115 protein-coding genes and 1 pseudogene (2 of these 116 cut by a window edge) are annotated in these 113175 nt (G+C 69.0%); 75 read left to right on the forward strand and 41 right to left on the reverse strand.

All coding sequences use genetic code 11. The annotated features are described in order from the left end of the window. Window positions 1-15 carry the 5' end (the start) of a hypothetical protein gene (locus tag CKW28_RS04735; protein WP_003925885.1) on the reverse strand. It extends 351 nt beyond the left edge of the window, so the window shows 15 of its 366 coding nt (coding positions 1-15); it begins with the start codon at window positions 13-15; its stop codon lies off the left edge, out of view. Window positions 16-114: 99 nt separating this feature from the next. On the opposite strand from CKW28_RS04735, the gene CKW28_RS04740 reads away from it, so the two are divergent. Continuing rightward, window positions 115-1353 (forward strand): NADH:flavin oxidoreductase, encoded by a 1239-nt coding sequence (locus tag CKW28_RS04740; RefSeq protein ID WP_003925886.1) that lies wholly within the window; start codon window positions 115-117, stop codon window positions 1351-1353. Here CKW28_RS04740 and lipP1 read toward each other — a convergent pair. The 5 genes from lipP1 to CKW28_RS04765 form a co-directional block, all read right to left on the reverse strand. Then, complete coding sequence (lipP1, locus tag CKW28_RS04745) at window positions 1296-2291, reverse strand: LipP1 family hormone-sensitive lipase (protein ID WP_050811975.1); 996 nt, start codon at window positions 2289-2291, stop codon at window positions 1296-1298. The two genes, CKW28_RS04740 and lipP1, sit on opposite strands and share 58 nt — an antisense overlap. Next, window positions 2288-3232: an IclR family transcriptional regulator gene (locus tag CKW28_RS04750; RefSeq protein ID WP_003925888.1), complete on the reverse strand. Its 945-nt coding sequence runs from the start codon at window positions 3230-3232 to the stop codon at window positions 2288-2290. The genes lipP1 and CKW28_RS04750 overlap by 4 nt, the downstream gene beginning before the upstream one ends. A 157-nt stretch (window positions 3233-3389) precedes the next feature. Then, the gene (gene bphC / locus CKW28_RS04755) at window positions 3390-4298 is read right to left on the reverse strand and encodes a biphenyl-2,3-diol 1,2-dioxygenase (protein WP_003925889.1); all 909 of its coding nucleotides are present in this window, start codon (window positions 4296-4298) and stop codon (window positions 3390-3392) included. A 20-nt stretch (window positions 4299-4318) separates the two neighbouring features. Continuing rightward, window positions 4319-5500, reverse strand: coding sequence for an acyl-CoA dehydrogenase family protein (locus CKW28_RS04760; RefSeq protein ID WP_003925890.1), 1182 nt, complete (start codon window positions 5498-5500; stop codon window positions 4319-4321). Between the two features lie 58 nt (window positions 5501-5558). Beyond that, the gene (locus CKW28_RS04765; protein ID WP_003925891.1) at window positions 5559-6620 is read right to left on the reverse strand and encodes a ferredoxin--NADP reductase; all 1062 of its coding nucleotides are present in this window, start codon (window positions 6618-6620) and stop codon (window positions 5559-5561) included. Window positions 6621-6739: 119 nt separating this feature from the next. Here CKW28_RS04765 and CKW28_RS04770 point away from each other — a divergent pair, with 119 nt between their 5' ends. After that, entirely contained in the window at window positions 6740-8365 is a 1626-nt protein-coding gene (locus tag CKW28_RS04770; RefSeq protein ID WP_050811976.1) for a flavin-containing monooxygenase, read from the forward strand. A 15-nt stretch (window positions 8366-8380) separates the two neighbouring features. On the opposite strand, the gene CKW28_RS04775 is transcribed toward CKW28_RS04770, so the two are convergent. Then, window positions 8381-9247 (reverse strand): alpha/beta fold hydrolase, encoded by an 867-nt coding sequence (locus CKW28_RS04775; RefSeq protein ID WP_003925893.1) that lies wholly within the window; start codon window positions 9245-9247, stop codon window positions 8381-8383. 181 nt (window positions 9248-9428) lie between these two features. Between CKW28_RS04775 and CKW28_RS04780 the strand changes: the two genes are divergently transcribed. The 13 genes from CKW28_RS04780 (at window position 9429) to rplO (ending at window position 18847) form a co-directional block, all read left to right on the forward strand. After that, window positions 9429-11777 (forward strand): arylsulfatase, encoded by a 2349-nt coding sequence (locus CKW28_RS04780; RefSeq protein ID WP_003925894.1) that lies wholly within the window; start codon window positions 9429-9431, stop codon window positions 11775-11777. Between the two features lie 42 nt (window positions 11778-11819). Then, window positions 11820-12722, forward strand: coding sequence for a formylglycine-generating enzyme family protein (locus CKW28_RS04785; RefSeq protein ID WP_003925895.1), 903 nt, complete (start codon window positions 11820-11822; stop codon window positions 12720-12722). A gap of 153 nt (window positions 12723-12875) precedes the next feature. Next, the gene (locus CKW28_RS04790) at window positions 12876-14126 is read left to right on the forward strand and encodes a KasA/KasB family beta-ketoacyl-ACP synthase (RefSeq protein WP_003925896.1); all 1251 of its coding nucleotides are present in this window, start codon (window positions 12876-12878) and stop codon (window positions 14124-14126) included. Between the two features lie 205 nt (window positions 14127-14331). Further along, on the forward strand, window positions 14332-14700 hold the full coding sequence (gene rplN, locus CKW28_RS04795) for a 50S ribosomal protein L14 (RefSeq protein WP_003925897.1): 369 nt from the start codon (window positions 14332-14334) through the stop codon (window positions 14698-14700). Beyond that, window positions 14701-15018, forward strand: a complete 318-nt coding sequence (gene rplX / locus CKW28_RS04800; protein WP_003925898.1) for a 50S ribosomal protein L24 — start codon at window positions 14701-14703, stop codon at window positions 15016-15018. A gap of 1 nt (window position 15019) precedes the next feature. After that, a complete protein-coding gene (rplE, locus tag CKW28_RS04805) occupies window positions 15020-15583 on the forward strand; it encodes a 50S ribosomal protein L5 (RefSeq protein WP_003925899.1) in 564 nt (187 codons plus the stop codon). A 4-nt stretch (window positions 15584-15587) separates the two neighbouring features. Next, window positions 15588-15773, forward strand: a complete 186-nt coding sequence (locus tag CKW28_RS04810; protein ID WP_003925900.1) for a type Z 30S ribosomal protein S14 — start codon at window positions 15588-15590, stop codon at window positions 15771-15773. 388 nt (window positions 15774-16161) lie between these two features. After that, window positions 16162-16560: a 30S ribosomal protein S8 gene (gene rpsH / locus CKW28_RS04815; protein ID WP_003925901.1), complete on the forward strand. Its 399-nt coding sequence runs from the start codon at window positions 16162-16164 to the stop codon at window positions 16558-16560. A gap of 15 nt (window positions 16561-16575) precedes the next feature. Further along, the gene (gene rplF, locus CKW28_RS04820; RefSeq protein WP_003925902.1) at window positions 16576-17118 is read left to right on the forward strand and encodes a 50S ribosomal protein L6; all 543 of its coding nucleotides are present in this window, start codon (window positions 16576-16578) and stop codon (window positions 17116-17118) included. Between the two features lie 3 nt (window positions 17119-17121). After that, window positions 17122-17526 carry a 50S ribosomal protein L18 gene (gene rplR / locus CKW28_RS04825; RefSeq protein WP_040547053.1) on the forward strand — a complete coding sequence of 135 codons (405 nt, stop codon included), beginning with the start codon at window positions 17122-17124 and terminating at the stop codon, window positions 17524-17526. Between the two features lie 43 nt (window positions 17527-17569). After that, window positions 17570-18214 carry a 30S ribosomal protein S5 gene (gene rpsE / locus CKW28_RS04830; protein WP_003925904.1) on the forward strand — a complete coding sequence of 215 codons (645 nt, stop codon included), beginning with the start codon at window positions 17570-17572 and terminating at the stop codon, window positions 18212-18214. 3 nt (window positions 18215-18217) lie between these two features. Beyond that, complete coding sequence (gene rpmD, locus CKW28_RS04835; protein WP_003925905.1) at window positions 18218-18397, forward strand: 50S ribosomal protein L30; 180 nt, start codon at window positions 18218-18220, stop codon at window positions 18395-18397. 3 nt (window positions 18398-18400) lie between these two features. Then, window positions 18401-18847 carry a 50S ribosomal protein L15 gene (gene rplO, locus CKW28_RS04840; protein WP_003925906.1) on the forward strand — a complete coding sequence of 149 codons (447 nt, stop codon included), beginning with the start codon at window positions 18401-18403 and terminating at the stop codon, window positions 18845-18847. Window positions 18848-19309: 462 nt separating this feature from the next. On the opposite strand, the gene CKW28_RS04845 is transcribed toward rplO, so the two are convergent. From CKW28_RS04845 to CKW28_RS04855, 3 genes are all read right to left on the reverse strand, one after another. Continuing rightward, entirely contained in the window at window positions 19310-19570 is a 261-nt protein-coding gene (locus CKW28_RS04845) for a hypothetical protein (RefSeq protein ID WP_003925907.1), read from the reverse strand. A 130-nt stretch (window positions 19571-19700) separates the two neighbouring features. Continuing rightward, entirely contained in the window at window positions 19701-20120 is a 420-nt protein-coding gene (locus tag CKW28_RS04850) for a hypothetical protein (RefSeq protein ID WP_003925908.1), read from the reverse strand. Window positions 20121-20129: 9 nt separating this feature from the next. Beyond that, entirely contained in the window at window positions 20130-20783 is a 654-nt protein-coding gene (locus CKW28_RS04855) for a DUF2231 domain-containing protein (RefSeq protein WP_003925909.1), read from the reverse strand. On the opposite strand from CKW28_RS04855, the gene sppA reads away from it, so the two are divergent. Beyond that, the gene (gene sppA, locus CKW28_RS04860) at window positions 20782-22599 is read left to right on the forward strand and encodes a signal peptide peptidase SppA (protein ID WP_003925910.1); all 1818 of its coding nucleotides are present in this window, start codon (window positions 20782-20784) and stop codon (window positions 22597-22599) included. The genes CKW28_RS04855 and sppA overlap by 2 nt on opposite strands. Before the next feature lie 45 nt (window positions 22600-22644). Here the strand turns inward: sppA and CKW28_RS04865 are convergent, their stop codons facing one another. From CKW28_RS04865 to CKW28_RS04875, 3 genes are read right to left on the reverse strand one after another with little or no spacing between them, the layout of a single operon-like run. Beyond that, window positions 22645-23556, reverse strand: coding sequence for a class I SAM-dependent methyltransferase (locus tag CKW28_RS04865; protein ID WP_003925911.1), 912 nt, complete (start codon window positions 23554-23556; stop codon window positions 22645-22647). Next, window positions 23553-24485, reverse strand: a complete 933-nt coding sequence (locus CKW28_RS04870) for an SAM-dependent methyltransferase (protein ID WP_003925912.1) — start codon at window positions 24483-24485, stop codon at window positions 23553-23555. Before CKW28_RS04870 ends, CKW28_RS04865 begins: the two co-directional genes overlap by 4 nt. Window positions 24486-24489: 4 nt before the next feature. Beyond that, on the reverse strand, window positions 24490-25428 hold the full coding sequence (locus CKW28_RS04875) for a class I SAM-dependent methyltransferase (protein ID WP_003925913.1): 939 nt from the start codon (window positions 25426-25428) through the stop codon (window positions 24490-24492). 262 nt (window positions 25429-25690) lie between these two features. On the opposite strand from CKW28_RS04875, the gene secY reads away from it, so the two are divergent. The 4 genes from secY to CKW28_RS04895 are packed head-to-tail and all read left to right on the forward strand — an operon-like array spanning window position 25691 to window position 28874. Then, window positions 25691-27022, forward strand: a complete 1332-nt coding sequence (gene secY / locus CKW28_RS04880) for a preprotein translocase subunit SecY (protein ID WP_003925914.1) — start codon at window positions 25691-25693, stop codon at window positions 27020-27022. Continuing rightward, entirely contained in the window at window positions 27019-27564 is a 546-nt protein-coding gene (locus CKW28_RS04885; protein ID WP_003925915.1) for an adenylate kinase, read from the forward strand. Before secY ends, CKW28_RS04885 begins: the two co-directional genes overlap by 4 nt. A gap of 3 nt (window positions 27565-27567) precedes the next feature. Beyond that, entirely contained in the window at window positions 27568-28362 is a 795-nt protein-coding gene (map, locus tag CKW28_RS04890; protein ID WP_003925916.1) for a type I methionyl aminopeptidase, read from the forward strand. A 5-nt stretch (window positions 28363-28367) separates the two neighbouring features. Continuing rightward, window positions 28368-28874, forward strand: coding sequence for a MarR family winged helix-turn-helix transcriptional regulator (locus CKW28_RS04895; RefSeq protein WP_003925917.1), 507 nt, complete (start codon window positions 28368-28370; stop codon window positions 28872-28874). 4 nt (window positions 28875-28878) lie between these two features. Here CKW28_RS04895 and CKW28_RS04900 read toward each other — a convergent pair whose 3' ends face one another. Together CKW28_RS04900 and CKW28_RS04905 are read right to left on the reverse strand one after the other, a co-directional pair. Further along, window positions 28879-30129, reverse strand: coding sequence for a GAF domain-containing sensor histidine kinase (locus CKW28_RS04900; protein WP_003925918.1), 1251 nt, complete (start codon window positions 30127-30129; stop codon window positions 28879-28881). After that, window positions 30126-30797 carry a response regulator gene (locus CKW28_RS04905; protein ID WP_003925919.1) on the reverse strand — a complete coding sequence of 224 codons (672 nt, stop codon included), beginning with the start codon at window positions 30795-30797 and terminating at the stop codon, window positions 30126-30128. Before CKW28_RS04905 ends, CKW28_RS04900 begins: the two co-directional genes overlap by 4 nt. Before the next feature lie 175 nt (window positions 30798-30972). On the opposite strand from CKW28_RS04905, the gene CKW28_RS04910 reads away from it, so the two are divergent. Continuing rightward, entirely contained in the window at window positions 30973-31758 is a 786-nt protein-coding gene (locus CKW28_RS04910; protein WP_040547056.1) for an HAD-IA family hydrolase, read from the forward strand. On the opposite strand, the gene mmsB is transcribed toward CKW28_RS04910, so the two are convergent. The 6 genes from mmsB to CKW28_RS04940 form a co-directional block, all read right to left on the reverse strand. After that, entirely contained in the window at window positions 31759-32658 is a 900-nt protein-coding gene (gene mmsB, locus CKW28_RS04915; protein WP_003925921.1) for a 3-hydroxyisobutyrate dehydrogenase, read from the reverse strand. A 15-nt stretch (window positions 32659-32673) separates the two neighbouring features. After that, a complete protein-coding gene (locus CKW28_RS04920; protein WP_003925922.1) occupies window positions 32674-33867 on the reverse strand; it encodes an acyl-CoA dehydrogenase family protein in 1194 nt (397 codons plus the stop codon). 16 nt (window positions 33868-33883) lie between these two features. Continuing rightward, a complete protein-coding gene (locus tag CKW28_RS04925; protein WP_003925923.1) occupies window positions 33884-35404 on the reverse strand; it encodes a CoA-acylating methylmalonate-semialdehyde dehydrogenase in 1521 nt (506 codons plus the stop codon). A 195-nt stretch (window positions 35405-35599) separates the two neighbouring features. Then, a complete protein-coding gene (gene rfbC, locus CKW28_RS04930) occupies window positions 35600-36250 on the reverse strand; it encodes a dTDP-4-dehydrorhamnose 3,5-epimerase (RefSeq protein ID WP_003925924.1) in 651 nt (216 codons plus the stop codon). Next, the gene (gene rfbB / locus CKW28_RS04935; RefSeq protein WP_003925925.1) at window positions 36247-37242 is read right to left on the reverse strand and encodes a dTDP-glucose 4,6-dehydratase; all 996 of its coding nucleotides are present in this window, start codon (window positions 37240-37242) and stop codon (window positions 36247-36249) included. The genes rfbC and rfbB overlap by 4 nt, the downstream gene beginning before the upstream one ends. Before the next feature lie 56 nt (window positions 37243-37298). Beyond that, window positions 37299-38156 (reverse strand): LLM class F420-dependent oxidoreductase, encoded by an 858-nt coding sequence (locus CKW28_RS04940; protein ID WP_003925926.1) that lies wholly within the window; start codon window positions 38154-38156, stop codon window positions 37299-37301. Window positions 38157-38620: 464 nt separating this feature from the next. On the opposite strand from CKW28_RS04940, the gene infA reads away from it, so the two are divergent. From infA to truA, 8 genes are all read left to right on the forward strand, one after another. Continuing rightward, window positions 38621-38842 (forward strand): translation initiation factor IF-1, encoded by a 222-nt coding sequence (gene infA / locus CKW28_RS04945; protein WP_003886926.1) that lies wholly within the window; start codon window positions 38621-38623, stop codon window positions 38840-38842. A gap of 23 nt (window positions 38843-38865) precedes the next feature. Further along, window positions 38866-38979 carry a 50S ribosomal protein L36 gene (gene rpmJ, locus CKW28_RS04950; protein WP_003879483.1) on the forward strand — a complete coding sequence of 38 codons (114 nt, stop codon included), beginning with the start codon at window positions 38866-38868 and terminating at the stop codon, window positions 38977-38979. A 279-nt stretch (window positions 38980-39258) separates the two neighbouring features. Further along, entirely contained in the window at window positions 39259-39633 is a 375-nt protein-coding gene (rpsM, locus tag CKW28_RS04955; protein WP_003925927.1) for a 30S ribosomal protein S13, read from the forward strand. 4 nt (window positions 39634-39637) lie between these two features. Beyond that, on the forward strand, window positions 39638-40045 hold the full coding sequence (rpsK, locus tag CKW28_RS04960; RefSeq protein WP_003925928.1) for a 30S ribosomal protein S11: 408 nt from the start codon (window positions 39638-39640) through the stop codon (window positions 40043-40045). A 21-nt stretch (window positions 40046-40066) separates the two neighbouring features. After that, on the forward strand, window positions 40067-40672 hold the full coding sequence (gene rpsD, locus CKW28_RS04965; RefSeq protein WP_003925929.1) for a 30S ribosomal protein S4: 606 nt from the start codon (window positions 40067-40069) through the stop codon (window positions 40670-40672). Window positions 40673-40771: 99 nt separating this feature from the next. Continuing rightward, complete coding sequence (locus tag CKW28_RS04970; RefSeq protein ID WP_003925930.1) at window positions 40772-41827, forward strand: DNA-directed RNA polymerase subunit alpha; 1056 nt, start codon at window positions 40772-40774, stop codon at window positions 41825-41827. A 40-nt stretch (window positions 41828-41867) separates the two neighbouring features. After that, window positions 41868-42416, forward strand: coding sequence for a 50S ribosomal protein L17 (gene rplQ / locus CKW28_RS04975; protein ID WP_040547061.1), 549 nt, complete (start codon window positions 41868-41870; stop codon window positions 42414-42416). Then, complete coding sequence (gene truA, locus CKW28_RS04980) at window positions 42400-43290, forward strand: tRNA pseudouridine(38-40) synthase TruA (protein ID WP_081475509.1); 891 nt, start codon at window positions 42400-42402, stop codon at window positions 43288-43290. The genes rplQ and truA overlap by 17 nt, the downstream gene beginning before the upstream one ends. Window positions 43291-43512: 222 nt before the next feature. Here the strand turns inward: truA and CKW28_RS04985 are convergent, their stop codons facing one another. The 3 genes from CKW28_RS04985 to CKW28_RS04995 all read right to left on the reverse strand — a co-directional run bounded on the left by CKW28_RS04985 (window position 43513) and on the right by CKW28_RS04995 (window position 46036). Next, a complete protein-coding gene (locus tag CKW28_RS04985; RefSeq protein WP_197700615.1) occupies window positions 43513-44223 on the reverse strand; it encodes a cutinase family protein in 711 nt (236 codons plus the stop codon). A gap of 101 nt (window positions 44224-44324) precedes the next feature. Further along, window positions 44325-44978 (reverse strand): cutinase family protein, encoded by a 654-nt coding sequence (locus CKW28_RS04990; protein WP_003925934.1) that lies wholly within the window; start codon window positions 44976-44978, stop codon window positions 44325-44327. A 23-nt stretch (window positions 44979-45001) separates the two neighbouring features. After that, window positions 45002-46036: an EamA family transporter gene (locus CKW28_RS04995; RefSeq protein ID WP_003925935.1), complete on the reverse strand. Its 1035-nt coding sequence runs from the start codon at window positions 46034-46036 to the stop codon at window positions 45002-45004. A gap of 44 nt (window positions 46037-46080) precedes the next feature. On the opposite strand from CKW28_RS04995, the gene CKW28_RS05000 reads away from it, so the two are divergent. Continuing rightward, complete coding sequence (locus CKW28_RS05000; protein ID WP_003925936.1) at window positions 46081-46689, forward strand: CGNR zinc finger domain-containing protein; 609 nt, start codon at window positions 46081-46083, stop codon at window positions 46687-46689. Between the two features lie 30 nt (window positions 46690-46719). On the opposite strand, the gene CKW28_RS05005 is transcribed toward CKW28_RS05000, so the two are convergent. Next, entirely contained in the window at window positions 46720-48021 is a 1302-nt protein-coding gene (locus CKW28_RS05005; protein WP_061252237.1) for a DEAD/DEAH box helicase, read from the reverse strand. A 372-nt stretch (window positions 48022-48393) separates the two neighbouring features. Between CKW28_RS05005 and eccB the strand changes: the two genes are divergently transcribed. Continuing rightward, the gene (eccB, locus tag CKW28_RS05010) at window positions 48394-49809 is read left to right on the forward strand and encodes a type VII secretion protein EccB (RefSeq protein WP_003928025.1); all 1416 of its coding nucleotides are present in this window, start codon (window positions 48394-48396) and stop codon (window positions 49807-49809) included. Here eccB and mycP read toward each other — a convergent pair. Both mycP and eccD read right to left on the reverse strand, forming a co-directional pair. Continuing rightward, window positions 49777-51129, reverse strand: coding sequence for a type VII secretion-associated serine protease mycosin (mycP, locus tag CKW28_RS05015; RefSeq protein ID WP_003928026.1), 1353 nt, complete (start codon window positions 51127-51129; stop codon window positions 49777-49779). The two genes, eccB and mycP, sit on opposite strands and share 33 nt — an antisense overlap. Next, window positions 51123-52523 carry a type VII secretion integral membrane protein EccD gene (gene eccD, locus CKW28_RS05020; RefSeq protein WP_003928027.1) on the reverse strand — a complete coding sequence of 467 codons (1401 nt, stop codon included), beginning with the start codon at window positions 52521-52523 and terminating at the stop codon, window positions 51123-51125. The genes mycP and eccD overlap by 7 nt, the downstream gene beginning before the upstream one ends. Before the next feature lie 136 nt (window positions 52524-52659). Here eccD and CKW28_RS05025 point away from each other — a divergent pair, with 136 nt between their 5' ends. The 10 genes from CKW28_RS05025 (at window position 52660) to CKW28_RS05070 (ending at window position 63676) form a co-directional block, all read left to right on the forward strand. Then, a complete protein-coding gene (locus CKW28_RS05025; RefSeq protein WP_040548740.1) occupies window positions 52660-56373 on the forward strand; it encodes a type VII secretion protein EccC in 3714 nt (1237 codons plus the stop codon). Beyond that, window positions 56370-57593 (forward strand): type VII secretion-associated protein, encoded by a 1224-nt coding sequence (locus tag CKW28_RS05030; protein ID WP_050812127.1) that lies wholly within the window; start codon window positions 56370-56372, stop codon window positions 57591-57593. The genes CKW28_RS05025 and CKW28_RS05030 overlap by 4 nt, the downstream gene beginning before the upstream one ends. A 119-nt stretch (window positions 57594-57712) precedes the next feature. Then, complete coding sequence (locus tag CKW28_RS05035; RefSeq protein ID WP_003928030.1) at window positions 57713-58036, forward strand: WXG100 family type VII secretion target; 324 nt, start codon at window positions 57713-57715, stop codon at window positions 58034-58036. A 31-nt stretch (window positions 58037-58067) separates the two neighbouring features. Continuing rightward, window positions 58068-58364, forward strand: a complete 297-nt coding sequence (locus tag CKW28_RS05040; RefSeq protein ID WP_040548741.1) for a WXG100 family type VII secretion target — start codon at window positions 58068-58070, stop codon at window positions 58362-58364. A gap of 370 nt (window positions 58365-58734) precedes the next feature. Then, a complete protein-coding gene (gene rplM / locus CKW28_RS05045; RefSeq protein WP_003928032.1) occupies window positions 58735-59178 on the forward strand; it encodes a 50S ribosomal protein L13 in 444 nt (147 codons plus the stop codon). 29 nt (window positions 59179-59207) lie between these two features. After that, entirely contained in the window at window positions 59208-59633 is a 426-nt protein-coding gene (gene rpsI / locus CKW28_RS05050) for a 30S ribosomal protein S9 (RefSeq protein WP_085975202.1), read from the forward strand. Between the two features lie 316 nt (window positions 59634-59949). Beyond that, the gene (locus tag CKW28_RS05055; protein ID WP_131588083.1) at window positions 59950-60390 is read left to right on the forward strand and encodes a hypothetical protein; all 441 of its coding nucleotides are present in this window, start codon (window positions 59950-59952) and stop codon (window positions 60388-60390) included. A 196-nt stretch (window positions 60391-60586) separates the two neighbouring features. Then, window positions 60587-61930, forward strand: coding sequence for a phosphoglucosamine mutase (glmM, locus tag CKW28_RS05060; protein WP_003928035.1), 1344 nt, complete (start codon window positions 60587-60589; stop codon window positions 61928-61930). Window positions 61931-61967: 37 nt separating this feature from the next. Then, window positions 61968-62279, forward strand: a complete 312-nt coding sequence (locus CKW28_RS05065) for a DUF7162 family protein (protein WP_003928036.1) — start codon at window positions 61968-61970, stop codon at window positions 62277-62279. Beyond that, on the forward strand, window positions 62276-63676 hold the full coding sequence (locus CKW28_RS05070; protein WP_003928037.1) for a hypothetical protein: 1401 nt from the start codon (window positions 62276-62278) through the stop codon (window positions 63674-63676). Before CKW28_RS05065 ends, CKW28_RS05070 begins: the two co-directional genes overlap by 4 nt. A 33-nt stretch (window positions 63677-63709) precedes the next feature. Here CKW28_RS05070 and CKW28_RS05075 read toward each other — a convergent pair whose 3' ends face one another. The 3 genes from CKW28_RS05075 to CKW28_RS05085 are packed head-to-tail and all read right to left on the reverse strand — an operon-like array spanning window position 63710 to window position 67089. Next, complete coding sequence (locus CKW28_RS05075; protein ID WP_003928038.1) at window positions 63710-64750, reverse strand: LLM class F420-dependent oxidoreductase; 1041 nt, start codon at window positions 64748-64750, stop codon at window positions 63710-63712. Window positions 64751-64792: 42 nt separating this feature from the next. After that, complete coding sequence (locus CKW28_RS05080; RefSeq protein WP_050812129.1) at window positions 64793-66241, reverse strand: carotenoid oxygenase family protein; 1449 nt, start codon at window positions 66239-66241, stop codon at window positions 64793-64795. Window positions 66242-66243: 2 nt separating this feature from the next. After that, window positions 66244-67089 carry a dienelactone hydrolase family protein gene (locus CKW28_RS05085; protein ID WP_003928040.1) on the reverse strand — a complete coding sequence of 282 codons (846 nt, stop codon included), beginning with the start codon at window positions 67087-67089 and terminating at the stop codon, window positions 66244-66246. 106 nt (window positions 67090-67195) lie between these two features. Here CKW28_RS05085 and glmS point away from each other — a divergent pair, with 106 nt between their 5' ends. Continuing rightward, a complete protein-coding gene (glmS, locus tag CKW28_RS05090) occupies window positions 67196-69064 on the forward strand; it encodes a glutamine--fructose-6-phosphate transaminase (isomerizing) (protein WP_003928041.1) in 1869 nt (622 codons plus the stop codon). Continuing rightward, window positions 69061-70002 carry an alpha/beta fold hydrolase gene (locus CKW28_RS05095; protein ID WP_003928042.1) on the forward strand — a complete coding sequence of 314 codons (942 nt, stop codon included), beginning with the start codon at window positions 69061-69063 and terminating at the stop codon, window positions 70000-70002. The genes glmS and CKW28_RS05095 overlap by 4 nt, the downstream gene beginning before the upstream one ends. A gap of 22 nt (window positions 70003-70024) precedes the next feature. Here CKW28_RS05095 and thpD read toward each other — a convergent pair whose 3' ends face one another. The 4 genes from thpD to ectA are packed head-to-tail and all read right to left on the reverse strand — an operon-like array spanning window position 70025 to window position 73252. Beyond that, the gene (thpD, locus tag CKW28_RS05100; protein ID WP_003928043.1) at window positions 70025-70921 is read right to left on the reverse strand and encodes an ectoine hydroxylase; all 897 of its coding nucleotides are present in this window, start codon (window positions 70919-70921) and stop codon (window positions 70025-70027) included. 23 nt (window positions 70922-70944) lie between these two features. After that, entirely contained in the window at window positions 70945-71340 is a 396-nt protein-coding gene (locus CKW28_RS05105) for an ectoine synthase (RefSeq protein WP_003928044.1), read from the reverse strand. Between the two features lie 34 nt (window positions 71341-71374). After that, window positions 71375-72655, reverse strand: coding sequence for a diaminobutyrate--2-oxoglutarate transaminase (gene ectB / locus CKW28_RS05110; RefSeq protein WP_003928045.1), 1281 nt, complete (start codon window positions 72653-72655; stop codon window positions 71375-71377). A gap of 21 nt (window positions 72656-72676) precedes the next feature. Next, window positions 72677-73252: a diaminobutyrate acetyltransferase gene (gene ectA, locus CKW28_RS05115; protein ID WP_081475624.1), complete on the reverse strand. Its 576-nt coding sequence runs from the start codon at window positions 73250-73252 to the stop codon at window positions 72677-72679. Window positions 73253-73804: 552 nt separating this feature from the next. Between ectA and CKW28_RS05120 the strand changes: the two genes are divergently transcribed. The 10 genes from CKW28_RS05120 to groL all read left to right on the forward strand — a co-directional run bounded on the left by CKW28_RS05120 (window position 73805) and on the right by groL (window position 83964). Next, window positions 73805-75226, forward strand: coding sequence for an NAD(P)H-hydrate dehydratase (locus CKW28_RS05120; protein WP_003928047.1), 1422 nt, complete (start codon window positions 73805-73807; stop codon window positions 75224-75226). A gap of 13 nt (window positions 75227-75239) precedes the next feature. Beyond that, window positions 75240-76631 (forward strand): glutamate decarboxylase, encoded by a 1392-nt coding sequence (gene gad / locus CKW28_RS05125; protein WP_040548743.1) that lies wholly within the window; start codon window positions 75240-75242, stop codon window positions 76629-76631. Between the two features lie 89 nt (window positions 76632-76720). Further along, window positions 76721-77941 (forward strand): alanine racemase, encoded by a 1221-nt coding sequence (alr, locus tag CKW28_RS05130; RefSeq protein WP_003928049.1) that lies wholly within the window; start codon window positions 76721-76723, stop codon window positions 77939-77941. A gap of 164 nt (window positions 77942-78105) precedes the next feature. Then, entirely contained in the window at window positions 78106-79161 is a 1056-nt protein-coding gene (locus CKW28_RS05135) for an alpha/beta fold hydrolase (RefSeq protein ID WP_050812137.1), read from the forward strand. Further along, window positions 79154-79633 carry a tRNA (adenosine(37)-N6)-threonylcarbamoyltransferase complex ATPase subunit type 1 TsaE gene (gene tsaE / locus CKW28_RS05140; protein ID WP_003928051.1) on the forward strand — a complete coding sequence of 160 codons (480 nt, stop codon included), beginning with the start codon at window positions 79154-79156 and terminating at the stop codon, window positions 79631-79633. The genes CKW28_RS05135 and tsaE overlap by 8 nt, the downstream gene beginning before the upstream one ends. Continuing rightward, window positions 79630-80268 carry a tRNA (adenosine(37)-N6)-threonylcarbamoyltransferase complex dimerization subunit type 1 TsaB gene (tsaB, locus tag CKW28_RS05145; protein WP_003928052.1) on the forward strand — a complete coding sequence of 213 codons (639 nt, stop codon included), beginning with the start codon at window positions 79630-79632 and terminating at the stop codon, window positions 80266-80268. Before tsaE ends, tsaB begins: the two co-directional genes overlap by 4 nt. Further along, window positions 80265-80759, forward strand: a complete 495-nt coding sequence (gene rimI / locus CKW28_RS05150) for a ribosomal protein S18-alanine N-acetyltransferase (protein ID WP_003928053.1) — start codon at window positions 80265-80267, stop codon at window positions 80757-80759. Before tsaB ends, rimI begins: the two co-directional genes overlap by 4 nt. Further along, window positions 80756-81778 (forward strand): tRNA (adenosine(37)-N6)-threonylcarbamoyltransferase complex transferase subunit TsaD, encoded by a 1023-nt coding sequence (tsaD, locus tag CKW28_RS05155; RefSeq protein WP_003928054.1) that lies wholly within the window; start codon window positions 80756-80758, stop codon window positions 81776-81778. Before rimI ends, tsaD begins: the two co-directional genes overlap by 4 nt. A gap of 184 nt (window positions 81779-81962) precedes the next feature. Beyond that, the gene (gene groES / locus CKW28_RS05160; RefSeq protein WP_003928055.1) at window positions 81963-82265 is read left to right on the forward strand and encodes a co-chaperone GroES; all 303 of its coding nucleotides are present in this window, start codon (window positions 81963-81965) and stop codon (window positions 82263-82265) included. 85 nt (window positions 82266-82350) lie between these two features. Continuing rightward, window positions 82351-83964, forward strand: coding sequence for a chaperonin GroEL (gene groL / locus CKW28_RS05165; protein ID WP_003928056.1), 1614 nt, complete (start codon window positions 82351-82353; stop codon window positions 83962-83964). Between the two features lie 103 nt (window positions 83965-84067). On the opposite strand, the gene CKW28_RS05170 is transcribed toward groL, so the two are convergent. Beyond that, window positions 84068-85114, reverse strand: coding sequence for an NAD(P)-dependent alcohol dehydrogenase (locus tag CKW28_RS05170; RefSeq protein ID WP_040548746.1), 1047 nt, complete (start codon window positions 85112-85114; stop codon window positions 84068-84070). A gap of 318 nt (window positions 85115-85432) precedes the next feature. Between CKW28_RS05170 and CKW28_RS05175 the strand changes: the two genes are divergently transcribed. Further along, window positions 85433-86488 (forward strand): 3-deoxy-7-phosphoheptulonate synthase, encoded by a 1056-nt coding sequence (locus tag CKW28_RS05175; RefSeq protein ID WP_003928058.1) that lies wholly within the window; start codon window positions 85433-85435, stop codon window positions 86486-86488. A gap of 62 nt (window positions 86489-86550) precedes the next feature. Here the strand turns inward: CKW28_RS05175 and CKW28_RS05180 are convergent, their stop codons facing one another. Beyond that, a complete protein-coding gene (locus tag CKW28_RS05180) occupies window positions 86551-87327 on the reverse strand; it encodes a DeoR/GlpR family DNA-binding transcription regulator (protein WP_003928059.1) in 777 nt (258 codons plus the stop codon). Between the two features lie 169 nt (window positions 87328-87496). On the opposite strand from CKW28_RS05180, the pseudogene tal reads away from it, so the two are divergent. The 4 genes and pseudogenes from tal (at window position 87497) to fgd (ending at window position 92317) form a co-directional block, all read left to right on the forward strand. After that, a pseudogene (tal, locus tag CKW28_RS05185) lies at window positions 87497-88611 on the forward strand (transaldolase). 24 nt (window positions 88612-88635) lie between these two features. Further along, a complete protein-coding gene (gene gnd, locus CKW28_RS05190; RefSeq protein ID WP_003928062.1) occupies window positions 88636-89655 on the forward strand; it encodes a phosphogluconate dehydrogenase (NAD(+)-dependent, decarboxylating) in 1020 nt (339 codons plus the stop codon). A 26-nt stretch (window positions 89656-89681) separates the two neighbouring features. After that, window positions 89682-91286, forward strand: coding sequence for a glucose-6-phosphate isomerase (gene pgi / locus CKW28_RS05195; RefSeq protein WP_003928063.1), 1605 nt, complete (start codon window positions 89682-89684; stop codon window positions 91284-91286). Further along, window positions 91283-92317, forward strand: coding sequence for a glucose-6-phosphate dehydrogenase (coenzyme-F420) (gene fgd, locus CKW28_RS05200; RefSeq protein WP_040548748.1), 1035 nt, complete (start codon window positions 91283-91285; stop codon window positions 92315-92317). The genes pgi and fgd overlap by 4 nt, the downstream gene beginning before the upstream one ends. A 14-nt stretch (window positions 92318-92331) precedes the next feature. Here fgd and CKW28_RS05205 read toward each other — a convergent pair whose 3' ends face one another. Continuing rightward, window positions 92332-92625 (reverse strand): WhiB family transcriptional regulator, encoded by a 294-nt coding sequence (locus CKW28_RS05205; protein WP_003928065.1) that lies wholly within the window; start codon window positions 92623-92625, stop codon window positions 92332-92334. A 452-nt stretch (window positions 92626-93077) separates the two neighbouring features. Here CKW28_RS05205 and CKW28_RS05210 point away from each other — a divergent pair, with 452 nt between their 5' ends. Genes CKW28_RS05210 through CKW28_RS05220 form a run of 3 tightly spaced genes read left to right on the forward strand, consistent with a single transcriptional unit; the run spans window position 93078 to window position 95799 of the window. Next, complete coding sequence (locus CKW28_RS05210; protein WP_003928066.1) at window positions 93078-93923, forward strand: hypothetical protein; 846 nt, start codon at window positions 93078-93080, stop codon at window positions 93921-93923. A gap of 54 nt (window positions 93924-93977) precedes the next feature. Beyond that, complete coding sequence (locus CKW28_RS05215) at window positions 93978-94556, forward strand: sigma-70 family RNA polymerase sigma factor (RefSeq protein ID WP_003928067.1); 579 nt, start codon at window positions 93978-93980, stop codon at window positions 94554-94556. Beyond that, window positions 94549-95799 carry an anti-sigma-D factor RsdA gene (locus tag CKW28_RS05220; RefSeq protein ID WP_003928068.1) on the forward strand — a complete coding sequence of 417 codons (1251 nt, stop codon included), beginning with the start codon at window positions 94549-94551 and terminating at the stop codon, window positions 95797-95799. Before CKW28_RS05215 ends, CKW28_RS05220 begins: the two co-directional genes overlap by 8 nt. A 152-nt stretch (window positions 95800-95951) precedes the next feature. Here the strand turns inward: CKW28_RS05220 and CKW28_RS05225 are convergent, their stop codons facing one another. After that, window positions 95952-96350: a DUF5319 domain-containing protein gene (locus CKW28_RS05225; RefSeq protein ID WP_040548791.1), complete on the reverse strand. Its 399-nt coding sequence runs from the start codon at window positions 96348-96350 to the stop codon at window positions 95952-95954. 118 nt (window positions 96351-96468) lie between these two features. Here CKW28_RS05225 and guaB point away from each other — a divergent pair, with 118 nt between their 5' ends. The 11 genes from guaB to CKW28_RS05280 all read left to right on the forward strand — a co-directional run bounded on the left by guaB (window position 96469) and on the right by CKW28_RS05280 (window position 107884). After that, complete coding sequence (gene guaB, locus CKW28_RS05230; protein ID WP_003928070.1) at window positions 96469-98010, forward strand: IMP dehydrogenase; 1542 nt, start codon at window positions 96469-96471, stop codon at window positions 98008-98010. A gap of 106 nt (window positions 98011-98116) precedes the next feature. Beyond that, window positions 98117-99247, forward strand: coding sequence for a GuaB3 family IMP dehydrogenase-related protein (locus CKW28_RS05235; RefSeq protein ID WP_197700629.1), 1131 nt, complete (start codon window positions 98117-98119; stop codon window positions 99245-99247). Window positions 99248-99327: 80 nt separating this feature from the next. After that, complete coding sequence (locus CKW28_RS05240) at window positions 99328-101064, forward strand: FAD-dependent oxidoreductase (RefSeq protein WP_003928072.1); 1737 nt, start codon at window positions 99328-99330, stop codon at window positions 101062-101064. A gap of 142 nt (window positions 101065-101206) precedes the next feature. Next, on the forward strand, window positions 101207-101524 hold the full coding sequence (locus tag CKW28_RS05245; RefSeq protein ID WP_328588397.1) for an STAS domain-containing protein: 318 nt from the start codon (window positions 101207-101209) through the stop codon (window positions 101522-101524). Between the two features lie 136 nt (window positions 101525-101660). Then, window positions 101661-102287, forward strand: coding sequence for an Rv1363c family protein (locus tag CKW28_RS05250; protein WP_003928074.1), 627 nt, complete (start codon window positions 101661-101663; stop codon window positions 102285-102287). Continuing rightward, window positions 102284-102847, forward strand: a complete 564-nt coding sequence (locus CKW28_RS05255) for an Rv1363c family protein (protein ID WP_003928075.1) — start codon at window positions 102284-102286, stop codon at window positions 102845-102847. Before CKW28_RS05250 ends, CKW28_RS05255 begins: the two co-directional genes overlap by 4 nt. Further along, window positions 102847-103203, forward strand: a complete 357-nt coding sequence (locus tag CKW28_RS05260; RefSeq protein ID WP_003928076.1) for a DUF732 domain-containing protein — start codon at window positions 102847-102849, stop codon at window positions 103201-103203. Before CKW28_RS05255 ends, CKW28_RS05260 begins: the two co-directional genes overlap by 1 nt. A 28-nt stretch (window positions 103204-103231) precedes the next feature. After that, window positions 103232-103768, forward strand: a complete 537-nt coding sequence (locus CKW28_RS05265; RefSeq protein ID WP_003928077.1) for a CAP domain-containing protein — start codon at window positions 103232-103234, stop codon at window positions 103766-103768. A 9-nt stretch (window positions 103769-103777) separates the two neighbouring features. After that, a complete protein-coding gene (gene guaA, locus CKW28_RS05270; protein WP_003928078.1) occupies window positions 103778-105361 on the forward strand; it encodes a glutamine-hydrolyzing GMP synthase in 1584 nt (527 codons plus the stop codon). 212 nt (window positions 105362-105573) lie between these two features. Beyond that, the gene (imuA', locus tag CKW28_RS05275) at window positions 105574-106281 is read left to right on the forward strand and encodes a DnaE2-dependent mutagenesis accessory factor ImuA' (RefSeq protein ID WP_040548751.1); all 708 of its coding nucleotides are present in this window, start codon (window positions 105574-105576) and stop codon (window positions 106279-106281) included. A 28-nt stretch (window positions 106282-106309) separates the two neighbouring features. Beyond that, the gene (locus tag CKW28_RS05280; RefSeq protein ID WP_197700630.1) at window positions 106310-107884 is read left to right on the forward strand and encodes a DNA polymerase Y family protein; all 1575 of its coding nucleotides are present in this window, start codon (window positions 106310-106312) and stop codon (window positions 107882-107884) included. 4 nt (window positions 107885-107888) lie between these two features. On the opposite strand, the gene CKW28_RS05285 is transcribed toward CKW28_RS05280, so the two are convergent. The 3 genes from CKW28_RS05285 to CKW28_RS05295 form a co-directional block, all read right to left on the reverse strand. Next, window positions 107889-109052, reverse strand: a complete 1164-nt coding sequence (locus CKW28_RS05285) for an acyl-CoA dehydrogenase family protein (protein ID WP_040548753.1) — start codon at window positions 109050-109052, stop codon at window positions 107889-107891. Between the two features lie 61 nt (window positions 109053-109113). Further along, the gene (locus CKW28_RS05290; protein ID WP_081475625.1) at window positions 109114-109818 is read right to left on the reverse strand and encodes a 3,4-dihydroxy-2-butanone-4-phosphate synthase; all 705 of its coding nucleotides are present in this window, start codon (window positions 109816-109818) and stop codon (window positions 109114-109116) included. 205 nt (window positions 109819-110023) lie between these two features. Further along, the gene (locus tag CKW28_RS05295) at window positions 110024-111307 is read right to left on the reverse strand and encodes a PucR family transcriptional regulator (RefSeq protein ID WP_040548755.1); all 1284 of its coding nucleotides are present in this window, start codon (window positions 111305-111307) and stop codon (window positions 110024-110026) included. A gap of 231 nt (window positions 111308-111538) precedes the next feature. Here CKW28_RS05295 and CKW28_RS05300 point away from each other — a divergent pair, with 231 nt between their 5' ends. The 3 genes in view from CKW28_RS05300 to CKW28_RS05310 are tightly spaced (at most 30 nt apart) and all read left to right on the forward strand, a layout consistent with a single transcriptional unit that may run on beyond the window. Next, entirely contained in the window at window positions 111539-112114 is a 576-nt protein-coding gene (locus tag CKW28_RS05300; protein WP_040548756.1) for a VOC family protein, read from the forward strand. A gap of 30 nt (window positions 112115-112144) precedes the next feature. After that, on the forward strand, window positions 112145-113023 hold the full coding sequence (locus tag CKW28_RS05305; protein ID WP_003928085.1) for a fumarylacetoacetate hydrolase family protein: 879 nt from the start codon (window positions 112145-112147) through the stop codon (window positions 113021-113023). After that, on the forward strand, window positions 113016-113175 hold the start of the coding sequence (locus CKW28_RS05310; protein WP_003928086.1) for an FAD-dependent oxidoreductase. Its footprint extends 1607 nt past the window's final position; only the first 160 of its 1767 coding nucleotides appear in the window; it begins with the start codon at window positions 113016-113018; its stop codon lies off the right edge, out of view. The genes CKW28_RS05305 and CKW28_RS05310 overlap by 8 nt, the downstream gene beginning before the upstream one ends.

Raw genomic sequence — 113175 nt, forward strand, 5'->3', positions numbered from 1 at the left:
TTCGGCGTCGGTCATACGCCGAGACTAGGGGCGCCCGGTACCGGGTTCGGCGCGCTCTCCCGGCCACCGGGAGGCGGCGACGGCGGTGCCGCGGTGTCGTGAAACGGTGCGAGGGTGACCCACACCAGCCTCGATCCGTTCGCGCCGGCCCAACTCGGTCCAGTCCGCCTGCGTAACAGGGTGATCAAGGCGGCCACCTCGGAAGGCCGTTCACCGGACGGTCTGGTGACCGACGACCTCGTCGAGTTTCACCGCCGTTTCGCCCGCGGCGGTGTCGCAATGACCACCGTCGCCTACTGTTGTGTGTCCCCGGAGGCGGCCAGCGCCCCGGGCCAGATCGTCATGGCAGACCGGGCACTGCCCGGCCTGCGCCGGCTCACCGACGCGGTGCATGAGGCGGGTGCGGCGGTCTCGGCGCAGTTGGGCCATGCCGGTGTGGTGGCGCCGAAGAAGCTCACCGGCGTGACGGCCGTGGCGCCGAGCCGGTTCATCAATCCGACCTCGCTGGCGTACTGCCGGGAGATCACCCGGGACGAGATCGAGGCCGTCATCGATCAGTTCGGCGAAGCCGCCCGGATTGCGGCCGAGGCCGGGTTCGATGCGGTCGAACTGCACTTCGGCCATCTGTACCTGCCGAGTTCGTTTCTCAGCCCGCTGATCAACCGGCGCACCGACGAATACGGAGGTGACATCGACAACCGGTCGAGGTTCGTGCGCCGGATCGCCCGGCGGGTGCGCGAGGTGGTGGGCGACCGGATCGCCGTCATCGCGAAGCTGAACATGGACGACGGGCTGCCCGGCGGCATCTGGATCGACGAGGCCCTGCGGACCGCCCAACTGCTGGACGCCGACGCGACCCTGGACGCTCTCGAATTGACCCAGGGGTCGTCGGTGTTCAAGCCCATGTACCTGTTCCGCGGTGACGTCCCGGTGCGGGAGTTCGCCGAGGTGATGCCGGCGATGATGCGTCCCGGGGTGCGGCTGATGGGCAAGCGGTTCATGGGCAGTTACCCGTATGAGGATCTGTACATGTTGCCGGCCGCCCGGCAGTTCGTGCCGGTGATGCGGCACACCAAGCTGATCCTGCTGGGAGGCATCACCAACCGAGACCATCTCGAAACCGGACTGCGGGAGGGTTTCGACTTCCTGGCGATGGGCCGCGCGTTGTTGCGCGAACCCGACCTCGTCAACAAGATGATCGCCGACGGGAGCGTCCGGAGCCGGTGCAACCACAACAACAAGTGCATGGTGACGGTGTTCGGCCGCACGCACTGCGTGCTCGACCCGGATCAGCGTTACGGGGCGGCGACCCCGATGCGCCCCACCAGATCTGCCACGTCGGCGCAGACCTGAGACCGCGCCCGGTCGCAGATGTCCAGCGCGGGCATCGTCATGAATCCGTGGATGCCGCCGTCGAAGACCCGCACCACGGTCGACACCCCGGCCTGCTGTAACGCCGCGCCGTAGGCCAGGCCCTCGTCCCGGAGCGGATCGTGGCCGGCGACGGCCATGATCGCGGGTGGCAGTCCGTTCAGCTCTGCCCGCAGCGGACATGCGTAGGGGTGGTCGCGGTCAGCGGGATCGGGCACGTACTGATCCCAGTACCACCGCAACGCGGGTCGGGGGTTGTAGTAGCCCGTGCCGAACCGCCGGTAGGACTCGGTATCGAAATCGGCGGCGATCACCGGGTAGAGCAACAGCTGGCCGGCCAGCCGCGGGCCGCTGCGATCCCGGGCCATCAGGGCGGTCACCGCGGCGAGATTCCCCCCGGCGCTGTCGCCGCCGACCAGAATCGCGTCGGCCCGGCCGCCGAGCTCCGCCACGTGCTCGGCAGCCCAGCAGGTGGCGGCGTGGACATCCTCCGCCGCCGCCGGCCAGCGGCCCTCATCGGGGGCCCGGCGGTAGTGCACGGACACCACCACCGCGGGGATGCGGTCGGCCAGGTCGCGGCAGAGTTCATCGTGGCTGTCCAGATCGCAGAACACCCATCCGCCACCGTGCGCGTACACCAGGGTCGGCATCGGTTTGTTCTGGCGGAGGGGGCCGTCCTGGTGGCGGGGATGATAGATCCGCACCGGCACCGGGCCGTCCGGTCCGGTCACGGTGGTATCGGTGATCGAGGCGACCGGGCGGGGCCGGCTCGCGGGGCGGAACCGGGACCGGATGGCCGCGCGGGCCTCTGCCCCGGTCATGGTGTGTACCGGCGGGAAGCCGGAGTCCAACTGCGGTAGCAGCGTGGCGATCTGTGGGTCGAGGCCGCCCTGCGGGGCAGGGCCGACGTGGTCGGTCATGCGAACCGCCGCGTGTCGGCGCGATGTGACCGGGCGGGATGTGACTGGGCCGGATGGGACAGGGCCGAATGGGACAGGGACTGCGCCGTCGGGCCGGGGCGGAGCGGACGCACCTGTTGCAGTGTCGGCACCACCCGTTGCCGGGCGCCCTCCATCGCCCGCCAGATGCCCAGCGCGGCCATCCGGACCGGTGCGACGAGTCGGTGGTCGAAGGCCATCTGATTCATCGGACCGCACACCGAGATCGCCGCGACGGCCTCACCGGGATCCCCGATCGGTGCGGCGACACAACCGATTCCGGGAAGGGATTCCTCGCGGTCGAACGCGACGCCGTGTGCGCGGACCTTCGCCAATTCGGCGCGCAGCCGGGCCGGATCCGAGATCGAGTACTTCGTGTTCCGTGGCAGCGGCCCGGTACCGGACAGCACACCGTCGTCCTCGGCGTAGGCCAGGATGGCCTTGCCCACCGCCGCGCAGTTCGCCGGGCGGCGGCCACCGACGCGGGTCGGGATGGCCGCGGCCAGGCGACTGCCCACCTTCTCCAGATAGACCACATCGGAGCCGTCGAGCACGGCCAGGTGCACCACCAGCCCGGTGGCTGCATGCAGTTCGTGCAGTCGGGGGATCGCCGCCCGGTGCAGCCGATCCTGATGGACCGCGAGCGAGCCCAACTCGACCAGCCGCATGCCGAGCTCGTAATCGCGCCCGTCGCGGCGGAGCCATCGCAGTTGCACCAGCCGCTCGAGCATGCGGTGCGCCGATGACCGGGGCAGGCCGGTGCGGCGCACGACCTGCGCCAGGGTGAGCCGGCCGGGACCGTCGAACGCGTCGAGAACCAGTGAGATGCGATCCAGCACCGCACTCGGTGTCTCGCCGGTGCGCTCGGTCCCGGTTCGCTTGACGGTGGTGTTCGGCGTGGGCTGATCGAGGGTTGCGGTCATGAATGCCTCCGAGAGCGCCGGATGTTTCCATCCGGAATATGACTATTAGTCATATACCTATCACAAATATGTGCCGGTGGCCACACACCGCACAGGGTTGTCACACCGGCCACACCCGTCGCACATGGCGGCCGCCGTATCCAGGCGTCGCGTCAGGTCACGGACGCATCGCGGCCGGGAGATCGCCGACCCACTGATGACCCCAGTAACTGTCCGCGGTGATCTCCTCGGCGGTGTAATAGGTCTCGTCGACCCGCATTCCGGCGGTGCCGAACTCGATGTCCCAGTCGCCGGGGGCCCGGACGTAGAACGACACCATCTTGTCGTTGGTGTGCCGGCCCAGCGTCGACGACAGTTGGTACCCGTCGCGGTTGACCCGGTCCAGGGCCTGGCCGACCGCGTCGAGGGTGTCCACCTCCACCATGAGATGGATCAGACCCGGGTCGCGCAACGTCGACGCCGGGCAGAGTGCCAGACTGTGGTGGCGTTCGTTGATGCCGAGAAACCGCACCCGCACCGGGCCGAACTCCTCCGGCGCCGGCACCCGGAAGGCTCCGCGCGATCTGAAACCCAGTACCTCGGTGTAGAACTCGAAGAGCCCGTCCACGTCGACCGTCGGCAGCACCACATGCCCCAGACCCTGATCGCCGGTGACGAACCTCGCCCCGAACGGGGTCACCACCGGGCTGTGGTCGAGAACCGGGCCGTGAAACACCTCCAAGGCCGTTCCGGCGGGATCGGCGAAGGCCACGACCTCCTCGACTCTGCGGGCGTCGGCCTCGGCGGTGGAGAGTTGCCTGTGGGGCACCCCGGCGGCCGCCAGGGCGCGTTTGACGTCCTCCAACGCCGCATGGTCACGAACTTCCCAGCCGATGGTGACGATCCGGTCGACCTCGCCCGGTTCGACGGTGATCCGTGCGGTGCGTTCGTCCATCCGCAGGTAGAGCGCCTCCGGGTTCGGTCCGGTGCCCTCGGCGAAACCGAGTACCTCGTAGGCGAAGTGGCGCCATCGGTCCATATCGGTGGCCTGGACGATCACATAACCCAGGCTCTTGATGAAACCCATCGTGTCCCTCTCGTGCCGCATCAGATCATCGCCCGCAGCGGACCCTGCGGTTCGACACCCAACGAACTCAGCGCCGAGGCGTGGTAGACGGTTCCGGGGGAGTGGATGGCGTGTGCCTGCGCCACGTGCACGTCACGCCAGAACCGTTGCAGCGGTTGGTCCATCCGGGCAGCGTTTCCGCCGCAGCGCGCGAAGATCTCGTCCACGGCCGACACCGCCCGCCAGACCGCGCGGACCTGGGTGCGGCGACCGGCAGCGCGATCCTCGAAGCTGACCTCCGCTCCGGAGGCGACGATGTCGTAGATGCGGTCGGCGTTGGCCAGCAGCTCCTGGCGGGCGGCGTTGATGTCGGCGGCCGCTTCGCCGATCGCATACATCACGTAGGGGTCGTCCTTGACCGCGACGCCGCTGGAGTTGACCCGCCGCCGCTGGTAATCGAGCGCCGCCGCCAACGCACCCTCGGCGATCCCGATCGTCGCCGAGCTGATGCCCAACGGGAACATCGTCGACCACGGCATGAGGTAGAGCGGCTCGGTCATCCCGGCCTCGCGTTGAGCGGTGCCGTCCATGACCTTCATCCCGTCCATGGTGCGGTAGGCCGGGACGAACGCGTCCTTGACGATGACGTCCTTGGACCCGGTGCCGCGCAGACCCACCACATCCCAGGAGTCCTCGACGATCTCGTAGTCCTTGCGCGGCAGGATCATGTGCAGCATCCGGGGCGGGGTCACCGGGGTGCCGTCGGCGTCGCCGACCATCGCGCCGAGGATGATCCAGTCGCAGTGATCGGTGCCGGAGCTGAACTGCCAGCGGCCGTTGAAGAGGTATCCGCCGTCGACCGGCCGGGCGACGCCCTGCGGCGCGTACGGCGAGGCGATCCAGGTGTCGACGTCCTCCGCCCAGATCTCCTCGGCGACCCGGGGGTCGGCGTAGGCCAGTTGGTAGGGATGCACACCCACCACGCCGTTGATCCAGCCAGCCGACGGATCCAGCGCGGCCGTCGCCATCACGGTCTCGGCGAACTCACGCGGATGCACCTCCAGCCCACCGTGTTTCTTCGGTTGGAGCAGACGGATGCTGCCGAGCTTCTTCATGATCTTGACCGTCTGGTCGGTCAGCTTGCCGATCCGCTCGGCCTCGATACTCTGTTCGCGGAGCTGGTCGGCGAGTTCTGCGATGCCGTCGATCACCCGTTTGGTCATGGTCCGATGGTGGACCGGGCGGATCTGCAGCGGTGCCGGCCATCCCGGTGAGCGGAAGTCAGAACTCGATTCTGACGGAGTCCGAGTTCGGTCGGGTCTGGCACGCCAGGATCAGGCCGTCGGCGACGTCCTGCGGGTCGAGGATGTCCGAGTGGCCCCGGTCCACCTCGCCCTCCAGCACGGTGGCCGCGCACGATCCGCAGTTCCCTTCCCGACAGGAGTACGGCGCGTCCAGACCGCGGGCCAGCATGGTGTCGAGCAGCGTCGCCGTCCGTGGCCACTCGCACACATGGGTTTCGCCGTCGAGGACGACGACGGCCTCGGCGGGTGGACGCTCGTCGGCAATGGTCCCATCGGGTTCACCGACGGGTTCGTCGGTGAACGGGTCGCCGGTGAGCGACCGGAAGACCTCGGTGTGGATTTGGTTGCGCGGAACTCCCGCTTCGGTCAGCGCCGCGGTGACCACCGCCATGAACGGTTCGGGACCGCAGACGAACGACTCGTGGTCGGTGAACAGCCTCGCGAACCGGTACATCTGCGCGGTGGTGGGAAGCCCCTGAACCGACTCCAGCCAGTGCAGCACCGTGAATCGGCCGGCATGACGCGCCGCCAGCTCGCGGAGTTCGCCGGCGAAGATCACCGAACGTTCATCCCGGTTGGCGTAACACAGGATCACCCGGCCGGTCCCGGCCTCCAGGACCGACTTGAGGATCGACATCACCGGGGTGATGCCGCTGCCGGCCGCCCACAGCAGGAAGGCGCCGTCCAGCGAGGCCGGCGTGAACGTGCCCGCCGGCGGCAGCGCCTCGATCGTGGTCCCGGGCTCGGCGTTGTCGCACAACCAGTTGGAGCCGTAGCCACCGTCGGTGCGTTTGACGGTGACCTTCATCGCGTCGTCGGTGTGCGGCGAACTGGCCAGCGAATAGCAGCGAGCCACCGAACCGGTCCGGTCACCGGGGATGCGCAGGGTCAAGAACTGGCCTGGGCGGTATACGAAGCGGGTGCGGTGTTCCTCGGGAACCTCGAACACCAGCGACCGGGCGTCGGGGCTCTCGTCGATGACCGCGGCCACCGTGAGGCGCACGGCGCGCGGGCCGCGGCTGATTTCGGCGTCGACCATGACGCGGGATTGTCGTTCCGGTGATCGTGGCGCCGGGGGGATCAGCCCGATGGCCGGGAGAAAACGGCGGGATGCCCGCTGACCGGGAAACGACGGCGCCGGGGACCCGCCGGATCAATATGTTGCCCGGTGTGACTAGCGCGGCTGCAAGTGATGTCGATGTCGTCGTGGTGGGTGCCGGTTTCGGCGGCCTGTACGCGCTGCACAGATTCCGCAGCGACGGACTGTCGGTACGGGTGTTCGAAGCCGCACCCGAGGTCGGCGGAACCTGGTACTTCAACAGGTATCCGGGAGCCCGCTGCGATGTCGAGAGCCTGGACTACTGCTACTCGTTCTCCGACGAGCTGCAGCAGGAGTGGACCTGGACCGAGAAGTACGCCACCCAGGGCGAGATCCTGCGGTACATCAACTGGGTCGCGGACAAGCTCGACCTGCGCCGGGACATCACGTTCAACACCCGGGTGGTCGCCACGGTGCTCGACGAGGACACCCTGCGCTGGACGGTCGAAACCGACACCGGGGAATCGGTGACCGCACGGTTCGTCGTGCTGGCCACCGGGCCGTTGTCGTCGCCGATCACACCGGACATCCCGGGTCTGGACACCTTCGCCGGCGGCGTCTACCACACCGCGAACTGGCCGCACGAGGACGTCGACTTCACCGGGAAACGGGTGGCGGTGATCGGCACCGGGTCGTCCGGTATCCAGTCGATCCCGATCATCGCCGAGCAGGCCGAGCACCTCTACGTCTTCCAACGCACCCCGAATTACAGCGTGCCGTCGGGGAATCGGCCGTTGAGCGCCGAGGAGATCGCCGAGGCCAAGGCGAACTACGCCGAGCGCCGCCGGATGTCGTGGCGCAGCGGCGGCGGGTCACCGCATGTGCCGCACCCCAAGCTGACCATGGAGGTGAGCCCCGAGGAGCGGCGCGAGGCGTTCGAGAAGCGCTGGCAACTCGGCGGCGTGTTGTTCTCCAAGACGTTCAGCGACCAGATGATCGATCCGGTGGCCAATGAGGAGGCCCGCAAGTTCTACGAGGAGAAGGTGCGGGCGGTCATCGACGATCCGGAGATCGCCGATCTGCTGATACCCGACGACCATCCGATCGGCACCAAGCGAATCTGCACCGACACGAACTACTTTCAGACATTCAACCGTCCCGACGTCACCCTGGTCAGTGTGCGCCGGACGCCGATCCAGAGCATCGATGCCGAGGGCGTCGTCACCTCGGAGCGGCACTACCGGCTGGACGCGATCGTGTTCGCGACCGGCTTCGACGCCATGACCGGGACCGTGGCCAAGATCGACATCGTCGGACGGGGCGGCCGGCGGCTGGTCGAGGACTGGGCGCACGGCCCGCGGACCTACCTGGGGCTCGGCGTGGACGGATTCCCCAACCTGTTTCTCATCTCCGGTCCGGGTGCCCCGGCGGTCCTGGCGAACATGGTGTTGCACGCCGAGGCCAACGTGAACTGGATCGCCGACGCGATCGGCCATCTCGACGAGCACGGGTACAGCGCCATCGAGGCGACGCCGGACGCCGTGGACAACTGGGTCGCCGAATGCAACAAGCGTGCCGAGGCCACCCTGTTCCCGAAGGCCAACTCCTGGTACATGGGTGCCAACGTGCCCGGTAAACCCAGGGTGTTCATGTTGTTCATCGGTGGTTTCGCCACCTATCTCGACATCTGCGCCGAGGTGGCGGACGCGGGATACAAGGGATTCCGCCTGCTCAAGGCCGGTTGAGCAGGCGGGCCCTGGTCACCCGCGGGCCGGATCGGTGAGGAAGGCCAGCACGGTCCGTTCGAACGCGGACTTCGCCTCGATCATCACCCAGTGCCCACAGTTGGGGAACACGTGCAGTTCGGCGCCGGGGATGGTGCGCATCGGGAGCAGCGCCATGTCCAGCGGGCTCACCCGGTCATCGCGGCCCCAGGTCAGCAAGGTCGGCGCCTGCACCTTGTGCATGGTCGCCCACGGCGGCGGCGTGTCGGAATCCCGCATCATCGCCATCATCGCCGCGAACGCGGCCTTGCTGTACATCCGCCGGGCGGCCGCCAATGTCGCCGGATCGGTGGCGGCGGCCCAGCGCTCCTCGATGAGCTCCTCGGTGATCAGCGTCGGGTCGTACACCATCGAGTTGAGCCAGGCGATCAGCCGGTCCCGGGTGGGATCGTCGGTGAACTCCTGGAGCAGGCGGATCCCCTCACTGGGGCCGGGGCTGAAGATGTTGGTGCCGATCCCGCCGATCGTCACCAACCGGTTCACCCGGTCGGGATGGCGCACCGCCAGGCTGACACCGACACCGCCGCCCATCGAGTTGCCGATGATGTCGACCCGGTCCAGCCCCAACGCATCGGCGAAGGCCAGGGCCGCGCCCTGGGCGTCGATCATGGGGTGACCGCCGAAGTCGTCGCTGACCCCGAACCCCGGGAACTCCAGGACGAGGCAACGGAAATGCTCGGCGAACACCCCGAGATTGCCGCGGAAATTGCGCCATCCGGTGACACCCGGCCCGGAGCCGTGCAACAACAACAGCGGTGGCCCGTCACCGGCCTCGTGGTAGCGCAGCACCCCGGCCGGGGTGCGTACCTCGCGCAGCGTCTCCTGGTAATCGAACGTTCGCATCCTGACAAGCCCTTTCTGTGCCGATCCGATTACACCCGGTGAGCCCGGCCGACGGGGCCGCGCCGTCGGCTCAATGGGACAACCGGGCCGCCCGCCGGCCGGCGCGTAAATTTCGCGGCACGGGGCGGTCCGCCGGTGTAATCTCCGGGCGATCGGCACACTCTCCGACTGAGGCGGGATCATGGCGGATTTCGGCGGCAAGATCGAGTTGGACATCCGTGACTCGGAGCCCGACTGGGGACCGTTCGCCGCGCCCACCGCCCCCGAAGGGGCGCCCAACATCCTCTACGTGGTGTGGGATGACGTCGGCATCGGCACCTGGGACTGTTTCGGCGGGCTGGTCGAGATGCCCACCATGAGCCGCATCGCCGAACAGGGCGTGCGGCTGAGCCAGTTCCACACCACCGCGCTGTGCTCACCGACCCGGGCGGCGCTGCTGACCGGCCGCAACCCCACCACGGTGGGGATGGCCACCATCGAGGAGTTCACCGACGGCTTCCCGAACTGCAGCGGCCGCATCCCGGTCGACACCGGGCTGATCTCCGAGGTGCTCGCCGAGCACGGCTGGAACACCTACTGCGTCGGCAAATGGCATCTGACCCCGCTCGAGGAGTCGAACATGGCGGCCACCAAGCGGCATTGGCCGGTGAGCCGTGGATTCGAACGGTTCTACGGATTCCTGGGCGGCGAGACCGATCAGTGGTATCCGGACCTCGTCCACGACAACCATCCGGTGGCTCCGCCGGCCACCCCGGAAGACGGCTACCATCTGTCGAAAGACCTCGCGGACAAGACGATCGAGTTCATCCGCGACGCCAAGGTGATCGCGCCCGACAAGCCGTGGTTCACCTATCTGTGCCCGGGCGCCGGGCACGCCCCGCACCACGCCCCCAGGGACTGGGCGGACCGCTACGCCGGCCGGTTCGACATGGGCTACGAACGCTACCGCGAGGTGGTGCTGGAGAACCAGAAGAAGCTCGGCATCGTGCCGCCCGACACCGAACTCCCGCCGATCAACCCCTACCAGGATGTGAAGGGTCCCCACGGCGAACCCTGGCCGCTGCAGGACACCGTGCGACCCTGGGACAGCCTGTCCGACGCCGAGAAGCGGCTGTTCTGCCGGATGGCCGAGGTGTTCGCGGGCTTTCTGAGCTACACCGATCACCAGATCGGCCGGGTGCTCGACTACCTCGAGGAATCCGATCAGCTCGACAACACCCTGATCGTGGTGCTCTCCGACAACGGGGCCAGCGGCGAGGGCGGCCCCGACGGATCGGTCAACGAGGTCAAGTTCTTCAACGGTTACGTCGACACCGTCGAGGAGAGCATGCGGTTCTACGACCAGCTGGGTGGGCCGCAGACCTACAACCACTATCCGACCGGCTGGGCGATGGCGTTCAACACGCCGTACAAGTTGTTCAAACGCTACGCCTCGCACGAGGGCGGGATCGCCGACCCGGCGATCATCTCCTGGCCCAACGGGATCACCGCGCGGGATGCGGTGTGCGACCGCTACATCAACGTCGTGGACGTCACCCCCACGGTGTACGAGCTGATCGGCCTGACACCACCGGACACCGTGCGCGGCGTCCGACAGCGTCCGTTGGAGGGCGTGAGTTTCCGGGCCGCCCTGGCCGATCCGGACGCCGACACCGGCAAGCGCACCCAGTTCTACAGCATGCTCGGTACCCGCGGGATCTGGAGTGACGGTTGGTTCGCCAACACCGTCCACGCCGCCAGCCCGGCCGGCTGGTCGAACTTCGACGCCGACCGCTGGGAGCTCTACCACCTCGAATCCGACCGCAGCCAGTCCCGTGACCTGGCCGCCGAGCATCCGGAGAAACTCGAAGAGCTCAAACAACTCTGGTTCGACGAGGCGGCGAAGTACAACGGCCTGCCGCTCGGCGATCTCAACCTGTTCGAGACCCTGGGCCGGTGGCGGCCGCACCTGTCGAGGGGACGCACCAGCTACACCTACTACCCGGGCACCGCCGAGGTCGGCCTCGGCGCGGCCGTCGACATCCGCGGGCAGTCGTTCACCGTCCTGGCCGACGTGACCGTCGACGCGGCCGGTGCGCAGGGCGTCATCGTCAAACACGGCGCCGGGCACGGCGGCTATGTGCTGTTCCTGCAGGACGGCCGGCTGCACTTCGTCTACAACTTCATGGGGGAGGAGGAGCAGCGGGTGTCCTCCGCCGATCCGATTCCGGCGGGCCGGCACATCCTCGGCGTCAGCTACCACCGCACCGGCACCGTCGACGGCAGCCACACCCCGCTCGGCGAGGTGGCCCTCTACGTCGACGGCACCGTCGTGGCGACCCGTCCCGACGTGCGGGCCCACCCGGCCAACTTCGGTCTGGCCGGCGGCGGAATCGCGGTGGGCCGCAACACCGGCCAACCGGTCTCCAGCGCCTACCGGGCGCCGTTCGCGTTCACCGGCGGCAGCATCGCCAAGGTCATCGTCGACATCTCCGGGACGCCGTACCGCGACGTCGAGAGGGAAGCCGCGATGGCCTTCGCCAGGGACTGAACCTTCCCGGCCCCGGCGCCTCAGAGAGGACGACTCGAAGACATGAGCGCGCTCACCGACCTCGTCGAGATCCCGGGCGGAACCTTCCGGATGGGCTCGATCCGGTTCTATCCGGAGGAGGCGCCGGTGCACACCGTCACCGTCGCCGATTTCGCGATCGAACGACATCCCGTGACCAACGCACAGTTCGCCGAGTTCGTCGCCGCCACCGGGTACCGCACGGTGGCCGAACAGCCGCTCGATCCGCGGCTGTACCCCGGCGTGGCTGCGGCCGACCTACAGCCCGGCGCACTGGTGTTCACCCCCACCCGCGGCCCGGTCGACCTGCGGGACTGGCGGCAGTGGTGGACCTGGACGCCCGGGGCGTGCTGGCGTCACCCGTTCGGGCCGGAGGGGCCGTCCTGGCAGGACCGTCCGGACCACCCGGTCGTGCAGATCGCCTATCCCGATGCGCAGGCCTACGCCCGGTGGGCCGGACGCCGGCTGCCCACCGAACGGGAATGGGAGTACGCGGCCCGCGCCGGCGCCGACACCGTCTACCCGTGGGGTGACGAGGCCCGCCCCGGCGGCCGGTTGATGGCCAACACCTGGCAGGGCCGGTTCCCGTACCGCAACGACGGCGCCGCGGGCTGGATCGGCACCTCCCCGGTCGGCGCCTTCCCGCCCAACGACTTCGGGTTGTTCGACATGATCGGCAACGTCTGGGAGTGGACCACCACCCGCTTCTCCGGCCACCACCGCCCAGCCGAGGCCGACGAGCCGGTGCGGTCCTGCTGCACGCCGTCCGCACCGGTCGAGCGCCCCGACCCGGCGGTCAGCCAGACCCTCAAAGGTGGGTCCCACCTGTGCGCGCCGGAGTACTGCCACCGCTATCGGGCGTCGGCCCGCTCACCGCAGTCCCAGGACAGCGCCGCCACCCACATCGGTTTCCGCTGTGCCGCGTGAGGCCGCCGAACCCTTTCGGGGAGCGTTACCGGCTCGTAGAATTCCGGGGGACTCGGCTCCGGGGAACCCCGCCGGAGGGGAAACCCAGCCTGTGGGCACTCGGGGCCCGGGGGAGTGTTGAGCGCGAACAGGTCGGGGGGATGTGGGGCGCGAATGGTGTCGATGCGTACTGGTGACGGTTTTCGCAACGTCGTGGTGACCGCGGTGGCGGCGACGACGCCGCTGGCCGCCGATGCCGAGGGGACCTGGGCCGGGCTGCTGGCCGGTGACAGCGGCATCCGCCCGCTGGACCGGCCGTTCGTCACCGATTTCGACTCACCGGTCCGGATCGGCGGCCGCCTGGTGGAGAACTTCGCCGATCAGCTCAGCCGGGTGGAACTGCGCCGGCTCGGCTTCATGCAGCAGATGTCGACGCTGCTGAGCCGGCGGTTGTGGGAGACGGCCGGCAACCCCGACGTCGACACCAAACGGCTGCTGGTCTCCATCGGTCTGGCGCTGGGGTCGACCGAGGAGATCCCGATCCAGCACAACGCCTGGAAGGAACGCGGGATGCGGGCGATCTCGCCGCTGACCGTGCAGATGCACATGCCGAACTCGGCGGCGGCGGCCGTCGGGCTGGACCGGCAGGCCAAGGCGGGTGTCATCTCCCCGGTGATGTCGGACGCCTCCGGTGCGGCCGCCATCACCGAGGCGTGGCGTCACATCGTGCTCGGCGAGGCCGACGTCGCGATCTGCGGCGGGGTCGAAACGGTCGTCGAGGCGGTGCCGGTCGCCTGTTTCACCCAGCTCGGCATGCTCTCCACCCACAACGACGACCCGGCCGCGGCCTGCCGCCCGTTCGATCAGGAGCGCGACGGGATGGTGTTCGGCGAAGGCGGCGCGCTGCTGCTGATCGAGGCCGAGGAACACGCGAAGGCGCGCGGCGCCACCATCCTGGCCCGGGTGATGGGCGGCGCGATCACTTCCGACGCCTATGACCCCATCGACCTCGAGCCCGGCGGTGAGTGCGCCGCCGAGGCGATCGGCCGCGCCATCTACCTGGCCGGGCTGGAGCCGACCGACATCGACCACGTCAACGCGCACGCCGCCGGCACCCGCACCGGTGATCTGGCCGAGGCGCACGCGTTGCAGCGGGTCTTCGGCGCGCACCGGCCCGCGGTGTATGCGCCGAAAGCGGCGCTGGGCAACGCGCTGGGCGCCGCCGGCGCGATCGAGGCGGTGCTGACCGTGCAGGCGCTGCGCGACGGGGTCGTCCCGCCGACACTGAACCTGAAGAACCTCGACCCCGAGATCGACCTGGACGTGGTGGCCGGCGAGTCCCGCCGCGGCGACTACCGGTACGCGCTGACCACCTCGATGGGTATCGGCGGCCACAATGTCGCGGTGGTCTTCGGGGCTTACTGATTCCCCTTGATTCCCCGCGAGCCGACTCCCCGCTCGCCGACCAGCGCCGATTTGGTTCCGCCGCGGCCGCTCACCTAGAATCAGGCGGTTGCCTTGGGCAGACCTCGGCCTGACACGTGCAGGTCCTGCGTGCCCACCGGTGACACAGACCGCGCACGTCCAGGTCGGAATCTGGCGTGCATACATAACCAGGTCAGGAGATCTAGTGATTCAACAGGAATCGCGGGTGAAGGTCGCCGACAACACGGGCGCCAGGGAGATCCTGTGCATCCGGGTGCTCGGCGGGTCCGGGCGGCGCTACGCCGGCATCGGCGACGTCATCGTCGGGACGGTCAAGGAGGCCATGCCCGGCGGCAACGTCAAGCGCGGTGAGATCGTGCGCGCCGTGATCGTGCGCACCGCCAAGGAGCGGCGCCGCCCCGACGGCAGCTACATCAAGTTCGACGAGAACGCCGCGGTGCTCATCAAGAATGACAACGACCCGCGCGGCACCCGCATCTTCGGGCCGGTCGGCCGCGAGCTGCGGGAGAAGCGCTTCATGAAGATCGTCTCGCTGGCACCGGAGGTGTTGTAGATGAAGGTCCGTAAGGGCGACACCGTGCTGGTCATCTCCGGCAAGGACAAGGGCGCCAAGGGCAAGGTGCTGCAGGCCTACCCCGATCGGCAGAAGGTGCTGGTCGAGGGCGTCAACCGGATCAAGAAGCACACCGCGGTGTCGCGCAACGAGCGTGGCGCGCAGTCGGGCGGCATCGTCACCCAGGAGGCGCCGATTCACGTGTCCAACGTGATGGTGGTCGATTCCGACGGCAAGCCGACCCGCATCGGATACCGCTTTGACGAGGAGACCGGCAAGAAGGTCCGAATCGCCAAGACCAACGGCAAGGACATCTGACATGACTACTGCTGAAAAGACCCTGCCGCGCCTCAAGCAGCGCTACCGCGAGGAGATTCGCGAAGCCCTGCAGAAGGAGTTCGGCTACACCAACGTCATGCAGATCCCGACCGTGGTCAAGGTCGTGGTGAACATGGGTGTCGGTGACGCCGCCCGGGACGCCAAGCTGATCAACGGCGCCGTCAACGACCTGGCGTTGATCACCGGGCAGAAGCCGGAGATCCGTCGCGCCCGCAAGTCGATCGCCCAGTTCAAGCTCCGCGAGGGCATGCCGATCGGGGCCCGGGCCACACTGCGCGGCGACCGGATGTGGGAGTTCCTGGACCGGTTGATCTCCATCGCGCTGCCGCGTATCCGCGACTTCCGCGGGCTGAGCCCCAAGCAGTTCGACGGCACCGGTAACTACACCTTCGGGCTGACCGAGCAGTCGGTGTTCCACGAGATCGACGTGGACTCCATCGACCGGCCCCGGGGTATGGACATCACCGTCGTCACCTCGGCGACGACCGACGACGAAGGACGAGCGCTCCTGCGGGCGCTGGGCTTCCCGTTCAAGGAGAACTGAGCAGATGGCAAAGAAGGCACTGATCCACAAGGCCCAGCGCAAGCCGAAGTTCAAGGTGCGCGCCTACACGCGCTGCAACAAGTGCGGCCGTCCCCGGTCGGTGTACCGCAAGTTCGGGCTGTGCCGCATCTGCCTGCGCGAGATGGCGCACGCCGGCGAACTGCCCGGTGTGCAGAAGGCCAGCTGGTAACAGCAACCGGACGTCGCCACCAGGCGTCCACCAGACGTCCATCAGACACTGACGCGCACCCCGCGGGGCATGATCCTCTGCCCGGCGGGGTGTTCGTCGTCGGCGGCCGGATCGGCCGACCGTCACCGATTTGGTCGGTGAGCACGCGTTTCCTATACTGGGTCGGTTGTCTGGGGTGCTTCGTGCCCGCAGTCAGCGACCGGTCCGCAGTGCTGGCCCATTGGGTACGGAATTGCGGATGAGCAAGGCCCCTGACCGGTAACTGCCGGTCAGGACGAACTTCGTAGTAGGCCCACGACACGACATGCCCGGCCATCGGAGCTCTCCGATGGGACAGGCACGCGTGTGTTGCATGGGAACCGCCGCGGGAGAGGTTGACCAAGCTGTCATGACCATGACGGACCCGATCGCAGACTTCTTGACTCGTCTGCGCAACGCCAACTCGGCGTACCACGACGAAGTGGTGCTGCCGCATTCCAAGCTGAAGGCCAACATCGCCGAGATCCTCAAGAAAGAGGGTTACATCGCCGACTACCGCACCGAGGACGCTCGGGTGGGCAAGTCGCTGATCATCGAGCTGAAGTACGGCCCGAACCGGGAGCGCAGTATCGCCGGCCTGCGCCGGGTGTCCAAGCCCGGGCTGCGGGTGTACGCGAAGTCCACCAACCTGCCCCGGGTGCTGGGCGGCCTGGGCGTGGCGATCATCTCCACGTCGAAGGGTCTGCGCACCGACCGGCAGGCGGCACGAGAAGGCGTGGGCGGGGAAGTCCTCGCCTACGTGTGGTGAGGGGTAACTGAAGACATGTCACGCATTGGTAAGCAGCCGATCCCGGTCCCCGCGGGTGTCGACGTGACCATTGACGGTCAGCGCGTGTCGGTGAAGGGCCCCAAGGGCACCCTGTCGCTGGACGTGGTGGAGCCGATCAAGGTGTCCCGCAACGACGACGGCGCGATCGTGGTCACCCGTCCGGACGATGAACGTCGCAACCGGTCACTGCACGGTCTGTCGCGGAGCCTGGTGGCCAACCTGATCACCGGCGTCACCGAGGGGTACACCACCCGGATGGAGATCCACGGCGTCGGCTACCGGGTGCAGGCCAAGGGCAGCGACACCCTGGAGTTCTCGCTGGGCTTCAGCCATCCGGTGGTGGTGAAGGCTCCCGAGGGGGTGACCTTCAACGTGGAATCGCCCACCAAGTTCTCCATCTCCGGTATCGACAAGCAGAAGGTCGGCCAGATCTCGGCGAACATCCGTCGCCTGCGCCGCCCCGACCCGTACAAGGGCAAGGGTGTGCGGTACGAGGGTGAGCAGATCCGCCGCAAGGTCGGAAAGACAGGGAAGTAAGACATGACGTCCACCGAAACTCCCCGGAAGCACAAGCCGATCGGTATGAGCGTCTCGGCCGCCCGGCGTCGGGACCGGCTGCGTCGGCATGCCCGGTTGCGCAAGAAGATCTTCGGCACCCCGGAACGGCCCCGGCTGGTCGTGCACCGGTCGTCTCGGCACATCCACGTCCAGCTGGTCAACGACCTGACCGGCACCACGCTGGCGGCCGCCTCCTCGATCGAGCCGGATGTGCGCGCGATCGAGGGCGACAAGAAGGCCCGCAGCGTGCGGGTCGGCCAGTTGATCGCCGAGCGCGCCAAGGCGGCCGGGATCGAGAACGTGGTGTTCGACCGCGGTGGCTACACCTACGGCGGACGCATCGCGGCGTTGGCCGATGCGGCGCGGGAGAACGGGCTGAACTTCTGATGACGAAAGACTTGTGCATGTACACCGATGGAAGGATGCAACGATGAGCCAGCCTGGTGCCGGGGGTCCGGCCACCTCGGAGGGCCGGCGTGAGCGCGAAGGTCGGCGTCGCGACGATCGCCGGGGCCGCGATGGCGGTGACAAGAGCAACTACCTCGAGCGCGTCGTATCGATCAACCGCGTCTCCAAGGTCGTCAAGGGTGGTCGCCGGTTCAGCTTCACCGCGCTGGTGATCGTCGGTGACGGCAACGGCATGGTCGGTGTCGGCTACGGCAAGGCCAAGGAGGTCCCGGCCGCGATCGCCAAGGGGGTGGAGGAAGCCCGCAAGAACTTCTTCCGGGTCCCGCTGATCGGCGGCACCATCACCCATCCGGTGCAGGGCGAGAAGGCCGCCGGTGTGGTCATGTTGCGTCCGGCCAGCGCCGGTACCGGTGTGATCGCCGGCGGAGCGGTGCGTGCCGTGCTGGAGTGCGCCGGCGTGCGCGACATCCTGGCCAAGTCGCTGGGCAGCGACAACGCGATCAACGTGGTGCACGCCACCGTTGCCGCGCTGAAGATGCTGCAGCGGCCCGAGGAAGTGGCGGCCCGCCGCGGCCTGCCCATCGAGGACGTCGCGCCGGCCCGCATGCTGCAGGCCCGGCGTGAGAGCGAGGCGCTGGCGGCATCCGCGGCGCGTGAGGGGTCGTAAACCATGGCGCAACTGAAGATCACCCAGGTGCGCAGCACCATCGGCGCGCGCTGGAAGCAGCGGGAGTCGCTGCGCACGCTCGGCTTGCGGAAGATCCGTCAGTCGGTCGTGCGGGAGGACACCCCGCAGACCCGTGGACTGATCAAGGCCGTGCACCATCTCGTCACGGTTGAAGAGGTTTAGGCGATGACCATCAAACTGCATGACCTGCGCCCCGCGGCCGGGTCGAAGACCAGCAAGACCCGGGTGGGTCGCGGTGACGGTTCGGGCCGCGGCAAGACCGCGGGTCGCGGCACCAAGGGCACCAAGGCCCGCAAGAACGTCCCGGTGACGTTCGAGGGCGGCCAGATGCCGATCCACATGCGGCTGCCCAAGCTGCGTGGTTTCCGCAACCGGTTCCGCACCGAGTACGCGGTCGTCAACGTCGGGGACATCAACCGGCTGTTCCCCGAGGGCGGTCAGGTCGGCATCGACGAACTGGTGGCCAAGGGTGCGGTGCGCAAGAACACCTTGGTGAAGGTGCTCGGTGACGGGAAGCTGACCGTCAAGGTCGACGTCACCGCGCACAAGTTCAGCGGTAGTGCCCGCGAGAAGATCACCGCCGCCGGCGGTTCGGCGACCGAACTCTCCTGAGGCCGACGACAGAACTGATACGAGGGCCCCGATACGCAACAGCGTGTCGGGGCCTTCGTCGTCTGTAGGCGTCGTCGTGATCACCGGCGCTCAGATAGCGCTGCGGGTGGTGGGAGTCATTGACCAGGCCCGGTGTCCAACGCCGGTGGAGGCGCGCTCCTGCAATAACCGGTTCGGTCAGTACTCTTTTCGTTCGGGATGGTCTGGACCGCGTAGCGGTGGTGGGGGGCTGGCTGGCCGCATGTCGGATGTCCAACTTGGATTGATGAGGGGATCGGCACGGCCGTCGCGAATGCGTGTGAAATACCACCTGGAACCGATGATGAACAGGGACATGAGTGCTACACAAGCGATGGCAGCCAGTATCTCGATCATGACATCCCAGGGCTTGCGGTCAGGAGTTCGTCGACGGTACGACTGTGTGAGTCATGGTATTCGCGGTACGCCTGCATGAACTTTCGTTCACTCGCTAACGTCTGACTCTCCTCCGCTCCAGGCGCCGGGGGGACCGGCGACGGTGTTGCTCCACAGCTCAACGATCGTCGCATCGAGGTCGGCCAACGCAACGGCTTTGGCACGGAGGTCCGCGTCTCCGATGTCGTTGGCATGATCATGCATCATTTGCACGTAGTCCCCGTACGCGGCGTCCTCATACGCGGCGGTTGCTCTGTTGACTGTCAGTGAGTCGTTGCCCGAACGGGTTAGGTAAAAGGTGGCGCCCATGGGTATTCAGCATTCTCTCGCACAATGTGGCCCACGGACACCGGTGGCCACTCGTTAGCTTGGCTCATTACTGGGAACTGCAGCGCCGGAATCTGACCAGTCCAAGGCGGATCAGCAGCGCCGCCAAACTCTAGACCTCGAGGATGGCCAGCAGCGCCAGCACGATGGTCACCACGGCCAGCACTCCGTGCCCGATCACCACCGGGAACGGGAACGACCGCTCCGGCGCGTCCTGCACCGCAGACGGCTGCCCGCCGGCCGCATCGCCGCGGTAGACCGACAGCCAGCGCCGCACCATGGCGAAACCGAGCACGACCACCGGAATCAACAGCGCCAGCGCGATCCAGCCGATCGGGTGGTTGTCGGTGACGAGGTAGACGATCCACAACACCAGCCCCAGCCCGGCCAGCCCGAAGTGACCGAAGACCGCGGCCGGGGCCAGGGCGCTGCGGGTCGAATCCCGGTGCCCGCCGCCGCCGACCCACTTGGCGAGCATGAACGCACCCCCGCCGGCGGTGAGCACCCACGCGATGAGCGAGGCGATTCCCATGATCCTCCTTCAATCCGTTGTTGTTGACTGCCCGAATCCATCTGCCTGAACGTGCTCGACGGCGACCCGTACCCCGTAGCGGTAGGCGAGCATGCCGCCCAGATATCCCGACGCTGCCAGCGCGACGAGGCTCACCACCGACAACGCCAACGGACCGAACGACACGGCCGTCTCCTGCGGGTAGCCGCTGTGCCGCCAGGCGAAGTTGGCGATGTAGGCGACGGTCACCACCAGGTTCAGCGCCATGTGCACCATCGCGACGCGAAACGCCCGGGTGCTGCGGGGAATCACGATCAGGTCCAGGAAGCCGATCATCGCGGCCGCGACGGCGCCGACCAGCCCGATGGCAATGAGCCATTCGGAGCCCTGCGCGAGAAATCCGGGCCGATCAACGCGGTGGGAGGCGATGTCGAAGACCAGACTGCACACCCAGGCGCCGATGGGGACGGTCACCAGGATCGGGTGGAACGGATGCCCATAGGGTCCGGCCAGCAGCGGGCTCACCGGCTGTTTGGCCTGCTCGAGGTTCTTCCGCGTGGGGTCCACCGTCACCTCCTCGCCCGGCGGATCCGTGTACTCACCGTGGACCCCGGACGCCGGCCAGTCAAGGGTGCCACCGTCAGGGGGCAGCGGACCCGGCCACCGTCGGTAGCCTTGATCCATGCTTGCCTTCCTGCCCGGCGTCCCAGGCGCCGACGACCTGCGCGCGTTGGCCCGGAAGGTGGACACCGCCCGGCACCGCGGTGTGCCCGACGGCTGCGTGCTGGAGCTGGACCTCACGTCCATCCCGCCCGAATCCGGCGGATTCGACCCGCTGACGGTCCTCACCGGACGGGGCCGGCCGATGCTGCTGCGCGACGCGGTCGCCGCGATCCACCGCGCCGCCGAGGATGACCGGGTCGCGGGTCTCATCGCCCGCGTGCAGTTCCCCGCCGCATCACCCGGGCCGGTACAGGAGTTGCGCGCGGCCCTCGACGCGTTCGGCGCGGCCAAACCCTCGCTGGCCTGGGCCGAAACGTATCCCGGCACGCTGTCCTACTACCTGGCCTCGGTGTTCCGTGAGGTCTGGATGCAGCCGTCGGGCACCGTCGGGCTGGTCGGCTTCGCCACCAGGGCGCTGTTCCTGCGGGATGCGCTGACCAAGGCGGGCATCGAGGCGCAGTTCATCGCCCGTGGCGAATACAAGTCCGCGGCAAACCTTTTCACCGAGGACAGCTACACCGAGCCGCATCGGGAGGCCGACAGCCGACTCATCGAGAGCCTGCACGAACAGGTGATCGCGGCGGTGGCCGAAGCCCGTCACCTGGAACCGGATGCGGTCAACGCGCTGGCCGACAAGGCTCCGCTGTTGCGGGACGAGGCGGTGACCGGCGGGCTGATCGACCGGATCGGCTTCCGCGACGAGGCCTACGCCCGGATCGCCGAACTCACCGGCGCACCCGGGATCTCTCCGGAAACCGGGGATGCCGACACCGACCCCGACGCCCCTCCCCGGTTATATCTGTCGCGGTATGCCAAGGCGACGGCGCCGCGGTCCGGACCGTCGATCCCGTCGGTGCCGGCGCTGCCGGCGCTGCCGGGGCGCAGACCCAGACCCACCGTCGCCGTGGTCAACGTGCACGGACCGATCGTCAGCGGCCGCGGCGGCCCGCAGGTGCTGCCGTTCGGGACGTCCAGCGCCGGTGGGGACACCGTCGCGGCGGGCCTGCGGGAGGCGGCCGCCGACGACGACGTGTCGGCGATCGTGCTTCGGGTGGACAGCCCGGGCGGATCGGTCACCGGCTCGGAGACCATCTGGCGGGAGGTCGACCGGATCCGGCGCACCGGCAAGCCGATCGTGGCCTCGATGGGCGCGGTGGCCGCGTCCGGCGGCTACTACGTGTCGATGGCCGCCAACGAGATCGTCGCCAACCCCGGCACCTTCACCGGATCGATCGGTGTGGTGACCGGCAAGCTGGTGGCCCGCGAACTGACGAACCGCCTCGGCGTCGGCACCGACAGCGTCCGCACCAACCCCAACGCCGACGCGTGGTCGATCAACGAACCGTTCACCCCCGAGCAGCGTGCCCGGGTGGAGGCCGAGGCCGACCTGTTCTACACCGATTTCGTCGAGCGGGTCGCCGAAGGCCGCAGGATGACGGTGGCAGCGGTCGAGGAGGTCGCCCGCGGGAGGGTGTGGACCGGGGCCGACGCCGAACGGCGCGGCCTGGTCGACGTGCTGGGTGGATTGCGTACCGCGATCATCCGGGCCCAGGTGCTTGCCGGATTCGACGAGGACGACGAGGCCCGGCTGGTCGGCTATCCGGGTTCGTCGCTGAGGGAGATGCTGCGCCCGAAACCGTCGTCCCAGCCGGCCGCGGCGAGTCTGCCGGACGCCCTGGCGGTGCTGTTGGCTCGCACCGTGTCCGGGGCGGTCGATCAGGCCGAACGGTCGCTGACCGGGGTGGCCGCGTTGTGGCCGGGTGGCATCCGGTTCTAGGCCGGTCGCTCCGGGCCGGTCGCTCCAGGTCGGTCACGCCCGAGGTCAGGGCTTGTCGCCGCTGACGTAGATGATCTCGCCGAGCGGATCATCCGGGTCGGGATCCGGCGCCGGCAGCCCGTAGCGCACGAACAGATCCGAGCGTGACACCTCGGCCATCTGCCAGCCCTCGGCGGTCAGGTACTGCGCCGGATGGTGACGTTCACCGTGGTAGATCAGCGACGGCATGTCCAGGTCCAGGCCGTGGCGGCGGAACTCCGCGGTCGCCGCGCGGGCCTTGTCCGGGTCGAAATCGCGCAGCGCCGGAACATATTCGGTAGCGACGGCGCTGCCGGGCGCCGACAGGGCGTCGATGTCGTCGAACAACCGGTCCTGCGCGTCCGGCGGCAGGTAGATCAACAACCCCTCGGCGATCCACGCGGTCGGTGCGGCGGGGTCGAATCCGGCGGCGGTGAGCGCGGCCGGCCAGTCGTGGCGCAGGTCGGCCGCCACCGTGCGGCGTTCGGCGGTGGGTTCGGCGCCGAGGCGGGCCAGCGTGCGGGTCTTGAACTCGATCACCCGGGGTTGGTCGATCTCGTAGACGACGGTGCCGTCCGGCCACCGCAGCCGGTAGGCGCGGGCGTCCAGACCCGCGGCGAGGATCACCGCCTGCCGGATGCCCCGGGCGGTGGCCGCTGCGAAATGGTCGTCGAAGAATCTGGTGCGGACCGCGACCTCGTCGATGTTGGCCTGCACCCGCGGCGCGGACTGCGGGTCGAGGTCGGCGACGGTCAGCTCACCGTCGGCGATCCTGGTGAAGAAGTCGATCCCGACCGCGCGGACCAGGGGAGCGGCGAACGGATCGTTGATCAACTCTTTCGGATCGCGGCTGGCCACCGCACGTCCGGCGGCGACCATCGTCGCGGTCGCGCCGACGCTGGAGGCCAGATCCCAGCTGTCGTCGTCTGCCCGTGTCATCGCATCCCAGCCCTCACGACCGGGCGGACCGCGGTGACCGCCGACGAATCCCGCATCGCGGCCAGCGCCGCGGAGTCCGGGAATTCGCGGCCGTAGCCGGCGAAGACCTCGGCACGGGGGCGGGCCCGCGCATCCCAGCCGCGGCCGCGCAGGTAGTCCACCACCGGCGTGCGCTCGCCCGGATGGAACAGCTCGGACAACTGGACCTCGAATCCGTGTTCCCGCCACCGGCGACCCAGTTCGTCGGCCTTCTCGCCGAGTCCCGCGCCCGGGCCGGGATGGTCCTCGGTGGCCAGCCGACTGCCCGGGGCGCTGAGGTCGGTGATGTGGTCGAAGAGCCGGTCCTGGGCGTCCGGCGGCAGATACCGCAGCAACCCCTCGGCGCTCCACGCCGTCGCCACCGTGGGGTCGAATCCGGCGGCGGTCAGCGCGGCCGGCCAGTCGTCACGCAGATCCACCGCGACCGGGCGGTGCGGTGCGGTCGGCGGGGCCCCCAGCTCCGCCAGGGTGCGGGTCTTGAACGCGATCACCTCGGGCTGGTCGATCTCGTAGACCACGGTGCCGTCCGGCCAGGTCAGCCGGTACGCCCGGGCGTCCAGACCCGAGGCCAGGATCACCGCCTGCCGGGCGCCCACCCGCGTCGCGTCGGTGAAGAAGTCGTCGAAGAACCGGGTGCGCACCGCCATCACCTCGGTGAGCACCTGCGCGGCGGCCCGTTCCTCGGCGGTGTCGGCCGGCAACTCCAGGTCGCCGTCGACCAACCGGGTGAAGAACTCCACCCCGACCGCGCGCACCAGGGGCGCGGCGAACGGGTCGTCGATCAGCGGTTCGGGTTCGCGCGACGCCAGCGCGCGGGCGGCCGCGACCATCGTCGCGGTGACGCCGACGCCGGAGGTCAGATCCCAGGTGTCGGATTCGGAACGCGCCATCGGCTCAACCCGCCCGCTTCCCGGGGCTCTTCTCGGAGCTGAGGTAGACCACCTCGGTGACCCGACCGTCGTTCTCGGCCGGCGGCAGCCCGGTGCGCACCAGCAGCTCGTTCGCGGTCAGGGCGGTGCAGCGCCAGCCGCGGTCGGCCAGATACCCGGCCACGTCGGCCCGGTCGCCCAGATAGATCAACTCGCTGAAATCCAGGTCCAGACCGTGGGCGCGCCACCGCTCGGCCAGGATCCGCATGCGTTGCCGCACCTCGTCCTCGTCGGCGTCGGCATGGGCGGGCACCCCTTCCACCCCCAGCCGGCTGCCCACCGCGCTGAGGTCGGTGATCTGGTCGAGCAACCGGTCCTGGGCGTCGGGCGGCAGATACCCGAACAGACCCTCGGCGATCCACACGGTCGGTGCGGCGGGGTCGAATCCGGCGGCGGTGAGCGCGGCCGGCCAGTCGTGGCGCAGGTCGGCCGCCACCGTGCGGCGTTCGGCGGTGGGTTCGGCGCCGAGGCGGGCCAGCGTGCGGGTCTTGAACTCGATCACCCGCGGTTGGTCGATCTCGTAGACGACGGTGCCGTCCGGCCACCGCAGCCGGTAGGCGCGGGCGTCCAGACCCGCGGCGAGGATCACCGCCTGGCGGATTCCGGCCTGGCCCGCCGCGAGGAAGAAATCGTCGAAGAACCGGGTGCGGGCGGCCATCGCGTCGGTGAACCGGGTCAGCGCGGTGCCGCTGCCGTCCACGCCGAGCACCTCGGACGGGATCTCCCGGTCGATCATCCTGCGGAAGAACTCCACGCCGACCGCGCGCACCAGGGGAGCGGCGAACGGATCGTCGATCACGGCATCCTCGGCGCTGCTCGCCAGCGCGCGGGCGGCCGCCACCATGGTCGCGGTGGCGCCGACGCTGGAGGCCAGGTCCCAGGTGTCGTCGTCGGTACGCGGCATCGGCGCCCCCTCACGGACCAGTGCACAAACCCGGAATTGGTTAGCTGTCATAACAGCTCCTCCCGACTGTACGCCCGCTTCCGGGGACCCGTTCGAGCGATGCGGGCATCCGGGATGACTACTGTTACTCTCATAGACTGTTTGACGCGTGACTCCGCAGGCTGTGCGTCTGTGCGGGCGCCGTACCTGACTTACCGAAACGCTGGAACTGACCAGCCCGTTTGGCACGCCGCGCTATGAGGTCGGCTGCGCAGGAGGAAGAGTGCTCTCGGCTTTCATCTCGTCGCTGCGAACCGCCGATCTGAGACGAAAGATCCTGTTCACGCTGGGCATCGTCCTGCTGTACCGGGTCGGTGCGTCGATACCCTCACCGGGCGTCAACTACCCGAACGTGCAGCGCTGTATCGAACAGGTCAGCGGTGGCGACTCCGGTCAGATCTATTCGCTGATCAACCTGTTCTCCGGCGGCGCCCTGCTGCAGTTGGCGGTGTTCGCGGTCGGCGTGATGCCCTACATCACCGCGAGCATCATCGTGCAGCTGCTGACCGTGGTGATCCCGCGGTTCGAACAGCTGCGCAAGGAAGGCCAGGCCGGCCAGGCCAAGATGACGCAGTACACGCGGTATCTGGCGGTCGCGCTGGCGCTGCTGCAGGCCACCTCGATCGTGGCGCTGGCCGCCAACGGCGGCCTGCTGCAGGGCTGCACCCTCGACATCATCGACAACTCGTCGATCTTCTCGCTGTTCGTCATCGTCATCGTGATGACCGCCGGCGGCGCCCTGGTGATGTGGATGGGCGAGCTGGTGACCGAGCGGGGCATCGGCAACGGCATGTCGCTGCTGATCTTCGCCGGCATCGCGGCGCAGATCCCGGCCGAGGGCAACATGATCCTGGAGAGCCGCGGCGGGCTGGTGTTCACCGCGGTCTGCGCGGCCGCACTGGTGATCCTCATCGGCGTGGTGTTCGTCGAGCAGGGGCAGCGCCGCATCCCGGTGCAGTACGCCAAGCGGATGGTCGGCCGCCGGATGTACGGCGGCACCTCGACCTACCTGCCGCTGAAGGTCAACCAGGCCGGCGTGATCCCGGTGATCTTCGCGTCGTCGTTGATCTACATCCCGCAGCTGATCACCCAGCTGATCCAGAGCGGGCGGTCGGATCCGACCCAGACCGGCTGGTGGGACCGGTTCGTCGCCGAATACCTCACCGACCCGTCCAGCCCGGTCTACATCGGCATCTACTTCGGGTTGATCATCTTCTTCACCTACTTCTACGTCTCGATCACGTTCAACCCCGATGAGCGGGCGGACGAGATGAAGAAGTTCGGTGGGTTCATCCCCGGTATCCGGCCGGGCCGTCCGACCGCGGACTATCTGCGGTACGTGCTGAGCCGGATCACCCTGCCGGGCTCGATCTACCTCGGTGTGATCGCCGTGATGCCGAATGTGTTCCTGCAGATGGGCAGCGGCGGGCAGACTCTGCAGAACCTGCCGTTCGGTGGCGTCGCGGTGCTGATCATGATCGGCGTCGGCCTCGACACCGTGAAACAGATTGAGAGCCAGCTCATGCAACGCAACTACGAAGGGTTCCTGAAGTGAGAATCGTGCTGCTCGGAGCACCCGGTGCGGGTAAGGGCACCCAGGCGCAGAAGCTCTCCGAGAAACTCGGCATCCCCCAGATCTCCACCGGGGACCTGTTCCGGCAGAACATCTCCGAGGGCACCGAGCTGGGACTGGAGGCCAAGCGTTATCTGGACGCCGGCGACCTGGTGCCCGCCAGTCTGACCAACGCGCTGGTGGAGGACCGGATCAACCAGCCCGACGCGGCCAACGGGTTCATCCTCGACGGGTTCCCGCGGTCGGTCGAGCAGGCCGAGGCGCTCGACGAGATGCTCAAGAAGCTCAACGTCAGACTCGACGCGGTGCTGGAGTTCCAGGTGTCCGAAGAGGAGCTGCTCGCCCGCCTCAAGGCCCGCGGCCGCGCCGACGACACCGAGGACGTCATCCGCAACCGGATGGCGGTCTACCGCAGCGAGACCGAGCCGCTGCTGGACTACTACCGCGACCAGCTGAAGACCGTGGACGCCGTCGGCACCCTCGACGAGGTGTTCGAGCGGGCTCTGACCGCGCTTGGTCGGTGAACCTTGGTCGGCCTGAGACTGCGTAACCGGAAAGTCGTCGCCCAACGCAGCGCCGGTGAACTCGACGCGATGGCGGCGGCCGGGGCGCTGGTCGCCGAGGCCCTCCGCGCCGTGCAGGCGGCCGCCGCGCCGGGGGTGTCGACCAAACACCTCGACGAGATCGCCGAGTCGGTGATCCGCGACGGCGGCGGTATCCCGTCGTTCCTGGGCTATCACGGCTTCCCGGCCAGCATCTGCGCGTCGGTGAACGAGCGGGTGGTGCACGGCATCCCCGCCGACGACGAGATCCTCGCCGCGGGCGACCTGGTGTCGATCGACTGCGGTGCGATCCTCGACGGCTGGCACGGGGATTCGGCCATCACGTTCGGGGTCGGCGACCTGATCCCGGCCGACGAGGCGTTGTCGCAGGCCACCAAGGCCGCACTGGACGCCGGGATCGACGCGATGCGGCCCGGCAACCGGTTGACCGATGTGTCCCACGCGATCGAGACCGCGACCCGCGCCGCCGAACGCCGCGACAACCGGCGCTACGGCATCGTGGCCAACTACGGCGGCCACGGCATCGGCCGGCAGATGCACATGGACCCGTTCCTGCCCAACGAGGGCGCCCCGGGCCGCGGCCCGCACCTCGCCGTCGGGTCGGTGCTGGCCATCGAACCGATGCTGACCCTGGGCACCACCGAGACCGTGGTGCTCGCCGACGAGTGGACCGTCGTCACCGCCGACGGATCCCGGGCCGCACACTGGGAACACACCGTGGCGGTCACCGAAGACGGGCCCCGCATCCTCACGCTCTAGCCACCGTGACTCCCTCGACGCCGGAGAAACCGGATCCGATCGCACAGGCCAGGGCCAACTGGGAACGCGCCGGTTGGGGTGATGTGGCCGACGGCATGGTTGCCGTCACCTCGGTGATGCGGGCGCATCAGATCCTTCTGGCCCGGGTGGAGAACGCCCTGCGGCCCTACGACCTGAGCTTCTCCCGGTTCGAGCTGTTGCGGCTACTGGCGTTCACCCGCACCGGGGAGCTGCCGATCACCAAGGCCTCGGACCGGCTGCAGGTCCACGTCACCAGCGTCACCCACGCCATCCGCCGGCTGGAGGCGGCCGGGCTGGTGGAACGGATCCCGCACCCCACCGACGGGCGCACCACCCTGGTGCGGATCACCGAGCTGGGCAGGTCGACCGTCGAGGACGCCACCGTGACGTTGAACAACGAGGTGTTCGCCGACATCGGCATGTCCGACGCCGAGTCCAAGGCGCTGTCCTCGGCCATCGAGACGCTACGCCGCAACGCCGGCGACTTCTGACCGGTCAGCGGGTGGCCGGCGGCAGCGGGATGGTGGCGATGACCGCGGTGCCCGCCCCGGGCCGGGACCGGATGTTGAGCCGCCCGCCGACGATCTCGGCGCGCTCGGCCATCGACAACAACCCGTAGCCGCTCATGTCGTCGCCGCCGAGGGGGTGTTCGAAGGTGTCGAAACCGACTCCGTCGTCGACGATCTCCAGCCGGGCCACCTCGCCGTGTTCGCCGCGGTCCACCGCATAGGTGAGCCGGGCGGTGCGGGCGCGGGCGTGTTTGACGACGTTCTGCAGGCACTCCTGGGCGATGCGGTACAGCGCCAGCTCGATGTGGTCGGGCAGCCGGGTCTCGGCCAGGTCCACCTCGATGTCGACCCCGATGTCGAGTTGGCCGACGGACTGCGCCAGGCTGGCCAGCCCGCCGGACAGCCCCAGATCGTCCAGCACCGGCGGCCGCAGCCCGCTGATCGCGGCGCGGGTCTCCTCGAGGGTCAGATCGGCCAGCTCGCGGGCCTTGCTCAGCTGTTCGGTGACGGTCGCCGGATCGTCGACGGCGCGGATCGCCGCATCCAGCCGGTAGGACAGGGTGACCAGCCGTTGGGAGATGCCGTCGTGAATGTCGGCGGCCAGCCGGCGCCGCTCCAGCTCCTGGGCCTCGATGACCTGTTCGACGAAGATCTCGTGGGCCCGTTCCCGCGCCACCAACTGCCGGTGCAGCCGGGCCTGATGCAACCCGCCGGCGATCAACCGGCCGATCACCAGCAGCAGGTCGACGTCGCGTCTGGTGAACTCACGGCGTTCCACGGTGTGCACGTTCAGCACCCCGACCAGCCCGCCCGGATCGGTCTCCATCGGCACCGACACCATCGAGGTGAAATCGCGGCCCCGCAACGACTGGAACGGCAGATACCGCGGATCGGCCTCCTTGTTCTCGGTGATCACCACCGGTTCGCGGTGGCTGGCCACCCAGCCGGAGATGCCCTGCCCGAGGGGCAGCCGGATCTTGCCCACCTCCTTGTCGAACGGCGGGGTCGCGCCGGCCAGCGTCAGCGACCGCTCGGTGTCGTCGAGGACGTGCACGAAGCAGACGTCGCTGGCGGTGGCGGCGGTGATCATCCGCGCGGCCGCCGCGGCCAGCGGTTCCACCCCCGGACCGCGGGAGGCGGCCTGGATCAGCTCCCGCAGCAGCACCAACTCCCGGTCGGCGGTGAGCAGCTGTTCGCTCAGATCCCGGACCGGGTCGGGGTGCGGGCCGGACGTCACTGGTAGATGCCTTCCCGCAGCGCGGTGGCCACCGCGGCGGCGCGGTCACTGACCCCGAGCTTGCGGTAGATCGAGCGCAGATGGCTCTTCACGGTTTCGTCGCCGATCACCAGCTTGGCGGCGATACCGCGGTTGGACAGCCCGTTGACGACGTACGACAGGATCTCGCTCTCCCGCTGGGTGAGCCCGTGCCGGGCGCCGGGCCAGAACTCGTCGCGCTGCAACCGGGCCGCGGTGTCGACCGCCCGGGCTGCCATGCCCGGGTCGAGCGCGGTCTGGCCGCGGTGCACCATCTCGAGTTGGCGGACCAACTCGTCGCTGCTGATGCTCTTGAGCAGATAGCCCGACGCCCCGACCCGCAACGCCTGGTAGAGGTACTGCTCGTCGTCGTAGACCGACAGCATCACCACCTTGCGGTGCGGGGCCTGTTCGCGCAGGGTCAGGCACAGATCCAGCCCGCTTGTGTTCTGCATCCGCACATCGCACAGCACGATGTCGGGGTCGAGTTCGGCGACCACCTCGACGGCGCGTTCCGCACCGACGGCGTGACCGACCACGCACACCCGGTCCTCGAAGGCGGCCAGCATCGCCTTGAGCCCTTCGATCACCATTTCGTGGTCGTCCACCAGCACGATGCGTACCGGCGATGGAGCGGCAACCGGTTCCATGGCAACACTGTAAGACCCGGGTCGGCCGGAACACCCGGCGATGCGGACCCGAGTTCGATCATGCCCCCGCCGCCGCCGGCGGGATCGCCCGCCTGCGCGTCCCTCCCGAAGTTGACACACGATCTCCCCCATCCGGGGGAGTCGCGACGGGGCGGTGGTGCGGCACTGTGGAGCCGTGCCGAGGACACGGGAACGGACCGCACGAACGTTCTGGTGGGAGCACGGCAGGCCCGCCGGTGCCGCTGAGGAACCGCTGCGCGCGGTGCTGTTCAACCTCGACGGCGCCGTCGCCGATCTGCACCGCGACGGCCACCGGGCGGCGTTCAACGCCGCGTTCGCGGCGCACGGGCTACCGGTGCGCTGGGATGTCGAACAGTACCGGCACGCGCTGCGCATCAGGGACGACCGGCGCCGCATCGCCGCCGCGTTGCGCCGGCGCGGCTACGGCCGGGACAGCGCGGCCCTGGCCGCCGAGGTACTGCGCACCAAGGACGCACTGTTCGAACGCTGCGTGCTCGACGGTGACGTGTCGCCACGGCCCGGGCTGATCGACCTGGTGACCAGCCTGTTCGTGGCCGGTATCGACGTCGCGGTGGTGAGCACCGGGGCCCGGTCGTGGGTGGAGCCGTTGGTCCGCCAGCTGATCGGCGACGGGCTCGCCGCCACCGTGGTCAGCCGCGACGATCTCACCGTCGTCGGCCCGGATCCCGACGTCTACGGCCATGCCCTGTGGGAGCTCGGACTGCCCCCGGAACACGCGCTGGCCGTGGAGAGTTCGGCCGCCGGCCTGAGCGCGGCGACCGCCGCGAAGCTCACCACACTGGTGGTCACCACGCCGTACACGGCGGGACAGGACTTCACCGGCGCGGCAGCGGTGCGGCACCGCTACGACGAGCCGCAACCGCTGCGCGCCTCCGGTTGTGTGGCCCTGCACCGCCGGTGGCTGGTCGCCAACGGCTGATCAGCTGTTGCGCAGCAGCTCGATGACCGCGCTGAAATCCTTGTCGGCGTTGCCGTCGGCGGCGCGGATGAACTCGGCGTAGATCTCGGCGGCGTGGCTGCCCAACGGCGCCGACGCCCCGCTGGACTTCACCGCGTCCATCGCCAGGCCGAGATCCTTGTTCATCAGGGCGGTGGCGAACCCCGGCTTGAAATCGTTGTTGGCCGGGGAGGTGGGGACCGGACCGGGAACCGGGCAGTTGGTGTGCACCGCCCAGCAGTTACCGGTGGCGCCGGTGATCACGTCGAACAGCGACTGCGCCGACAGGCCCAGCTTCTCGGCCAGCACGAACGCCTCGCCGATCGCGATCTGCTGCACCGCCAGCACCATGTTGTTGCACAGCTTGGCGGCTTGACCGGTGCCCGAGGCGCCGCAGTGGATGATCTTGCCGGCCATCGGTTCCAGCACCGGCCGCGCCCGTTCGACAGCCTCGGCGTCACCGCCGACCATGAACGCCAGCGTGCCGGCGACCGCACCCTTGACCCCGCCCGACACCGGGGCATCCACCTGGGCGAACCCACGGCCGGTTGCCTGTGCGTGCACCGTGCGGGCGTCGTCGACGGAGATCGTGGAGGTGTCGATGAACAGCGCACCACTGGTGGCGGCCGGCAGCACCTCCGCGTAACACTGCTTGACGATGTCGCCGTTGGGCAGGGAGGTGATCACGACCTCCGCCCCGGCCACCGCCTCGGCGCCGCTGTCGAAGGTCTGCACCCCCTTGTCCGCGGCGGCGGCCCTCGACTCGGCCACCGGGTCGAACCCGCGGACGGTGTGCCCGGCGGCCACCAGGTTGGCGGCCATCGGCCCGCCCATGTGGCCAAGACCCAGAAACGCCACTGTGTATTTCAGGTCGGCGCTCATCAGATCGCGGCTCCTTCATGCCGAGGCGCGGGCCCGGCCGGACTCCGCCGCACCGCGGGCCCGCCCCGCGACGGCCCGGCCGATGACCACACGCATGATTTCGTTGGTTCCCTCGAGGATTCGGTGCACCCGCAGATCGCGGACGATCTTCTCCAGGCCGTACTCGTTGAGGTAGCCGTAGCCGCCGTGCAGCTGCAGCGCCTTGTCGGCCACCTCATAGCAGGCCTCGGTGACGTGCAGTTTGGCCATCGCGCACAGCTCCACCTTGTCGGGGTGGTTCTCATCGAGCGCGGTGGCGGCCCGCCACAGCATCAGCCGCGACGTCTGCAGAGCGGTGGCCATGTCGGCCAGGGTGAACCGGATGGTCGGCTCGTCGATCAGCGACCCGCCGAACGCCTGCCGGTCGGCGACATAGCTCGCGGCCTTCTCGTAGGCGGTCTGCGCGCCGCCGAGCGAACAGGCGGCGATGTTGAGCCGGCCGCCGTTGAGGCCGTTCATCGCGATGCTGAACCCCTTGCCCTCACCCTCGGGGCCGCCGAGCATGTTCTCGGCCGGCACCCGCGCGCCCTCGAGGATGACCTGGGCGGTGGGTTGGGCGTTCCACCCCATCTTCTGTTCGTCGGCGCCGAAGCTCAGCCCGGGCGTGCCCTTCTCCACGATGAAGGTGGAGATGCCCTTCGGGCCGTCCTCACCGGTGCGGGCCATCACGACGTACACATCGGATGCGCCCGCGCCGGAGATGAACTGCTTGACCCCGTCCAGCACGAAGTGGTCGCCGTCGCGCACCGCCCTGGTGCGCAGCGCGGCCGCGTCGGATCCGGCCCCGGGTTCGGTCAGGCAGTAGCTGGCGATGGCGTCCATCGAGGCCAGCCGCGGCACCCAGGTCTTGCGCTGCTCGTCGGTGCCGTAGGTGTCGACCATCCACGCGCACATGTTGTGGATGGACAGGAACGCCGCAGTGGTCGGATCCGCGGCGGACAGGTGCTCGAAGATGCGTACCGCGTCCAACCGGCGCAAACCGCTGCCGCCCACCTCCTCGGAGCAGTAGATCGCCGCCATGCCCAACTCGGCGGCCTCCCGCAACGCGTCGGTGGGGAAGTGCTTGGTGGCATCCCACTCCAACGCGTACGGGGCGAGCCGTTTCTCGGCGAACGCGGCCGCCGTCTCGGCGATCACCCGTTCGTCGTCATCCAGACCGAGATAGTCCATCGTGATTACTGCAGCCCTACTTCATGGTCGGGATGGAGAACTCCGCCCCATCCTTGATCCCGGACGGCCACCGCTGGGTGACGGTCTTGGTCTTGGTGTAGAACAAGATCGAGTGCGGGCCGTGCTGGTTGAGGTCGCCGAAGCCGGAGCGCTTCCAGCCGCCGAAGGTGTGGTACGCCACCGGGACCGGGATCGGCACGTTGACGCCGACCATCCCGCACTGCACGCGGGACACGAAGTCGCGCGCGGTGTCGCCGTCCCGGGTGAAGATCGCCACGCCGTTGCCGTATTCGTGTTCGGACGGCAGCGCCAGCGCCTCCTCGTAGTTCTTGGCGCGCACCATGCACAGCACCGGGCCGAAGATCTCGTCGCGGTAGATCGACATGTCGGTGGTGACCCGGTCGAACAGGGTCGGCCCGATGAAGTAGCCGCCCTCGAGGCTGTCGTCGCCGAACTGCAGATCGTCGCTGCCCCGTTCGCGCCCGTCGACCAGCAGCTCGGCGCCGGCCTCCACCCCCTGGCCGATGTAGTCGCGCACCCGCTGCAGGGCCGCCTCGGTGACCAGCGGGCCGTAGTCGGCCTTCGGGTCCAGGCTGTGGCCGACGCGGAGGTTGGCGACCCGCTCGATGAGCCGGGCCCGCAGGCGATCGGCGATCTCGTCGCCGACCGGCACCGCGACGCTGATCGCCATGCAGCGTTCACCGGCGCTGCCGTAGCCGGCGCCGATCAGCGCGTCGACGGCCTGATCCAGGTCGGCGTCGGGCATCACGATCATGTGGTTCTTGGCGCCGCCGAAGCACTGCGCACGCTTGCCGTGGGCGGTGGCACCGGCATAGATGTACTGCGCGATGTCGGAGCTGCCGACGAAGCCGACGGCCTGGATGGTCGGGTGCTCCAGGATGGCGTCGACGGCCTCCTTGTCCCCGTGCACCACCTGGAACAGCCCGGACGGCAGACCGGCCTGCAGGAACAGTTCGGCCAGCCGCACCGGCACCGACGGGTCCCGTTCGGACGGCTTGAGGATGAACGCGTTGCCGCATGCGAGCGCCGGTCCGGCCTTCCACAGCGGGATCATCGCCGGGAAGTTGAACGGGGTGATGCCGGCGACCACACCGAGCGGCTGGCGCATCGAGTAGACGTCGATGCCCGGGCCGGCGCCCTCGGTGTACTCACCCTTCTGCAGGTGCGGGATGCCGATCGAGAACTCGATGACCTCGATCCCGCGCTGGATGTCGCCCTTGGCGTCGGCCAGGGTCTTGCCGTGCTCGAGGGACAGGAGTTCGGCGAGTTCATCGACGTTCTGGTTGACCAGGTCGATGAACTTCATCAGCACCCGGGCGCGGCGCTGCGGGTTCCAGGCGGCCCACTCCTTCTGCGCCTCGGCGGCGCCGGCGACGGCGGCGTCGATGTCGGCCGCGGTGCCCATGACGACCTTGGCCTGCACCTTGCCGGTGCTCGGGTTCATGACGTCGGCGGTGCGGGTGGACTGTCCGGCCGTGTGCTGACCGTTGATGAAATGGTGGATCTGTCTCGTCATTTCCGTGCCCCTAGATTGCCCTGAACAGCGCCTGAGTTCGGTAGCACCCAAGTTCCCCTGACCGGCGAGGTGGTGTGATCCCTGAGTGACGCCGAGCGGCTCGTTACACTGATTACTAGGACATCCTAGTAACCCGGCTGTCGGCGGCGCAAGGGAGGTCGGCGGACTTTTTCGCCCGGGTGGCGGGCCGGATGTTCAGCCGTGCCGGCGCAGGCTCGCCACGAACGCCCGGGTCTCCTCCCAGGACGGCAGCAGTCCGGCGGCCTCGGCCTCGACGAGGGTGGGGGCGGCGGCGTCCCGCTCGGACAGCACCCGGCCCGCCGGAGCGTCGAGCGTGGGCCACTCGATGCCGATCGCCGGGTCGAGCGCCGCCACGGTGTGCTCGCGGTCCGGGGTGTACGGCGCCGAGCACAGATACATCACCGTCGACGTGTCCTCCAGCGCAAGGAATCCGTGCGCCAGCCCCTCGGAGATGTAGACCGACTTGCGGTTGGCGCCGTCGAGCAGCACCGCATCCCACTGCCCGAAGGTGGGCGAACCGACCCGGATGTCGACCACCACATCGAACACCGCGCCGGTCACGCAGGTGACGTACTTGGCCTGGCTGGGCGGCACCTCGGCGAAGTGCAAACCCCGCAGCACCCCCTTCGCCGACACCGAGCAGTTGGCCTGGCGCAGATCGAACCGGTGGCCGGCGAACGCGCTGAACTGCGCATCGGTGAACCACTCGAAGAACACGCCCCGGGCGTCCTCGTGCAGGCGCGGGGTGATCTCCCAGGCGCCGGGCACCCGCAACGCCCTGACGTTCTCCGGGACGTTCTGTGGGACGTTCTCTGGGACGGTCACTGGCCGCGTTCCGCGTAGGCGTCCTCGGTGGCGTCCTTCAGCGGCCGCCACCAGTCCTCGTTGTCCCGGTACCACTGGATGGTGTCGCGCAACCCGGCCTCGAAGTCGGTGTGCCGCGGTGTCCACCCCAACTCGTCGATCAGCGCCGACGGGTCGATCGCGTAGCGCAGATCGTGTCCGGCCCGGTCGGTGACGTGGTCGAAATCATCCGGGTCGCGGTCCATCAGCTTCAGGATGGTGCGCAGCACGGTGCGGTTGTCCCGCTCACCGTCGGCGCCGATCAGATAGGTGCGGCCGATCTGGCCGGCGGTGAGGATCCGCCACACCGCGTCGTTGTGGTCCTCGACGTGGATCCAGTCCCGCACATTGGCGCCGGTGCCGTAGAGCTTGGGCCGCCGCCCGGTCAGCACATTGGTGATCTGCCGGGGGATGAACTTCTCCACATGCTGATACGGCCCGTAGTTGTTGGAGCAGTTCGAGATCGTGGCGGCCACCCCGTAGGACCGCACCCAGGCGCGCACCAGCATGTCGGCCGCGGCCTTGGTCGACGAGTACGGGCTCGACGGGTTGTACGGGGTGGATTCGGTGAACCGGCGCGGATCGTGCAACGGCAGATCGCCGTACACCTCGTCGGTGGAGATGTGGTGCAGCCGCACCCGGTGCCGGCGCACCGCCTCCAGCACGGTGAAGGTGCCCACGACGTTGGTGCGCAGGAACGGTTCCGGCTCGGCCAGCGCGTTGTCCACATGGGACTCGGCGGCGAAGTGCACCACGGCATCGGACTCGGCGACCAGTTTGTCCACCAGGTCGGAGTCGGTCACATCGCCCTCGACCACCCGGATCCGGTCCGCCACCGGGGCCAGCGACTCCCTGCTGCCGGCGTAGGTGAACGCGTCGAGCACGGTCACCGCGGTGTCCGGGCGGTCCCGGACGGTGGCATGCACGAAGTTGGCGCCGATGAAGCCCGCGCCGCCGGTGATCAGCAACCGCATGTCCGGAACCTTAGTGCCCCACCCGCCCGGAAGCCGGTCTCGACCCGGCCGGACGTTCAGCCGCCGGACCCCAGCCCCAGCGGGCCGGCCAACTCGGCCAGGGTGGGCAGCAGCCGCTCCCGGCCGCCCAGCACCTGGATCGCCACGTGGTCCGCGCCCCGGTCGAGGTGCTCGCGCAGCGCATCGGCGACCTGCTCGGCGGTGCCGTGGGCGACCATGGCATCGATGAGCTCGTCGCTGCCCGGTTCGGCGATGTCGTCGTCGGTGAACCCGAGTTGCTTCCAGTTGTTGACGTAGTTGCGCAGCCGCAGATAGAAGCCGATTGTCTGGCGGCCGATCTCGCGGGCCGCGGCCGCATCGGTGTCGAGCACCACCTTGTGCTCGGGGGCCAGGAACACCGACGGGCCGATCCGGTTGCGGGCCTGCCCGGTGTGCTGCGGGGTGGTCAGGTAGGGATGGGCGCCGGCGCTGCGCTGGGCGGCCAGCTGCAACATCCGCGGTCCGAGGGCGGCGAGCACGCGGCGGCTGGTCGGCACCGTCGCCTCATCGAGCACGTCGAGATAGGTCACCATCGCCTCGTACGGTTTGGCGTACTCCTCGGTGGCCTCCGGGTGGCCGACGCCCAGGCCGAGCACGAACCGGCCCGGATAGGCCTTCTCGATGCGGTGAAAGGACTGGGCGACGGTGCGGGCCGGCGCCGTCCAGATGTTGACGATGCCGGTGGCGACCTGCAACGTCTCGGTGGCCTCCAGGATCGGTTCGACGAAGTCGAGCTCGGCGGCCGGGGAACCGCCGACCCACAGCGCCCGGTAGCCGAGCTTCTCGATCTCCGCGGCCAGCTCGCGCGGTATCGGCCCGCCGGTCCACACGCCGAAGCGGCCGAGGTCGGGCTTGAGCGAAACTGCGTCGGTCATGAACGTCCCATTCTGTCGGTCCCGTCTGTCGTCCCCGTCTCGTCGAGGGGCTGTGTGCCGAGGTGGCTGCGAGGAGCCCTGCGCGGAGGGACCCTGCGAGATCAGCTATACCCAGCCGCTCCGACGTTCGGCATGCGCGGCTATAGCTTGTCAGGTTCAGCGGCGAGGTGACCAGACACCGAGTCGCGGGTGTCGTGTCCCGCAGACACCGGCGGCCCTTCCGGGTGGTGGCCGATGGCGCCCTTGCGGGTGGTGGCCGATGGCGCCGATTTTGGGGGTGGCCGTCAACCGGGTAATATCGACCAACGGTGCGGCACCCGCGCCGACTCCTACGTGCTCTGTCCTGGAATTTCTCACTTCCGGCTTGCGTTTTGTAGTCGGAGCGAAAGTTGCGCCGGATTTTTGTCGTCGCCTGCGGCGGCAAGGCGCCGAGAGATAGAGGATACGGAGGATCTCCGCACAGTATGGCCAAGAAAGACGGTGCCATCGAGGTAGAGGGCCGGGTGATCGAACCCCTGCCCAATGCGATGTTTCGCATTGAGCTGGAGAACGGCCACAAGGTGCTCGCGCACATCAGTGGCAAGATGCGGCAACACTACATCCGCATCCTGCCCGAGGACCGCGTCGTGGTGGAGTTGTCTCCCTACGACCTGTCCCGCGGCCGCATTGTTTACCGATACAAGTAATACGTGAGAAGGATCGAACTGCCGTGAAGGTGAACCCGAGCGTCAAGCCCATTTGCGACAAGTGCAGGGTCATCCGCAGGCATGGGCGGGTCATGGTGATCTGCTCCGATCCTCGTCACAAGCAGCGGCAGGGCTAGGACCCCGGGCCCTCGGCACAGGGCTCGGCCCCGGAGTTCGTCCGACCACACAGCTGGTCGGATCACAACTGAATGCAGCACAACTGAATGTGAGCATCCCAGTGCCTATGGGTGGCGTGCTGTCGCGGCAGACGCGCCGGTGAGCCGCCCATGTACGTCCGGTACGGAGGCCGGACCCCGTGCGTGACGACAGTTTTGGCTCCTCGGCCAAGGCCTCGTCGGCAGGGCGGGAACGGACTGGGACCAGACCTCCGCACGACGAAGAAGGAACACCGCCTGATGGCACGTCTAGTGGGCGTGGATCTCCCGCGCGACAAGCGCATGGAGATCGCGTTGACCTACATCTACGGCATCGGCCGTACCCGCTCCAGGGAGATCCTTGCGGCCACCGGCATCGACAAGGACATGCGCACCAAGGACCTGACCGACGATCAGGTCACCAAGCTGCGCGATTACATCGAAGAGAACTTCAAGGTGGAAGGCGATCTGCGCCGCGAAGTGCAGGCCGACATCCGCCGCAAGATCGAGATCGGCTGCTACCAGGGTCTGCGGCATCGTCGTGGCCTGCCGGTGCGCGGCCAGCGGACCAAGACCAACGCGCGCACCCGCAAGGGACCCAAGCGCACGATCGCCGGCAAGAAGAAGGCCAGGTAAGTAGATGTCAGCAGCCAAGAAGGGTGCCGCCAAGGGCAAGACCACCCGTCGTCGGGAGAAGAAGAACGTCCCGCACGGTGCCGCCCACATCAAGAGCACCTTCAACAACACGATCGTGACCATCACCGATCCTCAGGGCAACGTCCTCGCGTGGGCGTCGTCCGGCCACGTCGGGTTCAAGGGGTCCCGCAAGTCGACCCCGTTCGCCGCCCAGCTGGCCGCCGAGAACGCCGCCCGCAAGGCCCAGGAGCACGGTGTGCGCAAGGTCGACGTCTTCGTCAAGGGGCCCGGCTCGGGCCGGGAGACCGCCATCCGTTCGCTGCAGGCCGCCGGCCTGGAGGTCGGGGCGATCGCCGATGTCACGCCGCAGCCGCACAACGGTTGCCGTCCGCCCAAGCGGCGCCGGGTCTAGCAGGACGAGGAGGAACTTTTCATGGCTCGTTACACCGGACCCGTCACCCGGAAGTCGCGTCGTCTGCGCGTCGACCTGGTCGGTGGTGATCAGGCATTCGAGAAGCGGCCGTATCCGCCCGGTCAGCACGGCCGCGCGCGGATCAAGGAGAGCGAATACCTGCTGCAGCTGCAGGAGAAGCAGAAGGCGCGGTTCACCTACGGGGTGATGGAGAAGCAGTTCCGTCGCTACTACGAGGAGGCCGTGCGCCGCTCCGCCGTCACCGGTGAGGAGCTGCTGCGCATCCTGGAGAGCCGGTTGGACAACGTGGTGTACCGCGCCGGGCTGGCGCGCACCCGTCGGCAGGCCCGCCAGCTGGTCAGCCACGGCCACTTCCTGGTCAACGGCGTCAAGGTGGACATCCCCAGCTACCGGGTGTCGCAGTACGACATCATCGACATCAAGGACAAGTCGCTGAACACCGTGCCGTTCCAGATCGCGCGGGAGACCATGGGCGACCGCCCGGTCCCCGGATGGCTGCAGGTCGTCGGGGAGCGTCCGCGCATCCTGGTGCACCAGCTGCCCACGCGTGAACAGATCGATGTGCCGCTCAACGAGCAGCTCATCGTCGAGTTCTACTCGAAGTAAGGCTTGACCCGGCCGCCCCGACGGCGGCCGGGAGGGTCCCCCGGGATGGGGACAGACTCGGCATCAAATAGCGGGTGCCGTGAAGGAGGAAGAAAACCCATGCTGATCTCTCAGCGCCCCACACTGTCCGAAGAGCCGATCTCCGAATACCGGTCCCGGTTCATCATCGAGCCGCTGGAACCCGGGTTCGGGTACACGCTCGGCAACTCGCTGCGTCGCACGCTGCTGTCGTCGATTCCCGGCGCAGCCGTGACCAGCATCCGGATCGACGGTGTGCTGCACGAGTTCACCACCGTCCCGGGCGTCAAAGAGGATGTCACCGACATCATCCTGAACCTCAAGGGCCTGGTCGTGTCCTCGGAGGAGGACGAGCCCGTCACCATGTACCTGCGCAAGCAGGGGCCGGGTGAGGTCACCGCCGCCGACATCGTGCCGCCGGCCGGTGTCACGGTGCACAACCCGGACATGCACATCGCGACCCTCAACGACAAGGGCAAGCTCGAGGTCGAGCTCGTCGTCGAACGGGGCCGCGGCTATGTGCCCGCCGTGCAGAACAAGGCCTCCGGCGCCGAGATCGGCCGGATCCCGGTCGACTCGATCTACTCGCCGGTGCTCAAGGTCACCTACAACGTCGAGGCGACCCGCGTCGAGCAGCGCACCGACTTCGACAAGCTGATCCTCGACGTCGAGACCAAGCCGTCGATCAGCCCGCGGGACGCGGTCGCGTCCGCCGGTAAGACCCTCGTCGAGCTGTTCGGGCTCGCCCGGGAGCTCAACGTCGAGGCGGAAGGCATCGAGATCGGCCCGTCGCCGGCCGAGGCCGACCACATCGCGGCGTTCGCGCTGCCGATCGACGACCTGGATCTGACCGTGCGGTCCTACAACTGCCTCAAGCGGGAGGGGATCCACACCGTCGGGGAACTGGTCGCCCGCACCGAGTCCGACCTGCTCGACATCCGGAACTTCGGCCAGAAGTCCATCGACGAGGTGAAGGTCAAGCTGCACCAGCTCGGTCTGTCCCTCAAGGACAGCCCGGCCGGGTTCGATCCGTCCCAGGTCGCCGGCTACGACGCGTCGAGCGGCACCTGGAGCAACGAAACCGGCGGCTATGAGCAGGACAACGACCAGGACTACGCCGAAACCGAACAGCTGTAAGCCAGTCCTCCTGGCTGGTCCGTAACTCAAGGAGTCACCAATGCCCAAGCCCACCAAGGGCCCTCGCCTCGGCGGGTCGTCCTCGCACCAGAAGGCGATGTTGGCCAACCTGGCCACGGCGCTGTTCGAGCACGGTCGGATCAAGACCACCGAGCCGAAGGCCCGGGCACTGCGGCCGTACGCGGAGAAGCTGATCACCCACGCCAAGAAGGGCACGTTGCACAACCGGCGTGAGGTGCTCAAGAAGCTGCGCGACAAGGATGTGGTGCACACGTTGTTCGCCGACATCGGGCCGTTCTACGCGGACCGCAACGGTGGCTACACGCGGATCATCAAGGTGGAGAACCGCAAGGGCGACAACGCGCCGATGGCCGTCATCGAGCTCGTCCGCGAGAAGACGGTGACATCGGAGGCGGACCGGGCTCGCCGCGCGGCCGGGGCACAGGCCAAGGCCGAGGAGGCCAAGCCTGAAGAGGCCAAGGCCGACAAGGCCGAGGATGCCGAGAAGCCTGAAGAGGCCAAGGTCCCCGAGGAGAAGGCCCCCGAGGAGAAGGGTGAGGCCGGATCCGAGGATGACGCCAAGTCCTGAGGACGTTCGCGACATGCCCGCCATCGATTCCGGTGGCGGGCATGTTCGTCTTCGGCTCGACATCGCCTACGACGGCACCGACTTCGCCGGCTGGGCGACGCAGGCCGGTCAGCGCACCGTTGCCGGAGTGCTCGAGGAGGCGCTGTCGACGGTGTTCCGCACCGCTCTGCAGCTGCGGGGGGCGGGCCGCACCGACACCGGGGTGCACGCCACCGGTCAGGTCGCCCATGTCGACGTCCCCGCCGACGCTCTGGTGCACGCATATCCGCGTACCGGCCGGCCGGCGGGCCACGAGTTCCTGCCCCTGGTGCGGCGCCTCGCCCGGTTCCTCCCGACCGATGTGAGGGTACTGGACATCCGGCGGGCCGCCCCCGGCTTCGATGCCCGGTTCTCGGCGTTGCGACGCCACTACATCTACCGGCTGTCGGTGGCGCCGTACGGGGTGATGCCGCAGCTGGCTCGCTATGTGACGGTGTGGCCGCGTCCGCTCGACGTCGACGCGATGGCCGCGGCATCGGCACAGCTGGTGGGTCTGCACGACTTCGCGGCGTTCTGCCGGCACCGGGAAGGCGCCACCACCATCCGCGATCTACAGCGGTTCGACTGGTCCCGGCACGGCGACCTGATCACCGCGAACGTCAGCGCGGACGCGTTCTGCTGGCAGATGGTGCGCTCACTGGTGGGGGCGGTGCTGAAGGTGGGGGAGGGCCGGCGGGACCCCCAGTGGTGTGCGGCGCTGCTGACCGCGACCCGACGGTCCAGCGACTTCGCCGCGGCGCCCGCGCAGGGCCTGACCCTCGCCGGAGTCGACTATCCACCCGACGACCAGTTGGCCGCGCGCATCGCAATCACCCGGGACAGGCGCGAACTCTAGACCCGGCGTTGCAGTCACCGCTGTGGGGGTGCGGTGGTGGCGTCCGATGTGCGCAGGCCGCGTCGATTGTGCCCCGGCGGTGCTCCCGGACGGGTTTCAGCGTCGTGGCCGCACTCTCATCGAAGTGGCCGCACTCTCATCGCAGTGTGCGCACGGTCAGTGCGCCGACCGCACACCCGCGGCGGTCAAGACACCCTGGCGACGGTCTCAGAGCCGGGGGTCTCAGAGCCGGGCGGCGACGAAGTCCGCGGCCTGATCGACCATCCCGGACTGCACGTACTTCGTCGCGGCATGGTCGGACCAGTTGTCCCGCCAGGTTTCCGGGTCGGCCGGGTTGCAGATCGGGTCGGCGCCGTGGCACAACTCGATCGTGCGCTCCGCGTAGAGGGGGCTGAAGTTCGAGATCGGGCCGGCCCATGCGATCCCGTTGCCGAACAACGCGATCGCGGCGATGTGCCGGTCCACCCCCGCGGGCAGCGGGCTGTCGAAGCCGAGCGCCGAGATCGGGACCGCGAGCACCACGTCGGTCACCGCGGCGCCCAGCGAGTAGCCGCCGAGCACCAACCTGGTGTCGGGGCAGGTCGCCGCCATGTGCTGGATCCGGCGGCTCATGTCGTTGGCGCCGATGTCGATCTCGTAATCGGCGGGGTACTGCACTGCATACAGCGAGACGTTCTTGTCGGTCTTGCTGCGCAGCGAGTTGACGAACGCGTTGCCGATGATCCCGGGGCCGGGGCTCTCCACCCGGCCGCGCGCGAAGATCACCTCCACGTCCGGGCACGGTGCCGCCTGCGCCACCGGGGCGAGCGGTGCCGACGCGGGTGAAACGGCTGATCCGGTCACCAGGCCGGCCGCGAGGAACAGCGCGGCGGTGAGCAGCGCTACGGTTCGCCGCGTCCCGGGAAGCTCAAGATCAGAATTCACCTCGCCCATGGTACCGACCATGAGCCACGGTCAACGTGGCTCAGCAAAATCGCTGATCACATTTGCCACAGGGCTGTGACGGGGAGAACGAGGGTCCCCGGGCGCACCGATCAGATCAACCCGGCGGCGAAGTCGGCCGCCGTCTCGATGTGCACCGACGTCTCGTAATTGGTGTGCGCGAACGGGTTGCGTCCGTTCGAACAGATCGGGTCACCGTCGCTGCACAGGTCGATGCCCCTGCCGCCGAACACCGGGCTGGTGTTGATCGGACGCCCGAACTTCGCCGACGGGTTGCCGAAGACCGCCACGGCCGCGACATTGCCGACGCTGCCGGTGGGCAGCGCCGAACCGACCAGCCCCACCCGGTCGCCCAGCGGCGGCAGTCCGCCCAGCATGTCGACCACCGCGGCACCCTGCGAGTAGCCGCCGAGCACCACCCGGGTCGACGGGCATTGCTGGGCCAACGTGGTGATCCGCGCGGTCGCATCGTTCGCGCCGTCGGTGGCCGCCAGGAAGTCGTAGGTGGCCGGATAACTGACCCCGTAGGTGGAGACGGTGCGTCCCGGTAACCGGGCCTGCAACGCATTCGCCAGCGCCTGACCGACCCGGCCGACGCCCGGCGGTTCGCTGGTGCCCCGGGCGAACACGACCTCGACGTCCGAGCAGGGGATGGCAGCCGCCGTGGGCGCCGGGACACCGGCCAGCAGCGCGGCCGAGCCCAGCACCGTGCCGGCAATGGCCGCGCAGCGGGTAAGCAGAGTCACCCGAACATGTTCACATGTTTGAGCTAATGAAGCTCGGGGACCCGTCGATCCGGGCCGTCGTCCACCGGTGTCGTCGGCGTGTCGCCGGTGCCGGGCACCGGTCGATCACCCTGCCTGGCAAGCGCCAGCCCGGTCAGCACGATCACTCCGCCGACCGCCTGCACCGGGGTCACGGTCTCGCCGATCAGCAGCCAGGCCGCCACGGTCGCGAACATCACCTCCGACAGGCCGACCAGGGAGGCGAACCGGGGCCGCAGCAGCGCGATGCCGATGATGCCCAGGGTGTAGGCGATGGCGGTGGCGATCACGCCGAGGCCGATCACCGGAACCAGCCACGACATGGTCACGCCCGCGATCACGGTGTCGCCGGTGGTGAAGGTCAGCGGTGCGATCCCCACCGCACCCGCGGTGGCCACCGTGACGGCGCCGACGAGCAGGCCGCCGGCGGCCAGGGTGACCGGGTGCAGCCCGTCCTCACCGGTGCCGACCCGGTCGGACATCAGGAAGTAGGACGCCGAGCACACCGCGGCCGTCAAACCCCAGGCGAGGCCGACGACGTCGAAGTGGGCTCCGCTGAACACGTCGAGCACCAACGTCATCCCGCCGACGGCGAGGGCGGTTCCGGCCAGGGTCAGGCGGGCCGGGGTGCGCCGGTGGACCAGCCACAGCCAGCCGACCACCAGGATCGGCGCGGTGTACTCCAGCAGCAGGGCCACCCCGACCGACAGGTGCGAGACCGCGTGGTAGTAGGCCAGTTGGGTGCCGGCGACCGGGACGATCCCGTACAGCACCACGGTGTGACGGTGCCGCACCGCCTCGCGCAGCCAGCCGGGTTTGATCGCGGTGGCGAAGAGCGCGAGGACGAGCGCGCCGCCGGTGAGCCGGGCGGTGACCGCCGCGGCCGGGCTCCAGCCGGCTTCCAACAGTGATTTGGCGAGCGGTCCGGACATCCCGAACGCACTCGCCGAGGCGATAGCGAACACCAAGCCGAGCCGGAAGTGGTTGACGGCAGAATGAATCCGCGCCAAGTCACCTCCCGGGAATACCGCCGATGTCATGAGTAAAATAGCTTATGGTCATGACATTACCGCCGAAGGGAGTCATGAGTCAATTGCTTTTCGGTCATGACACTGAGCTCACCTTGCGCTCCGCGTGTGCGTTGGTGAACAGCGACCGCGTGGCCGGTGAGCAACTCGGCGCGCCGCGCGACCTGGAGGCGTTTCTGGACGAATACGGCTGGACCGGTCGCCGCGACCGGGACGCCGCCGAACTGCGGTCGGTGCACCGGCTGCGGCGGCGTCTCGGCGCGATCTGGGCGGTCGCCGACGATGAGGAGAAGACCGTCGAGCTGGTCAACGCGTTGTTGCGCGACACCCGTGCCACGCCCTGGTTGACCCGTCACCCCGAGTTCGCGTCGTCGACGGTGGCCGGACAGCGGAACGGCCTGGACCGGCAGACCGAGTGGCATCTGCACCTGACCGCCGCCGATGCGCCGCTGTGGCAGCGGATGGGGGCCGAGATCGCGATGGCGCTGGCCGATCTGATCCGCGCCGGTGAGTTGCGACGGCTCAAGGTCTGCGCCGCGCCCGACTGCAACGCCGTGTTGATCGACTTGTCCCGCAACCGGTCCCGCAGATTCTGCGACACCGGCAACTGCGGGAACCGCCAGCACGTCGCCGCGTACCGGGAACGGCGGGCCAAGGCGCGGTGAACACGACACCCGGGCCCGCCGACCCGGCGGTCATCGGGTCAGAGACGGCCGGGTGGCCCGGCGGCGCGGCCTGCGGGCCCGCCCGTCGCCGGCGACGCCGGCCCGGGCAGCGGGACGCGGCCGCCGCGGCCGGTCGGTTCCCGCCGGCGCGGTCCCGGGCGGTGCGGTGCCGATCGGTGTGGTGAAAATCCGTTCGCCGGGCGCGATCTGGTGCAGCACGGGATGCTGCGGGCCGGTGAATCGGGTGATGACGGGTTTGACGCCGGCCTTGCGGGTGAGGGCTCGAACGTCGGACACCTGATCGTCGAGCATCAGGGTGACCACCGTGCCGGAAGCGCCGGCCCGCGCGGTCCGTCCGGACCGGTGCAGATACGCCTTGTGCTCGACCGGCGGATCGGCGTGCACCACCAGCCCGACGTCGTCGACATGGATGCCGCGGGCGGCGATGTCGGTGGCCACCAGCACCGTGGCCGAGCCGTCGGCGAACGCGGTCAGATTGCGGGTGCGGGCATTCTGGGCCAGGTTCCCGTGCAGTTCGACCGCTCGCACACCGCGTGAATTCAACTGCCGGGCAAGCTTCTTCGCGCCGTGTTTGGTGCGGGCGAAGACGATGGTGCGCCCGGGCGCCGCGGCCAGGTCGGTGAGGACGTCGATGCGCGCGGAAGGCTGCACGTGCAGCACATGGTGGGCCATGTCGGTGACCGGCGACTGTTCGGAGTCGACGCTGTGCACCACCGGATCGTCGAGGTAGCGCCGCACCAGCACGTCCACACCGGCATCCAGGGTGGCCGAGAACAGCAGCCGTTGGCCGTCCCGCGGGGTGCGGTCCAGCAGGCGCTTCACCCCGGGCAGGAAGCCCAGGTCGGCCATGTGGTCGGCCTCGTCGAGCACGGTGATCTCCACACCGGAGAGGTCGACATGGCCGGATGACATCAGGTCCTCCAGCCGCCCGGGGCAGGCGAGGACGATGTCCACGCCGGCGCGCAGCCGCTGGATCTGCGGCTGGGCGCCGACCCCGCCGAACACGGTGACCGACCGCAGCCCGGTGACCGCCGCCAACGGCGCCAGCGCCGTGGCCAGCTGGGTGACCAGTTCGCGGGTGGGCGCCAGGATCAGCGCGCGGGGACGGCGCGGGGTGCGTGTGCGGGGTTGCCGCGCCAGCCGCGCCACCACCGGCAGCAGGAACGCGTAGCTCTTGCCGGATCCGGTGCGGCCGCGGCCGAGCACGTCGCGCCCGGTCAGCGAATCCGGCAGCGTGGCGGCCTGGATCGGGAACGGGGTATGAACACCGGCGTCGGCCAGTGCGGTGACGACCGCGGCGGGTAGGTCCAGCTCCGCGAAGGTGACAGTGGGTGTGGGCCCAGGGGGTGTGGGCCCAGCGGGTGTGGGCCCAGCGGGTGTGGGCACAGCGGTGCCCGGGGTGTCATGAACAGACAAGTGAAAGCTCCGAAAGATCGATGGTGTCGTCCTGCCGGCGCGGAAACGGGTTCCGGCCCCTTGTGTTGGGCGCCTGATTCCCCTGGTCCGGGGATTCTGGTTTGGCGGCGGCCAGACGAACAGAAACGCGGCATGAGGCAGAACTGATGATGCCGCAGACCTCACTATACCCCCTCGAATTGGTGCGCCTGACCACCGTGCCGGCCGGTTACCGTGAATCCGGGCTCTGCAACGGGCTTCACCACAGGGGACAACGGGGGTTCGGCGGTGGGCCAACCGACGACCCGACTGCAGGTCAGCGGGTACCGCTTCATGTTGCGCCGGATGGAACACGCGCTGGTGCGCGCCGATGTGCGGATGCTCGACGATCCGCTGCGTGCCCAGTCGCTGGCGTTGACCGCCGGTGCGGTGCTGGCGGCGGTGGCGGTGGCCGGCTGCGCGGTGCTGGCCCTCCTGCGGCCCGCCGGTCGGCTCGACTCGGCGCAGATCGTGATGGAGCGCGAATCCGGGGCGTTGTACGTGCGCATCGACGACACCTGGCACCCGACGCCGAACCTGGCCTCGGCGCGGCTGGCGGCGCGGACGGCGGCCGATCCGCAACCGGTCAGCGCGACGGCGCTGGCGGACGCCGAACGCGGGCCCATGGTCGGCATCCCGGGCGCACCGGGATCGATCGGCCGTGCGCTGCCGCCCGGGCAGTCGACGTGGACGCTCTGCGACGGCACGACCACCACGCTGTGGGTCGGGGAACCGGTCGCCGGTGACCGCCTCGGTGATCGACGTGATGATCCCGACGCGGTGCTGGTGCGCTCCGCCGGCGGGCACGGCACCTATCTGCTCCACGACGGCGCCCGGGCCGCGGTGGATCTGCGCGACACCGCCGTGGTGCGCGCGCTGCGCCTCGAGAACGTCGAGCCGCAATCGGTTTCCGATGCGGTGCTCGAGGCGATCCCGGAATCCCCGCCGCTCACCCCGCCGGGGATTCCGGCGGCGGGCACACCCGGGCCGGCGCCGCTGTCCCGGATTCCGGTCGGCACTGTGGTGCGGTTGGCGCGTGCCTCGGCCGCCGGTGGTGAGGTCGGACCGGAGTCGGGTACCGAATCCGACTATTTCGTGGTGCTCGCCGACGGTGTCCAGCGGGTGGGCCGCATCACCGCCGATCTGATCCGGTTCACCACCGCTCAACCGCACCGCGAGATCGCCACGGTGGCGGCGGAGGTCATCGCCGCGGTGCCGGCGGTCGACCATCTGCGCGTCGCCACCTTTCCGGACCGCATCGAGACCAGGTCCGCGCCGGTGCTGTGCGTCCAGTGGGACGGTGCCGACGGAAGTCCGAGAACGTCGTTGCTGCTGAGAGATTCGGCGCCCGACGGGGCGCGGGTGGTGCTCGCGCAGGCCGACGGATCGGGTCCGGCCGTCGACGCGGTCGGCATGCCCGGGGGACGGTATGCGTTCGTGCGGGCCACCGGGCTCACCGGCGACGGCGGTATCGCGGGCTCGTTGTTCCTGCTCACCGATTCCGGGGTGGTGTTCGGCGTCCACGACGAGGAGGCCGCGCAGTGGCTGGGTCTGCCCGCCGACGCCCGGCCGGCGCCGTGGCCGATGTTGGCCCGGTTGCCGCGTGGTCCGGAACTGGGTGCGCAGGCCGCCTCAGTCAGCCGCGACGGGGCCCCGCCGGCCTGACCGGCCGAACACCGCAGCGCCGGCGGCGGCCAGGCACAGCAGCGCACCGCCGAACGCGATCCGGCGCGGTGCGGGGTCGGCTGCCGGTGTGGTCGGGGCGGGCAGCGTCCGGGTGAGGTGAGCCGGGGCGGGCCGGCCGGGCGCCGGATCCCCGCTGACCGCGGCGAGCGGATCGATGACGCCGTGGCCGACAAGGGGATTCCAGCCGGACGCCGGCGTCCGGGCGGTGTCGCGGATCCGTTGCATCACCTGACGGGCGGTCAGTTGCGGCCAGCGGGCCCGCACCAACGCGGCCAGCCCCGCGACAAGCGGTGCGGCGTAACTTGTTCCGGCAATCGGTGTGTCGCCGCCCGGTCCCGGCAGGGCGTCGACGAGTCCCTCACCGTCGGGGTCGAGCGACAGCACATCCTCGCCCGGTGCCGCCACATCGACCCACGGCCCGGCCAGGGTGAAGTCGGAGGGGTGGCCCTCGGCGTTCACCGAACCGACGGTGAGAACCAGGTCGTCATACCAGGCCGGGGTGACGACGGCGCGTACCGTCGCCCAATCCGGACGCCGGCCGGTCACCGGATTCTGGTGTGGGCACTGTCCCGCACCGCCGACGTTTCCGGCGGCGCTGACCACCACCGCATTGCGCACGTCCACGGCGTAGGCCAGTGCCGCGCCCAGCGCCCGGTCATCCGGGGGTTCGGTCGCGGCCAGGCACGCCACCGAGGAGACGTTGATCACCGACGCGCCCAGATCGGCCGCGGTGCGGATCGCCATGGCCAGGGTGTCGACATCACCGTAGCCGGTTCCGGACGGCTGATCGGTCGCCCGGAATTTGTTGCTGGACTGGCGGATCGCGATGATCGAGCTCTCCGGGGCGATCCCGCTGAATCCGGCTCGCCCGTCGCCCGGTGCGGCGGCGATGAGCCCCGCCACGATGGTTCCGTGTCCGTCACAGTCGTCTGTGCCGTCCCCGCGGTGGACGAAGTCACCGCCCGGAATCACCCTGGGCAGGAGGCGATGGCGGGCCACGCCGGTGTCGATCACCGCGACCGCCTGCCCGCCGCCGCGGGTCAACCGCCACACCGCGGCCAGATCCGCGGCGGTGAACCCGGACAGCACCGCATCGCCGGTGCGGCGCTGGGCCGGCCGCAGGCAGGGTCCCTGTTGTTCGGTTCGCTGCGGTGGGGCGGCCGGTCCGGCGTGGGGCAGCCGAGCGTGGTCGATCGGCGGTGGGGTGACCGCGTGCGCCCCCGGCGCGGCGCCCACCAGCGAAGCGGTGACCGCGATCGCCAATCCGCGGGCCAGTCGGGCGGGAGCGGATCTCACCACAACGCGAGCCCGCGGACCAGGCCGTACACCCCGGCGACCCAGCAGGCCAGCGGTGCCAGCGCAGCCAACACGACACACTCGGCCACATCCGCGGCCCGCCGGATCAGCGGGCTGACCGGTGCCGACGGTCGTCCGCCGGCCGCGACCAGCCCGATCGCCACAGCCAGCGCGCCCCACGCGCTCGCCTGACCTGGATGCTCGATCACCACCGCGGTGAAAGCCATTGTGGCGCAGCCTACCCCGCATCCGACGAGGACACCGCGGCGCAGCGCATCGGCGTGCGAGCGGGCCCGCAACACCAGCGCCGCGGCCAGCAGGGCGGTGAAGAGCGGACCGGTCCACCACGGCCCGCCGGGGCCGGATCCCGGTTCCCGCGCCGCCTGCCCGACCAGCACCCCTCCCAGCGCGATCAGGGTGGTCCCGATGACGGCGGTGACCGCCGCACCGGTGAGGATCCCGGTCAGGATCGCGTTACCGCGGACCAGCCGGGGAGCCGCCGGGGCGTCGTCGAACAGCGATCCGGGTGCGTCGGGACCGCCGTCCGGGGCGGGGGTGAGTCCGGCCAGCGCGATGGACAATCGCGGTGCCACGGCGAGAACCGCCATCGACAGGGACGCCGTCAGGACACCGATCACCACCGTCGGGACCGGCCACAGTACGGCGGGAATCAGCGAGATCGCCACGGCCGCCGCCCCCGTCGCGACCGCAGTCAGGCCGACGATGTCCACCCCGGTCAACCGGGCCATCACCATTGCCGCGGCCGCGGCGGCCGCGGCGGCCAGCATCAGATTCGGTGGGCCGGGCCCGTCGGGCACCACCAGCAGACCGAGCACCGCGGCGAGCATCACCACGATCAGCGCGGACGCCGTCGCGGTCAGGGGATCGCGTCGATGCCGATACGGCAGGACCGCCGCCACGGCGCCGACGGTGAGCATGGCCGCCGGCACGGTGCGACCGATGTCATCGCGCATCAGACCGGTCCAGACCACCGCGGCGGTCCCCGCGATCGGACACCACAGGGCGAGCGCCGTCCGGGCGCCGTGCCACCGTCCGGCGGCCGGCTCGAGGCCGGGCGGGGCCTCGGCGCGTGTCACCGGTGCCGATGCCGCACCGGTCAGCATCAGCAGTTCACCCTCGCGGATCCCGTTCTCGGTGAGGGTGCGGGAGGCATCCAGCACCGTCCCGCCGACCCGCGCCAGCTTCCAGGCGGTGGGCGATTCGGCGTCGACGCCGTCGGCACCGACGGCGAGATCCACGATCGCCGGAATCAGTTCGGCCACTTCGACGCCGGACGGCAGCGTCACATCGATGACGGTGCCGCCGCGGTCGGTGCCGATCAGCATGTCGACCAGCGTGTCGATCTGCACGCTGACCCGGCGGACCGAATCGCTCACGTGACCACCCCCCCGCAAAACCTGTTCCCGGCACGCTAACCCGAACGGCGGGGGTCTCAGCGCGGCAATTCTGCTCGTCCACAGCCATCCGGCCACCGCCGGGAACCGCATGCGCCGTCGCGGCGTCGTATGACCGATGGAGTTCTCTCGACGATCCCCGGGGACCGCGCCGGCACCGCCGGACCGTGCGCTCATCGTCCGGGCGCCCCCGCCGGTGCCCCGCGAGCTGCCCGCGAACCCGGTAGCCCGGTTGCTGCCGCTGGTCATGGTGGTCGCGATGGCCGGAATGCTGGTGCTGTACTTCACCTCCGGCAACTCCGCCATGCGCACCCCGGTGTTCTCGTTCTTTCCGGTGCTGATGGTGGCGTCGGCGGTCGGCACCCTGGCGTACGGGGCGCGCGGCACGCACCGCACCGCCGAACTGAACGCGGACCGCCGGCAGTATCTACGGCATCTCGACGAACTGGACCGGCAGGCGGCGGCAGCGGCCACCGCGCAGCAGCGGTCGCTGCACCGGCGGCATCCGCGTCCGGATGCCCTGTGGACGCTGGCCGGTGGGCCGCGGATGTGGGAACGCGCGCCCACCGACCCCGATTTCGGCCGTATCCGCGTCGGCGTCGCCGCGCAGCCGTTGACACCCGGGCTGATCCCGCCCGACCTGCCACCCGCCGAGGAAGCCGACCCGGTCACCGTCTCCGCGGTGCAACGGCTGCTGCGGGTCCGGGCCACAGTGCCCGATCTGCCCGACACGGTCGCGGTGTTCGACCACTCCGCGATCACCGTCACCGGCGACGACGCCCACGGGCTGGCCCGGGCGATGATCTGCCAGCTGGCGGTGCTGCACGGCCCCGACGTGCTGCGCATCGCCACCGTGACCACCGGCGACGACGGTGTCTGGGACTGGCTGAAATGGCTGCCGCACCACCGGCATCCGTGGTGCACCGGGCACCTCCGACACCGCGACCTCACCGAGATCGATCGCGCCGCGGACCGGGCGCGCTGGCTGGTGATCCGCGACGGTCATCGCGGTGAGGATGCGGCGCCGCCGGGCGTCACCGTGCTCACCGTCGCATCCGCCGCCGATTCCATCCGGACGGACGAACTGCTCCTGGACACCGGGGACCGCGACCGGTGCACCGACAGTCTCAGCCCGGTCGCTGCGCTGGCGTGCGCACGCCGGCTGTCGGCGTTCCGGACCGCGGCGGTACGCAACCGGTCGCCGTGGAACTGGTTGGAGTTGATGGATGTCGACGATCCGGAGCTGCTGCCAGACACCCGATGGGCCGATACCGGCGGCGCGGGCGCGGTGCTGTCGCCGGTTCCCCTCGGCGTCTCCGAGACCGGTGCCCGGCTCGATCTCGACATCAACGAGGCCGCACGCGGCGGCATGGGACCGCACGGACTGTGCGTGGGCGCAACCGGATCGGGCAAGTCCGAGCTCCTGCGGACCCTGGTGCTGGGGTTGATCACCGTCCACCCGCCCGAGGTGCTGAACCTGATCCTGGTCGACTTCAAGGGCGGCGCGACGTTTCTCGGTCTGGAGCGGGCCAACCACGTGTCGGCGGTCATCACCAATCTGTCGGACGAGGCGCACCTGGTGGCGCGCATGTACGACGCGCTGTCCGGTGAGCTGAACCGCCGGCAGGAGCTGCTGCGCGCGGCCGGAAACGCCGCCGACCTCGCCGAGTACACCGCGGCCCGGGCGACCCGGCCCGATCTGCCGCTGCTGCCCGCCCTGCTGATCGCGGTCGACGAGTTCTCCGAACTGCTGGCCCAGCACCCGGAGTTCGCCGAACTGTTCGTGGCGATCGGTCGGCTCGGCCGGTCACTGGGCATGCATCTGCTGTTGTCGAGCCAGCGGGTCGACGAGGGCCGACTGCGCGGTCTGGAGACCCACCTGTCGTACCGGATCTGCCTGAAGACGTTCTCCGCCGGCGACTCCCGAGCCGTCCTGGGCGTGCCCGACGCCTATCAGCTGCCCGCCCGTCCGGGTGCGGCGCTGCTGAAGACGGTGTCCGACGAGCTGGTGCGATTTCAGACCGCCTATGTGTCCGGACCGCTTCTGAGAACCCGCGAAAAGCCGGCCGAACCCGATGCGCCCCGGGTGTTCACGCCGGAACCCGCAGCCGCCTCCGCTGACCGGATGCGTTCCGACGGGCCGGTGCGCACCCTGCTCGACACGGTGGTGGACCGGCTGGCCGGCCACGGCACCGCGGCGCACCGGGTCTGGCTGGAACCGCTGTCGGCCTCACCGCCCCTCGGGGCGCTGCTGTCGGCGCGGCACGGCGCCCCGCTGACGGTGCCGATCGGTGTCGTCGACTGTCCGTTCGAGCAGCGGCGGATCCCCCTCGTCGCCGCCCTGGCCGGGGCCGACGGCAATGTGGCGGTGGTGGGTGGGCCGCAGTCGGGCAAGTCCACCGTGGTGCGGACCCTGGTCATGGCGCTGGCGGCCACCCACGATCCCCGCGACGTCCAGGTGTACTGCGTGGACTGCGGCGGCGGCGCCCTCACCGCGTTGTCTGCGCTGCCCCATGTCGGGGCGGTTGCCGGCCGCGGCGACGCCGAGCTGATCAGCCGGATCGTGGCGGTGCTGGAGAAGATCCTCGCCGACCGCGAGACCCGGTTCCGGGCCGCGGGCGTCGATTCGATGGCCGAACGCCGCCGGCGCCGACAGCGGGACGATCCGTACGGTGACGTCTTCCTGGTGATCGACGGAATCGCTGTGATCCGCAACGAATTCGACACCATCGAACCGCGTATCGCCGCGCTGGCCGCCCAGGGACTCGGCTACGGTGTGCACGTCGTCGTGACCGCATCCCGGTGGGCCGAGCTGCGGCCGGTGCTCAAGGATCAGCTCGGCACCCGCATCGAGCTGCGGTTGGGTGACCCGGCCGACTCGGAGATGGACCGCCGCCGGGCACGGCACCTGATCGACAGCCCGCCCGGGCGCGGGATCACCCGCGACGGCCGGGAACTCACGATCGCGCTCCCTCGCCTCGACGAGGCCGCGTCCACCACCGGGCTGGCCGCCTCGATCGCCGCCAGCGCGCAAGCCCTGCACATCCGCTATCAGCAGCGCACCGCCCCGCCGGTCGAGTTGCTGCCCGGCCGCGTCGACCATGAGACGGTGCTCGCCGCGGCGTCCGAGGTACAACGCGCACGGACGATCCTGGGACTCGGTGAGACGGACCTGGAGCCGGTCACCCTCGACCTCACCGAACAACCGCATCTGGTGATGCTCGGCGACCCGCGGAGCGGCAAGACCGCGGCGCTGCGCACCGTGTGCCGGGAGATCCTGCGCACCCACTCGCCGACTGCGGCGCAACTGCTGCTCGTGGATTTCCGGCGCACACTGCTCGGCGTCGTCGAGACCGAACACCTCGGGGCATATGCGATGTCGCCGCCGACCCTGCAGACCGCGCTGGCCGGTCTCGTCGACCGACTGCGCGCACGGTTACCCGACGCCGCGGTCACGCAACGGCAACTGCGGGACCGGTCGTGGTGGACCGGGCCCGAGTTGTTCCTGGTGATCGACGATTACGACCTGGTCGCCGAATCCGCCGCCGCCGCGCTGACACCGGTGACCGAACTGCTGCCGCACGGCAGGGACATCGGGCTGCATGTGATCGTCGCTAGGCGTGCCGGTGGCGCCGCCCGGGCGATGTTCGACCCGCTGCCGGCCCGGCTGCGGGAGACGGGCGCGGCAGGGCTGATGCTGAGTGCCCCGCCCGAGGAAGGCCAGCTGTGGGGATCGGTGCGCGCGACGCCCCTGCCGCCTGGCCGTGCGACGCTGCTCACCCGTGGCAGGCCGGCGCAGCTGATCCAGGTCTCGTGGATCGAGCCGCCGTGACCGGCGTCGCGGTCGCCGCCGGCCCGGCGATGGTGCTCGGCCCGCATCCGGTGGATCCCGAACTCGGCGCCGCGGCAGTGGAATTCATCGACGATGAGCTCGCCCTGGTCGCCGGGAAGCCCAGGTCGGTCACCGGCCTGTGGCGGCAGGTGCTCCACGCGGCGGCCGGTGCGGACCCGCCGGCGGTCCGGTTGATCTGCCCGCGGTGGTGGTCACGGGATCGGGTCCAGCGGGTGTTCGACGCCGCGCGCACCGTCGCCGAGCTGGTGGAGGTGCACCGCCGCGCCGAACTTCTCGCCGAGCGGGCCGGCACCACGGGAGCGGTGGTGGAGATCGCGCCGGAGCATGTCGCGGTGTGCGCCGCGGGCACGGTTGAGCTCGTCGCCAGATCCGACGATGTCGACGGTGTCTGCTCGGTCGTCTGCGCCACGGTGACGACGCTGCCCGTCCGACCGGCAGCGGTGCTCGTCGACGCGCCCGCCGAAGTGCCCGGTGCCGCAGTCCTGGCCGGTTTCCTCGCAGACCAGTTGCGGCGCAGACGGATTGCGGTCACCGTCGCCGAGCCCGACTGGTGGCGCCAACCACCGGCGGAACCCGAGCGCAAGACCCGGGCCCCGGGGAAGACCGACCGCTTCGGCGCCCGCCGGCGCCGGCGGCCCGCTGCGGGCGGTGTCGTCGCGGGGGCGGTGCTGGCCGCCCTGACGCTCACCCTGATGGGGGTGTGGCCGTCATCGGCCGGGCCGGAGCGAACGGAGACGACGATGCCGGATTCCATGCCGACGACATTGCTGGTGGAGGGCCGCATCGGGGTGGTGGTGCCGGTGTCGTGGCCGCCGCAGCGGGTCACCGGCGGGCCGGGATCGGCGCGCCTGCAACTGGTCTCACCGGAGAATCCACGGCGCGCGTTGCACATCACCCAGTCCGTGGTGCCGGCGGGCCACACGCACCGGCAGATGGCCGACGCGCTGGCGGCGGCGCTGCGCGATCAACGCGACGGTGTGTTCACCGCGTTCGATCCCGCCGATCAGCGGGGTGACCGCGCCGTCGTCAGCTATCGGGAGGTGCGCGCCGGCCACCACATCGAGTGGGTGGTCCTGCTGGACCGGGAGGTGCGGATCGCGATCGGCTGTCAGTATCCGTTGCCGCGCGACAGCGGGACGGACGCCGTCTCGGACCCGATATGCGAGCAGGCGGTTCGGTCCGCACACGCGGTCGTCTGAACTTCCCGGATCCCCGGATCTCGAATCCCCGGATCTCAATCGAATCTCTGGAACCGGATCTGGCTCGTCGGCGTCGAACCTGATATCCGACACCTCAACGGGCAGTGAAAGGGACGACGATGATGCAATCCGCGGGCGGGGCGCTGACCACCGATTTCGAGTTGATGTGCGCGGTCGCTGCCGAGACCGACACCCGTAACGAGGAATTGCGCGCGCTGCTGCAGTCGTTCATCGGCCGGATGAGCGCGGTGCCGCCGTCGGTGTGGGGCGGGGCGGCGGCGCTTCGGTTCCGGGAGGTGGTGGACCGATGGAACACCGAATCGCTCAGGCTGCACGCGTCGCTACAGCGGATCGCCGAGACCATCCGCGGTAACGAACGTGTGCTGCGGGAGGCGGGGGAGAACCACGCCCACCGCATCGGCGCCGCTTCGGCTGATCTGTAGAAAAGCCGATCTGTAGAGAACAGGGGAAACCATGAATCCAGTGCTCTCGTACAACTTCGATGAGATCGAGTACACGGTGCGGCAGGACATCCACACCACCGCGTCGCGGTTCAACGCCGCGCTGGCCGATCTGCGCGCCCGGATCGCTCCGCTGCAGCAGACCTGGACCCGCGCGGCCGCCGAGGCGTACCGCCTGGAGCAGAGCCGGTGGGATCAGGCCGCGGCGGCGCTCAACAACATCCTGATCGGCCTGGGCAACGCGGTCCGCGACGGCGCGGACGATGTGGCCGCGACCGACCGGGCGGCGGCCAACGCCTGGGGGCTGTGACGGCCCCCTTCAAGACCCTGGTCATCGCGAGATCCCTGTTCTCGCGAGACCCCTTTTCATCAGGAGGCTCTGTGCGGTTCCGGTGGAGGGGAGCCGCCGGGACCGCACAGCAGGCCGGCGCCGAACGTGAGCTCGTGTGCGAGAATCAGCGCACACGTCGAACATGGGCTCACGTTCGGCGCCTCCGGTCCCGGTCGAGACCGTTTTGACCTGCACCGGAGGCCGCCGGTAAGCTCATTCGCTGGCGTGCGGTCCGCCCGTTCCGGGCGCAGCGGGTCCTCGGGTCGATGTCGGTCGCCGAGGTGTCCCCTCCGTCCACGCCCTGACCGGCAACCGAAACCCGAGAGGGCCGACACCGAAAGGTAGCGCTGTGCCTACTTACACGCCGAAGGCGGGTGACACCACGCGGTCGTGGTATGTCATCGACGCCACCGACGTGCGACTCGGCCGGCTCGCCGCGGCGGCAGCGACGCTGCTGCGCGGCAAGCACAAGCCGACGTACACCCCCAATGTCGACGGTGGCGATTTCGTCATCATCGTCAACGCCGAGAAGGTCTCGATGAGCGGCAACAAGCCGGAGCGCACCTTCTACTACCGCCACTCGGGTTACCCGGGCGGTCTGCGCGTCCGGTCGCTCGGTGACATGCTGCGGCGGCATCCCGAACGTGTGGTCGAGAAGGCGATCGTGGGGATGTTGCCCAAGACCAAGCTCGGGCGGCAGATGAAGACCAAGCTGCGGGTGTACGCCGGTCCGGACCATCCGCACGCCGCTCAGCAGCCGGTTCCGTACGAGATCAAGCAGGTGACGCAGTGACACAAGCGACTGGATCCGAAACCGGCGAACTGACTGCTGTCGAGGAATATCAGCAGCAGCCGATCATCGACCGGCCCATCCAGGCTGTCGGCCGCCGCAAGGAGGCCGTGGTGCGGGTGCGGCTGGTGCCCGGCACCGGTCAGTTCAACCTGGACGGCCGCACCCTGGAGGACTACTTCCCGAACAAGGTGCACCAGCAGGTGATCAAGGCCCCGTTGGTGACCGTGGACCGGCTGGAGCAGTTCGACATCTACGCGCACCTCGACGGCGGCGGCCCGTCCGGGCAGGCCGGTGCGCTGCGGCTGGCCATCGCGCGGGCGCTGACCATCGCGCAGCCCGAGGATCGCCCGGCGTTGAAGAAGGCCGGTTTCCTCACCCGCGATCCGCGGGAGATCGAGCGCAAGAAGTACGGGCTCAAGAAGGCCCGCAAGGCGCCCCAGTACAGCAAGCGCTGAGAATTTCTCACTCACGGCACGTCGCCGGGTGTACCGCAGCTGCGGTCGCCCGGCGATGTGCTTTTGTGGCGCAGGTCACACAATTCACCTCCCGCGCACCTCACGGCGGGATTTCCCGCGGCCGACGCCCGCGCTGCGCGGGGCAGCGGTTTGAAGGCCGCCGGACTGCGGGTAAGCCTGGACTCGGCCGCCCGTGAGGGTGGGCTTCCCGACGTGGGAGGCGGGATCAACGGGGGGATCTTTCCCGATCGCTGCTGCGCCCGTACCGGTGTGGCACGGATCCCGCCACACAGCGAGAGGAGAATCATTGAGCTTGATGACGAGGACGGCCCTCGGGGCCGTCGCAGGTGGATCGTTGCTTTTCGCGGCCGGTCTCGGCCTCGCGAACGCCCAGCCGGAACCGGCGGGCACCGAGGACGGCAAGATCGACGTCGCGCTGGGCACCATCACGACCATCGAAGACGTCGACGTCACCGCTGCCGAGCAGATCGCCGGCCTGGTATGCGGCGATTCGGTCACCAACGCGCAGCTGAGCGCGGTGGAACGCGGCGACGCGGCAGAGGTGACCTGCACGAGTACCCAGGGCAGCCAGGTCATCACCTTCACCCAGGCCGACGAGGACGACGCCGGGTTCGCGCCGGCCGAGCACACCCCGTCCGACGAGGTGGCGGCGAATGAGGCGGATGAGGTGCCCTCCGCGCCGTCGACCGGCCCGGCCGGGGCTGAGCACGGTGGCACCGACCACGGCTCCCGGTGATCAGCTGGGTGGGTCAGACGATCAGAGCTGATCGAGCCCGAGGCTGAGACGACCTGACCGACCGCCGCCCGCATCCCACACCCGGGGTGCGGGCGGTGTGTCGTTTCGGTGTCGATCCGGGTGCGATTGGGCACCGACATTCCCGCTGACCTCGCCGTTTGTGTGCCCGGCGGGTGCATATGAGAAGTTTGTCGGCATGGGTCGACTGTTCGGCACGGACGGAGTGCGCGGAGTCGCCAATCGCGATCTGACCGCGGAACTGGCGCTGTCCGTGGCCGCCGCGGCGGCTCGGCGGCTGACCGCCCCGACCGGCCGTACCGGCCGGCGGGTGGCGGTGGTGGGGCGGGATCCGCGAGCCAGTGGCGAGATGCTCGAGGCGGCGGTCATCGCCGGGTTGACCGCCGAAGGTGTGGACGCCTGGCGGGTGGGTGTGTTGCCGACTCCCGCTGTGGCGTACCTGACCAGCGCATACGACGCCGATTTCGGGGTGATGATCTCGGCCTCGCACAACCCGATGCCCGACAACGGCATCAAACTGTTCGGCCCCGGCGGGCACAAACTCGACGACGCCGCCGAGGACCGTATCGAGGAACTGGTCAATCAGGGGCCGGGCAACCGTCCGGTGGGGGCGGCGATAGGCCGCATCGTGGACGCGGAAGACGCGATGGACCGGTACCTGCGGCATGTGGCCAAGGCCGTCACGACCCGGTTGGACGGCCTCACCGTGGTGGTGGACTGCGCCAACGGGGCGGCCTCGACCGTCGCGCCGCGCGCCTACCGGGCCGCGGGCGCCAATGTCATCCCGATCAACGCCGAACCCACCGGCCTGAACATCAACGACAACTGCGGCTCCACCCACATGGAATCGCTGCAGCAGGCGGTCGTGTCCTATGGGGCCGATCTGGGTCTGGCCCACGACGGCGACGCCGACCGCTGTCTGGCCGTCGATGCGCACGGCCGGGTGATCGACGGCGACGCGATCATGGTGGTGTTGGCGCTGGCGATGCAGGAGGCCGGTGAGTTGTCGGCCAACACCCTGGTCACCACGGTGATGAGCAACATGGGCCTGCACCTGGCCATGCGGTCGGCCGGTATCGAGGTTCGCACCACCGCGGTCGGGGACCGCTATGTGCTCGAGGAGTTGCGCAGCGGGGACTACACGCTGGGCGGTGAACAGTCCGGGCACATCGTGATGCCGACCCTGGGCACCACCGGCGACGGGATCGTGACCGGGCTGCGGCTGATGTCGCGGATGGCGCAGACCGGCAAGACCCTGGCCGCGCTCGCCGAGCCGATGCGAACCCTGCCCCAGGTGCTGATCAATGTGGCGGTCGCCGACAAGGCCGCGGTCGCGGCCGCGCCGGCGGTCCGCACCGCGGTGGCCGCGGCCGAGGCCGAACTCGGTGACACCGGGCGAATCCTGTTGCGCCCCTCGGGAACCGAACAGGTCGTCCGGGTGATGGTGGAGGCGGCCGATGAGGACACCGCCCGGCAGCTGGCGGCGCGGGTCGCCGAATCGGTCAGCGCGCAGGGCAACTGACGGAACCGTCCGGGCGGGCGCTGCGTCCTAGCCCTACATGGGATTGTCTGAACCGGCCCGGGTCGATGTCGCCGCGCTGCTCGCGGCGGCCGACCGGTATCACCTCGCCGCTGACCGGATCGACGCCACGATCCGCGCCGAACTGAGCGCGCTGCGCTTCCACGGGGCCCTGGCCGGCACCGCCTACGCCGACCGCGGTGACGCGCTGCGCGCTGCGGTTGATCAGGTCGTCGAGCGGTTGCGGCAGTGGTCGCGGTCGGCCGCCGCGATCAGCGCCGCGCTCCGCGCCACCGCCGGTCGCTACGCCGAATCCGACACGAGTGCCGCCCGACGGATCCAGCTGCTGTGACCGGAGGTCTTGACGTCGCAGCTCGACTCGCCGACGGGCTGCCCGCGGTTCGGGCCGCGCAGGAGTACCTGTCGGCATGTGAGTCGCTGGGCTACCGGCAACCGGACCTGAGTGGCCGCCCCGGACAGGTGTTCGACTGGTACCGCAGTGAGGACGGATTGGATCTCGGCGCGCTGGCCGATGATTCGGCCGCGCTGGACAGAGCCGCTGCCCGTGCCGCCGAGGTCCTGGAACTGCAGGACCGACAGTCGGCGGCCCTCGGCGCGGGCTGGCGTGGCGTCGGCGGAACCGCCGCGGCCGAATTGTTGCGCCGCCACGGTGCGGCGTCGGCGGCGGCCACCGCCGCGTTGCGGACCGCCGCCGACGCGCTGACGACGTTGCGAACCGAGTTGTGGCAGTTGGTGGATCGCAAGGTGACCGCCACCCAGGGCATCGACGGCGGCGGGCGCACCGACTGGCAGGCCGCTGCCCACACGGTGTTGACCGGTGCCGGGGACCGCTCGGTGGCCAGCGAACTGGTCGACGCCGAGGTGAAACCCTTCGTCGACGAGGCCATCGGATGCGAGTGGCTGACGGTGATGAACCAGACCCTGACGTCGATCGAGGAGAAGTTCGACGCGGCGATCGCGGAGCTGACCGGTTCGGCGGCGGTCCCGGATTTCGGGGCGGGTGAGGGGGAGGCCCCGCCGTGGGCGGCGAATTGGGGCCCGCCGTGGGCGGCGAATTGGGGCCAGCCGGGGGCGGCGAGTTGGGGCTCGCCGCCCGTGGCAGACGGGGCTGCATCTGCGATCGGCGCCGATCCGGCACCGGCGGAGGCTGCAGCTCCCGGGGTGCCGCCTCCCGCCGTGCCACCGACCGGTCCGGGCGGCGGGCTACCCGATCCGGGTGCTGGATTGTCCACCGTGGGAAGGCAACTCGTCGATCTGCTCGGGGGACTGCTCGGGCCGGTCGGTGAAGCGCTCGGCAACGGCGTCGGCGCCGCCGGGGTCGACCCGATGGGCGGGGAGGATGCAGGCGGGGAGGATGCGGGCACGGAGGAACGGGACGGCGCCTCCGACGCCGACACCGATGCCGAAGACGACGACCGCGGCGACGACACGCCCGAGGACGACACACCCGACGACGGGGACCCCGATGCGGGCGGGAGCCCCGGAGAGGACCCGCAGGAGGCTCCGGACCCAGAGCACGACCCGGACCCCGCACCCGGGGAACCCGAGACCCACCTCGGTGCGGACACGGGCGCCGCCGGCGAGCCGGCGCCGGCCACCCCACCCCCGACGGCCCCGGCGCCGGAACCCGTGTCGGGCGCGCTCCCGCCGCCGGAGCACGAGCCGGTCACCGCGACCGGGACGCCGTGTGAGATCGCCGCCGCCGAGTTACCCCAGGTCGGGGAGTAGAGGGGAGTAGCGGATCGAGAACCGCCGGTTCGTTCAGGCCACCATGGTCCGCAGCTGTTCGATGAAGCGCACCGCCTCAGCGGTGTCGGTGGCCAGCGGGGTGACCAGCAGTGTGGTCACCCCGGCCTCGGCGAACATCGCCACCCGTTCGGCCACCAGGCCGGCCGGTCCGATCAGCGACACGCTGCGCACCAGATCGTCGGGCACCGCCGCGGCCGCCTCCTCCTTGCGCCCCGCCAGATAGAGTTCCTGAATCCGGTCGGCCTCGGCGCCGAATCCGTAGCGGGTGGCCAGATTGTGGTAGAAGTTCTTGTCCCTGGCGCCCATCCCGCCCAGGTACAGCGCCAGCATCGGTTTCACCCAGGCGATCCGGTCCTCCACGTCGTCGCCGATGGCCAGTGGCGGGGTCCCCATCACATCGAGCGGGCCCAACGTCGGGTCCCGTTTGGCGCGTCCGGCGCGCAAGGCGTCACCCCACACCGAGTCGATGCGTTCGGGGTCGACGAAAACCGGTTGCCAGCCGTCCGCGATCTCGGCGGTCAGCTGCACGTTCTTCGGTCCGAGTGCGGCGATGAAGATCGGGATGTGTTCGCGCACCGGGTGGTTGATCAGCTTCAGCGGCTTGCCCAGTCCGGTTCCCCGATCGGGCGGCAGTGGGAGGTGATAGTGACGTCCGTTGTATTGCAGGCGTTCCCGGCGCCACACCTTCCGGCAGATCTCCACCACCTCGCGGGTGCGTCCCAACGGCGCGTCGAACGGCACTCCGTGGAACCCCTCCACCACCTGCGGGCCGGAGGTGCCCAGCCCGAGCGTGAACCGTCCGTCCGAGACGTAGTCCAGTCCGGCCGCGGTCATCGCCAACAGCGCCGGAGTGCGGGTGTAGATCGGCACCACACCGGTGGCCAACTGGATGGTCGAGGTTCTGGCCGCCAGGTACCCGAGCTGGCTGATCGCGTCGAAGGAGTAGGCCTCGGGGACCACCGCGAGATCCAGCCCGACCTTCTCGAGTTCGACCACCAGCCCGGCGGTTTCCTTGAAACCGCCGGAATAGGCCAGTTGCATGCCGATACGCATGGGCGAATTCTAGGGTCGCGGCTCCGGCCCGGGAGCGCCGCGTCAGCCGGAACGGCCGACGCGGGGTGTGAAACAGCCGTGGAACGTCAACGGCATGGAGTGGCGGAGGTGACCGGTGAACACCGGATCGGCGGACACCGCGCCGGCGTCCAACAGCCGCAGATGCGCTCGGTGCCGGTGACAGTCCTGTACCACCACCGCCAGCCAGCCGTCGTCCTCGGCGGCACCGCCCGGGCGCGGGATGAAGACCGGTTCGTGGGCGAGGTGGCCCGGCGGTAGCCGGTGCAGCGTCGATGCCCCGGTGTGGTGGTCCAGTTTGGCCACCGCGTTCGGATACGTGCTGCCCTCCACTCCGACCACCAGATAGGTGTAGCGGTGGCGGCGGCCGCTGACGCGTGGGTTGAGCATCGGGAAGTCGCCCCGGAGATCGGTGAGTGGCTCGTGGATCACCCTGCCCGAGCGCGTGATTCGGATCCGGCGCAGGACGCCGCCGTACGGCATGGTGGTGTCCGGCACGGTGCCGTCGACCGTCAGCAACTGGGCGTTGAGCTGCGTCCAGCTGGCGTCGTAGTTCAGCAGCTCCACGACGGTGTCGGCGCCGTCGTCGTAGGCGTTGGCGATGTGCAGGTGCATCAGCGGTTCGGTGTGGACGATCCGGACCCGGCCGCCGTCGCGGGGAACCAGGGCGATCATCGTCGGGCGCTCGGCGTCATACTCGAGCGCGTCGATGTAATCGTGCAGCCCCAGAGCGGCGCCGGCCAGCTTCGACGGCCGGAACACCAGCGGCGGGACGACGAACACCATGTGGCGCTTGGTCAGGCCGACGTCGTGATTGAACATCGGCGCGGAAAGCCGCACGGCGCCCAGGGTGGTCAGGCGCCCGGTGGGGTCCACCCGGTAACACACCAGCTTCGGGATCGGAGCCAGCGCGAGGCCGAAGTTGAACATCTCGCCGGTGTCCGGATCCCATTTGGGATGCGCGGAGAACGCGCCCAGCCACCTGAGCTCACCGTCGTAGTCGTACTCTCCGACGGTGTCGAGCGAGTCCGGATCGATCTCGGTGGGGCGGCCGGCCTCCCACAGCGCCAACAGTGTGCCGGCGTGCATGATCACCGCGGTGTTGGCGACGTTCACCGGGAATCGCAGGGCGTTGGCCAGGACGCCGCCGGGCCGCATGGTGCCGAGCCCGCGGAAGGGCGCCCCCCTGGTGTGCCGGGATCTCCGGTAGTGCCTGGTCCGCACGTACCGGTTCCGGAACCGCACCCGGCCGTCGGCGAAGCGGAACATCGACAGCATGCCGTCGCCGTCGAAGAGATGGCCGAGCGGTTGGCCACCGGCTTCCAGGCGGCCCGGTCCGTTGCGGTACACCGTGCCCCGCAGCTGTTCGGGTACCGCCCCGGCGACCTCGTCGAGGAGATAGTCGTACTCCTCGTGCAGCGGCGTGAACCCGGAGAAATCCTGCTGGCGCGACCCCACCGGCTCCGGCGACATGATCAGGGTTTCAGCAGGGCGACGACCTTGTCCTCGAGGGCGACCGGGTCGTCGGCGGTCGGGTCGATGAGCGAGGTCCTGGGCAGCGCGGCGTCGGGTTCGGCGAATGCCCGATAGGTCTTGTCGCCGGTCAGCAGGTGCAGCAGATAGCCGGTGAGCAGTGCCCGAACGGTCTTCTGGGTGCCGCGGTCGGCGCCGGGCAGGCCCACCACCCGGGCCAGCCGCCGGCCCTCGATCAGGCCGCCGGCCTTGCCCTTGTCCACCGCGCGCAGCGTCGCCGTCGGCCAGGCGCGGGCCAGTTCCACGGCGTTGGACCGCAGCGTCATGGGATCCCCCGGCGCGGTCAGGATGAGGCCGGGCACGTTCAGCGTCGCCGCCGGCTCCTCGGCGCGGGGTTGGGTGACCGACGGGAACAGCGCCGCGACGGCCTTGGGTTTCCGCGGCAGGCCTGCGGCCGTGAACACCGCCGCCGATCCGCCGAAACCGTGCCCCACCACCCCGAGCTTGGCGGGATGCACGCTGATCTGGCCCGGGCCGAGCCGCACCCCGGTGATGATGTCCAGCGTGGTGCCCAGGTCGAATGCGAAATTGAGCACCGACGGGGCCACCCCGGTCTCGGTGGCCGGCGCCGCGGCGACGATGCCCCACGAGGCCAGATGTTCCAGCGTGCCCTGGTACCGGTCGGCCCCGGCCAGCCAGTCGTGCCCGAACGCGACCCCGGGCAGATTGAACCCCTTCTCGGGGGTGAACACCACGCCGGGAAGTCCGGCGAACGCCAGGTCGCCACGCAGCACCCGGTGCGGTCCACGACGGCGCAGGGCCGCGAAGAGCTTCTTCGTGCTCGCCACCCGATGACGGTAACCCACCGGCCGGTCAGCGTCGGATATGTCATCGACAAAACGCCACGACCTGGCAGTTCTGACCGAACGGGAACTTCCACTACGCTGAGTGGCTATGTGTGGGATCGTCGGCTATGTGGGGGCGCGCAACGCCCTCGACATCGTGGTCGACGCGCTGCGCCGGATGGAATACCGGGGATACGACTCCGCCGGGGTGGCCCTCCTCGACGGCGCCGGCGGCCTGACGGTACGTCGACGCGCGGGACGATTGGCGAATCTGGAAGCCGAGCTGGCCGCCACCGACCCCGGCCTGCTGGCCGGCACGGCCGGTCTGGGACACACCCGGTGGGCCACCCACGGCCGGCCCACCGACCGCAACGCCCACCCGCACCGTGACGCCTCGGGGAAGTTCGCGGTCGCGCACAACGGCATCATCGAGAACAACGCGGTGTTGCGCGCGGAACTCGAAGCCGCCGGTGTGGAGTTCGCCAGCGACACCGACACCGAGGTCGCGGTCCACCTGCTGGCCCGGGCCTATCAGCACGGAGAGACCGCCGGGGATTTCGTCGCCTCGGTGCTGTCGGTGTTGCGGCGGCTGGACGGCCACTTCACGCTGGTGTTCGCCAACGCCGACGAACCGGGCACCATCATCGCCGCCCGCCGGTCCACCCCGTTGGTGGTCGGGGTCGGTGACGGGGAGATGTTCGTCGGATCGGACGTCGCCGCGTTCATCGAGCACACCCGCGACGCGGTGGAACTGGGACAGGATCAGGCCGTCGTGATCACCGCCGACAGCTACCGGGTGCTGGACTTCCTCGGCGCCGACGTGACCGCCCAGGCCCGGCACTTCCACATCGACTGGGATCTGTCGGCCGCCGAGAAGGGCGGCTACGAGTACTTCATGCTCAAGGAGATCGCCGAACAGCCCGCGGCGGTCGCCGACACGCTGCTGGGCCACTTCGTCGACGGCCGCATCGTGCTCGACGAGCAGCGCCTCTCCGACCAGGAGCTGCGCGAGGTCGACAAGGTCTTCGTGGTCGCCTGCGGCACCGCATACCACTCCGGGCTGCTGGCCAAGTACGCGATCGAACACTGGACCCGGTTGCCGGTCGAGGTCGAGCTGGCCAGCGAGTTCCGCTACCGCGATCCGGTGCTGGACCGCAGCACCCTGGTGGTGGCGATCTCCCAGTCCGGGGAGACCGCCGACACCCTGGAGGCGGTGCGCCACGCCAAGGCCCAGAAGGCCAAGGTGCTGGCGATCTGCAACACCAACGGCAGCCAGATCCCGCGGGAGTCCGACGCGGTGCTCTACACCCGCGCCGGGCCGGAGATCGGGGTGGCCGCCACCAAGACGTTCCTGGCGCAGATCGTCGCCAACTATCTGGTCGGCCTGGCGCTGGCACAGGCGCGCGGCACCAAGTACCCCGACGAGGTCGAACGGGAGTACCGCGAACTGGAGGCGATGCCGGCGCTGGTGCAGCGGGTGGTGTCCACCGTCGAACCGGTCTCGGCGCTGGCCCGGCAGTTCGCCGGGGCGCCGGCGGTGCTCTTCCTGGGCCGCCATGTCGGCTACCCGGTGGCGCTTGAGGGGGCGCTCAAGCTCAAAGAGCTGGCGTACATGCATGCCGAGGGGTTCGCCGCCGGTGAGCTCAAACACGGCCCGATCGCCCTCATCGAGGAGGGCCTGCCGGTCATCGTGGTGATGCCGTCGCCCAAACATGCGTTGACGCTGCACGGCAAGTTGTTGAGCAACATCCGGGAGATCCAGGCGCGCGGCGCGGTCACCATCGTCATCGCCGAGGAGGGCGACGACACGGTCCGCCCGTACGCCGACCATCTCATCGAGATCCCGGTGGTGTCAACGCTTTTCCAGCCGTTGCTGTCCACCGTTCCGCTGCAGGTGTTCGCCGCCTCGGTGGCGCAGGCCCGCGGCTACGACGTCGACAAACCGCGTAATCTGGCCAAATCCGTCACGGTGGAATGACACCGACCGATCTGGCTGTCCCCGATGTCCGGATCGGACCGCACCGCGATATCGGGCATTTCCGCGATGCGGCGGCCTTCGACCGGTTCCTCGAGGTGTACCGGCGCGGCATGGCGACGTTGCCGACGTTCGAGGTTCGCGATGTCACCACGGCGTTCGGCACCGTCCGGGCCTACCGGTTCGACGGACCCGCGGGCCCGCCGGTGGTGCTGTTGCCCGGCCGCAACGCCGCCACGCCGATGTACCGCGGAAATCTGCCGACGCTGCTGCGACAGCGCACCGTGTACGGCATCGATCTGCTCGGGGAGGCCGGCCTGAGCGTGCAGCACACCCCGATCCGTTCGGCCGACGACATCGCGCACTGGCTCGACGACGCCCTGGCCGGGCTGGGGTTGCCGCACGCTCATCTGCTCGGTGTGTCGATCGGCGGTTGGACGGCGATGAACCTGGCGGTGCGGCGCCCGCAGCGGGTGGCGTCGCTGACGCTGCTCGACCCGGTCTTCACGTTCGCGCCGGTGCGAACCACCCCGATGTTGGCGTCGATCGCGCTGATCGCGCCGGGGGTCCCGCCAGCGCTGCGTCGCCGGGTGCTCCGCTGGATCTCCGGCGGAGCCGACATCGACGCCGCCGCGGACGAGGCTGCGCTGATCGCCACGGCGTCACGCAATTTCGTGCTGCGACAACCTATTCCGCGATCCTTCAGCGACGATCAGTTGCGGTCCGTCACCCGACCGGTGCTGGCGCTGATCGCGGGCCGCAGCGTGATGCTCGACGCGCAGCGCGCCACCCGCCGGGCGCGGTCGATGTTGCCGCACGGGGAGGTGGAACTCTGGCCGGCGGCCTCCCACGCCATCAACGGCGAGTACCCCGAGCGGATCGCGCAGCGCGCCGCGGAGTTCTGGACCCGCGTCGACTCCGACTCTCCCCACCGGGGGTGAACCCGGTGGGGCAGCGCGGCTTTCAGGCGACGGGTCGCAGCGGGCGCACCGTGCGCGCGGCCAGGTACTCCGGCCGTCGCTGGGGCGCCGCGAACGGTTCGGTCAGCGCGTTGTCCACCGAGTTGAACACCAGAAAGATGTTCGACCGCGGGAACGGTGTGATGTTGGAGCCCGAACCGTGCAGCAGGTTGGCGTCGAACCACAGCGCGGTGCCGGGCGGCCCGGTGAACTGGTCGATCCCGTGCTGGTCGGCCACCTTGGTCAGCGTGGTCTGATCCGGCACCCCGATGTCCTGGCGCACCAGCGAGGTGGTGTGGTTGTTCACCGGTGTCGCCCCGACGCAGGGATAGAACGTCCGGTGGGATCCGGGCATCACCATCAGCGACCCGTTGTAGGGGTAGTTCTCGGTCAGCGCGATCGAACACGACACCGCCCGGATCGCGGGCATGCCGTCCTCGGCGTGCCAGGTCTCGAAATCGGAGTGCCAGTAGAACCCGGTGCCGGTGAACCCCGGCATGAAGTTGATCCGCGCCTGGTGGATGTAGACGTCGCCGCCGAGCAGTTGGCGGGCGACGGGCAGCACGGTGTCCAGATGGACCACCTGGTCGATCAATTCGCTGAGCAGGTGCGGTTCGAAGATCGAGCGGATGCTGCCGCTGGGTTCCCGGATCACCCGCGGGTCGCCGTCATCGACGTCGGCGCCGATGCGGTCGAGCTCATGACGCAACCGCGGGAGCCAATCGTCGGGAACGGCGTCGGGGCGGATCAGGTAACCGCGGTCGCTGAACTCGTCGAGCACCCGCTGCGGCAGCGGCCCGTCCCCGGCGGTACCCCACACCGTGGGGTCGACGCGGGGGATGGGCGCGATCGCGTGGTCCAACCGGGTCGGATAGTGGTCAACGACGTGTGTCTGGGTCATGGTGCATCAGCTTGGGAGGGTTGTCAGGCCGGAAGTGCTTCGGGCGGCGGATAGGCGCCGGTCTCGTCGTGCACCTCCCGGCCGGTCACCGGGGGATTGAACACACAGAACATCCGCAGTTGTTCGGTGCAGGTGACGCGGTGGCGTTCGTGGCCGTCGAGCAGGTACATGGTGCCCGGACGCAGCTCGTGAACCTCACCGGTCTCCTTGTCGGTGAGGGTGCCCCGGCCTTCCACCACCCACACCGCCTCCACGTGGTAGCGGTAGTGGAAGTCACACACCGCGCCGGTCTCGATGGTGGTCTCGTGGAACGAGAAGCCGACACCGTCGTCGGCGAGGATGATCCGTTTCGACCGCCAGGAACCGCCCGACACATCGCGTTCGGTTCCGGTGATCTCGTCAGTGGTGCGCACGATCATGCGGCGATTGCTCCTGTGAGGTGGATGGGTGGGTCTAGTCGACGGTAGCGGCCACGGCGTCGGCCAGGATCCCCAGCCCGGCCTCCAGCTCTTCCTGCGACATCGTCAGCGGCGGAAGCAGTTTGACGACCTCGTCGGACGGTCCGCTGGTCTCCATCAGCAGACCCCGGTCGAACGCCGCGCGGCACACCGCGCCGGCCAGGTCCTCCTGCTCGAACTTCAGGCCCTGCGCCATTCCGCGTCCGCGGGCGCTGACGCCCTCGTGGCGGGCCGCGATCGATTCCAGCTCGTTGCGCAGGAATTCGCCCTTGCGCACGGTCTGTGCGGTGAAGGAGTCGTCCTGCCAGTACGTCTTCAGCGCGGCGGTCGCGGTGACGAAGGCGGGGTTGTGGCCGCGGAAGGTGCCGTTGTGCTCACCCGGGGCCCACACGTCCAATTCGCGGCGGAACAGGGTCAGCGCCATCGGCAGCCCGTAGCCGCTGATGGATTTCGACAGCGTGACGATATCGGGGGTGATGCCGGCCTCTTCGAAGCTGAAGAAGGCGCCGGTGCGGCCACAGCCCATCTGCACGTCGTCGACGATCAGCAGGATGTCGCGGGTGTGGCAGAGTTCGGCCAGCGCCCGCAGCCATTCCGCCCGGGCCACGTTCAGACCACCCTCACCCTGGACGGTCTCCACGATCACGGCCGCCGGGCGGTTGAGCCCGCTGCCCTCGTCGTCGAGGACCTTCTCGAACCACTGGAAGTCCTCGGTCACACCGCCGAAGTAGTTGTCATACGGCATCGGCGTGGAGTGCACGAGCGGCACACCCGCGCCCGCACGCTTCATCGAGTTGCCGGTCACCGACAGGGCGCCGAGGGTCATCCCGTGAAAAGCGTTGGTGAAGCTGACGATCGACTCTCGTCCGGTCACCTTGCGGGCGAGCTTGAGGGCCGACTCCACCGCGTTGGCGCCGGTGGGGCCGGGGAACTGCACCTTGTAGTCCAGACCCCGGGGCTTCAGGATCAGCTCGGAGAAGGTCTCCAGGAACTCCTGTTTGGCTGCCGTGGCCATGTCCAGGGAGTGGACGATGTTGTCCGACATCAGGTATTTCAGCAGCGGCTCTTTGAGTTTCGGGTTGTTGTGTCCGTAGTTGAGCGCGCCGGCGCCGGCGAAGAAGTCCAGGTAACGCTGTCCGGACACGTCGGTGATCCACGATCCGCGGGCGCTTTCCATGACCGCGGGCCAGCCGCGGCAGTAGCTGCGGACCTCGGATTCGATCGTGGAGAAGACCTCGGGCAGCTCAGTTTCGGAAGTGGTTGCCAGCAATGACATTTGGTTTCCTCCGTTTCGGTGTCAGCTGGTCAGTGGGGCGGTGATGGGCCCGATGCGCAGGATCGGCTCATCTTCGTGGTCCCCGTGACGGTCGAGCATGTCTGCGGTGAAGTGCGGCTGTTCGATCAGCGGGACCCCGTGCCGCCGCGCGAAAGCGCCGAAGAACGCGCGTGATGCGGTGTTGCTCGGGGTCACCGTCGCCTCGACGGTGACGGGGTGGCCGTGCCGATCGGTGCGTACCCGGTGGACCAGGTGGTCCAACATGGCGCTGGCCAGCCCGGTTTTCTGGGCGGCCGGTGCGGCGGCCACCTGCCAGACGAACAACACCTCGGGCCGGTCGGGCGGGTGATATCCCGTGATGAAGCCGTGCAGCTCGCCGTCGACGTCGGCGACGATCGAGGTCGCCGCGAAATCAGTGGCGAAAAGGAGATAGGCGTAGGTGGAGTTGACGTCGAGGACGTCGGTCGCAATGGCGATCTCGCGCATACCGAGCGCGTCTGCTGCTTGCGGCCGCCTCAGGTGGGCGTCCCATCGACGCGGTGGTTGGGGAGATTCGATTGTGGAGAGCGGTCCTGGGTCACTATCAGGATCGTGCATAACGGGTTAGCGGTTCACCACCGATCAGTTATCGCGTAATCATTCGTCAAGTCATCGGCGTTCCCGACCTAAGCACGCTTCACAGAGCCGTTCAACCGTCGGCAACGCTGGCTAAGTGCGTTCTCGCGCCGCTTTCTGGGGGGACACCAGCGAAAACGACGGGTCTGCGCGCGGAGCTGCCCCGAGGAGCGTTGTTATCAAATCGTTATATGGCCCGGGGGCGGATTTCAACGCCGATTGAACAGAAAAAAGCAGGTCAGGACGTCAACTCTGGCCCGGAAATCCGCCTGTTCATCGAATCGGCCACAGATCGCCGTGATCCGGGCCGCCGCAGCTGGGACAGGTGATTCGGTGCCGGGCAAAGTCTGTCGATTCGCCGGCGGGGCGGTGTCGGCGGGCCGGCGCCGCGGCCGGCCCCGAAACGCCGCCCGGCGGCGGGCGGCAATGGCGTCGTAACCCGACCGGTGGGTCGTAACCTGATTCCACGCGGGAGGGCGCCGATTGCGACAGCGCTCGACGCAGCGCGACACCATTGAGCGAGACGGGAACGTGATGCTGCACTACTACAGCGCCGAGGCGATCCGGGCCGCCGAGGCGCCGCTGCTGGCGAGTTTGCCCACCGGCGCGTTGATGCGGCGCGCCGCGTTCGGACTGGCCACGGTGATCGGCCGCGAGTTGGTGGCCCGCACCGGCGGTGTCGCCGGGCGGCGGGTGTGCGCGGTGGTCGGCTCCGGTGACAACGGCGGTGACGCGCTGTGGGCGGGCACTTTTCTGCGACGCCGCGGCGCATCGGTGTCGGCGATACTGCTCGCCGGCGACCGCACTCATCCCCGGGCGCTGGCCGCCTTCCGCCGGGCCGGTGGGAGGGTCGTCGAAACCCTGCCTCCGGACCTGGACCTGGTGATCGACGGGGTGGTCGGCATCGGCGGCTCCGGGCCGCTGCGGCCGCCGGCTGCCGCGGTGTTCGGCGCAGTCGACGAGGCCGGGATACCGGTGGTGGCGGTGGACGTGCCCAGCGGCATCGATGTGCACACCGGGGCCGCCGAGGGTCCGCACGTGCGCGCTACCGTCACAGTGACGTTCGGTGGACTCAAACCGGTGCACGCTCTCGCGGACTGCGGGCGGGTGGACCTCATCGACATCGGGCTGGATCTCGAACCCGGTGACCTACGGGGTTTCGATGCCGCCGAGGTGGCCGCCCGGTGGCCGCGGCCGGGGCCCGCCGATGACAAGTACACCCAGGGCGTGGCCGGCATCCTGGCCGGTTCCGCGACCTATCCGGGGGCCGCGGTGCTGTGCGTCGGAGCTGCCGTCGCGACCACGTCCGGCATGGTGCGATACGCCGGAAGTGCAGCGGCGCACGTTCTTTCGAGCTGGCCGGAGGTCATCGCGACCGAACGCCCGGAAACCGCCGGCCGGGTTCAGGCGTGGGTGGTCGGGCCCGGCCTGGGCACCGACGACACCGCGGCCGAGACGCTGGAGTTCGCGCTGCGCACCGATCTGCCGGTGCTCGTCGACGCCGACGGTCTGACCCTGCTGGCCGCCCGCCCGGAACTGGTGCGGGGACGTTCCGCACCCACGGTGCTGACCCCGCACGCGGGGGAGTTCGCCCGGCTGGCTTCCGGCCCGCCCGGTGCCGACCGGGTCGCCGCGGCGCGGCGGTTGGCCGAGGACCTGGGCGCCACGGTGCTCCTCAAGGGGCATGTCACGGTGATCGCCGAACCCGGCGGACCGGTCTACCTCAATCCCGCCGGGGAATCCTGGTCCGCCACCGCCGGGTCCGGCGATGTGCTGTCCGGGATGATCGGTGCGCTGCTGGCCTCCGGCCTGCCCGCCGTGGAGGCCGCCGCAGCGGCGGCGTTCGTGCACAGCCGGGCCGCGAACCTGTCGGCCGCCGACCCCGGCCCACACTCCACGCAGACCTCGGCGTCGAGGATCCTGCAGCACATCCGCACCGCAGTTGCCCGCCTCTGAAAGGACCGAAGACATGTCGCGGAAGTACCGGCCCGGTGTTCAGATCACACCTGCCTATACAGGCCGGTTGGCCACCAATCCCGTTCCGTCGCTGCGTCTCCCCGACGATCCGATGGCGCCGGAAGCGGTGTACCGATTCATCTCCGACGAGCTGATGCTCGACGGCAGCTCCCGGCTGAACCTGGCGACGTTCGTCACCACGTGGATGGATCCGGAGGCCGAGAAGCTGATGGCCCAGACGTTCGACAAGAACATGATCGACAAGGACGAGTACCCGGCCACCGCGGCGATCGAACAGCGCTGTGTGTGCATGGTGGCGGACCTGTTCCACGCCGAGGATCTGCGGGACGACGACCCGTCCAGCGCGACCGGGGTCTCCACGATCGGTTCGAGTGAGGCGGTCATGCTGGCCGGGCTGGCGTTGAAGTGGCGCTGGCGCCGGCGGATGGAAAAGGCCGGCAAGGACTGGCGGTCGAGAACCCCCAACCTGATCATGGGCGCCAACGTGCAGGTGGTGTGGGAGAAGTTCGCCCGGTATTTCGACGTCGAACCGCGTTATCTGCCGATGGAGAAGGGCCGCTACGTCATCACCCCGCAGCAGGTGCTCGAGCACGTCGACGAGGACACGATCGGGGTGGTGGCGATCCTGGGCACCACGTTCACCGGGGAACTGGAGCCGGTCGGTGAGATCTGTGCCGCGCTGGACAAGCTGGCCGCCGACGGGGGACCGGATGTGCCGGTGCACGTGGACGCCGCCAGCGGGGGCTTCGTCGTCCCGTTCCTGCACCCCGATCTGGAGTGGGACTTCCGGCTGCCGAGGGTGGTGTCGATCAACGTCAGCGGCCACAAGTACGGGCTGACCTATCCGGGCATCGGGTTCGTCGTCTGGCGCAGCGCCGAGCATCTGCCCGAGGACCTGGTCTTCCGGGTGAACTATCTCGGCGGGGACATGCCGACCTTCACGCTGAACTTCTCCCGGCCCGGAAACCAGGTCGTCGGCCAGTACTACAACTTCCTGCGGTTGGGCCGGGCCGGTTACGGACAGGTGATGAAGACCCTGTCCGACACCGCCCGCTGGCTGGGCGATCAGCTGCGGGCCAGCGAGCATTTCGAGGTGATCTCGGACGGCACGGCCATCCCGGTGGTCAGCTTCCGGTTGACCGGTGACCGCGGTTACACCGAGTTCGACGTCTCGCACGCCTTGCGCGCCTACGGATGGCAGGTGCCGGCCTACACCATGCCCGAGAACGCCACCGATGTCGCCGTGCTGCGCGTCGTCGTTCGCGAAGGGCTGTCCGCCGATCTGGCCCGCGTGCTGTGCGATGACATGATGACCGTCATCGAACAGCTCGACGAGCTCAAGCCAGGCGGTCAGTTCGACTCGCTGCAGCCGTTCGCGCACTGACCCGCGAGGCGCCGCCCACGGCGTCCGGCCGGGGCGCCGGCGGCGGGGCCGCGGACCGCTCGCCGGGTTCTGGGACAATCGGGGGCGTTATGGGCTCCGACACGACCGGGCACCCGGCGCAGCGCACGGTGTCGTCCGCCACCGCAGAGGCGGTGGTGGACCTCGGCGCGATCGCGCACAACGTGCGGGTGGTGCGGGAACGTGCCGGATCGGCGCAGGTGATGGCCGTGGTGAAGGCCGACGGCTACGGTCACGGCGCCACCGCGGTCGCCCGCACCGCACTGGCGGCCGGCGCCACCGAACTCGGGGTGGCCACGGTCGGCGAGGCGCTGGCGCTGCGCCGTGACGGGGTCACCGCCCCGGTGCTGTCCTGGCTGAACCCGCCCGGCACCGACTACGCCCCCGCGCTGCGGGCGCAGATCGAGGTGGCGGTGTCGTCGCGCCGTCAACTCGACGAGGTCCTCGACGCCGCGCGCCGCACCGGGGTGACCGCGACGCTGAGCGTCAAGGTGGACACCGGACTGAACCGCAACGGGGTCAGCCGTGCGGAGTATCCCGAGGTACTGGCGGCGGTGCGGCGCGCCCAGGCCGAGGGGGCGATCCGGCTGCGCGCCGTCATGAGCCATCTGGTGGCCGCCGACGAACCCGACAACCCGGTGACCGACATTCAGCGGCAACGCTTCTCGGAGATGCGGGCGCAGGCCCGTGACGCCGGCCTGCGGTTCGAGATCGCCCACCTGTGCAATTCGGCCGGCACGATGAGCCGGCCGGATCTGGCCTTCGACATGGTCCGCGCCGGAATCGCGGTGTACGGCCTGAGCCCGATCCCGCAGCGCGGTGACCTCGGGTTGAAACCCGCCATGACCCTCAAATGCCCGGTGGCGCTGGTGAAACAGGTCCGTGCCGGTGAGGGGGTGTCCTACGGGCATGCGTGGACCGCGGACCGCGACACCACCATCGCGCTGCTGCCGATCGGTTACGCGGACGGGGTGTTCCGGCCGCTGAGCAACCGGTTCGAGGTGCTGATCAACGGGCGTCGGCACCGCAATGTCGGCCGGGTGTGCATGGACCAGTTCGTCGTCGACCTCGGACCCGGCCCCGTCGACGTCACCGAAGGCGACGAGGCGATCCTGTTCGGGCCGGGCGATTCGGGCGAGCCGTCGGCGCAGGACTGGGCCGATCTGCTGGACACCATCCACTACGAGGTGGTGACCAGTCCGCGCGGCCGGGTGGTGCGCACGTACCGGGAGGCGGATGCCCGGGCCGCGGCGCCCCGGCACGCCGGCCGTTCGGAGGTGGGTTCGGTGTGACCGGGTCGTCGGGTGAGGCTGCGCCCCGGCCGCGTCGACGCCGCAGCTGGGATGAACAGATCGTGCGCCGTGCCACCAGGAGCGCCACCCGGGTGGCGGACGCCTCCGACGCCGAGGACACATCGAAGCCACGCGTGGTGAAGTACCCGAAGTTGACGGCCGGGGTGGCGGGGCTGACCGCCGTCGGCACGGTCGCCGGTGTCTCGGCGGCCCGTTCGTTACGCCGCCGTCGCCGCATAGACCCTTATGAGGGCGAGGATTTCGCGCTGTTGGAGGCCGACCGCGCGGTGGTGGTCACCACCCCAGACGGTGTGCCGCTGGTGGTGCGTGAGGTGGGGCCCATCACCGCACCGGTCACCGTGGTGTTCGCACACGGCTGGTGTCTGCGGATGGGCGCCTTCCACTTTCAGCGGGCCCGGCTCGAGCAGGAGTGGGGCGATCAGGTCCGGATGGTGTTCTACGACCAGCGCGGCCACGGACAGTCCGGCGAGGCGCACACCGAGACCTACACCGTGCCCCAGTTGGGACAGGACCTGGAGACCGTGCTGCGGGTGGTCGTTCCGCGCGGACCGATCGTGCTGGTGGGACACTCCATGGGCGGGATGACGGTGCTGTCCCACGCCCGCCAGTTCCCGCGGCGCTACGGACGCCGGATCGTCGGCGCCGCGGTGATCTCCTCGGCGGCCGAGGGGTTGCCGCGCTCCCCGCTGGGCGAGATCCTGCAGAACCCGGCGCTGGAGGCGTTCCGGTTCGCCGCCCGCTACGCGCCCGGACTGGTGCACCGCACCCGCGGTGCGGCCTGGACGGTGCTGCGACCGATCCTCCGGGCCGCGTCCTTCGGCAGCGACCGGGTGAGCCCCAGCGTGATGGCGTTCTCGGAGAGCATGATCCAGAACACCCCGATCGCCACCCTGGTCGAGTTCATGCACGCCCTGGAGGTGCACGACGAGACCGCGGCGCTTCCGGTGCTGGCCCGCATCCCCACGCTGATCGCCTGCGGCAGCGACGATGTGCTCACTCCGGCGGTACATTCGAAGAGGATGGCCGCGGCGCTGCCCGATTCCGAACTGCTCATCGTCGAGGGCGCCGGCCATCTCGTGCAGTTGGAGGCGCCGGAAGTGATCAACGACGCGCTGGTGCGGCTGGTGCAGCGGGCGACCCCGTCCACGCTGGTGGCCCTGACCCGGCGGATACGCGACAAGGTGCGTCCCCATGACTGAGTCGCGCAGGGAGAACCGCGCCGGTACCGCTGAGTTGCCCACGGCCGCAGACACTCTCGCCCTCGGCAAGCGGCTCGGCGCGGACCTGCGCGCCGGTGACGTGGTGGTGTTGTCCGGTCCGCTGGGGGCCGGGAAAACGGTGCTGGCCAAAGGGATCGCCGAAGCCCTGGACGTCGAGGGTCCGGTGACGTCGCCGACCTTCGTGCTGGCCCGGGTACACCGTCCCCGCCGCCCCGGTGCCCCGGCCATGGTGCACGTCGACATGTACCGGTTGCTGGACACCCCCGGGGTGGACCTGCCGGCCGAACTCGACTCGCTCGACCTCGACACCGATCTCGACGATGCCGTCGTCGTGGTCGAATGGGGTGAAGGGGTGGTCGAACGGCTCGCCGAGCGGCATCTGGAGATCCGGTTGGAACGCGCACCGGCGTCGGAGGTGCGCACCGCGATGTGGCGTTGGAGCGGTGCATGACCATGTTGATCCTCACCATCGACACCGCCACCCCCGCCGTCAGCGCCGGGGTGGTCCGGCGCACCCCCGCCGGCGAGGAGTTGCTGGCCGAGAAGGTCACCGTGGACGCCCGGGCGCACGCCGAGCGGCTCACCCCGAACGTGGTCGCCGCGCTGGCGGAAGCCGGGCTGGCGTTCGACGACCTCGACGCGGTGGTGGTCGGCTGCGGACCGGGACCGTTCACCGGCCTGCGGGTGGGAATGGCCAGCGCGGCCGCCTACGGTCACGCCCTGGACATCCCGGTGCACGGGGTGTGCAGCCTGGACGCCATCGGCGTCGACACCGCGGACACCGCCGGGCACGTGCTGGTGGTGACCGATGCCCGCCGGCGCGAGGTCTACTGGGCGCGGTATCGCGGCGGGGTGCGGACCGACGGACCCGCCGTCGACTCCCCGGCCGACGTCCCGACCGCGGACGCGGTGGCTGGCTCGCGCGACCACATCGGCCTGTTCGACCTACCGGCGTTGCCGCCGGCCCGGCCCACCCCGGTCGGCCTGGTGCGGGTGGTGCCGGACTGGGACAGCCCGCCGGCCGCCCTGAAACCGCTGTATCTGCGCCGGCCCGACGCGAAACCGGCGGTGGCGAGAAACCGATGACGGCGCCGGACCGCGATCGCGACACCGGGGTGGTGCTGACCCCGCTGACCCCCGCCGACGCCCGCCGGTGCGCCGAGCTGGAACTGGAACTGTTCGGCGGGGACGACCCGTGGCCGGTCGCGGCGTTCCGCGCCGAGATCGCGGTGCCGCACAACCGCTACCTCGCCGCCCGCGACACCACCCGTCCCACCGGCGACCTGCTCGTCGGATACGGCGGGATCTCGCGGCTCGGCCGGAAACCGCCGTACGAGTACGAGATCCACACCATCGCGATCGACCCGGCCTATCAGGGCCGGGGCATCGGGCGGCGGTTGCTCGACGAGCTGCTGGCGTTCGCCGACGGCGCCACCGTGTACCTGGAGGTCCGCACCGACAACGAGCCGGCCATCAACCTCTACGAGTCGGCCGGGTTCACGCGGATCGGGCTGCGCCGCCGCTACTACCGGCAGAGCGGCGCCGACGCCTACACCATGAGACGGGACCCGACATGATCATCCTGGCCATCGAGAGCTCCTGCGACGAAACCGGGGTCGGCATCGCCGAGCTCGCTCCGGACGGTTCGGTGACCCTGTTGGCCGACGAGGTCGCGTCCAGCGTCGACGAACACGCCCGGTTCGGCGGGGTGGTGCCCGAGATCGCGTCCCGGGCACATCTGGAGGCCCTGCAACCCACCATGCGCCGGGCCCTGGCCGCGGCGGGTGTGCGGCGCCCGGATGTGGTGGCGGCCACCATCGGTCCCGGTCTGGCCGGGGCGCTGCTGGTGGGGGTGGCGGCGGCGAAGGCCTACGCCGCCGCGTGGCAGGTGCCGTTCTATGCCGTCAACCACCTCGGCGGCCACCTGGCCGCCGACGTCTACGAGCACGGCCCGTTGCCGGAGAGCGTCGGGCTGCTGGTGTCGGGCGGGCACACCCACCTGCTGCACGTGCGGTCTCTGGGGGAGCCGATCATCGAACTCGGCAGCACTGTCGATGACGCCGCGGGGGAGGCCTACGACAAGGTGGCCCGGCTGCTCGGGCTGGGCTATCCGGGCGGACGGGTGCTCGACGAACTGGCCCGGCAGGGCGATTCGACGGCGATCACCTTTCCGCGCGGGATGACCGGCCCGCGCGACGCCCCATACTCGTTCAGCTTCTCCGGTCTCAAGACCGCGGTGGCGCGTTATGTGGAGTCCCATCCCGACGCCGCGCCGGCCGATATCGCCGCCGGATTCCAGGAGGCGGTGGCCGACGTGCTCACCGCGAAGGCGGTGCGCGCCTGCACCGACCTGGGTGTGTCGACGCTGCTGATCGCCGGGGGCGTGGCGGCCAACTCCCGGTTGCGTGAGTTGGCGGCCGAGCGGTGCGCCGAAGCCGCTCTGACGCTGCGCATCCCGCGTCCGCGGCTGTGCACCGACAACGGCGCGATGATCGCCTCCTACGCCGCGCACCTCATCGCCGCGGGCGCCGCCCCGTCGCCGCTGGACTGTGCCAGCGATCCGGGGTTGCCGGTGGTGCAGGGTCAGGTGGTGTGACCGGCGGCGTTAGGCACCGGGTCCACCTTGAGTGCTAGCACTCTCGGGTATAGAGTGCTAGGTGGCAGACGTACCACCTGCGCCGGCACCCGCGACGACGGCGCACGGACGCTTGCCGAACAACCTGTAATCACGAACCGATCCGGGACCCCGGATCGCACCCGAACTAGTGGAGGGCTCCATCGTGGCGAGCGTGAACATCAAGCCACTCGAGGACAAGATCCTCGTACAGGCCAACGAGGCTGAGACGACCACCGCCTCGGGCCTGGTCATTCCCGACACCGCCAAGGAGAAGCCGCAGGAAGGCACTGTCGTCGCGGTCGGCCCTGGCCGCTGGGACGAGGACGGCGAGAAGCGGATTCCGCTGGACGTCAAGGAAGGCGACACCGTCATCTACAGCAAGTACGGCGGCACCGAGATCAAGTACAACGGCGAGGAGTACCTGATCCTGTCGGCTCGCGACGTGCTGGCGGTCGTCAACAAGTAGTAGTCATGCCCGCCCCGGAAACCCCCACACGGACGTGATGGGTGGTTTCCGGGGCGGTGTGGCTTAACGGAGTCAGGACAGACATATGAGCAAGCTGATTGAGTACAACGAGATCGCGCGCCGGGCTTTGGAGACCGGTGTCGACAAGCTCGCCGACGCGGTCAAGGTGACGCTCGGCCCGCGCGGCCGGCATGTGGTCCTGGCCAAGGCGTTCGGCGGCCCGCAGGTGACCAACGACGGTGTCACCATCGCCCGCGAGATCGAGCTCGAGGATCCGTTCGAGAACCTCGGTGCGCAGCTGGTGAAGTCGGTCGCCACCAAGACCAACGACATCGCCGGTGACGGCACCACCACCGCGACCGTGCTCGCCCAGGCGCTGGTCCAGGCGGGTCTGAAGAATGTGGCCGCCGGTGCGAACCCGCTGGCTCTGGGCTCGGGTATCGCGAAGGCCGCCGACGCGGTCGGCGAGGCGCTGCTGGCTGCGGCCACGCCGGTCAAGGACAGGAGCGCCATCGCGCAGGTCGCCACCGTGTCGTCGCGGGACCCGGAGATCGGCGAGATGGTCGCCGAGGCGATGACCCGGGTCGGCCACGACGGTGTGGTGACCGTCGAGGAGTCGTCGACCCTGGACACCGAGGTGGAGATCACCGAGGGTGTCGGCTTCGACAAGGGTTACCTGTCGGCGTACTTCGTCACCGACTTCGACACCCAGCAGGCGGTGCTCGAGGACGCCTACGTGCTGCTGCACCGGGAGAAGATCAGCTCGCTGCCGGATCTGCTGCCGCTGCTGGAGAAGGTGGCCGAGTCCGGTAAGCCGCTGCTGGTCATCGCCGAGGACGTCGAGGGTGAGGCGCTGTCCACCCTGGTCGTCAACGCGATCCGCAAGACGCTGAAGGCCGTCGCGGTCAAGGCGCCGTTCTTCGGTGACCGCCGCAAGGCGTTCCTGGAGGACCTCGCCATCGTCACCGGCGGTCAGGTGGTCAACCCCGACGTCGGCCTGGTGCTGCGTGAGGTCGGCCTGGAGGTGCTCGGCACCGCGCGGCGTGTGGTGGTCACCAAGGACGACACCGTGATCGTCGACGGTGGCGGCACCAAGGAGGCGATCGCGGAGCGGGCGGCCCAGCTGCGCAAGGAGATCGAGACCACCGACTCCGACTGGGATCGGGAGAAGCTCGAGGAGCGGCTGGCCAAGCTGGCCGGCGGCGTTGCGGTGATCAAGGTGGGTGCGGCCACCGAGACGGCGCTCAAGGAACGCAAGGAGAGCGTGGAGGACGCCGTCGCCGCCGCCAAGGCCGCGGTCGAGGAGGGCGTCGTCGTCGGGGGCGGGGTGGCCCTGCTGCAGGTCCGCCCGGCGCTCGACAAACTGCGCGACTCGCTGTCCGGTGACGAGGCGCTCGGTGTGTCGATCTTCGCCGAGGCGTTGTCGGCGCCGCTGTACTGGATCGCCACCAACGCCGGCCTGGACGGTTCGGTGGTGGTGGCCAAGGTCGCCGAGATGCCGGACAACCACGGCTTCAACGCCGCGACCCTCAGCTACGGCGACCTGATGGCCGACGGTGTCATCGACCCGGCGAAGGTCACCCGGACCGCGGTGCTCAACGCCGCCTCGGTGGCGCGGATGGTGCTGACCACCGAGACGGCGGTCGTGGAGAAGCCCGAGGAGGAGCAGGACGACCACGGGCACGGCCACGTGCACTGATCCCGACTGACCCGCACGAGTCACAGGACACCCCCGGTCATTCGGCCGGGGGTGTCTTGTCTGTTCCGCAGCTCCGACGTCAGGAACGACGTCAGAGACACCGTCAGGGCACGATGACGGCGCGGCCGCGCACCCTGCCCGCGCGCAGATCGCGGTAGGCCTGCAGGGCGTCGTCGAGCGGGTAGGTCGTGGACTCCACGTGGACCAGACCCCTGGCCGCCAGGTCCAGCAGTTCGACGAGTTCCGGCCGGGTGCCCCAGTAGGTCGTCTGGATGCTCACCTCGTAGGGCTGGGAGAAGAACGACAGCGGCACCGAACCGCCCGCGATGCCCACGATCGTCACATCCCCGAGCGGGCGGGCCGCCGCGCGGGCGAGTTCGATCGTCGCGTCAGCGCCCACGAAATCCAGCAGCACGTCCGCGCCGCGGCCTCCGGTGAGCTCCCAGATCGCCTCGACCGCCTGCTCGTCGGACCTGACGACGTGGTCGGCGCCCATCTCCCGGGCCAACTCGAGGGCCTCCGATCGGTTGTCGACCGCGATCAGGCGTGCCGCCGTGGTCGCCTTGACGAGCTGCACCGCCACGTGGCCCAGCCCGCCGACGCCGATCACGACCGCCGTCGACGTCGGGGTCAGCTTCGGCCACGACCTCCGGATGGCGTGGTAAGGGGTCAGCCCGGCGTCGGTGAGCGCCGCGGCGGTCACCGGCGTCATCGACTCGGGCAGCTTCACCACCAGCCGCTCCGCCGGCACCAGGAGGTACTCGGCCATGCCGCCGTCCATGCCGAGCCCGGCGCCTCCGCTGAGCACCGGGGCACCGGCCGGGTTCTCGCAGTAGTTCTCCGCTCCGCCCATGCAACGCTCGCAGGTGCCGCAGCCCCACGGCCCGTACACGGCCACCGCATCGCCCTCCGTCACGGTGCCGACGCCCGCGCCGACGGCGGCGACCCAGCCGGCGTTCTCATGGCCGAGCGTGAACGGCAGTTGCCACGGCATCATCCCGGGCTCGAAGTCGTGCATGAGGTGCAGGTCGGAGTGGCAGGCACCGGCGCCGCCGATCTTGACGAGGACCTGCCCGGGTCCCGGGGTGGGGTCGGGAACCTCGACCAGTTCCGGTTCGCTCTTCCAGTCCATCAGCCGAAGTGCCTTCATATCACCAGTCTCCGCCCGGCAGACGCAGGAAACCCCTCGATACGCCGTATTTCGGGCGAGTTCGCGGCGGTTCGCCGGTGACGGGGGTCACCCCGGATTTGGCCTGGCGCCGGACGCGGTATAGCCTGGGCGGCGTGAACATCGGTGTGTGTGCCGGCTATTGGCGCTTTATCAAGGCTCCGGGCGGAGCCGATAAGGCACGGCGTTAGCACGCATCCACCCGGAGCCCAAGGCAGTGACCAGCAGGTCGCTGCCTTTCGTCATTGAAGAGGGCACCGGGTTGCACCAGGTGCCCACAACCAGGAAAGGCACCCGTACATGAACTCGGCGCAGATCACGACAGCACCCAAGACGTCGGACCGGCGCATCCGTGGCTTCCTCGAGATCCCCAGCCCGCACGACGTGCTCAGCGAGTTCCCGCTGGGCGCGCGCCGCGCGGAGCTGGTCGCCCGCGACCGGGACGAGATCGCCGACATCCTCGCCGGCCGCGACGACCGCCTGCTCGCGGTGGTCGGCCCCTGCTCGGTGCACGACCCGGCCGCCGCGCTGGATTACGCCAGCCGGCTGGTCAAGGTCGCCGAGGAGCTCCGGGACGACCTCAAGGTCGTGATGCGGGTGTACTTCGAGAAGCCGCGCACCACGGTGGGCTGGAAAGGCCTGATCAACGACCCGGCGATGGACGGCACGTTCGACGTGGCGCGGGGGCTGCGCATCGCGCGGCAGCTGCTGCTCGACGTCATCGACATCGGTCTGCCGGTGGGGTGTGAGTTCCTGGAGCCGAACAGCCCGCAGTACATCGCCGACGCGGTGGCGTGGGGTGCGATCGGCGCCCGCACCACCGAATCCCAGGTTCATCGCCAGCTGGCGTCCGGGCTGTCCATGCCGGTCGGGTTCAAGAACGGCACCGACGGCAACATCCAGGTCGCGGTGGACGGTGTGAAGGCCGCCGCTGCTCCGCACGTGTTCTTCGGCATGGACGATCTCGGTCGCGGTGCGCTGGTCAGCACCGAGGGCAATGAGGACTGCCACGTGATTCTGCGGGGCGGATCCCGGGGCCCGAACTGGGATGCCGAGTCGGTGCGCCAGACCGCCGACATGCTGACCGCCGCCGGACTGCCCGGACGGGTGGTCGTCGACTGCAGCCACGCCAACTCCGGCAAGGACCACGTCCGCCAGGCCGAGGTGGCCGTCGAGGTGGCGAAACTGGTCCGCGCGGGCCTGCCGATCAGCGGGGTGATGCTGGAGAGCTTCCTGGTGGCCGGAGCGCAGTCTCCGGACACGAAGCCGCTGACCTACGGGCAGTCGGTCACCGACAAGTGCATGGACTGGGCGACCACCGACTCGGTGCTGCGGGAACTGGCCAAGCGGCGTTAGTTCGCGCTCAGCCGCCGCGGCCGGGTGGTCAGCGGCCGTTTCACGTCCCGGTGCCGCCGGGTTCAACCCGGGGTCGGGGCCGGGTCGGCGACGGTGATCAGGTTCTTTCCGAAGACGTCCACCGAATCGGACGGGAGATCCGAATCGGTGATGATCTCGTCGACCTCATCGAGGTCGGCGACCTTGGCGAGCGCACGGTGACCGAATTTTGAGCTGTCCGCGACGACGACGGTGGTGGCGGCCACCTCGAGCATCGCGCGTTTGACGGGGATCTCCAACGTGTTGGTGTTGGTGATGCCGGCGGCGGCGTCGACGGCATCGGCCCCGAGGAACGTCCAGTCCGCGGCATAGTCGAGCAGGAATTCGACCGTCCGCCGGCCGGTCAGGGTGTAGACCGACCCCAGCAGTTCGCCGCCGGCCACCAGTAGCCGGAACCGTCGCAGGTCGGCGATGAACGTCGCGATCCGCAGATCGTTGGTGATCACCGTCAGGTCCTCGTGGTTGCGGAGCCGGACCGCGATCTCGTAGGTGGTCGAGCCGCTGTCGAGGACGACGGTGTCACCGTCCCGCACCCGCTGAACCGCCACCCCGGCGATGGCGGCCTTCTGATCCAGACGCGCCGTCTCCTTCATCGAGTAGGGGAGGTCGGCGCTGACGCCCGGAACCGTGCGGGCCCCACCGTGGGTGCGTTTCACCTGGCCACTGCGGGCGAGTGTATCCAGATCGCGTCGAATCGTCGACGCGTCGACACCCAGTTCCTCAGCGAGTTCCTTGGCCTCGACATACCCCTCGCGCACCAGCCGGTTGAAGATCTCGCGTCGGCGGTCGCTGGCGAGCAAGGCATCACCTCCGGTGTCCCCGCGTGGATGTGGTCGTGGCGCTCTGGTGCCGCAGGCATCGTACGTCCCCGGCACGCCGCTTGACAGAATTCGTGCCTGCAATGCATGATTGCGTGCATTAGCGCACGAATTCGTGCAATCAATTCCATTGACCGGTAGGGGATGACCGTTGCCTGACACCTTGCGGCAACTCGCCGTCGAGGGCGTCTCGATCTGGTTGGATGATCTGAGTAGAGCCCGTTTGATGTCCGGTGATCTGGTGCGGCGTGTCCGCGAAGGGCAGATCGTGGGGGTCACGACCAACCCGGCGATTTTCCGGCAGTCATTGCGTGATTCCGAGCAGTACGAGGACCAGCTGCGTGAATACGCGCACCTGGGTATGGGCGCCACCGAGGCGGTGCGGTCGCTCATGTGCAGCGATGTACGCCGGGCATGCGACATCCTGCGTCCGGTCTACGAATCCACCGCGGGGCAGGACGGCCGGGTCTCGATCGAGGTCGACCCGAACTGGGGGCCGACGACACGCCGCGGACCGTCGCGGAGGCCCGCTTGTTGTGGTGGCTGGTGGACCGGCCGAACGCGATGATCAAGATCCCGGCGACACCGGCGGGGCTGCCCGCGATCAGGGCCTGCCTGGCCGAGGGGATCAGCGTGAACGCGACGCTCATCTTCTCGGTGGAGCGTTACCGCGAGGTGATGGCCGCCTTTCTCGACGGTATGGAACTGGCCCGGAAGAACGGCCACAACCTGGCTGAGATTGCCTCGGTGGCATCCTTTTTCATCTCGCGGGTAGACACCGAGGTGGACCAGCGGCTCGACGGGTCGGACAACCCGAAGGCGCGTGCACTGCGTGGCCGGGCGGCGATCGCCAATGCCACCCTGGCCTATCAGGCGTACAGGCAGACCATGTCCGGACCGCGATGGGCCGGCCTGGCCGACGCCGGTGCACATCCACAACGGCCGTTGTGGGCCTCCACCGGGGTCAAGGATCCGGCCTACGACGACACCCGCTACGTGGTGGAACTGGTGGCGCCCGGCACGGTCAACACCATGCCCGAGGCCACGCTGGTGGCGGTCGCCGAGCACGGGGTGGTGCGTGGGGACCGGATGACCGCGAACTATGTGCCGGCCCGCGCGGTCCATGACGGGCTGTACGAACTCGGGATCGACATGGCCGAGGTCGCCAGGACCTTGGAACAGGCCGGTGTCGCCCAGTTCCAGGATGCCTGGAAGGCACTCATCGACGACGTGTCCACGATGCTGGCACGTCATCGGAAAATCTGACTCTCCGACAACAACGGGGTTCACATGCAACTGGGAATGATCGGTGCGGGCCGCATGGGTTCCGGCCTGGTACGGCGGCTGACAGCGCGGGAGCACTCCTGTGTCGTGTACGACCCCGACCCCGCCGCGGTCGGCCGGCTACCGGACACCCACGTGTCGAGGGCCGAGTCGTTCGCGGAACTGGTCCAGGCACTGGCGATTCCGCGCATCGTGTGGGTGATGGTGCCGGCGGCCCGGACCGGCGAGGTGATCGCCGAACTCGAAGGGTTGATGGAGTTCGACGATGTGATCGTCGACGGCGGAAACTCGTACTACCGGGACGCCATCGCCCGTTCCAGGCGGCTCGCATCGCGCGGGATCCACTATCTCGATGTCGGCACCAGCGGCGGCGTGCACGGCGCCGACCGCGGCTTCTGCCTCATGATCGGAGGTGAGAGCCGGATCGTCGAACGGCTCGAGCCGATCTTCCGGGCGCTCGCCCCCGGGGCGGACACCGCGACCCGTACCCCCGGCCGCACCGGCGGGATCACCCCCGCCGAGCACGGATATCTGCATTGCGGTCCCGCCGGATCCGGCCATTTCGTGAAGATGGTCCACAACGGGGTGGAGTACGGCCAGATGGCCGCACTCGCCGAGGGGATGGCCATCCTGCGTAACGCCGATGTCGGCGCCGAGACGCGGTCCGTCGACGCCGAGACGGCGCCACTGGCGGATGCGGACTGCTACACCTACGACTTCGACATCGCCGACATCCTGGAGGTATGGCGCCGCGGCAGCGTGGTGAGCTCGTGGCTGGTCGACCTCACCGCAGCCGCTGTCTACGCGAACCCGCAGCTGGACGAGTTCTCCGCCGAGGTCGATGATTCCGGAGAGGGCCGGTGGGCGGTGCAGACCGCCGTCGATGAAGGGGTGCCGGCTCCGGTGCTCACCGCGGCCCTGTATGAGCGGTTCGCGTCGCGTGGGGAAGCCGACTATTCACGAAAGGCGTTGTCGGCGATGAGACATGCGTTTGGCGGTCATCGCCGGAAAGGAGCCGCCCGGTGAACCCGAGCCCCCTGAGCCCGAAACCCATGAGCCCCGAATCCACTTCCGCCTGGCGGCGATTGCGAACCCATCGGGAACATCTCTCGGATGTCTCGATCGCGGAGCTCTTCGCCGCGGATCCCGACCGGGGTCCGGCGATGACGGTCGAACACGACGGGATCGTGCTGGATTACTCCAAGAATCTGCTCACCGCGCGCACCGTGGAGCTGCTGGCCGAATTCGCCGCCGAACGTGATCTCGACTCCGGCTTGACGGCGCTGTTCGCCGGCGACCGGATCAACACGAGCGAGAATCGCCCTGCGCTGCACACCGCTCTGCGCGCGCCGGCCGACGATGAGATCATCGTCGACGGAAGTGACGTCGTCCCAGCGGTTCACGACGTCCTGGCCCGGATGGGCGAGTTCGCCACCAGGGTCCGGGACGGAGCGTGGCGAGGCGCCACCGGTGACGCGATCCGCACTGTGGTGAACATCGGTATCGGTGGTTCGGACCTCGGTCCGGCGATGGCGTATCAAGCGCTGCGCCATGCCGCGGAACTCGACGTTCGGTTCGTCGCCAACGTCGACGGTCACGACCTCGCCGGAGTACTGCGCAGTCTGGATCCGGCGACAACGTTGTTCATCGTCTCCTCGAAGACATTCACCACAACCGAGACCCTGCTCAATGCGCACAGCGCCCGCACGTGGCTGCAGTCGGCGCTCGGCGACGACGCCGTGTCGAGACATTTCGTGGCGGTGTCCACCAACACCCGTGCCGTGACCGAATTCGGCATCACAGCGGACAACATGTTCGAGTTCTGGGACTGGGTGGGCGGCCGGTACTCGATACATTCGGCGATCGGGCTTTCTCTGATGCTCGCGATCGGTCCCGGACGGTTCCGGGAGTTCCTCGCCGGCGCGCACTCGATGGACCGGCACTTCCGCACCGCGCCTGTGTTGCAGAACATTCCGATCCTGCTCGCCCTGTTGGGCATCTGGTATCGCAACTTCTGGGGTGCCCAGACCCACGCCGTGCTGCCGTACGACCAGCGACTGTCGCGGCTTCCCGCCTATCTGCAACAGCTGGAGATGGAGAGCAACGGGAAATCGGTCACCCGGGACGGCCACGGGTGCGCAATACCCACCGCACCTGTCATCTGGGGGGAGCCGGGCACCAACGGACAACATGCCTTCTTTCAGTTGCTGCACCAGGGTTCGGTCCTGGTGCCATGCGACTTCATCGGCGTTCTCCGACCGGGACACGACCTGGCCGGGCACCACGACGTTCTGATGGCCAACCTGTTCGCCCAGACCGAGGCGTTGGCGTTCGGACGTCCGCAACCCGACAACGGCCCGGCTCCCGCGCACCGCAGATTCCCCGGCAACCGTCCGAGCAGCACCATTCTGCTGCCGAGCCTCACGCCCTACACCCTCGGACAGCTCATCGCCCTCTACGAACACAAGGTCTTCACCCAGGGGTGGCTCTGGGGCATCAACTCGTTCGACCAGTGGGGCGTGGAGCTGGGAAAGGTCCTGGCCGCGCGGATCACAACGGAATTCGGCCCAGACGCCGGCCACGCTCACGACAGCTCGACCAATGCCCTGATCGCCCGCTACCGAAAAGCCCGGAGCGAAACCGCAGGGCAGGCATGACACACGACAGCAGAAGGGCATCGGTGAACCTCAAACTGGGATACAAGGCATCGGCGGAGCAGTTCAGCCCTCGGGAACTCGTCGAGCTGGGCGTACTCGCGGAAGCGCACGGGATGGACAGCGCCGCCGTCAGCGACCACTTCCAGCCCTGGCGGCACAACGGCGGCCATGCTCCGTTCGCGCTCGCGTGGATGGCCGCGGTCGGCGAGCGGACCACCACGCTCGCGCTGGGCACATCGGTGCTGACCCCGACATTCCGCTACAACCCCGCGGTGATCGCCCAGGCCTTCGCCACCATGGGGTGCCTCTTCCCCGGTCGGATCATGCTGGGTGTCGGCACCGGAGAAGCGCTCAACGAGATCGCCACCGGCGGGGCCGGCGAATGGCCGAGGTTCACCGAGCGGTTCGCCCGGCTCCGGGAGGCGGTGACGCTGATGCGCGCACTGTGGTCCGGTGATCGGGTCGACTTCGACGGCGACTACTACACCGCGCGGGGCGCATCGATATATGACGTGCCCGACGACGGCATCCCGGTCTACATCGCCGCCGGTGGCCCGACCGTCGCCCGTTATGCGGGGACGGCCGGCGACGGATTCATCTGCACCTCCGGCAAAGGGATGGACCTGTACACACAGAAACTGATGCCGGCGGTGACCGAGGGCGCCCGCGCGGCCGGGCGCGAACCCGACCAGATCGATCGCATGATCGAGATCAAGATCTCCTACGATCCGGACCCCGCGCAGGCGCTCGAGAACACCCGATTCTGGGCGCCGCTGTCATTGACCCCCGAACAGAAACACTCCATCGACGACCCGGTCGAGATGGAGCGGATCGCCGACAGACTGCCGATCGAACAGATCGCCAGACGCTGGATCGTCGCCTCCGACCCCGATCAGGCGGTCGACGAGATCAAGCAGTACGTTGACGCCGGGTTCAACCACCTGGTGTTCCACGCCCCCGGAAGCGACCAGCCCCGTTTCCTGACGCTGTTCGAGAAGGACCTCGCCCCGCGACTGCGGTCATTGCAGTGACCCCGGGTCGCGACTCAGGCCGACCGGCGGAACCCGCCCCGCTTCAGCAGCATCTCCCGTTCGCTCTCACCCAGACCACCCCAGATGCCGTAGGGCTCACCCACCGACAGGGCGTGGGTGCGGCACTGGACGATCACCGGGCACTGCCGGCAGAGCGCCTTGGCGCGCATCTCACGCTCCGCGCGCGCCCGCCCGCGCTCTCCGTCGGGGTGGAAGAACACCGACGAATCAACGCCCCGGCAAACACCCTTCATCTGCCAGTCCCACATGTCGGCGTTCGGGCCGGGCAGCTGTTGTGGCTGTGGCATGGGAAACCCCTCCCTACGCATCCAATTCTTTGACCCTGGAATGCGTGAGTTCATGGAACTGATCGAGCAACTGTCGCCGATGACCACTCGTGCCCATAAGATAGGGAGGCTCAATAAATCGAGTCAATAGCGACCCGCTGTGTCCAACGCCATATGCCCAGCTCAGGAGTTTACCTCACGTTCATCTTTGCGCCGGTGTGAGGACGTTCTGGGCGGGAATTTCGGCCCGGAGGGCAACATTTCACACCTGAATTCGGCTATTTCTTCCCGCATTTGGGATGCGGGCATTCAGGGCGACCGAATCCATTAACGATTCTGTAACCTTGGCACCACAAACTATTAACGAAATGATTCGCCGACGATCGGCGGCGCTCGTCGTCCCGTCCCGGCAAAGTCGTCATCAGGGTGGCCCGCCGCTCTCCGGCGGATCCCTTGGTAGCGTCATCGCTTCGATGGCATCGAGGACGTGCGGGACCTCCGGCACCGCGGGGGAGGTTCTGACCAGTGCCGCGTTCGGCGAGGATCCGGGCCGCTGGCCGCTACCACCCGCCGCGACACCGCATGAACTGTGGCTGCGCGCGGTCGCCGCCGGTGGGCAGGGCCGCTACGGGACCGCGCTCGCCGATCTCGACACGCTGCGCCGCGGATGCGCCGGCGGCGCGCACCACTCGCTGGCCCACAGCACCCACGCCTCGTTCCTGCGCCAACTCGGCGGTCACGCCCACGCCCGTGGATGGGACGGTCGCGCCTGGGCCGCCGCCGGGAACCACCCCGACGCCGCGGCGGACGCGCTGGTGGGGTTGGCCGCCGACGCTCTCGGGTTGGGCCGGTTCTCCCTCGCGCGACGCCTGCTCGATCGGTCCGCCGTCCCGGCCGCGCAGGGCTCCCAACGGCTCCGGGTCCGGCAGGCCTGGGTCACGGCTGAGCTGGCGATGGCCCGCGGTGACGCCGGCACCGCGGTCACCCACGCCGAACAGGCCGTCGACCTGGCCGCCGCGCTGGGCTCGGCCCGGCACCGGGTCAAGTCCGCGGTGGTGCTGGCCGCTGCCCTGTGCGCCGGCGGCGAGTTGGACCGCTCCCGCCGGATCGCCGACGCGGCCCTGGGCGACACCGAGCGATACGGGCTGGTTCCGTTGCGGTGGGCGGTGTGCTGCCTGCTGGCCGACATCGGCAGCGCGGCGCTGTCACCGGAGCGCGTCGCCGCGGTGCGCGCCGAGGCCGCCGATACAGTGCGACGCAGGGGTGGCGTGTGGACGGCTCGCGACCCGGGCCCCACCGACCCCACCGATAAGGTTTAGCTGAATCACACCGCCGGGCCGCGCCCCGACGTAACGCTGGAGAGATCGCCCACGATGACACTTTCGGGAGAACGTCTCGATGCTGTCGTTGCTGAGGCAGTGGCCGGCGATCGGGACGCCCTCCGTCACGTGTTGGAAACCATCCGTCCACTCGTCCTGCGGTATTGCCGGGCGAGGGTCGGGGCCGGCGAACGCAGCGGGCTCTCGGCGGATGACGTCGCGCAGGAGGTGTGCTTGGCCGCCATCACGGCGCTGCCGCGCTACAAGGACCAGGGGCGACCGTTCCTGGCCTTTGTGTACGGCATTGCGGCACACAAGGTCGCCGACGCCCACCGGGCCGCGGCGCGGAACCGCGCGGAACCGACGGACGTTCTGCCGGAGCGGATCTCGACCGAGAACGGGCCCGAGCAGATGGCGATCGACGCCGAGTCGTCCGCCCGGATGCAGAAGCTTCTGCAGGTGCTGCCCGAGAAGCAGCGCGAAATCCTCATTCTCCGAGTGGTCGTCGGGATGAGCGCCGAGGAGACCGCCGAGGCCGTCGGCAGCACTGCCGGGGCGGTGCGGGTGGCCCAGCATCGCGCGTTGGCGCGGTTGAAGGCGGAGGTCATGGCAACGGGGCATCATCATGGCTGATTTCGGACGTTGGAACCCCAACTGGAATCCCGATGACGGCGGCCAACCGTCACTGCAGGACATCCATCGGTCCGAGCAGTTCATCGAGGCGCTGTCGACCGGGCGGCCGGTGTATGCCAACGATCCGGGTGAGGACGAGCTGGCCTATCTGATGGCGGGCTGGCGCGACCGGGCCCGCAACGCGCCGATGCGCGCCACCATCACCGAACAGGATGCGGTGGCGGCCCTGCAGCGCGGTCTGCCCCGCCCGCGTGGCGGCGCGCCCAGACCCGGCCGCCGGTTCTCGCTGACCGTGGTCGGCTCCGCCGCGGCCGCGGTGATCTGCCTCGGCGGTTTCGGTGCGCTCGTGGCGGGCGCCGGCCCGGGCGACCCGCTGTACGGACTGCGCACCATGCTGTTCGGCGACGTCGTGCGCGACGACCCGGTGGTGCTCGCGGCGCAGACCCAGCTCGCCGAGGTGGAGCAGCTGATCGCGCAGGGCGACTGGGAGGCCGCCCAGGAGCGCCTGCAGGCCGTGACCACGACGGTCGCGACCGTCGGCGACGAAACGCGCAAACAGGAGCTCGTCGCCGAGTGGCAGGAGCTGTCGGTCAAGGTGGAGTCCCGCAACCCGGACGCCACCGTGCCGCCGGACGCGCCGCCGGTCACCCTACCGGTGATCGATCCGGCGACCAGCACCGAGCCGACCGAGCCCGGCACCCCGTCCACCGAACCGGCCGAACCGGGTGAACCGACCGAACCGGGCGATCCGGACATGCCGGTGGACGGCACCGAACCGACTTCGCCGGGCACCGAGCCGACCGCCGGGCCCGACCAGCCGACGGTGCCCCCGACGGTCGGGCCGACGAGCGAACCGGCCACGAGCGAACCGGCCATGACCGCGCCGACGACGACGGTCCCGACGAGCGCCCCCGGTTCCGCGGTGCGCACGACGACGAGCGCCCCGACCACGGCGACCACGACGTCAGGTTCCACGACGGCAGGGCCGACGGCGGGAGGGCCCACGTCATCGGGGCCGGCGACCGGGCCCACCTCGGTTCCGCGCGAACCCGGGGCGGGTGCAGGCACGACAGAGCCGACCGCCCCGGCAGCCCGGGCCGGCGAGGACGGCGTCGGCGGGGACGGCACTGTCGGCGGGGACGGCGCCTTCGCGGAGGAGACGGTCGGGGAGGTGCCGCAGCTGACCGCCACGACCACGGTGGTGCTGCCGCAATCCGGCGCCGCGGACGCGGCCGGGGACTGACCGCGCGACGCCGGCCCGCCCGGCACCGACCGGGCCGACTCAGCGCGCGCCGACTCGGCTCAGGGGTCAGCGCTCAGGGGGTCAGCGCTCAGGGGGTCAGTGCCCAGGGGATCAGCGCCCAGTCAGTGCCCAGGGGATCAGCGCCCAGAAGATCAGCGGAAGTCGTCCGACGTGGCTTCGTTGAGTACGGCGTCGGCGTAGCCCCGGCAGTAGTCCCACGTGACGTAGGCGTCCGGTTCGGGGTCGTAGGCCGGTTCGTGCGGTCGCACCGTGCCGTCGACGAGCAGCTGCAACAGGTTGGCGCGCAGCATGTCCCAGTCGTGGTAGTGGTCCTGCTGGCATTCGTCGCAGCAGACCACCAGGCCCCGGACACCCTTGGGGCTCAGTAACGCCTCGTAGACCGCCAGGTCGGCGAGATCCGCCTCGACCGCCAGCCGCTCCTGCGGGTCCAGCGGTTGGCCAGGCTCGAGCTCATCGAGGGCCCGTGCGGGATCGTACGGGTCATCGGCGAACGGATCGGGTGGTAAACCCGGTGGCAGATGGTCTCGCACGGCGTCCACGATACGCAGCCGCCCAGGTATAGGCCAGCTGTGCGCGTGCCCCCGGGCCTGTCGCCGGCGAGCCGATAGGATGGATGTCTACTTCTGCACCCCCGACGGAGACCCGCCCATGTCGATCGCTGAACGCAGCGTCCCCATCGCCGTACCGGTGCCGACCGGTGGCGACGATCCGACCAAGATCGCCATGCTCGGGCTGACGTTCGACGACGTGCTGCTGCTGCCGGCGGCGTCCGACGTGCTGCCCGCCAATGCCGACACGTCCTCGCAACTCACCAAGAAGATCCGGCTGAAGGTGCCGCTGGTGAGCTCGGCGATGGACACCGTGACCGAGGCGCGGATGGCCATCGCGATGGCCCGCGCCGGCGGCATGGGTGTGCTGCACCGCAACCTGCCGGTGGCCGAGCAGGCCGCCCAGGTGGAGACCGTCAAACGGTCCGAGGCCGGCATGGTCACCGATCCGGTGACGTGCTCACCGGACAACACGCTGGCCGAGGTCGACGCGCTGTGTGCGCGGTTCCGGATCTCCGGACTGCCGGTGGTCGACGACGAGGGGCATCTGGTCGGGATCATCACCAACCGCGACATGCGGTTCGAGGCCGACCAGAACAAGCGGGTTGCCGAGGTCATGACCAAGGCCCCACTGGTCACCGCCCACGAGGGGGTGTCCGCCGAGGCGGCGCTGGGTCTGCTGCGCCGCAACAAGATCGAGAAGCTGCCGATCGTCGACGGCAGCGGCAAGCTGACCGGCCTGATCACCGTCAAGGACTTCGTCAAGACCGAACAGTTCCCGCTGGCCACCAAGGACCACGACGGCCGGCTGCTGGTCGGTGCCGCGGTCGGCGTCGGCGACGACGCCTGGGAACGGGCGATGGCGCTGCGCGACGCCGGGGTCGACGTGCTGGTCGTCGACACCGCCCACGCCCACAACCGCAAGGTGCTCGACATGGTGCACCGGCTGAAGACCACCGTCGGCGACGAGATCGAGGTGGTCGGCGGCAACGTCGCCACCCGGGCGGCCGCCGCGGCGCTGGTGGAGGCCGGCGCCGACGCGGTGAAGGTGGGCGTCGGGCCCGGTTCGATCTGCACCACCCGGGTGGTGGCCGGTGTCGGAGCACCGCAGATCACCGCGATCCTGGAAGCCGTGGCGGCCTGTGCGCCGCACGGGGTGCCGGTGATCGCCGACGGCGGCCTGCAGTACTCCGGCGACATCGCCAAGGCGCTGGCCGCGGGCGCATCCACCGCGATGCTGGGCTCGCTGCTGGCCGGCACCGCCGAATCGCCCGGTGAGCTGATCCTGGTCAACGGCAAGCAGTTCAAGAGCTACCGCGGCATGGGGTCGCTGGGCGCCATGCAGGGCCGCGGCGGTGCGAAGAGCTACTCCAAGGACCGCTATTTCCAGGACGACGCGTTGAGCGAGGACAAGCTGGTCCCGGAGGGCATCGAGGGCCGGGTGCCGTTCCGCGGTCCGCTGTCCACGGTGATCCACCAGCTGGTCGGCGGGCTGCGCGCGGCGATGGGCTACACCGGCTCGGCCACCATCGAAGAACTGCAACAGGCGCAGTTCGTCCAGATCACCGCGGCGGGGCTGAAGGAGAGCCACCCGCACGACATCACGATGACGGTCGAGGCCCCGAACTACTACGCCCGTTAGCGGGCCCATCAGATGAACTCGTCAACAGCCCGGGCGCCGGGCTTTACCGTCAGCGTGCGCGGTGCCAGCCAGTGCAGGGAGGATTCGGGAGTGGCCGATGCGTGACATGGTCGAAATCGGGATGGGCCGCACCGCCCGCCGCACCTACGAACTGGACGACGTCAACATCGTGCCGTCGCGCCGGACCAGATCGTCCAAGGACGTCTCGACGGCCTGGCAGCTGGACGCCTATCGGTTCGACATCCCGGTGGTGACCCATCCCACCGACGCACTGGTGTCCCCGCAGTTCGCCATCGACATGGGCCGGCTGGGCGGCCTGGGCGTCCTCAACGCCGAGGGCCTGATCGGCCGGCACGCCGACGTCGAGGCGAAGATCACCGAGGTGGTCGAGGCCGCCGACAAGGATCCCGACCCGTCGGTGCCGGTGCGGATGCTGCAGCGGTTGCACGCCGCCCCGCTGGACCCCGAACTGCTGGGGGCGGCGGTCGCGCGGATCCGCGAGGCCGGGGTGACCACCGCGGTGCGGGTGAGCCCGCAGAACGCCCGCTCGCTGACCCCCGCCCTGGTGGCGGCGGGGATCGATCTGCTGGTCATCCAGGGCACCATCATCTCCGCCGAACGGGTCGCGTCCGACGGGGAGCCGCTGAACCTCAAGACCTTCATCTCCGAACTGGATGTGCCGGTGGTGGCCGGCGGCGTGCTGGATCACCGCACCGCTCTGCATCTGATGCGCACCGGCGCGGCCGGTGTCATCGTCGGCTACGGGTCCACCGAGGGGGTGACGACCAGCGACGAGGTCCTCGGCATCAGCGTGCCGATGGCGACCGCGATCGCCGACGCCGCCGCCGCCCGCCGCGAATACCTCGACGAGACCGGCGGCCGCTACGTGCACGTGCTCGCCGACGGTGACATCCACACCTCCGGAGATCTGGCCAAGGCCATCGCCTGCGGGGCCGACGCGGTGATGCTCGGCCCGCCGCTGGCGCTGGCCGCGGAGGCGCAGGGGCAGGGCTGGTTCTGGCCGTCGGCGGCCGCGCACCCGTCGCTGCCCCGCGGCGCGCTCATGCAGATCGCGCTGAGCGACGAGCGGCCCCCGCTCGAGCAGGTGCTCAACGGGCCGTCCGACGATCCGTTCGGTTCACTGAATCTGGTGGGCGGGCTGCGCCGGTCGATGGCCAAGGCCGGCTACTGCGATCTCAAGGAGTTCCAGAAGGTCGGCCTCACCGTCGGCAGCTGACCCCGGTCCTGTCACCCGCTCGCGGAACAGAAAGTGGAGCTCATTGGAAAGTTACCCACCGGTAGGTGGATACTGGCTCCATGCAGCCTGATTACGACGTCCTGGTGATCGGTTCGGGGTTCGGCGGCAGCGTCAGCGCGCTGCGGCTGACCGAGAAGGGGTACCGCGTCGGCGTCCTGGAAGCCGGCCGACGTTTCGCGGACGAGGATTTCGCCAAGACCTCCTGGAATCTGCGCAAGTTCCTGTGGGCCCCGAAGTTGGGTTGCTACGGCATCCAGCGCATCCACCTGCTGCGCAACGTGATGATCCTGGCCGGCGCCGGGGTGGGCGGCGGGTCGCTGAACTACGCCAACACCCTCTACGTACCGCCGGAGCCGTTCTTCAAAGACCGCCAGTGGGCCCACATCACCGACTGGCGCGACGAGCTGATGCCGCACTATGACCAGGCGCAGCGCATGCTCGGCGTGGTCACCAATCCGACGTTCACCGACGCCGACCGGGTGGTCAAGGAGGTCGCCGAGGAGATGGGCGTCGGCCACACCTTCGTGCCCACCCCGGTCGGGGTGTTCTTCGGGCCCGACGGACAGAAGACCCCCGGCGAGACGGTGCCGGATCCCTACTTCGGCGGCGTCGGCCCGGACCGCACCGGCTGCATCGAATGCGGCTCGTGCATGACCGGCTGCCGCCACAACGCCAAGAACACTCTGGTCAAGAACTACCTCGGCCTGGCCGAACAGGCCGGAACCGAGGTGCATGCGATGACCACCGTCACCGGCTTCGAACAGCTTCCGGACGGCACCTGGCGGGTCGACACCGTGCGCACCGGACGCTGGTTGCGTAAACGCAGGAAATCTTTCACCGCAACACATCTCATTCTCGCTGCCGGAACCTGGGGCACCCAGCGGCTGCTGTTCAAGATGCGCGACGCGGGCAAGCTGCCCAACCTGTCGAAACGGTTGGGGGTGTTGACCCGCACCAATTCGGAGTCCATCGTCGGCGCCGGCAGATACCGGGTCAGCGATGACCTCGACCTGACCCACGGGGTGGCGATCACCTCATCGATCCACCCGACGCCGGACACCCACATCGAACCGGTGCGCTACGGCAAGGGCTCCAACGCCATGGGGTTGTTGCAGACCCTGATGACTGACGGCCCGGGACCGGAAGGCACCGATGTGCCGCGGTGGAAACAGTTGTTCCACAACGCCGCCGAGGATCCGCGCGGCACACTGCGGTTGCTCAACGTGCGGCGGTGGAGCGAGCGCACCCTGATCGCGCTGGTCATGCAGCATCTGGACAACTCGATCACCACGTACACCAAGCGCGGCTTGTTCGGCATCCGCCGGTACTCCAGTAAACAGGGCCACGGCCAACCCAACCCGACCTGGATCCCGGTCGGCAACGAGGTGACCCGCCGGATCGCCGAGAAGATCGACGGTGTCGCCGGCGGCACCTGGGGCGAACTGTTCAACATCCCGCTGACCGCGCACTTCCTCGGCGGCGCGGCGATCGGGGACAGCCCGGAACACGGTGTCATCGACCCGTACCACCGGGTGTACGGCTATCCGACGCTGTATGTCACTGACGGCGCTGCGATTTCGGCCAACCTGGGGGTCAACCCGTCGCTGTCCATCACCGCCCAGGCCGAGCGCGCGGCATCGTTGTGGCCCAACAAGGGCGAACAGGATCTGCGCCCGGCCCAGGGCGAACCGTACCGGCGCCTCGACCCCATCCCGCCGAAGAACCCGGTGGTGCCGGCGCACGCCCCGGCCGCGCTGCGCCGGAACCCGACCGAATCGGTCGACGCGACAGGGTGAGAGAAGCGTTTCGCGAATCGGACCACACCGTTCGTTCGGTGGATGATCGCTGCCTGCCTGCTCCGGTTGACTGGAAACGCGGCGAAGACGAGCGGGGTTTGCGATCGACATCGAAGTAGCACGACTTCCCACCGACGCGGTTCTGATGACACTGGTCGGCGATCTGCGGCTGGACAGGTCCGAACACCTGCACCGGATGGTCGCCGAACAGCTGGGGGCGGCTCCGTCGCTGCTGGCAGTCGATTTCACCGACGTCGGCTGGGTCGATCCCGCGGCGCTGGTGTCGTTGGCGTCGTGCGGTGCGATGGCCGCCGAATCGCGGGTGGCGTTCGGGGTCATCGACGGGCCGGGCGGGCCGATGCGCACCGTGCTGGAGCGTGCCGGTCTCGCCGAAATTCTCCCGGTGTTCGACTCGCTGGGTGAGGCGTTGGGCGCCCAGCTGAGCCATCGGGTGAATTGACCGCGCCGTCGACCGGCGGTGAGAATTACCGCGCGGTGGGGAAATTCGCCAAAACCCAGCGGACTTCACACGGATGTCGCATGATGCACGGTCGGGGTCCAGGCCAGTGGTGAACCGACTAGCTGCGGGAGTGTGAATGGTCGACGGCAACGTCGCTGGGGCTGAGGACGTCGCTGAGGCTGAGGACGTCGCCGAGGCTGAGGACGTCGCCGAGGCTGAGGACGTCGCTGGGGCTGAGGACGTCGCTGGGTCGGCGTCTCCGTCCGATGACCGCCGGTCGTTTCCGGCCGGATGGGTGCTGCTCGCCGGCGGCCTGGGAGTACTGGCGTTGTGTCTCACCCTCGTCGGTTGGCTCGGGTACCGCGCCTACGATTCGCGCGTCGACGAAGCGCAGCGGCAGCTGTTTCTCCAGGTCGGGCGTCAGGCCGCGATCAACCTGACCACCATCGACCACACTCGGGCCGAGGCCGACGTCCAGCGGATCATCGACGGTTCGACCGGCGGTTTCCGGGAGGATTTCGAGAGTCGTTCGGCGCCCTTCATCGAGGTGGTCAGGCAGGCGGAGTCGAAATCGGAAGGCACCGTCACCGAAGCCGGCCTGGAATCCATGGACGACGACGAAGGGCAGGTGCTGGTGGCTGTGTCAGTCAGGACCACGACTCCGGCGGACCCCGAGCCGCAGCCACGGTCGTGGCGGATGCGCATCACCGTGCAGAAGGACCACGACGAAGCAAAAGTCTCCAACGTGGAGTTCGTGCCGTGACCGCGACGACCGGGATCGAAGGATCGGAGACCACCGGCCCCGCCGAGGCCGACACGGTAGCCGGCGACACGTCGGGCCGATCGTGGCTCCGGATCGTCACCCATGCCGTTCTGCCCGCTCTGATCGTGGTGTCGGCGTTGGGCGCCGGATACCTCAAATGGATGGACGGCACGGCTGACGCAGTCGACCGGGCACGGGTGGAATCCGTCCAGGCCGCCACCGACATCACCATCGCGATGCTGTCGTATCAACCCGACACCGTCGAGGAGGATCTCGGTGCGGCCCGCGACCGGATGACCGGGGAGTTCAGGGATTCGTACACCTCGCTGACCAACGACGTCGTCATACCCGGGGCGAGAGAAAAGCGGATCTCGACCGTGGCCACGGTCCCGGCCGCGGCCTCGGTGCAGGCGAGCACCGATCACGCGGTGGTGGTGGTTTTCGTCAATCAAGCGACCACGGTCGGCGACGACGTACCGACAGACACCGCTTCCACAGTGCGGGTCACCCTCGAGAAAGTCGATGATCAATGGCTGATGTCCGGTTTCGAACCAATCTGATGCGACACGTCCGGATCACCCTGCGCGCCGCAATTCTGGCGCTGGGCTCGTTGATGGTTCTGGCCGTGCCCGCCCAGGCCGATGCGGTCGCCTACTTGGTCAATGTGACGGTGCGGCCCGGTTACCACTTCGCCAACGCCGAACACGCACTGGCATACGGGCACGGCATCTGCGACAAGATCGCGACCGGGCGGAGCTACGCCGACATCATGGCCGATGTCAAACACGACTTCGCCAACCCCGACGAATACCAGGCGTCCTACCTGATCACGCAGGCCGCCAACGAGCTGTGCCCCGCGTCGATCTGGCAGCTCCGTAACTCCGCCGCCGGGTACCGACCGCCGGCGACGCCATAGTCCCGCAGTGTCGAGGAGAGTCGAGGAGATGAACTCACGGATCACAAGCGGACTCGCCGCGGCGTCGATCGCCGTGGCGACCATGACCGCTCCGACCGCGGCGGCCGACAACACGCGGCTCAACGACGGTCTCGTCGCCAACGTCTACACCATCCAGCAACAGGCCGGCTGTGAGACCGAGGTCAAGAAGAACCCACAGCTGCAATTGGCCGCCGAATGGCACACCCGCGACCTGATGAACAACCGGGCGCTCGACGGGGACATCGGCTCCGACGGGTCCACCCCCCAACAGCGCGCCGAAGCCGCCGGATACCGGGGCAGGGTCGCTGAGACCATCGTGATCCACCCCGCCCTGGCGATCAGCGGGCTGGAACTGCTCAACGCGTGGTATCACAATCCCGCCTACTACGCGATCATGTCGGACTGCGCCCACACCGACATCGGGGTGTGGTCGGAGAACAGTCTGGACCGCACCGTCGTGGTGGCGGTGTACGGCCAACCCCTGCCACCCGTCGACGGTGCGCCACCAGCGGCGGGCGGCGGGGAGACAGGGCTCCACCACTAGACTGAGCCGGTGAGCTCCTCAGCCGACGTCAACACATCTCGACCGGTTCTGGTCATCGATTTCGGCGCCCAGTATGCGCAGTTGATCGCGCGGCGCATCCGGGAGGCGCGGGTGTACTCCGAGGTGGTGCCGCACACCGCCACCGTCGAGGAGATCAAGGCCAAGGACCCGCAGGCCATCGTGTTGTCCGGCGGCCCGGCCAGCGTGTACGCCGAGGATGCGCCGCGGCTGGACCCGGGGCTGTTCGACCTGGGAGTGCCGGTGTTCGGGATCTGCTACGGCTTCCAGGCGATGGCGCAGGCGCTGGGTGGCACGGTGACCCGCACCGGCACCCGCGAGTACGGGCGCACCGAGCTGACCGTGCTGGGCGGGCAACTGCATTCGGATCTGCCCGAGCGGCAACCGGTGTGGATGAGCCACGCCGACGCGGTGACCGAGGCGCCGGCCGGGTTCGAGGTGGTGGCCACCAGCCCGGGTTCCCCGGTGGCCGCGTTCGAGGATCCGGCCCGCCGGCTCGCCGGGGTTCAGTACCACCCCGAGGTGATCCACTCCCCGCACGGCCAGCAGGTGCTAGGCCGGTTCCTGCACGAGTTCGCCGGCATCGGCGCGTCCTGGACGCCGGCGAACATCGCCGAGTCGCTCATCGAGCAGGTCCGGGAGCAGATCGGTGATGGGCGGGCCATCTGCGGGTTGTCCGGCGGGGTGGACTCCGCGGTGGCGGCGGCCCTGGTGCAGCGCGCCATCGGCGACCGGTTGACCTGTGTGTTCGTCGACCACGGCCTGCTGCGGGCGGGGGAGCGGGCCCAGGTGCAGCGCGACTTCGTCGCCGCCACCGGAGCGAAGCTGGTGACCGTCGACACCTCCGAACGGTTCCTCGAGGCGTTGTCCGGCGTCACCAACCCCGAGGGCAAACGCAAGATCATCGGCCGCGAGTTCATCCGCGCCTTCGAAGGGGCCGTGCGGGAGGCGTTGGGGGAGAACGCTGCCGCCAACGACGACGAGGTGGAGTTCCTGGTGCAGGGCACGCTGTATCCGGATGTGGTGGAATCCGGCGGCGGTGCGGGCACGGCCAACATCAAGAGCCACCACAATGTGGGCGGACTGCCCGACGACCTGAAGTTCAAACTCGTCGAACCGCTGCGGCTGCTGTTCAAAGACGAGGTCCGGGCGGTCGGACGCGAGCTCGGTCTGCCGGAGGAAATCGTTGCGCGCCAACCCTTCCCGGGCCCCGGTCTGGCCATCCGGATCGTCGGGGAGGTGACCGCCGAGCGGCTCGAGACGCTGCGCCGCGCAGACGCCATCGTGCGGGAGGAGTTGACCGCCGCCGGGTTGGACCACCAGATCTGGCAGTGCCCGGTGGTGCTGCTGGCCGACGTCCGCTCGGTGGGGGTGCAGGGTGACGGGCGCACCTACGGCCATCCGATCGTGCTGCGCCCGGTGTCCAGCGAGGACGCCATGACCGCCGACTGGACCCGGGTGCCCTACGACGTGCTGGAACGCATCTCGACCCGCATCACCAACGAGGTCGCGGAGGTCAACCGCGTCGTGCTGGACATCACCAGCAAGCCGCCGGCCACCATCGAGTGGGAGTGAGCGCACTCTCCTCCCTGAGCTTCTGCGCAGACCCGCTGCGCAGACCTGCTGAGCAGACCCGGATTCACCCGCCACGGGTCCCTGTGATGCGGTTCGCTGTCTGCTCGCGCGCCTGAGGCCGTCTTGACGATTGTCGGTGGCCGCGTGTTTACTCGAGGTATCGAACAAACTTTCGAACAACGGGCGGTGCTGATGATGTGGGAGGTGTTGTTGTGACAGCAGCGACGCGCCTTGCTCAGCGTCGGCTCAACCGCGCTGAACAGGTGGAACACCTGCGGCGCAGGATGGCGGCCATCTCCGGGAAGGTCGGGGCCGGGCATCGGGGCGTCGGCGCGTCCCATGACGTGCTACCCCAGTCGGAAAGTTTGCTGCCGATATCCGAAAGGCCGGCCGGGCAGCTGCCCGGCCCGTTGCCGCGCGGGTCGGTGGCGGTGTTGTCGGGGGCCAGGTCGCTGTTGCTGAACATGGTGGCCGCGGTGACGGCCGACGGCGGTCACGCGGCGATCGTCGGCCAACCCGATGTCGGGCTGCTGGCGGCGGTGGAGATGGGGGCCGATCTGAGCCGGCTGGCGGTCATCCCGGATCCGGGCGCCGACCCGGTCGAGGTCGCCGCGGTGCTGCTGGACGGGATGGATCTGGTGGTGCTCGGCCTGGGCGGACGCTCGGTGCCGCCGACGCGGGCGCGGGCGGTGGTGGCCCGCGCCCGGCAGAAGGGCTGCACGCTGCTGGTCACCGATGGGGACTGGCCGACCGCCTCGGCCCGGTTGGAAGCCCGGGTCTGCGGGTATGACCTGGCCGGTTCCGGTCGGGACGCTCCGATCCCCGGTTGCGGCCGGATCAGCCGGGTCCGGCTGGCCATGCGGGCCCGCGGCCGCACTTTCGTGGGGGCCGGGAGTCCCGAACGTGCGGCCGGTGAGTGACGTGTCGCGGGTGCTGGCCATCTGGTGTATGGACTGGCCCGCGGTCGCGGCGGCCACCGCCGCCGGTCTGCCCGCCACCGCCCCGGTGGCGGTGACGTTGGCGAACCGGGTTGTCGCCTGCTCGGCCGCGGCGCGGATGGCCGGGGTGCGCCGCGGGCTGCGCCGCCGCGAAGCCCAGGCCCGGTGTCCGGCTCTGCACGTGGTCACCGCCGACCCGGCCCGCGATGCCCGCCACTTCGAGAGCGTGACCGTCGCGGTGGACGACCTGGTCCCGCGGGCCGAGGTGCTGCGTCCCGGTCTGCTGGTGTTACCGGTACGCGGGGCGGCCCGCTACTTCGGCTCCGAGCAGACCGTCGCGGAACGGTTGGTCGACGCGGTGGCGGCGGCCGGTGCCGAATGCCAGGTCGGCGTCGCCGACCAACTGCCCACCGCGGTGTTCGCCGCCCGCGCCGGCCGGATCGTCGAACCCGGCCGCGATGCGCAGTTCCTCGCCCCACTGTCCGTCAGGCAGCTGGCCACCGAACCCGGCCTCACCGGTCCGGGTCGGGAGGAGCTGGTGGACCTGTTGTGGCGCATAGGGATTCGAACCATCGGTCAGTTCGCCGAATTGACCCGCAGCGATGTGGCGACCCGGTTCGGGGCCGACGCGGTGGTCGCGCACCGGATCGCCCGCGGTGAGCCGGCCCGTGGTCCGGCGGGCCGGGAGCCGTCGCCGGACCTCGATGCGGTGCTGGACTGCGACCCGCCGATCGACCGGATCGACGCCGCCGCCTTCGCCGGGCGGTCGTTGGCCGGGGTGCTGCACCGCAGCCTGGCCGACGCCGGGGTGGGATGCACCCGGCTGGCCATCCACGCCGTCACGGCCAATGGGGAAGAGCTCCACCGGGTGTGGCGCTGTGCCGAACCGCTGACCGAGGACGCCACCGCCGACCGGGTGCGCTGGCAGCTCGACGGCTGGCTGAACCGGCGTGATCTGAACAGCCGGCCGACCGCCCCGATCACCGTGCTGCGGTTGCACCCCGTCGAGGTGGTGTCGGCCGAGGCGCTGCAGCTGCCGCTGTGGGGCGGAATCGGGGAAGAGGACCGGATGCGGGCACGGCGGGCCCTGGTGCGGGTCCAGGGGTTGCTCGGTCCGGAAGCGGTGCAGGTGCCGGTGCTCAGCGGCGGCCGCGGTCCGGTCGAACGCATCACCCTGATCCCGCTGGGTGACGAGCCGGTGCCGCGGGCCGACCCGGATCAGCCCTGGCCCGGCCGGCTGCCCGAGCCGGCCCCGGCCGTGCTGCTCGATGATCCTGTGGAACTCCTTGATGCCGAAGGAAATCCGGTGCGGGTGACGGGTCGGGGCCTGTTCTCGTCGGAGCCGGTGCGGCTGGCCGGCGCCGACGCCGCCGACTCCCGCGTCCTGCCGGCGGGTGGGGCTCGACTGCGCTGGTGGGCCGGTCCGTGGCCGGTCGATGAGCGGTGGTGGGATCCCGACCGCACACCGAATTCCAGGACCGGCCGCACCGCACGTGCCCAGGTGCTGCTCGACGGTGAGCCGCAGCGGGCGCTGCTGCTGTGCTACCGGCAACGCCGCTGGTATCTGGAGGGCAGCTATGAGTAGGCGCTCAGAGAAGGGGGTCGCTGACCGGTAGATCAAGGGCGAAGCGGCCCATTGTTTCCGCTGCCGTGTCGATGTCGAGGAAGGCGTGTACGGCCAGCACGCTGAGGTCACGGTGAAAGCGCTGCAGTGGCGACGAGGTGCGGAATCCGTCACCGCCGATTCCCCGCACGATGTCGTTTAGGGCATTACGACACAGATCGGTCATGAAAGCAGCCTGCAGCTTCATTGCGGCACGATCGGGGAGCTCCGCTTGCTCGGGGCGCTGTGCGGTGAGGCGGTCGAAGAACGCGTAGAGAAGCGTTTCGGCCGCATCTGCTGCGGCGAGGGCGCGGCCAATCCGCATCTGTGCTGCCTGCTTGCTGGAAGCCTTCTCCGGATTGAGAGTGCCCTGTCGCACCCGGACTCGCTCGATGAAGGCATCGGCGGCACCGCGCATCGCGCCCACGACAACGGGAGTCACCTCCGCCATTGCAAAGCAAAGGAATGGTAGGTGATACATCGGATTGTCGTGCAACAACATTCCGGGTGCGGCACCGGCGAGCGCCAGTCCGAACGGTCCTGTCCGATAGGCCGGGACGAAAACGTTATCGACCGACACATCGTGACTACCGGTACCTGCCATACCGGAGATAAACCATGTGTCATGAATCTTGACGTCGGAACGGGGGACCAGGAACCACAACGGAGTCGGGGTGTCGCCATCCTCGAAGGACAGTCCGGAGAAGGTGAACCACTCGGCGTGGATGGCACCAGAGTTCCATGCGGTTTGACCGGTGATCCGGTAGCCATCGTCGACCTTTTCCACCTTCTTGAGCGGAGCTGCGGTTCCGGCTGTGAGCGTATAGGGCTTGTCTGCGAACACCTCCCGTTGCGCTTGCTCGGTGAAGATGTTCGTCCGCCAGGCCGCACCGATATAGAAGGCGGTGGTCCACCCTGTCGACGGGCATGCCGTACTCAAGGTTCGGACGATTTCTGCCGCTACGTCGAGGCGGAGTTCGAGGCCGCCGTATGCCTTGGGCGTCAGGGTCGACAGCACCTGTGATTCGACCAGATCGGAGATCGTCTCGTCGAGGGGCGCTCGATTCTCCTCTGTTTTCTGAGCACGTTCGCGGACAATAGGTACCAGGTCGTGAACGCGGCTCATGAGTTCAGCGGGAGTGACGTTCATAGCATCCTCGATTCGGTGAGATGAGATGGGAATTGGTGAAATGACAGGTATGCCTTATATCTCATGGCGAATTTGGGGAAAGTCGGCTGAGGCTGTGAGAGAAGGATCCGGTGTGCCGGATCCGGGGATGTGCGGTTGTTGTGGTTACCGCGGTTGTGACCAGTGTCAAATGGTGTTGGTCGGCAAACGATTCCGCATCACGCACGTTTGCAACCGTGGTCGGATCGCCGATGCCTTCGAGGTCCGCGAATACCGCACCAGAAAACTCAGGGAGCGCCGCGTCGGTGAGTGTAAGGGCGGCGGCCGCAACCGTGAGAAGTCCGTGAAGAACCTCGGGACCCACCCGTACCGGTACCAAATGGCCGGGTCTGGCGAGATCCTCTGGTCTGGAGCGAGAGTCCGCCAGCGTTCGTGCGGTTCGCGCTCGATCAGCACCCGAAATGCCGGTCGAGACACCCGAAGCGGCATCGACGGTCACACATTGGCCGTAACACCGCGCCGTTGTCGACCGGGAGGTCGGTGTCGACTCGGGAAGCAGTAGGCGGTCGCAATCCCGTTCGTGCAATGCCACCTGAACGAAACCGGTGCTGTGTCGGACGATAAAGGAAACTTGCTCTGTGGTGGCGGTGCCCGCACAGGCTACGAACACGATCCGGTCATCGTGATGGAGGAGGATCAAGTCGCCTTGGGCGAGGACGCTGATACCTTCGGCCTCAGTGGACAACTTTGCTCGGCTTGCTACTCGAGGTGTAAACGAGGTCGTCATACCATCCTCTTTCTGATGCCTGAAAGTGTGATCGCGTGATCCTCTGGCCTACACATGGCGTGTGCCGCTAGCCGGCACAGTTGTGGCCTGTGCCACACAAAGTAGAGCGCACAGGGCGTCGTTTGGGCACTGTGCCCCGACTCAGGATCGACGGTGACTGCTGGGCTACGGACCAATCAAGGCAAAGTACCGTTCAAGTTCGGTGCTACTGCTCGTGGGGAGTTCCGTGCAGCCATTTGTGGATACGGAGTGCTGCGCGCAGATCTGTTGTGGAATCGCCCGCATGTCCGCACAATGTGAGGGCCTGCTGGATGCGATATGTCACGGTATTCTTTGATATATGTTCGGCAGCAGCAACTTTAGCCAGACTGTGGTTCAGGTCGAAATAGCGACTGAGCGTGGACCGAAGTTCGGCCATGCGCGGGTCGTCGCCGGCCAGGGGGCCGAGCCGGCGCGAGACGAACTGCGATGCTGCATCGGGATCGTTCAGGAGCAGTACCTCCAGCGCGACGTGCTCGTGGGCGACGGTCGCGGGTCGTAGGTCCGGGCGGCGACGGATCAGGCGTTCGACCGCGCGGGCTTCGAGGTGGCTTCTGCGGAAGCCTTCGATCCCAGAGCCGACCCCACCGGCCGCGATGAAAGTGTCGTCGAAAAACGGCAGTCGGTTCGGATCGTTGAAAGTTGTGGCGGACGGAAAGGCGCCCCACGCCCATATCGACTGCTGTCCGACAGGCACCACCAATGAGCTGGTCGGTGCCGCCCACTGCCGGAGGACCGGATCCACCACTGCTCGGAGGTCGTGTCTCGAATGCGGCGTACTCCAGGCGATGAGCGCCACGTGGTGCCCATCGAGTGGATAATCGAGGATGCGTTTGGCATCGGCGGTGTCGATATCCTCGGCGGCGTCGGCGGCCACGATCCGAGTGATGAGTTCGAATCGCGCGGCAGACACGCCTGCCGCCCATGCCCCTTTCTCGTCCAAGAACGCCGAGGCGGCGACATCGGTGAAGTCGTCGAGCTCTTCGAACAGCAGAACTGAGATCCGACGAAGCTCCGCGCTGCTTTCCTCTGGCGGAAGCAACCGGTTCACCGCGTCGAGCAGTGCGGCGGCCAGGACGGCGTATCCGACGCGGATCGCTCGTAGCAGATCGTTGAGTTCCAACCCGCGACGAACGAACTCGCCCGCGATCTGACTCACCTCCGCGCTTGCCAGCGTGGTGTCGGAGTCGCCGATGTCGGCCACCAGCATCAACGCGCGATAGGTCGTCGACGTCGTCGTCCGCCGCAGCGTGTCGAGCGGCAACAACTCGTCCTTCAACGCCGGCACCTTGTTCGCGATTCTGGTTGCGATAGCTTGACCAACCTCAATCGCCCAGGTCACGGCACCATCGCCCAGCTCCGCGCGAACCAGTTCGGCATCGGAGTTCAGCCATTCACGTTCCGATTGCCTGGGACGTGCTCCGGACAGTTCGTGAGTCCACCGCGGCACTGGGTTTCCTCCCTGGAGCGTTAGTCAACCTCACTGGCCCAGCTCCACTGCACTTGGGCTACGGACCAGTTTGTCTCGAACGTCTTGGTGTGTAGCCAGTGGCGACTGACAGCACACCAGGTGTCCAATTGTGAGAACCATCACCCGACTGGGTCTATGCAGCCCCATCTTTCCCTGGTGAGGCCCCGAAGGCCAGATTCTTCCGAATTCCCCTCGTCGAAGGAGCCAGCGATGACATCAACGCCGAAATTCGCACACGTAGTGCTACAGACCAGTCGGCTCACCAAAATGCGGGACTGGTATTGCACGGTGCTGGACGCCCATGTGGTATATGAGGGGCACAATCTATGCTTCATCACCTTCGACGACGAGCATCACCGCGTAGCGTTCTTGGGTTCACCCGAACCATTGAATCCGCGTAATCCGAGAGCAGCGGGCATGCACCACACCGCGTATACCTTCGGGACACTGCAGGAACTGCTTGATCGGTATCAGGTCCTGAAGGGTCGGGGTATTAAGCCGAAGGTGCCGATCCAGCACGGGGTGACAACCTCGCTCTACTACCAGGATCCCGATGGCAATTTTGTCGAGTTGCAGATCGACAACTTTGCCACTCCCGATGAGGCGACCGCCTACATGCACGGCGAGGAGTATGCGCACAACCCAGTCGGGGTGACATTCGATCCCGACCTGATGATCGCGGCGCTCAAGGCCGGTGAGCCGGTTGCTTCGTTGACCACGCAGTCATGGGCGCGGGAAGTCAGCCCGGATCTGCCCGATCCGATGGCGGCGCTGACAGGCAACTGAGGTCGAGTCACCTCCTCGAGAAGGATTGAAATGCGTCTGATCAATCAGGGCGGCAGGTTGAAGATCGACGTCGATGGCCTTGCGGCCGACGTCGAGAAGACAAGTGACTATCGGTTTTCGGCCGACCCTCAGGAAATCTATGCCCGGTGGGAGGAATTCACAGCGTGGGCTTCTGCAGCGGACCTGTCAGGAGGGGATCCGATCGTAGAAGCTGAGCTCGGTCCGCCGGTTCCTCGCCCCGCCCAGGTTTTCGCGATCGGCATCAACTATCGCGATCACATGGACGAAGCCGGTCTGTCCGAACCCGAAGCGCCGTTTGTCTTCACCAAATTTCCGGCAGCGATCACCGGACCGTATGACGTTATCGAGCTGCCCGATGGTTCGGTGGACTGGGAGGTCGAGCTTGTGGCGGTCATCGGGCGCAGGGCACACCGGGTGAGCGAAAGGGATGGCTGGAACTACGTCGCAGGACTCACCGTGGGGCAAGACCTTTCTGAGCGAGAGCTACAGCTGTCCGGACCGCCACCTCAGCAGTTCAATTTGGGCAAGTCATATACCGGGTTCGCGCCGATCGGTCCGGCGGTTGTGACTTTGGACGAGTTCGCGGACCCGGCCGATGTCGAGATCTCGACGACGCTGTCAGGAGAGCTGATGCAGCTCGCGCGAACCCGGGATGTCTTCTTCTCTGTTCCGCAACTGGTGGCGTACCTCTCGCAGATCCTGCCGCTACTCCCGGGTGACCTTATCTTCACCGGAACGCCCAGTGGTATCGGATGGGCACGAACACCGAAACGATTCATCGACTCGGATGACGAACTCGTCACCCGTGCCGAAGGTATCGGCGAAATGCGACATCGATTCACTCGCGCAGACCGCTCCGTAGCGAAAGGAAACAGGATCAATGGCTGATCTGACGGTACCCGTTCTGGTTGTCGGCGGCGGCGGATGTGGACTCACAACCTCGATTCTGTTGTCGTCCCACGGCATCCAACACCACCTGGTCGAGCAACACAGCGGCACCTCACCGCTACCCAAAGCCCACTATCTGAATCAGCGCACCA

The organism is Mycolicibacterium thermoresistibile (assembly GCF_900187065.1).
Classification (GTDB): Bacteria; Actinomycetota; Actinomycetes; order Mycobacteriales; family Mycobacteriaceae; genus Mycobacterium; species Mycobacterium thermoresistibile.

Bases quoted from the DNA above. Each gene is read 5' to 3' on its own strand.
- CKW28_RS05290 (WP_081475625.1), bottom strand. From the start codon at position 109,818: ATGACGACCTCGTTTACACCTCGAGTAGCAAGCCGAGCAAAGTTGTCC.
- CKW28_RS05205 (WP_003928065.1), bottom strand. From the start codon at position 92,625: ATGCCACAGCCACAACAGCTGCCCGGCCCGAACGCCGACATGTGGGAC.
- rplE (WP_003925899.1), top strand. From the start codon at position 15,020: ATGACTACTGCTGAAAAGACCCTGCCGCGCCTCAAGCAGCGCTACCGC.
- CKW28_RS04985 (WP_197700615.1), bottom strand. From the start codon at position 44,223: ATGGGCGAGGTGAATTCTGATCTTGAGCTTCCCGGGACGCGGCGAACC.
- CKW28_RS05240 (WP_003928072.1), top strand. From the start codon at position 99,328: ATGCAGCCTGATTACGACGTCCTGGTGATCGGTTCGGGGTTCGGCGGC.
- CKW28_RS05055 (WP_131588083.1), top strand. From the start codon at position 59,950: ATGACGAGGACGGCCCTCGGGGCCGTCGCAGGTGGATCGTTGCTTTTC.
- CKW28_RS05305 (WP_003928085.1), top strand. From the start codon at position 112,145: ATGCGTCTGATCAATCAGGGCGGCAGGTTGAAGATCGACGTCGATGGC.
- CKW28_RS04865 (WP_003925911.1), bottom strand. From the start codon at position 23,556: ATGACACGGGCAGACGACGACAGCTGGGATCTGGCCTCCAGCGTCGGC.
- gnd (WP_003928062.1), top strand. From the start codon at position 88,636: ATGCAACTGGGAATGATCGGTGCGGGCCGCATGGGTTCCGGCCTGGTA.
- thpD (WP_003928043.1), bottom strand. From the start codon at position 70,921: ATGACCCAGACACACGTCGTTGACCACTATCCGACCCGGTTGGACCAC.
- CKW28_RS05120 (WP_003928047.1), top strand. From the start codon at position 73,805: ATGCTGCACTACTACAGCGCCGAGGCGATCCGGGCCGCCGAGGCGCCG.
- truA (WP_081475509.1), top strand. From the start codon at position 42,400: ATGACGCCAAGTCCTGAGGACGTTCGCGACATGCCCGCCATCGATTCC.
- CKW28_RS05075 (WP_003928038.1), bottom strand. From the start codon at position 64,750: ATGCGTATCGGCATGCAACTGGCCTATTCCGGCGGTTTCAAGGAAACC.
- CKW28_RS05080 (WP_050812129.1), bottom strand. From the start codon at position 66,241: ATGTCGCCGGAGCCGGTGGGGTCGCGCCAGCAGGATTTCTCCGGGTTC.
- CKW28_RS04925 (WP_003925923.1), bottom strand. From the start codon at position 35,404: ATGACGAGACAGATCCACCATTTCATCAACGGTCAGCACACGGCCGGA.
- CKW28_RS05025 (WP_040548740.1), top strand. From the start codon at position 52,660: ATGGAGTTCTCTCGACGATCCCCGGGGACCGCGCCGGCACCGCCGGAC.
- CKW28_RS05280 (WP_197700630.1), top strand. From the start codon at position 106,310: ATGGACTGGCCCGCGGTCGCGGCGGCCACCGCCGCCGGTCTGCCCGCC.
- alr (WP_003928049.1), top strand. From the start codon at position 76,721: ATGGGCTCCGACACGACCGGGCACCCGGCGCAGCGCACGGTGTCGTCC.
- CKW28_RS05040 (WP_040548741.1), top strand. From the start codon at position 58,068: ATGAATCCAGTGCTCTCGTACAACTTCGATGAGATCGAGTACACGGTG.
- rpsD (WP_003925929.1), top strand. From the start codon at position 40,067: ATGGCTCGTTACACCGGACCCGTCACCCGGAAGTCGCGTCGTCTGCGC.
- CKW28_RS05260 (WP_003928076.1), top strand. From the start codon at position 102,847: ATGCGACACGTCCGGATCACCCTGCGCGCCGCAATTCTGGCGCTGGGC.
- CKW28_RS04790 (WP_003925896.1), top strand. From the start codon at position 12,876: ATGGTGTCGATGCGTACTGGTGACGGTTTTCGCAACGTCGTGGTGACC.
- fgd (WP_040548748.1), top strand. From the start codon at position 91,283: ATGACACACGACAGCAGAAGGGCATCGGTGAACCTCAAACTGGGATAC.
- rpsM (WP_003925927.1), top strand. From the start codon at position 39,259: ATGGCACGTCTAGTGGGCGTGGATCTCCCGCGCGACAAGCGCATGGAG.
- tsaD (WP_003928054.1), top strand. From the start codon at position 80,756: ATGATCATCCTGGCCATCGAGAGCTCCTGCGACGAAACCGGGGTCGGC.
- rpsK (WP_003925928.1), top strand. From the start codon at position 39,638: ATGTCAGCAGCCAAGAAGGGTGCCGCCAAGGGCAAGACCACCCGTCGT.
- CKW28_RS05175 (WP_003928058.1), top strand. From the start codon at position 85,433: ATGAACTCGGCGCAGATCACGACAGCACCCAAGACGTCGGACCGGCGC.
- CKW28_RS05210 (WP_003928066.1), top strand. From the start codon at position 93,078: ATGGCATCGAGGACGTGCGGGACCTCCGGCACCGCGGGGGAGGTTCTG.
- bphC (WP_003925889.1), bottom strand. From the start codon at position 4,298: ATGGGTTTCATCAAGAGCCTGGGTTATGTGATCGTCCAGGCCACCGAT.
- CKW28_RS04760 (WP_003925890.1), bottom strand. From the start codon at position 5,500: ATGACCAAACGGGTGATCGACGGCATCGCAGAACTCGCCGACCAGCTC.
- ectA (WP_081475624.1), bottom strand. From the start codon at position 73,252: ATGCACGATCCTGATAGTGACCCAGGACCGCTCTCCACAATCGAATCT.
- CKW28_RS04855 (WP_003925909.1), bottom strand. From the start codon at position 20,783: ATGGATCAAGGCTACCGACGGTGGCCGGGTCCGCTGCCCCCTGACGGT.
- glmS (WP_003928041.1), top strand. From the start codon at position 67,196: ATGTGTGGGATCGTCGGCTATGTGGGGGCGCGCAACGCCCTCGACATC.
- rpsE (WP_003925904.1), top strand. From the start codon at position 17,570: ATGAGCCAGCCTGGTGCCGGGGGTCCGGCCACCTCGGAGGGCCGGCGT.
- CKW28_RS04785 (WP_003925895.1), top strand. From the start codon at position 11,820: ATGAGCGCGCTCACCGACCTCGTCGAGATCCCGGGCGGAACCTTCCGG.
- CKW28_RS05065 (WP_003928036.1), top strand. From the start codon at position 61,968: ATGGGATTGTCTGAACCGGCCCGGGTCGATGTCGCCGCGCTGCTCGCG.
- CKW28_RS05000 (WP_003925936.1), top strand. From the start codon at position 46,081: ATGAGTCAATTGCTTTTCGGTCATGACACTGAGCTCACCTTGCGCTCC.
- CKW28_RS04810 (WP_003925900.1), top strand. From the start codon at position 15,588: ATGGCAAAGAAGGCACTGATCCACAAGGCCCAGCGCAAGCCGAAGTTC.
- rpmD (WP_003925905.1), top strand. From the start codon at position 18,218: ATGGCGCAACTGAAGATCACCCAGGTGCGCAGCACCATCGGCGCGCGC.
- CKW28_RS04940 (WP_003925926.1), bottom strand. From the start codon at position 38,156: ATGACCGACGCAGTTTCGCTCAAGCCCGACCTCGGCCGCTTCGGCGTG.
- CKW28_RS05095 (WP_003928042.1), top strand. From the start codon at position 69,061: ATGACACCGACCGATCTGGCTGTCCCCGATGTCCGGATCGGACCGCAC.
- sppA (WP_003925910.1), top strand. From the start codon at position 20,782: ATGCTTGCCTTCCTGCCCGGCGTCCCAGGCGCCGACGACCTGCGCGCG.
- rimI (WP_003928053.1), top strand. From the start codon at position 80,265: ATGACGGCGCCGGACCGCGATCGCGACACCGGGGTGGTGCTGACCCCG.
- rplQ (WP_040547061.1), top strand. From the start codon at position 41,868: ATGCCCAAGCCCACCAAGGGCCCTCGCCTCGGCGGGTCGTCCTCGCAC.
- CKW28_RS05170 (WP_040548746.1), bottom strand. From the start codon at position 85,114: ATGAAGGCACTTCGGCTGATGGACTGGAAGAGCGAACCGGAACTGGTC.
- rplF (WP_003925902.1), top strand. From the start codon at position 16,576: ATGTCACGCATTGGTAAGCAGCCGATCCCGGTCCCCGCGGGTGTCGAC.
- CKW28_RS05300 (WP_040548756.1), top strand. From the start codon at position 111,539: ATGACATCAACGCCGAAATTCGCACACGTAGTGCTACAGACCAGTCGG.
- rplR (WP_040547053.1), top strand. From the start codon at position 17,122: ATGACGTCCACCGAAACTCCCCGGAAGCACAAGCCGATCGGTATGAGC.
- rplO (WP_003925906.1), top strand. From the start codon at position 18,401: ATGACCATCAAACTGCATGACCTGCGCCCCGCGGCCGGGTCGAAGACC.
- CKW28_RS04920 (WP_003925922.1), bottom strand. From the start codon at position 33,867: ATGGACTATCTCGGTCTGGATGACGACGAACGGGTGATCGCCGAGACG.
- CKW28_RS05215 (WP_003928067.1), top strand. From the start codon at position 93,978: ATGACACTTTCGGGAGAACGTCTCGATGCTGTCGTTGCTGAGGCAGTG.
- tsaB (WP_003928052.1), top strand. From the start codon at position 79,630: ATGACCATGTTGATCCTCACCATCGACACCGCCACCCCCGCCGTCAGC.
- CKW28_RS04870 (WP_003925912.1), bottom strand. From the start codon at position 24,485: ATGGCGCGTTCCGAATCCGACACCTGGGATCTGACCTCCGGCGTCGGC.
- infA (WP_003886926.1), top strand. From the start codon at position 38,621: ATGGCCAAGAAAGACGGTGCCATCGAGGTAGAGGGCCGGGTGATCGAA.
- rfbB (WP_003925925.1), bottom strand. From the start codon at position 37,242: ATGCGGTTGCTGATCACCGGCGGCGCGGGCTTCATCGGCGCCAACTTC.
- CKW28_RS04995 (WP_003925935.1), bottom strand. From the start codon at position 46,036: ATGACATCGGCGGTATTCCCGGGAGGTGACTTGGCGCGGATTCATTCT.
- CKW28_RS04970 (WP_003925930.1), top strand. From the start codon at position 40,772: ATGCTGATCTCTCAGCGCCCCACACTGTCCGAAGAGCCGATCTCCGAA.
- CKW28_RS04765 (WP_003925891.1), bottom strand. From the start codon at position 6,620: ATGGTCGACGCCGAAATCAGCCGCGGCCCGCGCGCCGTGCGCCTCACG.
- CKW28_RS05035 (WP_003928030.1), top strand. From the start codon at position 57,713: ATGATGCAATCCGCGGGCGGGGCGCTGACCACCGATTTCGAGTTGATG.
- guaB (WP_003928070.1), top strand. From the start codon at position 96,469: ATGTCGATCGCTGAACGCAGCGTCCCCATCGCCGTACCGGTGCCGACC.
- CKW28_RS05265 (WP_003928077.1), top strand. From the start codon at position 103,232: ATGAACTCACGGATCACAAGCGGACTCGCCGCGGCGTCGATCGCCGTG.
- CKW28_RS04845 (WP_003925907.1), bottom strand. From the start codon at position 19,570: ATGGGCGCCACCTTTTACCTAACCCGTTCGGGCAACGACTCACTGACA.
- glmM (WP_003928035.1), top strand. From the start codon at position 60,587: ATGGGTCGACTGTTCGGCACGGACGGAGTGCGCGGAGTCGCCAATCGC.
- lipP1 (WP_050811975.1), bottom strand. From the start codon at position 2,291: ATGACCGACCACGTCGGCCCTGCCCCGCAGGGCGGCCTCGACCCACAG.
- ectB (WP_003928045.1), bottom strand. From the start codon at position 72,655: ATGTCATTGCTGGCAACCACTTCCGAAACTGAGCTGCCCGAGGTCTTC.
- gad (WP_040548743.1), top strand. From the start codon at position 75,240: ATGTCGCGGAAGTACCGGCCCGGTGTTCAGATCACACCTGCCTATACA.
- CKW28_RS04875 (WP_003925913.1), bottom strand. From the start codon at position 25,428: ATGCCGCGTACCGACGACGACACCTGGGACCTGGCCTCCAGCGTCGGC.
- CKW28_RS04905 (WP_003925919.1), bottom strand. From the start codon at position 30,797: ATGGAACCGGTTGCCGCTCCATCGCCGGTACGCATCGTGCTGGTGGAC.
- rpsH (WP_003925901.1), top strand. From the start codon at position 16,162: ATGACCATGACGGACCCGATCGCAGACTTCTTGACTCGTCTGCGCAAC.
- groL (WP_003928056.1), top strand. From the start codon at position 82,351: ATGAGCAAGCTGATTGAGTACAACGAGATCGCGCGCCGGGCTTTGGAG.
- CKW28_RS04775 (WP_003925893.1), bottom strand. From the start codon at position 9,247: ATGCGAACGTTCGATTACCAGGAGACGCTGCGCGAGGTACGCACCCCG.
- CKW28_RS04770 (WP_050811976.1), top strand. From the start codon at position 6,740: ATGTTGCCCGGTGTGACTAGCGCGGCTGCAAGTGATGTCGATGTCGTC.
- CKW28_RS04850 (WP_003925908.1), bottom strand. From the start codon at position 20,120: ATGGGAATCGCCTCGCTCATCGCGTGGGTGCTCACCGCCGGCGGGGGT.
- CKW28_RS04780 (WP_003925894.1), top strand. From the start codon at position 9,429: ATGGCGGATTTCGGCGGCAAGATCGAGTTGGACATCCGTGACTCGGAG.
- mmsB (WP_003925921.1), bottom strand. From the start codon at position 32,658: ATGAGCGCCGACCTGAAATACACAGTGGCGTTTCTGGGTCTTGGCCAC.
- CKW28_RS05285 (WP_040548753.1), bottom strand. From the start codon at position 109,052: ATGAACGTCACTCCCGCTGAACTCATGAGCCGCGTTCACGACCTGGTA.
- pgi (WP_003928063.1), top strand. From the start codon at position 89,682: ATGAGCCCCGAATCCACTTCCGCCTGGCGGCGATTGCGAACCCATCGG.
- CKW28_RS05105 (WP_003928044.1), bottom strand. From the start codon at position 71,340: ATGATCGTGCGCACCACTGACGAGATCACCGGAACCGAACGCGATGTG.
- tsaE (WP_003928051.1), top strand. From the start codon at position 79,154: ATGACTGAGTCGCGCAGGGAGAACCGCGCCGGTACCGCTGAGTTGCCC.
- rplX (WP_003925898.1), top strand. From the start codon at position 14,701: ATGAAGGTCCGTAAGGGCGACACCGTGCTGGTCATCTCCGGCAAGGAC.
- CKW28_RS05220 (WP_003928068.1), top strand. From the start codon at position 94,549: ATGGCTGATTTCGGACGTTGGAACCCCAACTGGAATCCCGATGACGGC.
- CKW28_RS04750 (WP_003925888.1), bottom strand. From the start codon at position 3,232: ATGACCGCAACCCTCGATCAGCCCACGCCGAACACCACCGTCAAGCGA.
- CKW28_RS05235 (WP_197700629.1), top strand. From the start codon at position 98,117: ATGGTCGAAATCGGGATGGGCCGCACCGCCCGCCGCACCTACGAACTG.
- CKW28_RS05250 (WP_003928074.1), top strand. From the start codon at position 101,661: ATGGTCGACGGCAACGTCGCTGGGGCTGAGGACGTCGCTGAGGCTGAG.